Source organism: Flavimobilis rhizosphaerae, from assembly GCF_014852685.1.
GTDB classification, from domain to species: Bacteria; Actinomycetota; Actinomycetes; order Actinomycetales; family Cellulomonadaceae; genus Flavimobilis; species Flavimobilis rhizosphaerae.
In genome coordinates this window covers 114704-195693 of the sequence record NZ_JACZDF010000007.1, presented here as the reverse complement: position 1 = coordinate 195693, position 80990 = coordinate 114704, and the positions used below count along the sequence as shown (strand labels likewise).

Genomic DNA, 80990 nt, shown 5'->3' with positions numbered 1-80990 from the left:
GGCCGCGCGGCGCAGGACCTCGTTCTCCTGCTCCAGAAGTTTCACCCGGCGGCGAAGTTCTCGGGCTTCGCCAAGCAGGCTGGCAGGGTCGACAATGTGTGGAGCGGTCATCGTGATGACTCCGTTCGAGGATTCTGTGGAAGGTTGACTCGAAGGATCACACGGTGGCCGCGCCTACGTCGGTGACGAGGTCGGCCACGGGGTGGCTACACCACTATCAGGGACTCCACTCTCGCTAGTCACGGCGAGCGGGAGTGGCATCGTCATCATCATTCTCGCTCCACCACGATCAGCTCGTCTCGCGCCCGGGTAGCCGCCACGTAAGTCAGCGAGCGCGCGCGCAGCTCGGCGTCTTCACGCTCCGCGTCGTCCAGCGCCGCCAGTCGGCCCTTCTCTGCCGGGCTCTTCGTGCCGACGCCCGCGAGCACGACCTTGGCGAACTCGAGGCCCTTGGCGCGGTGCATTGTCATCACCAGGGGCCGGCCAGGGCCGGGCTTCTCGCGGTCCACCCCACGGACCGTCACGCCACGCTCGGCAAGTCCGCTGACCACGCGTTCGCGCGCGAAGCGGTCGTGAACGAGCACCGCGATGGTCTCCGGAGCCACCCCGTCCTCCGCGAGCCAGCCCTGCAGAACGTCCGCGATGGTCTGCAGCTCCCCGCCTGTGCCGGTGACCTTGCGGATGTCAGGCTTCGGGCCGGTGCGGGCGGAGCGGTACCCCGTCGCCTCGGGCTCGTCGTCAAGGTCGACGTAGGTGGCACCGGACAGCAGCCCCATGGCGTACCGGAGGTTCTGCGCCGTGGTCCGGTAGTTAAGGGTCAGGCGGCGTGCGCGGCCGACCACGTTGATCCCGAAACGGCTGAGGACGAGCCGCGGGCCGTAGATGCGCTGGTGGGAGTCCTCGGCGATGAACAGGTCGTCCGGTCCCGGGGCCACGAGCGCGCGCAGCATCTGCCAGTGCGCCGGCCCCAGGTCCTGCCCCTCGTCCACGAGCACGTGGTCAGCCTGTGGTCGCGCCGCTCCCCCCGCACCCTCCAGCCAGGCGGCAGCGATCGCTGCCGCTTCGGCATAGTCGAGGCTGCCGTCGACTCGGTTGTGAGCGCGATAGGCCTCGATGAGCCGCCATACCTCCTTGCGGCGACGGCGGTCGAGTGCGCTCCCACGCCCGGCCCGGCGCACCCGGAGGTAATCCTCCTCGGTGCGGACACGGTGGGGCACGACGACGGTCTCGTACTCGGCCTTGAGGAACGTCTCGTTGGCGAGGCTCTCCGGCAGGGTCGTCGTCGTGGCACCGAGGACGGCGTGCCACCGCTGGTTCGGCACGCGCTGGTTCGGGTCGGTTCGCGGTTCGCCGAGGACGGCGTCGATCGCCTGGTTGATCTCGGCACCGGCAGCCCTCAGCACAGCAGCCGCAAGCGCATCCACACCGGCGACGTGCACGCCCGGCTTCCCCAGGCCAGCCGCTCGGGTAGCTCTGGGGTCGAGCTGCTCGAGGCTCTCGCGCATCGAGTCAGCGAGATTGGTCGTGAACGTCGTCATGACGATCCGCGCCTGAGGCGCCGACCTGTGCAGAGCACGAGCGCGATGGACGACGACGACGGTCTTCCCGGTGCCGGCACCGCCCGTCACCCGCGCCGGCCCTTTGTAGCGAGCCTCGACGTAGCGCCGCTGCTCGGGGTGGAGGAACACTCGCCACCGGCCGAAGTCGCCGGACTCGATGACGCGACGCAGGTCGTCCTGGTCCTCGATGAATGCGAACTGCATGCGTGCAGCGGGGTGCTGGAGCGAGCGAAGAACGTCGGCGTCGTCGTCGCCGATCTCGGGAGACTTCTCGATCTGGAGCTTTGCGGCGACGTCATCCACGGAGTCGCCGGTCGCGAGGTCGACGAGCATGAGTCCGAGCCAGCCATCGTGCCGCTGGGCCACGGTGAGGACCTCGTCCTCGGTCCGGGCAGCCAGCACCTGGTCGGCGACCTCTGCGGGCACACCGAGCCTGGACACGAGGTCGTCACGGGAGACACCGAGGGTCTCGAGCAGAGGCGTCACCACCTCCGGGACAGCGACAGTCTGCGTCTCGAGCGCGGGCGGCGCCTGAGGAATCGCTACGGACTCGATCGTCGGGAGGCCGTTGATCGGGTTGACGGTCAGCCTCACCTTCTTGGCGACCTCGATCGCGTCGTCGTGCGGCCAGACGCCGTGGATGACGTAGTGTGCCTCTCCGCCGTGGTCAAGCCGGAACATGACGGCACGCCAGAACTGGTCCACACGGCCCGTGCGAACCCGCGGGTCGACCGCGAGCGCGATGGGCTCGACGTGCAGGCCCGGAAGGGTGTCGTCACCCGACAGCTTCTGCAGGAAGCTCATCGCCTTCGAGCGCACCGAGCCGTCGATCTCGGTCGGCCACTTGGTCATGATGATCGTGGGCATCAGGTCTCCGTCGTCGGTGTCGTACCTGCGGCGTGCAGTGCAGAGCGCACCAGGTCAGCGTCGGGAGCCACGAGCCGCCATCCGTGGCGGTGGAGCACGGCCCGGTCCTCCTCGGTCAGGGTGACGGTCTCCACGACGACGCGCTGGGCGGGCCAGGCGATGTCGAGCAACGTGCCGTCGGGACCATCGAGGCCGATCGCGGGTGCGTCGATCCCGTCGCCGGCCAGCGCGCGGAGCAGGTCGCGCTCCTCGCCCTCGGCGTCCTCGAACGCGTCCTGCCATGCCTTCGGCCACGAGAGATCGATGTTCGCCCCGGTGGCCTCGTGCCGCTGGGCCTCCACCTCGACGGCGGCCGTGGGCAGGCTCTGTCCACCGCTGCGCTCGGCGAGCACCGTGCGGACCGTCGTAATCTCCGTGGGCCAGTCACGCAAGGACAGCAGGTTCGAGGTCCGCAACCATGTCCGCCAGGCGGGCGCGTGGTCAGCGTCGAGGGTGCCGGGACGGTCCTCGAGCACCAGGGCGACGTCCGCGGTTGCCTGCATCACGCCGCCGATCTCGCGACGGCTCACCTCGATCGCCGCGGCAACGGCGCCATCCCGCCAGACCACGACTGAGCGCGGCCCGCCGGGAACCTGCTCATCCGTCAGGCTCCTGGCGGCGATCTCAGCCAACGAGAGGTCGGTCGGGGCGCCCATCTGCGGCGACCCCGGCAGCAAGAAGAACGGCACGGCACGGGCGGTCAGACGACGTCCGTCCTTGTCCGCGCCCGCGATCCAGCCGATCAGGTGATCGACCGGCCCCTGCGCAAGCGCCGCGTAGGAGTTGGGCGACGCCATGAGGGACGGCTGCGTCATGAGTGCCGGCACCATCGCTTGCTGGAACCACACCGGCGGGTCGTCGACGCCCTGCTCGGCGGCGTCGAGATCCTTCGCCGTCACCGCCACGACCAGGTAACCCTGCGCACGGAGGTTGGCGCGCTTGGCGGCGTCGTCGTCGAGGCGGTTGATGGCCTCGCTCGCGTGGAACTTCTGGCCGTCGACGAACACGGCGAGCGGAGGCACGTTCGTGTCCGTGCACGCGAGCACGAAGTCGGGCTTGCAGCCGTGCACCAGGACCTGGGGGGTCAAGGTCCAGCGCCGGGGCGACCCGGGGAGGGTGAACCGCAGGGCATTGCCGGTGGGTGTCGGCTCCTCGACCACGTGCGCCCCGGCGGTCGTCAGCCGCTCGCGGAGCACCAGGCGGAAGCGCTGCTCGATGACGGACTCGTCGTCCTTAGGAGGCGGGATGTTGGTGATGGTCCACTCGCCCTCCGCGGCGGACGTCGCCTCCTCCTTCACACCCAGAAGCACGCGAAGGTAGCGCTCGGCGGAGACCCGTGACACCAGGTGCATCTCGTGGGGCGGGGCGAGCGGGAGCAGGCAGCGGTGGCAGGCGAGGCGGCCCTCGGTGCTGCAGTCGCAGGTCCGGACGATGTCCCACGCGGTGGCGAGGATGGTCCGGAGCACGTCCGGGTCGGCGAGATCGGCCAGGTAGCCGGTGCCCCCAGGGACGACGTCGTGGACGAGCAGGGCGTCGTCGGTGTCGCCGGGCCCGTGGCCGGAGGGCTCGACGACGCGCTCGACGCGGATGTGGTCGGGGTCGCCGCCCATGTGCTCGCGCAGTCCGAGGAGGACGGCGGCCGCGAGGCTGGGCGTGGCGAAGGAGTCGCCGGCGGTCACGGACGTCGGCAGACGCAGCAGCAGTCCCTGCGTCCGCAGGGTCCGGGAGAGCATGACTGCGCGGGTGTTCTCCTCCGCTGACGTGCGGTACCGGCACCACGGCCGGTGCTCGTGGGCACGATTGCGCCCGGTGTCCGTGTCGAGCTTTCCGCAGCCCGCGCATACCCGAAACAGCGACGCAGGGCGCTCCTGACCGGCGAGGAGTCGGGGCACACCCTGGCCGGGCTTGCCGGCGTTGAGCCACCGCAAGGTGACGCCCTTGAGGTACGTGCACCCCAGGCCGGTGTTCTCGACGAACCAGCGGTCGCCGATGCCTGCCGGGTCGACGTCGGCGGCGGTGATGAGCTGGAACTGGATGCGCTCGCGGTCGTCCTGCCGGTCGCTGATCGCCACCTCGTCGCGCCGCACCTCAGCGGTGACGTGCACCAGTTCAACCACCTCGACCTGCTGCCCGGTGTCGGCGATCCCGGTGGCACCGCAGCGCGGGCACTCGCTCGGCACAGCCTGCGCCGCGTCCAGCCCGGTGTCCGTGCCGTATCCGCAGGCGGGGCAGAACACCCAGGGGCGCACGGCCTCGCCGTCGACCCCGAGGTCGAGGGCGTCGACGGTAATCTCCCAGCCGCGCGCGTAGAACTTGGCTCCCGGGGCGAGCTCGCGGATGGCCTGCGCGGAGGCCCGCTGGAACTGCGCGTGTTCGGTCTGGTAATCGCCGGTGTCGGGGTCGATCCAGGACAGGCCGACGTCCAGGGTCACGCTGTCGTCGAGGAGCGTGTAGTTCGGCAGCAGGCCAAACTCCTCCATGACGCCGATCCAGTACTCGGACTTGAGGGTGCCGAGCTCTCCGCTGGTGAGCTTCCGCGCGGCGCGCGCAGAGCGGTAGGCGCGGCGGTCGTCCTCGGTGGCTGCCGTGGAGCTCGCTTTCGTCTCGAGCTCGGGGATCACCTTGTCGATCTCCGTGAGGCGGTGCTGGAGCATCTCGACGGTGCGCTGCCAGCGCAGGCTCGCCTCGTGCACGTGGCCAGCGAATGAGCTGGTGCCCGGCCCGCCGGCCGGGACGAGCCACGCTCGCAGTCCGTCACGAGCGGCGGACGGCAGCTCCTTCCCGAAGGAAGCCAAGAAGTCGTTGACCTCCCCGCCGGCGCCCTCGGCCATGACGATGAGGTCACCGAGGAAGGTGTCCGGCGCGCTCGAGCCCATGACGCCAGCTGCCTTGCGCGGGTGGCGACGGTTCGGGTCGGCGGCCATGCGGTCAACGAGGTGCGCGGTGAGCTGGCGGCGCAGGATCTCCTCGGCGGTCAGGTAGGTCGCGGGCGGCCGCACGGCCCCGTTGATGACCGAGAGCGGGTCGCCGAGCTTCGGCAGGTGCTCCCCCCGCCCGACGACGTACGCAAGGGTCAGGGCGTTGCCGGTGAGGCGCCCGGCCCGTCCGACGCGCTGCACGTAGGACGCGACGGTCCGCGGGAGTGAGGCGAGCATGACGGCGGAGAGGTCGCCGATGTCGATGCCCATCTCCAGGGTGGGCGTCGCGACGAGCACATTCGGCGCTTGCGGGTCGGCCTGCGCGCCCTTGAAGCCGTCCTCGTACTCGAGGCGCTTCGCGTCGTCCAGGAGGCTCGTGTGCTCGCGGGCGACGACGCGCCGCATGTCCGGGCTCGCGTAGAGGCGGCGGTAGAAGCCGGGTTCCAGCGGCGCCCGGCGCAGGGTGCCGGTGCACCGCATGACGAGGCACGGCCCACCGTCCAGCTGGTCGACGACCTCGGCGGTCCCAGGAGTCTGGGCGCGGCACAGGTCGCACACCAGAAGGTGGCGTCCGGCTGCAAGGTCCGCAGCCTGCGTAGGCGCGACGACGACGGCTGAGGCGGGGATGCCGTAGACGGTGCCCTGGGAGTCGGTGGTGATGGCGGAGAGCACGCCGTCCTTGGCGAGCCGCTCGAGCAGGAGGCGGGTGAGGCGACCGCCGTCAGCTGTGCTGACCGGCATGACGCGGGAGGCCCAGCTCGCGTACCAGGACTTGGCGGACGTGACTGCATCCAGGTCGGTCTCGCGGCCACCCGGCAGAGCGCCACCGACGCGCGCGTAGCTGGGCGCGGGTCGGCCCTTCGGGAACGCCGGCATACCTTCACCCTTGGGGCGCCCACCCCAGACGGACCAACGTGCGCCGTCCTGCTTGCGGTAGGTGTCGAACCACGGGTGGTCGATCGCGCCTCGCGTCCGGAGCCGCTCCAGCACTCCGCGCACCCAGCGGACGAGAGTGACGTCGTCCGGCTCGGCGGTGTCCTCCAGCGTGCCCTGCAGCGCGAAGCCGTGGAGAACGCTGCGCGCGACTGTCGCGAGCCGCGCGGGCTGGCCGGCGTCGACCTGCGCGGCGACCGAGCCGACGAGCTCGAGCGTGCGACCGGTGCGGGAGTTGAGGCCGAACTCCATCGCGGCGTCGAACAGCAGGCGGTTGCGGACGCGCTTGCGGACCGAGGTGGGAACACGGCGCAGGGTGTCGGCCTGCCAGAAGTCGGTGAAGGTGGTGCGGTCGGCGCAGTCCGGCGCGAGAATCCGGTAGCGGTGCGCGGGGTCGTCGCCGGCCCGGTTGATGACCTCCTCGACCAGGGAGTCGAGCGGCAGTGCGCCGTCGGCCACCGCGTCACGGAGCACCGCGCGGAGGGTGAGGGTGTGGGAGCGGGCTTGGACGAAGCCCGCGCGGTGCGCGGCGTCCTGGACGGAGTCGGTGAATACCAGCGCCTTCTTCTCGCGCGCGTCCAGGCGCGGCGCGCCGAAGAGCGTCGAGAGGCTGACGGAGAGCAACGTGGCGATGGCGCTGCCGAGGAACCGGATGCCGTCCTCCTGCCCGCAGGCGGGGCAGGCGTCGTCGGCGGCGGCCTTGTCCGCGTCGTCGCCGGTGGTGGTGAGGACCGGTAGGACCCAGCCTTCGGTGAGCTCGGGGTTGTCGTCGGCGGGTGGCTCCGTCAGGAGGGTGCGGCCACGGACCGCCCAGTAGCGCAGGCCGTCGATGGTCTCGCCCTTGAGTAGGGCGCGGTCAGCCTCGGAGGGCGCGTGCAGCAGGGCGCGGAAGCGGCCCTCGCGGCGCATCTTGTTCGCGCGGATCGCGGAGTCGTTGAGTGCGAGGTCCATGCCCACGGGCGCGAGCTCCACGCCCCAGCCGGAGCGCCCACAGAAGCGGCAGTGGATCGCCGGGAAGGGGTCGCGCTGGTCCTCAGGGTGGTCGCCCGCAGCGGGCGGGCCGTCGTCGCTCCACCGGAAGCGGGTGACGGAGTCTGCGAGCCGGTCGATGCGGCTGAGCTCACGAATCCACAGGTGCACGTCGACCGACAGCGCGACGCGGCCGGCGACGGCGCGCACGTGCCCGAGTGCCGCGATGACGGCAGCGATGAGGCGCTCCCAACTCTCGCGGAGCTCGGGGGTGGTGGCGCCGACGACGGCGTCGCTCAGCTCGCGGAGCGCTACCGCGTCGGTGGCGTGCCGAGCGAGGTCCTGCACCAGCGGGTGGGCGCGCGCGGCGCCGAGGAGGAGATCGGTGTCCCAATCGGTGGCGTCGACGTCGTAGAGGTGGCCGAACACCGTGCGGGCCAGGACGGCGCCGTCGGGTGCATCACCGAGGTCTGTGAGGATCGCCAGGGCGCTGGCGACGTCGGTGCCGGCGACGTCCACCGGTGTCAGGCCGCGAGCGGACATCCGGGCGGGAGCATCCCCGACCCATTCGTCCAAGCTCAGTCGGGACTCGGTAACGACGGCGTCGACGGGGAAGTCCTCGCCGAAGACGGTCCGGGCGAAGTCGAGCATGGTGCTCGGGTCACCCTTGTCGCCGAGGGTGGCGGACGTCGCGACTGGCGTGATGCGGCCGAGCGGGCGCCCGCGGTCCTCTGGAGTGAGGTGGGGGTCGTCCTGCGGCCAGTGAGCCTTGAGGGTTAGCCCGAGACGACGCAGGAGCATGGCGACGTCCGTGCCCTGGGCGCCGTCGTACGTGTGGAACTCGTCAAGAACGAGGTACTGCAGGCTCGTCGCGGATTGGCGCCAGATGTCCTGGTCCTCGGCCCGGAGGAGCAGCTGATCGAGCATCTTGTAGTTGGTCAGCAGGATGTCCGGTGCCTCGTCACGAATGACGTGGCGGTCGGTGATGAGGCCGTCGGCGCTAACCTTCGTGCGCTGCGGACCCTTCTGCCCTGTGTAGACGGCGGCGGTGATGGTCGAGAGTTCGGGGCTGCCGGTGAGGATCTGGGTGAGGCGCAGCGCCTGGTCATTCGCCAGGGCGTTCATCGGGTAGAGGATCAGCGCCTTCGTCCCCCGGACCCCTGCGCGCCGTGCGCGCAGCACGTGATCGAGGATCGGATAGAGGAACGCCTCGGTCTTGCCGGACCCGGTACCCGTGGTGACGAGTGTCGGCTGCGGCCGCCGTGGTTGGCCGGCTGCCATCGACGACAGCCGCGCAAACGCTGCGGCCTGGTGTCCGTAGGGCGGGTCGAACCCGCCGTACCACTCCAGGCTGTCCCGCCAGCCGGGCTCAGCCGGGCGGAACGGCAGGCGGAGGCGGACGTACGGGCCCTTGAACATGCCGTCGTCCGGGTCCGAGAGGAACCGGTCGAGCGCGTCCTGAACCTCAGCATCCGTGAGCGCGAACGTCGTGGTCAGGTAGTGCGTGAGCGAGTCCTGGATGCGCGCCGCATGGACCGTGGGCAGAAGTTCGCTCACGACCGCTCCGCCAGCCGCCGCTCGAACTCGGCGTAGGCCTGCCGCATGTCCGCCTCACGGTCGAGCGTCACGAACGGCAACTCGTAGGTGTAGGCGATGCCCGAACCGGGGTGGACGGCGGTCCGCTCCTCCTCCGTGATGCGGTCACCCTTCTTCCGCCAGATGGTCAGGACCGAATTCGGAGCGAGACGACCGCTGGCGTCGTAGTAATAGGCGTTGCGGTCGTAGCCATAGAGGACTGGGAACTGGGTGCGGTAGGTCGCGCAGAGCTCCTCCGCGCTGATCCCGAGCGTCAGAGCCACGAGCGCGTCGACCTCAACCAGGGCCTGGCGGCGCTCAAGCGCTACCCGAAGAGGCGTACGCTCGGTCCACCTCGCAGCGACGTCTCCCAGTTTCGACGGCATAGAACTGCACCATCTGTCGTCGTTAAAGGCATCCTCGAACGCGCTTTCCCACAGTTCCGAATATGCGAACGTGACGCAGTTGAGCCGCAAAATGCGCAATCGCAGGAGCGCCCTGACATACTCGCCGGCAGGAGCTGGCAGTCGGGCGACGGTTCCTGCACTGATCGTTGATTTTGGCACCGCACGGACTGAGAAATCTGCCAGCAAAGAGCTGGCCGTTGCTGCGACGTCCACGAGTTCCGGCAGCGGCAGGTTGGTGGAACCCATCGACGTCACACCGTGGATGTGCGCAGCCCCTGGTGGGATCAAGACCGGTGTGAACGTCCGCTCACTCACGTTGTTTGCCATGTTTCGCCAAGCGACTCTGTAGTAGTCACGAGCCGGCTTGGGGTCGTCTTCGGTTCCCCAGTCGGTGTAGGCGCAGTCGTACTCGTAGCGGTCACCGGCTGGCTTGTAGGCGGTCACCGGGATGGCGTCGGGCGCCAACGCCTCGAAGTCCGTGGCCGACCAGTCGAGATTGTGGAGCATCGTCTTGTTCGGCGTCTTGTACAGCGGCGTCGCGACGTGCAGGTGTGGGCCCTGCAGGATGACGTCATCCCACGTATCTGGAGCCCCCCACTGCTTGGCGAAGAAGCCGCGCCTGAAGTCCGTGGTCTCGTTCCAGCCCTGGGAGAACTGTATATCGAGCGAACCGAGGCGAGGCGATCGCGACAATTTGTCCAGAACTGATGCAGTCGATCGGTTCACCGCGTAGACCATTCGGCTTCGACCAACGGGGACGTCAGAGGTTTCCAAGATCGCGTGCCAAGTCGCCAGCGTCTCGCTGGTGACCTCGACGACACGGCCGCGGTGGGGCCGGAGATCCCATCTGCCGTCTGGGTCCTTGAGGCCCGGCTCAGCACCAGACCCGTCATGTATGAGCGAGCGCGTCACGGTGTCCGGGTGGTAGAGGGAGGTGCCCTGAAGGAATGACGGGCTCACCCGCTTAGCGCCGTAGATGTGTACGCCGAACGAGACGTGGTGGTCGATCTCGAAGAGGACGAGCTCGTTGAGGAACTGCCAGTGCCGCCGAAGGCGACGGTACGTAGCAGCCCGAAGAAGCCCCGCCTTCTCGTCCGTGAAGTGGGTCTCAGGGTGGATGAGACCGCTCGACCCGCGCATGGAACCGTGTCGCCACACCTGTTCCATGAAGCAGCGATAGAGGTCGGGCCGCAGACCCGTCAGATGGGGGTAGAGGCTCGGGCTAGTCAGTGTCGAACGCACAGAGTGAACCGCTGCCGCCGCATCAGCCAGGTAGTCGGCGGCGCCCGGGCTCTGCAGGTGCTTCGCTCGACGGGAGGCCGCGACAGTCTCGGAGATCTTCCCGTCGAGCACCCAACGCACATCCAGTTCGCCAAGGACCGCTCGCTCATCCCAGTCGGGCCGCACCCATGGTGGGTTACCGACTTGCAGGTCGAACCCGCCCCGCGCGAACACCGAGGCGAAGTCGAGCTCCCAGTGGAAGAACCCCTGCTGATGAGCGATCGTCTCGCAGACCTCGAGCCACGGGTGGGCGTCGAGGACCTTCTCGACCGGCATCGCGCTCGCGAAGCCTCGGTCGACATCCTCGTAGTCAGCGAGCTCTTCCCAGGAGGTTCCGGCTCCGAGTGTTTGATTACCTCCGGCCTGCGTGCGCGCCTTCCCTGCGTGCCGCCCGAGCAGCATCTGCAGGGCAGCGATCCATTGGTCGAGGCTCGGCGGTTGAATGCGTTCGAAGCGCCCGTCAACCTCGCGTGATGTCAGCGAGTCGGTGAGCGGCCAGAACCACAACGCGCACCAGGCATCCATGACGCGACGCAGGCGCTGATACGCGCCACTCGCGTCGCGGAGCGCCTCCTCGATCTGCTCGCGCTGGACCGCCCCCCCGGAGGACAGGCCCTCGCTGCCCCAGACCGGGATCGCACGTCGGATCTCCTGTTCGGCGATCTCCAACCGCTGCCACGCGATCTGCCACAGGGACTCGACGCGGTACGCAAGATCCACGAGCGCGTCGACCTGCGACTTGCTCGGCTTGGCCAGCACGCTCGACCGCCACGCCTTGAGCCGGGCGATCGCCTCGGGCGCGAGGTGCTTCGCCTCCTTGGCGTCGACGGCCGAGCCCCACCCTGCTGCGGGCAGGAGGAAGTGATGCACTCCGCCGCCGACGTCAGTGGCCAGGCGGCCGTGGGCGACGTCGTCGGCGAGCGACGTCATCGGAACGTCCCTGGGGACGTCCTTGAGGAACGCCTTGCTCGTCACCTGGTCCCGCCGGAACACCGCGCGTCGCACACCGATGAGCGAATTCCCACGCCGGAGATGCAAGCCGAACCACGGGGCGTCGAGCCCCTGGACCATCGTGTCGAGCCACAGGGAGATCTCCGCGAGCTCGACCGCGGTCGCGTTGAGGTCCACTCCGTAGACGTTGTGCAGGGCGAGGTACGCCTTGACCCGCTGCAGCTCGCGCGGGTACTCGTCGGGGTCGATGCGCTGGCCGAGCTCGTGCTGGCGTCGCTGGAGGTACTGCTCGGCAAGCTCGCGGACCGCTTCGATTGCGAACGCGCCCGAGCCCAGGGCCGGCTCGCACACCGTGAGATTGAGGATGTCCGACGCCGGCGTGCGTTCGCCGTCCTGGTCGAGGAGCTCCTCGAGGGCCTGCCCGACCGTGAAGCGGGTCAGGACCTCGGGGGTGTAGTACGACGCCGACTGCTGGCGCTCCCGGCCCGCGAGGCGGTAGACGAACTCACCCTGGTAGTGGATGACCGGCTTGCGTTCGCCGGTGTGCGGGTCCTCCGCGGTGACGAAGTCCTTGGCCTCGATCCCCTCGGCGCGGTCGACGGGGACCACCCAGGACCCCTTGCTCGGGTCACCGTTCTTGGCGACCTCGTACAGGTCCGTCTCGGCGAAGAAGCCGGTATAGGACATGAGCCCCTCGTACACCGCGCCGAGTTGGTTGATTCCGAGTTCGGCGTAGGAGATGAACCCTCGGTCGCGGCCGCGGGCCTCCTTGCTCAGGAGCAGGTGGCCGAGGACCTTCTGAAGCGCCTCGTTCCCGAGACCGACGTCGTCGATGAGCACGGTGGCCTCGGGCTTGAACAGGTCAGCGCGGAGCGGGTTGAACGCCAGGCCCGGAGCCATCGTCTCGCCGTCGTCGGTGGTCTTGTGCCCACGGTCGACGAGCCGGAAGAGGAGCCCAAGGGAGTCGTACAGGTGCGTGCCCGAGCGGGCCTGGGGGGGTGGCGAGCTCGACCTGCACGAGCTCCCGCAGGCGGTCGAGGCTGTAGCCCTGCGCGTACTCCGGGGCACCGACCGGGAGCACACCCAGCTCGGGCGACGCCTCCGCGTAGAGGAGGAAGAGGATCCGGTACAGGAACCGCAGGGACTGCTTGGCGAGGGGCTGCGCTTGGTCACCCGGCAGCGGTCCAAGGCCCTGAGCCGCGCGCCGGCGGACGACCTCGTTCGCGATGATCTCGATGGACAGCCGCACGCCGTCCCGCAGGTCCTGCGAGACACCGACGGTGTGTTTGACGGACTCCTCGAGGATGCCGTGCCACCACAGGCCGCCGTCGGCGTCGGGTGCGACGGACTCCGCCGACAGGCAGGTCAGGGCGCGGTCGATCTCCTTGCCGCGGCGCGCGTCGTTGCGCTCGCACACGAGCTGGACGTCGACCGCGAGATACCGGCCCTCGGCCCACCGCTCCCGCTCGGCGAGCAGCGCCCAGCGACCCGCGAGAACCAGGGCGAGCGCGGGGGCGTCGTCGTCGACGAAGAGGGCCGAGAGCAGGCGCGCGACGGAGGTGTAGGACTCCCCGCCCTCCTCCAGAGCGAACGACTCCAGGAGGGACGGCTCGTCCTTGGACAGAAGGTCCTCGATCGCGGCCACGGGCCGGGCGAGGACGATAGCGAGTGGGGCGCCGTCGGTGATGCCGGGCGCCGAGACGCGGATGAGCGGTCCGGTGCGCTCGTGGTGCAGGCCGTGGCCGGTGAAGCCGAGCACGTCGAGCAGACGTGTGTGGACGTCCTCGGCGGCTGCGGCGAGCGAGCTGCCGGACTTTTCCGCGAGGGCCGCGAGGTCGACCTCCAGGCCCTGGCGTGCGTGGGTGAACCGCGACCGCACGGTGGCGCGGTCCTCGGCGTCTTCGGCGTCCCACTCCTTGCGGCGCTCCAGCACGCGCGCCTGGAACGACTGGGACTTGGCCTCGGTGGTGAAGAAGTGCTCAGAGATCCACGCTTCACCGATGACGATCGCGTCCGACGCGCTCACGCCACACCTCCTTCGGGGACGACGACCAGCAACGGACGGACCAGTTGACGGTCCGGGTTCATCGCCGTCACCAGCTCACGCTCCTGCTCCACGCTGATCCGCCGCAGCTTGAGGTCCTTGTACTGCAGGAGGGTCCCAGCCTCCTCGTCCCACTCGTCCAGGCGCGTCGACCACTCGGCGACGCGGGCGGCGACGTCGGCCTCCGCCGCGGCGAACACCTGGCCCATCTGCGCGCGGGCCTTGCTGACGGCGGGGGCGATGAGAGCGGTGAGACGCTCGGTCCCAGCGAGCGCGCCTGGGTTGGTGCGAGCCGCCGTCCAACCGAGCGCAGACAGCGCAGCGGACGCGGACTCGTGCGGGTTGACCAAGGCGAAGTCCGGGCTGTCGAGGTCCGGGAACTGGACCGTGAGCCAGGACGCCGCGACGACCTGCCCGCGGCGGTTCGTCAGGGTGCCCAGCAGGAGGACCGTCGCAGCCTCGACGTCACCGCGGACCGCGAAGACCTCGTTGCGCCCCAGAGACGCCAGCGCACGGTCCGACGCCCACTCCAGCACGGGGTGGAGCGGTGCGAGGTAGTGCGCGTCCGGCCAGGAGGACTCGTTCTCGTCCGTCAGCGCGGCGCGCAGACGCTCGGCGCCCTTGGCCGGGGTTGTCGCGAGCTTCAGGCTCTGGGTCACCTTGCGGTCGGCGAGGTAGGACTGCGGGAGCACCTCGAGGCGCTGGACGAGATCCCGCGGCGGTGTCAGCTCGGCGATGCCGTGGCCGGTGTGGTGGCGCCACTCGACGCCATTGTTCGTCACCTTGCCGGTGGGGTCGATGTACGCGGCGCGCAGGGCCTCGTCCAGGTAGGTGACCTCGTCGGGGTAGAGGCCCGTGCCGTACTGCGCGGCCGGCGCGATCACCGGGGCGACGGATGCGGACTGGTGCGAGGCGCCGTCGTCGGCGGGGGCTGTTCCTGCCAGACGCGCGAAGAGCGCGGCGAGGTCGTCGGCGGCCGTCGCGTCCTCGACCGACTTCACGACCTGGTCGAAGTCCTTCTGGCCGGCGAGGACCTTGCGGATCTCCTCCTCCTCCTTGCCCACGTCGTACTCGCCCATGAGAGAGGCGACGTCGCCGAGGGCGGTGTGCGCCTCGTGCTCGCGCTCCATGAGTCGGGCGAGGACGCGGACGTCTCCCGAGAAGCCCTGGCTCGTCGGGTCGAGGAGGAGGGTCGTGATGCGCGGCGGGTGCTTCTGGCCGTACCGGTCGATGCGCCCGTTGCGCTGCTCGATGCGGATGAGGCTCCACGGGATGTCGAAGTGGATCAGCTCGTGGCACTGAGCGTGCAGGTTGACGCCCTCGGACGCGACGTCGCCGGTCACCAGCACGCGCACCGGGGTGTGGGACTGCTTGAAGGCCTCGACGATGCGCTGCTGCTCGTCGTCAGGCAGACCGCCGTGCATGATCTCGACGCCTGCAACTGGGAGGCCGAGGTCCTTGATGAGCTGCTTCTGGAGCCAGTGGAGCGTGGAGATGCGCTCGGCGAAGATCACCGCTCGGTGGGGGGAAGCCTTGCTGATGCCGATCTGCTTGAGGTGCTCGAGCAGGCGCTGGTACTTGGCTGACGGCTTCGCGAGGGCGGCGGTGGCCAGGTGCTCGAGGCGGTCCAGGGCGGCCCGCTCGGTGTCGGCCGCGGGGCCTGTGGTGAGACGACGTCGTCGTGCGCGGACCGTCTCCTGCAGCGCCGCCGGGGAGGAGAGGAACGCCTTCGCGAGCGTCCACGGGAAGAGCGTGGCGTTCTGGCCGGAGTAGGGCGTGCGACCGGAGGCCGGGTGGAGCCAGACGTCGTCCAGCTCGTGGGCGATCGCGTTCTCCTCCGGTGTGGCCGGTACGAGGATGTTCTGCGGCTTCTGCCGCTCGGCCCAGTCCGCCCCGACGACCTGCGCGACCTCCGGGCTGTGCCGGTGCCGGCGGATGACGAGGCGCTCCACCTCCCGCGGGACGAGTTCCCCGTCCGGCCGGACGGCAGAGGGGTCGAGCAGGCGGATGAGCTCGGCGAAGGACTCCTTCTTGCCGTTGTGCGGGGTGGCCGAGGCGAGGATCAGCGCGTCCGACTGGCGGGCAAGGACGCGCGCGAGGCGGTTGTTGAGGGTCGCGGAGTTCGAGAGGTTGTGGGACTCGTCGATGACGACGGCATCCCACCGCTGCTTGGACAGGTGCGCCACGTACCGGTCGGACTTCAGGGTGTCGATCGAGATGATCACGCGCCGGTAGTACGTGAACGGGTTGCGCGTGGCGGGAAGCTTCTGGCGGACGCGCTGGATGCCGGCCGAGTCGAGGCGGACGAACGGCAGGGCGAAACGGGACCACATCTCGTGCTGCATCTGCTCCAGCACGTGGCGCGGCGTCACGATGAGGATGCGGTCGCCACGGCCGCGGCGAACCAGCTCGGAGAGGATCATCCCGATCTCGAGGGTCTTGCCCAAACCAACCGCGTCCGCGAGCAGGATGCGCGGGCGGAGGTTCGCCGGGTCGAGCGCCTTGCGGACCGCGGACTGCTGGTAGGAGAGCGCGTCCGCGAGCGCGCGCGTCGAGACGGTGAGCGAAGGGTCCGCGAGCGGGACCGCGGTCTTGCGGATCGTCGACTCGAGCCAGAGGCGCGACGTGCGGTAGTTCGAGCTGACGTCCGGGACGACCCTGGCTTGTGCGGGGTCGAGCGGGTGGACGTCGTCGAGGCTCGTGTAGAAGGTCGCCTCGGTGTCGCGGACGAGCTCGCCGAGCCCTTGGACGCGGATCAGCAGGCCGTCCGCCGTCTCCTCGGTGGCTCGGACGAGCCACTCCTCGTCCCGGACGACGACCACAGAGCCAGGCGCGATCGCTCGCTCACTCGACTCCGATGTCGCAGCGGCGCTTACCAAACCTGTCACTGTCACTCCAGAATCATCGGTCACTGCGGACTGAACCTTGACCCTAGTCCGGTTTGCGCGCGCCGCCGAGCATCGACCGGGGGCCGCGACCGCGCCTGGCAGCGACACCTACTCCTCGTCGCTCCGTCCTTCACCAGCGCCGTTGGTGCCCTGCCCATCCATCCAGACGACGATGTCGAAGACCCGCAGCGTCGACAACTGCTCGGCCAAGCCTGCTCGTTCCCGGATCTCTTGCAGGTGGCGATCCAGGTAGGCACCATCCGCCTGCAACGCGTTGCGAAGGCCAGCCCAGAATCCACCCGAATCCCGCAAACCAAGCTGAGCCTGGATCACCGAGTCATAGACGGGAACGAGTCGCGGACGCTTGCGCGCCAAGAGCTTGCTGGTGCGCGTAGGGCCCATCCCAGGCACCCGTCGGACGAGGCGCCACAGCTCGCCGAGCGGTGACGCGTCGTCGATGTGCTCATCTTCCGCGTCGACCAGATCGAGGTCCGTCGGGATCTGGCGCAAGAGACCAGTCGCCTCGCGCCCACGCGCGCCGAGCAGATCGATCGCGGCGGGCCCTCGAACCTCGACCGAGAGTGTCGCGAGCGCGACGACGTCTGCAGGCGTCACATCGTGCACGTCCCCCGGATGGGACCACTCCGCGCCGATCGTCTCGAACGACGCCCCCGTGTAAGGAGGGTTGGCGCCCAAGCCCATGTACGACCGCAGCAGCTCCGCTGCCCGATCGACGTTCTCGGGGTGCAGGATGGACGGGATCGAGAGCGACGCTGGCTTGATCGACATGTCATGACCCTAGTCATCGTGCCGCGGGCTGTCAGTGTTCTCCCAGGTGAAGCTTGTCCGGGATCTCCGCGTACCGACTCCTTCCTCCGCCCTCGACTCCGGCGGAGCAGCCACGCGGCCAGATCGCTGGACGCCCCGCCCAGAAGTTCGAGGCTCCTACAGCCGGGAAGCCCTCGTGCCGACTAACACGTATGGCATCAGCGCGCCCCCTCGCGGTCCAACTCGACCAACTGTGTGTGCTCGCCCGAGACCAGACGCAACCGTTCACGACTGAGTCGATCATCGAGAGGTTCAACGCGGACGAAGTCCTCGACCCCCGCGACGTTGAGAACGCACTCGGCGGCTCCCCTGCGCTCACGCGCAGGGGCGGCCAATGGTTCTCCCTCGTGAAGCCGACGAGGTTCTTGCCCACGGCCCTCCAGGCCGTCAAGCGGTCGCACCTGGCGCTCACACCCGACGAGGCGATCGAACGTGCGCAGGAGCTTGTCCGGGAGGTCGGGCCGAGAACGATCGAGGCAACCCAAATGCTGCTCGAGGAGTCCGGCCTTGTCGCGCGGCACGACGACAGAACGGTGTTTGTGCTCCGCGAGCATCTACCAGAGTTGAGAGTCGATGCGCCCACGTCACGATGGGCGACGATCCGCCTGCTCCATCGCCGGGGCGTCTTCAAAGACACGCACGAGGCGGTGGCTGCGGCACTCAGCGCCGAGTTTGCCAACAAGTACATACGACGCATGCACGTCCGAGAGACCAACGACGGTCCCGTCGTCTTCGACAGCGCGCCGGTCAGCCTGGGCAACGAGACCCGTCTGGTCGCCTGGACGCCGACCATCGACCGAGAGCGAGCGAACTCACTACGGGAGATCGGGTGGTGGATGTGGCGCGCCGGTGACAGGGAAGCACTGATAGATCTTTCGCACATCGTGGACAAGAGAACTCTCCGAGATGAGCCCTACCGCGGAATCGTGTCAGCGGCGACCCCTCATGAGCTCGCCCACTTCCTCACCAAGTCGTTCGCCGCCGCAGTGCATCGCCGGGCCGCGGAGTTCGAGATAGTCGTCGAGCGCCATCCGGTGCCGCCGATTCCACCGCTGCCGGCGGCGCTCCGCAACTATCCCGGCGCCTCACGGCTTCTCCAACCAGTGCAGGGATTCTGTGCGATGTGCAACAGGCCGCTGCGCACAGGCGAAAGCGCACGTCGCGGGATCGGTCCCGTCTGCGAGACCAAGATGCTAGCCGCGCTCGGCGACCGGCAGCTTGTTGAGCGACTCCTTGACGCACTGTCTCCGTCGACACAGGACTTGTTGCCGGAGACGCCTGCATGGACAGACCCCTTGTCCGTCGACAGCTGGCACTCGCTGATGTTCGACCCGCGTGTGTAAACACGATCTCGCCGTGTTCGAACCCTCACCTACCTACCAAGGACTCCGGCCCTGCATCCAGCCTCACAGCAATGTCGCACCCATCCGGCAGGATGCTCCCATGTCCTCTCTCGCCACCGCGCTCGCCTACGCGCGCCTCCTCGAAGAGAGCGCCGTCCTGCGCCTGCTGCGCTCGGGGAACGCCGCCGTCACGGTCGCACTGCTCTCCGAACACCTGGCAGCCCCCGGCGCTCGGATCCCCTGCGACGAGCTGCACGAGCTCGTCGACATCGACCTCGAAGCGCTCCGCGACCACCTTGGCCTCCCCCAGACGGGCAAGAAGTACTGCGACGACTGGCGCAACGCTGGCTTCCTGGTGCGGCGCCCCGCCGTCGACGCCCGCGGCGAGACGTACGAGCTCTCGGCCGACGCCCTGGTGGGCATCCGGCTGTTCCAGCAGCTCGAGTCGCCCAGGACAACGGTCACCGAGTCGCGGCTCGTGAGCCTCGCCTCTGCGGTCCGCCAGCTCGCCATCGACACCGACCCCGACGTCACGCGGCGGCTCGAGGCCCTGGCCGCGGAGCGCGAGCGCATCGACGCGGAGGTCGCTCGCCTCGAGGCGGGCGAGGTCGCGGTCCTTGACGCCAGGAGGGCGGTCGAGCGCATCGTCGACATCCTGCTCCAGGCGCAGGATCTCCCCGCCGACTTCGCCGGCGTCCGCGCGCGCTTCGAGTCCCTCAACCATGACCTGCGCACGAGCATTCTCGACACGGACATCTCGCAGAGCACGGTCCTGGACGACATCTTCCGTGGGGTCGACCTCATCGAGTCGTCCGACGAGGGCCGCACCTTCACCGCTTTCTCCGCACTTCTTCGCGACCCCGAACGCTCCTCCGCACTCGACGCCGACGTCGCTGCCGTCCTGTCGCGCGACTTCGTGCACGCGCTCCCGCTCGAGTCCCGGCGCACGCTGCGCACGCTCGTCCGCGACCTCAAGACCGGCAGCCGCGAGGTCCACAGTGCACTCACCGACTTCGCCCGCGGACTCCGGCGCTACGTCCACTCCCAAGAGTTCCAACGCGACCGGGCCCTACGCGGCCTGCTCCAAGAGGCGCTCGCCGCCGCAGCTCCGGCCAGCCATCACACCAAGCCGTACGCCGACATCGGCGTCGAGCTCGAGCTGTCCGCCATGCGCTTCTCGTCCGTCGGCGAGCTGACCCTCGAGGACCCCTCCGAGCTCGAGACCGGCGCACCACTCGACGACGCAGAGCACGGCACCATCGACTTCGCGGTCCTCGCCGCGATCGCGCGTGAGACCGAGATCGACTTCGACGAGCTCACCACCAACGTCAACGCCACCCTCGACGCCCAGCCGACCGCGACCGTGGCCGAGGTCCTCGCCGTTCACCCCGCCACCCAAGGGCTTGCCAGCGTCGTCGGGCTGCTCTCGCTCGCCGCGCGCTACGGCACGGTCGCCACCGACGCGGACGAAGAAGTGACCTGGACTGGAACCGACGGCCGCACCCGGCGCGCTACCCTCGCCACGCACGCCTTCCTCAGGAGGATCGACGCATGAGCACCGACGCCGGTCTCGACGGCTCGCACCGTCGACTGTGGAACACCGACACCGGGACGCTCACCGAGCCCTCACGGCGCGTGCTCCTCGAGATCCTCAAAGGCCCCTACCTCTCGGGCCGGAAGAAGCCCCAGCTCTGGGCCGCGCTGCTCGCCGACGAGGCCGCGGTCCGCTCCCGGCTGCACGACCTCTTCCTCGACCTCGTCCTCGACCGCACCGACGAGGTCGCCTTCACGCGCAAGGTGCGCACCCAGGAGGTCGACGTGCCCCAGGCGCTGCGCAGCGAACGCCTGACCTTCATCGACACCGCCATGCTGCTCGTCCTACGCCAGCTGCTCCTCGCCGCCCCCGGCGAGCAACGCGTCATCGTCGGCCAGGACGACGTCTACGAGCGCCTCATGGTGTACCGCGACGGTGACGAGACCACGTTCCGGCGCAACCTCAACAGCGCCTGGGGTCGCATGCGCGATCGCCTCCGCGTCATCCACGCCGTCGGCGAGGACCGCGCGGAGATCTCCCCCGTGGTGCGCTTCATCGTCGACGAGGACCGCGTCGCCGCGCTGACCGCGTCCTACCGCGACCTCGCTGCTCGCGGCGGGACCGTCGCCCCAGACAGCCCCGAACCCGACCCGGAGGAGACCGAGCGATGACCGACACCCTCTTCGCGCTCCCCGATGACGACGTCGCTCCCGCGCCGGACCTGCAGGAGCTCGCCCCGGGCCAGTGGCGCCTCTGCGAGATCCAGGTCGCGAACTGGGGCACGTTCGACGGCTCGATCTACCGCATCCCGGTCGCCCGTCAAGGGCACCTCCTCACCGGCCCCTCAGGGTCCGGCAAGTCCTCGCTCCTCGACGCGATCGCCGCGGTCCTCACACCCGACAAGTGGCTCCGTTTCAACCAAGCAGCGCAAGGAACCTCCAGCCGCGGCGACCAGCGCAGCATCATCAGTTACGTGCGCGGCGCCTGGTCGCGCACGTCGGACGAGAACGAGGACCGCGTCGTCACTGCGTACCTGCGCCCCACCGCCACGTGGAGCGGCATCGTGCTCCAGTACGAGGACGGAACCGGACGCACAGTCTCGCTGGCGCGCCTGTTCTTCCTGCGCGGCACCTCGACGGCCGCAGCCGACCTCCAAGACCTGTGCCTGCTCGACCGCGCACCGATCGACCTGCGCGACCTCGAGCCGTATGTGCGCACCGGGCTCGAGACCCGGCGACTGCAGCAGGAGTTCCCCTCGGCCGCCGTCACCGCGAACGGCAAGCACAAGGCCTTCTACACCCGTCTGTGCAACACCCTCGGAATCGCGGGCGAGGCCACCCTGCGCCTCCTGCACCGGACCCAGGCGGCCAAGAGCCTGGACAGCCTCGACCAGCTCTTCCGCGACTACATGCTCGACGAGCCGACCACGTTCGCCCTCGCAGCCGAGGCCGTCACGCAGTTCGGTGAGCTCGACGACGCCCACAAGCACGTCGTCCAGCTCCGCGAGCAGCGCGACCATCTGCTCGAGCTCCGCACCGAGTCAGACAGGTACGACGCTGCGGAGTACGCGGCGCAGACCGCCCGGGCGCTGGCCGCCGGCGTGCCCGCCTACCAGAAGCGCCGCGGCCTCGGACTCGCGGAGTCCGCCCTCGAGGAGGTCAGCGAGCGCGCCGCACGCCTCCACGCGGACGTCGAACGCGCGACCGCTGACCACCAGCTCGCCGACGACGCGCTCGCCCACGCGCGCCGCCGCCAGTCCGAGCTCGGCGGCGACCTCGCCGCCAGCCTGACCGCCAGCCTCGCCACCGCGGAGCGTCACCTCGCCGACACCACCAGCCGCTGGCAGGGCCTGCAACGCCAGCTGCACTCAGCCGGTGTGACCGCCGCGCCGACGACCGAGGCCGAGTTCACCGAGCTCGTCGCCGAGATCAACCGGCAGATGAGCCAGCCGTCCGCCGTCAGCCCCACCCACGCCGAGCTCGAGCGTCGAACCCGCGCCAAGGACGCCCACGGGGCGGTCGAGGCCGAGATCGCTGCGCTGCAGCGCAGCCGGACCACCGTGCCGTCCGCGCTGCTCGCCGTCCGCGACGCCATCGCCGCAGCCACCGGCCTGCCACTCACCGCGCTGCCGTTCGCCGCAGAGCTCATCGAGATCGATCCCGAGCACGCACGCTGGACCGGTGCGATCGAACGCGTGCTGCGGCCCCTGGCCCTCTCCATGCTCGTGCGCGCCGAGCACGTGCCCCAGGTCCGCCGATGGGTCGACACCCACACGATCGGAGCGCGCCTCGTCTACGAGGTCGTGCCGCACGAGCTCACTCCCCCGCGCCCCGCCCGCAGCGACATCTCTCTGGTCAACCGCGTCAGGCTCGGCACCGGGCACATCAGCGACTGGACCGCCGGCCAGCTCTCCGACCGCTACGACTACGCCTGCGTCGAGAGCGCCGATGAGCTCGACGCCCACGACCGCGCCGTCACGATCAACGGCCAGATCAAGACCTCCCGCACCCGGTACGAGAAGGACGACCGCGTCCGGATCAACGACCGCAGCCGATGGGTCCTGGGCGACCGCGAAGCCAAGCTCGAGGCGCTCATCGCCCAGCTTCACGCCGCCGCGGACGAGCTCGCTGAGGCGACCGACGTCGTCGAACGGGCGGAGAAGCGCAGGACGGAAGCCGACCAGAGGCTCGGCGCCCTGCGCACCATCCGCGAGACCCGATGGGCGGACGTGGACCAGGCGGCCGCGACCAGATCTGCAGCCGCGCTGCGCCGCCAGCTCGACGACCTCACCCGAGACGACGCCGTGCTGCGCGACGCTGGCGCCGCCGTCGAGCAGGCAAGCCGCGAGCGCGACGCCGCCAAGGCCGCCGAGGTGACCGCGCGCTCCGCGCTGAGCGTCGCTGAGCGCGAGCGGCGCGACCTCGAGCGCGACATCGCGGCGTTGCGCACGGAGATCGACTCCGGCGCCGTCCCGGAGCTGGACGAGGCAACCACGGCCGAGCTCGACCGCCGCTTCGGACGCGTGCAGCGTCGCATCGACCGGTTCGCGCTCGCCGAGGTCGGTCAGAAGGTCCAGGCGCAGCTGGGCACGGAGCGGGACAACGCCCTCCGCGACGCCGACGCGGCCGGACGCAAGGTCACCCAGCTCGCCACCCAGTTCAAGGGACGGTGGGAAGCGCGGGCGGCCGACCTCGTGGCGGACCTCGCCGACAGGGCCGGCTACCTCGCGATCCTCGACGACATCGTCGCCCATGGTCTCCCCGACCACGAGGCCGACTTCCTGCGCCTGCTGCGCAACCGGTCGCGTGACCTCGTGGGCCAGCTCGTCAGCGACATCATGAGCGCGCCACGCGAGATCGAGGAGAAGCTCGACGCCGTCAACGACTCCTTGCGACGCTCCCCGTTCGACGTCGGGCGGTTCCTCCGACTCAAGCCCAAAGTCCGCAGAACCCCAGCCGTCCAGCAGTTCCTCGCCGACCTGCGCTCCGTGACCGAGGGCAGCTGGGGAGACGACGACCTCGAGACAGCCGAACGCCGGTTCGCCACGCTCGCCGAGATCATGCGCAAGCTGGGCTCGAGCGACCACATCGACCGGGTATGGCGCGCGCAGTGCCTCGACACCCGGCAGCACGTCACCTTCCTCGCCAACGAGGTCGACGAGCACGGCCACGTCCACGCGACCTACGACTCCGGCGCCGCCATGTCCGGCGGGCAGCAGCAGAAGCTCGTCGTCTTCTGCCTCGCCGCCGCGCTGCGCTACCAGCTCGCCGACGTCGACCAACCGCTCCCCCGGTACGGCACCGTGATCTTCGACGAGGCGTTCGACAAGGCCGACTCGCGCTACACGCGCATGGCGCTCGACGTCTTCGTCGAGTTCGGCTTCCAGCTCGTGCTGGCCACCCCGCAGAAGCTCCTGCAGACGATCGAGCCGTACGTCGGCGCCGCCACGTCCGTGGAGAACCCGACGCGCCGGCGGTCCACGATCTCCCTCGTGCCGTGGCGCACGGAGGAGCCACCGGCATGATCACTGTGCGCGAGGCCCAGGACAGCGCGCGAGGCAAGCTACGGCGCCACCTCGCGACGTGGGCCACCCAGCTTCCCGTCGACGATGCCGGACGCGACGGCTCACCACTGGTCACGATCGCGCTCAAGCCGCCTACCGAAAAGGAGATGTTGACCGACGAACGCGGCGCCGAGGCGTGGGCCAGGGCGTGGCGGGCGCTCCCCCTCGACCGCCACGCCGTCGTCGAATGGGAGACGCGCACGTGGCGGAGCATCGGGCGCCAAGACGTCCCGGTTCGGCTCCACCTGCACGACGCCGACGCTGTCGCGGCATTCGTCGGCGGGAGCCTCGCGACGGACTACGGCCGCCTGAAAGCCAGTGCCGCCGGCGTCTACGGACGCTTCGGCCCGACCGACGCGCTCGCGTCGGCGCTCCGCCGGCACGCGTCGACGGTGCTCGCGTACACGGATGCTGAGCGCACCACCGTCGTCGACGTGCTCGACTGGCTCCTCGCGACCGACATCGCCGGGCTGCGCCCACGTCAGCTGCCTATTCGTGGCGTCGACTCGAAGTGGTTCGCCAGCCACCGCACCGTGCTCTCGGCTCTCCACGCGGCCATCACCGGCACTCCCTCCCTCGGTGTCGTCGACAGCGACCCCCTCGTCCGCGTCCGCATCCTCGACTCGCGGATCGCCCCCGGCGGTGTCGAGGACTTCTCCGCCCCGGCGCGACAGCTCGCATCCCTCTCCTTCGAGCCCCGGATCGCTCTCGTCGTCGAGAACCTCGAGACGCTGCTCGCGCTGCCGTCGTGGCCGGGCGTCGTCGCGATCCACGGCTCGGGCTACGCCGTCGACGTCCTCGGTGGGCTGCCGTGGTTGCTGCGGACTTCGATCGTCTACTGGGGCGACCTGGACTCGCACGGCTTCGCGATCCTGCACCGGCTGCGCACCGCGCACCCGGACGTGACCACGGCCCTGATGGACATCGCCACTCTCGACGCGCACCGCGACCTCTGGGTTCCCGAACCCAAGCCCACGCGCGGCACGTTCTCCACTCTGACGGAGCACGAGGCAGCCACCCTCCGCGCGCTCCGTGCCGCAGGCGACGTCCGGCTCGAACAGGAGCGCATCCCCTGGGCGTACGCACTGACGGAGCTCGAACAGAGCGCGCTGGGCCGAAGGACCTCGGGGAACCGCTCGGACACCGACCGGACCGCTGTCGCGGACACTCCGACACGGCTGGCGTTCACGAAGCCCGAGAAGCCGTTGCCCAAGGACGGCACGGTCCTCTGGCTGACGTCGAAGTCGAACACCGAGATCCTCAAGGGGAACATCCGGAACGGCGCCTACGGGACGCTGAGGATCAACGTCCCGTCGGGAACCGACGCCTACTTCGTCAAGCTGCGTGAGATCGACCCCGGCAGCGGCGACGTCTTCGGCACCATCGTGCGCCCTGGCAGGTCGGTCACCGTCAAGGTCCCGCTCAACGGCAACAGCCGGACGACCTACCGGCTGTCGTACGGCATGGGCTCCACCTGGCACGGGCGTGAGTATGCGTTCGGTCCGTCAGGCTCGTACTCCCAGGCCCAGGACGACTTCGACTTCACCGAGGGCTCCGGCTGGGAGGTCGAGCTCATCCCGCAGCAGGGCGGGAACCTCGGGACGTTAGGGCTCGACTTCGGCAGCTTCTGAGGGCACGCCGCGTTGCTCACGGCGCCCGGCCCATGGAATGAGGATCACCGCGCGCTGGGCACCGTGGCAACGCCCCAGGACCCGACCCGCGCCCGCCCCAGCACCCCGAGCACGGCCTTCCCGAGCGCGAGCACGCCTGCCGCGGTGACGACGGCCCGGACGGTGTCGACGGTGAGCGTCGACGTCGCGAGCGTGTAGGCGAGGAACCGTGGCAGGTTCTCGCTGAGCCCGCCGCCGGGCACGTACGAGAGCTGGGTGCCGTCGCCGAGCGCGAAGGGCCAGAACCAGAGGTTGGTGACGAGCCCGTAGAGATACGCGGCGACGACGCCGTAGACGGCGAGGAGGACGACGGGACGCCGGCCGAGTCGTGCGCCGTCACGGGGCAGCACGACGCGGCCGACGAGCCCCGCGCCCGCCCCGACCCAGGCTGCGGCAAACGCCTGGAACGGCAGCCATGGCCCGACGCCCGCGGTGAGCAGGGCGGAGACGAGCATGGCGAGCGCCCCGAGCGTGAAGCCGAGGCTCGGTCCGAGCGACGCCCCCGCAAGGACGAGGAGGAAGAACATCGGCTCGAGGCCGCCGACTCCCGTTCCCAGCAGCCGCAGCGCCGCGACGAGCGCGGCGAGCACACCGACGAGCGCGAGCGCGCGCGGGTCTGGCCTCTCACGGGTCACGGCGGCGAGCGCCGTCGCGAGGACGAGCGGCACGAGGACGACGAGCAGCCACGGAGCGGACTGCCCCTCGGCCCGCGGGGCGACGGACGCGACGAGGGGCCACCCGAACATCACGGCCCCGAGCAGGCTCGTGACGACGACGAGCACGCGTGACGCGACGGTGCTCATCGCTGCGCCCCGTCGTGCGCATCCTGCGACGGGTGAGCCCGCGGCGTCGCGTCAGCAGGGCCAGCCCCCGGCGCGTCGGCCCCGGGACCGCCCGGCCAGCCAGGCACAGAACCCGGCGTCCCGGCCGGCCCACGGACGAGGTCGTCGACCGTGAGCGCGGCGAGCGGCCGCACGACGCGCGCGACCTGCGGCGCGGCCCCCACCGATCCGGTGAGCACCGAGCGCGCCGGACCGTCCGTGACGACCTCGCCCTCGGCCAAGACGACGACACGGTCAGCGGCCTCAGCAGCCGTCTCGACGTCGTGCGTCGCGACGACGACGGCCGCACCTGCGGCGGCGCGCTCGCGGAGCGCGGCGACGAGCGCGCGGCGCGCGGGCGCGTCGAGACCGCGGGTGGGCTCGTCCAGGAGGACGACGTCCGCGCCGGCGGCAAGCTGGATCGCGAGGACGAGCGCGAGCCGCTCCCCCTCGGACAGGTCGCGCGGGTGGGCACCGCCGTCGACGCCCGGCACGAGCATGTCGAGCAGGCTGCGCGTCGTGCCGGGTGCAGCCCCAGCGTCGGTGTCCCCGCCCGCGCACTCCTCGTCGACGGTGGTTGCGAACAGCAGCGCGCCGACCTCCTGGGGCACGAGCGCGACGGCGCGTCGCGCGTCGGGCGCCGCGATCCTCGCGGGGTCGACACCTCCGACGTCGAGGCGGCCGCGATGCGGCAGCGCGCCGGCGAGCGCGCGCAGCAGCGACGACTTGCCCGCGCCGTTGCGCCCCATGAGGACGGTGACCTCCCCCGCGCGCAGCTCGAGGTTGAGCCGGTGGACGACGGTGCGCGTACCCCGGCGCACCTCGAGGCCGCGCGCGCGGAGCCGCACCTCGTCGCGAGCATGGTTCGCGGGCGTGCTCACAGGCGACGTGTCGGCGCGCGACGTGTGGACGCCCCGCACCGCGACGACGTCGGGCGCCGCGACGTACGTGCGTCGCGCCTCCCGCACGTCCCGCGGTACGCCCTGCCACCCGGCGAGGTCGGCGAGGCGTGCGAGCGGCGGCGCCTGCGGGGTGCCGCGCAGGACGTCGAGCCCCCCGTCGTGCAGCGTGCCGTCGCCGGGTAGGTGCCACACGCGGTCGACGACGCCCGTGAGGCGTTCGAGCCGGTGCTCGGCGACGACGACGGTGAGGCCGACGTCGTGCGCGAGCCGACGCAGCGCGCCGACGACGTCGTCGGCCGCGACCGGATCGAGCGCGGACGTCGGTTCGTCGAGCAACAGCACCGACGGCTCCGAGACGAGGACAGCGCCGAGAGCGACACGCTGCGCCTGTCCGAGCGAGAGCGTGTCAAGGCGCCGGTCGCGCAGGTCGTCGATGCCGAGCAGGTCGAGCGTGTCCTCGACGCGCCGACGCATCGCGGCGGGCGCGACGCCCTGCTGCTCGAGGCCGAACGCGAGCTCGGTCTCGACGTGCGCCGTGACGAAGCCGCGCGTGGGGTCCTGGCCGACGTACCCGGTGAGATGCGCGCGGTCGCGCGCCGGCACGCCGAGCAGGTCGGTCCCGTCGAGCAGGACGCGTCCGGACGCGCGCCCGCCGGTGCCGTCGAGCAGCCCGGCGAGAGTGCGGAGCAGCGTCGTCTTGCCGACGCCCGTCGGCCCGGCAAGGAGGACGACGTCGCCCTCGGCGACGTCAGCGGACCCGTCGTGGAGGAGGGTACGCGCGCCGACGGTGACGGTGAGGCCGTCGAGCCGGATCATCGCGCCCCTCCGGCCTGCGGTGCCGGCACAGGCTCCGACGTCATGGTCGCGGTCGCCGCCCGACGGGTCTCACGCACCTCGGCGACAACAGCCCCGACGACGGCGGGCAGCGCCGCCAGGACGACGGCACCAAGTGCCCCGCCCGACAGCGCGAGCCACGACTCCCCCGACGGCACCCGCACGGCGGCGGACAGCACGCCGACGATCACGGCCGCGCCGACGCCGCACGCGACGACGCCCGCTCCGACCCACGTCCAGCGTGGCGGCCGGTACAGCGTCGTCCGTCGGCCGTGCGCACCGCCGAGCGCGAGCCACGTGAGCAGCGCGGCTCCCAAGGCCAGCACGGGCGCCGCCCAGCTGGGCCACCCGTCGTCGAGCAAGGCGAGCATCGCGAGCCCTGTCGCAGTGAGCGAGACGAGCATGAGCGGCACCGTCCCGCGCCGGACCTGCGCCTGCGAGCCGAAGCCGCGCGCCTCCATCCCCGTCGCGGTCGCAAACGCGCGCTCGAGCGCGCCCTCGAGCACGGGCACGACGACCCGCTCGAGCGTGCGCCGGTCGCGTGCGCCACGCCCCGTGAGCGTCGCGCCGCGCAGACGCAGCGCCTCGCGCGTCTCGAGCACGGAACGCACGAGCGCGGGGAACGCGGAGACTGCGATGACGGCGGCGGTCGCGAGCGGCCCCAGCGCCGCCGGCACATGCCGCAGCAGCAGCCCGGCGTCCGCGATCGTGTGTGCCGCACCGACGGCGAGCACCAGCACCGCGAGCTGCAGGCCTCCCGAGAACCCGGCGAGCAGCGACTCGCGCGTCACGGGTCCGAGGAACGTCAGGGGGCCGACGTCGAACGCCGGCAGGTCGAGCAGCACGTGCGTGCCGGGCGTCGCGAGCAGCACGTGCGCGAGGACGCGCACGGCGAGGATGACGCCCGCGACCGCCGCATACACGCCGAAGCCACGCGCGCCCTCGGACCGGTGGACGGTGACGGTGAGGAGCACGACCGCACCGAGCAGCGCGAGGAGGAGGACGTTCGTCGTGAGGGTCGCGGCGGCCGCGACGCCCCCGGCCCACAACCACCACGCGGCCGGGTGGACGGCGCCCGGTCTCATGCGCGCGCCCGCCTCACGCGAAGGACGACGACCGCGACGACGAGTGCGGCGAGCAGGCCGAGCCCGGCGACGACGGCGGGGCCTGGCCCGTCCACGTCGGTCCCCGTGCCGTCGGGTCCGGTGCCGGGCTCCGCGACGGGAGCCGCCGACGGGATCGACCAGCCGGCCGGCAGCTCGCCCGCGCGTGCCTGTGCAGGGGTCACGGCGGGCGGACGTCCCTCGGAACGTCCGACGGAGTAGACAAGCGCAAACGCCTGTCCATCGACGAGCTCAGTGTCGCCGACGCCCGTGGTCGCATAGCGCCAGGTGCCGTCGTCCCCGACGGTCCACAGCGACCAGTACGCGTTCGCGGGGGGCGTCCGCGCGCACGACTCGGTGCGCCTCGAGCCGTCGGGCATCGTCACGGCTTCGTCGGCCGCAGGACGGCCGTCGACACGGCACACGAACGCGAGCCCCAGCTGCGCGGTGCCCTCGAGGGCGACGCCCGCGGACCGCAGGACGTCGAGCGCGCGGCCGGTCGTCGTCCCGCAGCGCACGGAACTGCCGCGGCCGTCCGTGCCGACGGGAAGGTCGCCGAGGTCGACGACGAGCGTCACCCCAGCGCATGGTTCGCTGACGGGTGCCGCCGTCGCCCCCGTAGCGCCGGGGCCCGTGAGCCCGAGCACCGCGAGGACGACGGAGGTCGCCGCGCCGGCGAGGCGACGCATCAGCTGCCGCTCGCCCCGAGGGCGACGAGGCCCGATCCGAGGAGCGCCGGGATGGCCTGGGCCGACGCCCGCGCGTCCGGCGCCGTGCCGTCGAAGGTGAGGGCCGTGCCGCCGTCGGCCTCGACGGTCTGCGCCGCGAGCCACGTGCGCGGACCCTCGACGTCCGTCGCGCCGACGCCCGCGTCGGTCAGCGCCGCGAGCGCGACAGCCGTCGAGTTGACGTTGGCCGCGGCCGGCTCGCCCGACTGCCACGCGCGGCCGCCGTCGACGTCGACCGCCGCGCCGAGCAGCCAGTCCCGTGCGCCGTCGGTGTTCTCGGCGGCGACATCCGTCGCGCCAGAACGGACGTACGCGCTCAGAGCGGAAAGAGCGAAGGCCGTCGAGTCGACGTCGCCGACGCACTCCGTCGCCTCGAGCGCCGCCGGATAGGAGCCGTCGTCGCACTGCTGCTCGGCGAGGTAGGCCGCGGCCTTGCCAGCGCGCGCCGCGGCGCCGTCACCCGCGAGAGCGTCGCTTCGAACGAGCGCGAGCACGCCCCAGGCCTGGCTCACCGTCGAGGAGTAGTCGTCGCCGCCGACGTCCGAGATCCGACCGTCCTCGCCGAGGAAGGTTGCGAGGCGTGCGTCGAGCGTGCTCGCGATCTCCTGGCCGGCGGCGCCGAGGACGACGGCCGCCTTGGCCGTCGCACCCGCATACCCCGTCGTGGTGCCGTCGCCCGCGTACGCGTCGACGACATCTGCCGTGAACGTGCCGGCGAGGTCCTTCGCGAACGCGTCGTCCTTCGCGGCGAGCGCCGCGACGAGGACGTCGAGCGTGAGGCCCTGGTCGGGGTACGACGTGCCGTCGAACTCGGTCGTGAAGAGGCCGTCGGTGCGCTCGACGGTGCCGAGCCACTCGAGCGCGGCAGCTGCTGTCGCGGCGGGGTCCGCGGGTGCGGCAGTTGTCGGGCCCGACGTCGCTGCCGTCGTCGGCGCGATCGTGGGCGCTGGCGCGTCACCCGTGCACGCGGCGAGCGGCAGGACGAGCGCGGAGGCGAGCAGGAGCGCCGCGGGACGCGGCGTGAGGGTGCGGGAGGTGCGCATGGTGGCCTTTCGGAGGGGACGCGGAAGGTCCCGCACGTGGGCGGGAGGACCGACGCAGTCCCCCTCTGGGGCCATCATCCTGCGTCTGCGGGGAGTCTAGCCGCGCCCGACGACGTCAGGCGTGGCAGTCCGCGCAGCGTCTCGCACTGCGGCCCCGCCCTGGGCATGGCGGTCGACAGCGAACGCGATGAGCACCTGCGCGGCGACGTACGTGACCATGACGAGGAAGTCCTTCTGCGGCGGCGCGAACGTCGGCGCGAAAGCGCCGAGCGCAATCATTGCGTCCGAGATGAGGAAGATCACTCCGCCGACGCCCGCGACGGGCCCGACGCCCCACGCGAGGATCGACATGGTCGCGAGCATGCTCGCGTAAACGACGACCGCGGGCAGCAGGACGCCCGCCTCCCCTGCGCAGGCCGCGACGATGGCGACGAGGGCCGCCGCGTAGACGGGCAGGCTCCACCGCGCGCGAACCGCGGCGCTCCGCCGACGTGTCGGCCAGAACGCGGCGACGTAGACGACCTGGGCGACGAGGAAGAAGCCCACCATCGTGAGGAAGGCAGCGTCACCGTCGAGCAGCCGCGGCACCGAGTCGCCCAGCCACGAGAACACCAGCGCGACGAGTGTGAGCTCGACGAGGCGCGGGCGTCTGCCGCGCCTCCCGCTCGCGTCGCGGTCGGGCGTCGTCCGCAGCCACAGCCACAGTGCGACGAACACCATGAGCAGCACCTGCGTGAGGTTCCCGAGGATCTCGGCGCCGACGAGGAGCGCTCCGAGGTGGACGGCGGTGACGGTGCCGCCCGCGACGGTGACGACGGTGACGGGCGCGCGAAGCCTCACGGCATCCTCCTTGACGACGGCTGCCCACACGCTACCCCAGGTCCGGCCGCGCCTCCCCTGCCTCCAGGGCTCGGGGACCGGCGGGAAGGAGGGGCGGCCCAGGCGTTCGGGACGGCGCCGTCAGAGCGTCGCGAGGTCGTCCAGGCGTGCGCCTCCCGTCGACGTCACCGCGTAGAGCACCTCGCCGTGGTACTCGACGAACCCGAGCGACTCGTACAGCCGGAACGCACCCGTGGGGTTGGCCGTGTCGACCCCGAGAGTCGCCGCCTCCAGGCCGTCCGCCGCGATCCGGTGGAGCGCCTCGGCGAGAAGGGCCGTCGCCAGCCCGCGCCCACGCTGCGAGCGCAGCACGCCGAGCCGCGAGAGGTACCCGCTCGTGAAACCCTGCGCGGGCCAGTCCTCCTCGAACCTGTCGGAGAGCAGGTACCCGACGACGGGCTCCCCCGGCTGCGTCGTGTCACGTGCGACGAGGCTCCACGCGGGTGCGAACATCGTGCGGCCCGACGCCCAGTCCTCGGCGGATATCGGCTGCGAGCCCCAGTGGTCGGCGAACGCGGCGTTGTGCGCCTGGCGCACCTCCTCGTCGTCACCCGGCGTCCATTCCGCGAGTCGGATGCCGTCCGGGACACGGACGTCAGGCAGCGGGTCGGCAAGGTCGCGCTTGAGCGACGCGTACCAGCGCAGCGGCGCAAGGCCCGCGCGCGTGAAGAGGCGCTGGGAGCGCTCGTCCTCGGTGCCGCAGATGACGCCGACGCGCCACGGGACGTCGGCCGAGGTGCCTGCGAGCATCTCCGCTGAGCGTGCGAGCGCCCACGCGACGAGCGTGCGTCCGACGCCACGGCCGCGCCACTCCTGCTCGACGCCGCCGTCGAGGAAGACACGCTTCTCGCTCGTGTCCCCGGGCGGAGCGACGAGCGTCATGTAGGCACGTGGCGTGCCCGTCGCGTCGACGCCGAGGACGGTGTCGCGCGCAAGGTCGCGCCACGGCTCGGCGAGCATGTCCTCGACCTCGGGCAGGGCCATGCGGTACGGCTGGGCGTCGGCCTCCTCGACGGCGTTGAAGAGGCGCAGGAGGGCGGGAGCGTCGGCCGGGGTGACCGCTCGCCACGTGAGGTCGGGATGGAGCTGCATGCGCCCATCGTGCGCGACCGTCGCACACGGCGTCGACGGATTTACAGCCCGGTCACGCGTCGATTCGGGAGCGGTCGATGCTCTGGGCGCCGGCGACGATGAACTCCTTGCGCGGTGCGACGTCGGACCCCATGAGCAGGTCGAAGACGTGCTCGGCGGCTTCCGCGTCCGCGAGCGTCACACGGCGCAGCGTGCGCAGGCGCGGGTCCATGGTCGTCTCCGCGAGCTGGTCGGCGTCCATCTCGCCGAGGCCCTTGTATCGCTGGATGTCGTCCTTGTAGCGCTTGCCGGCCTTGTCGAGCTTCTTGAGGGTCGCGGCGAGCTCGGCCTCGGAGTACGTGTAGATGTACTCGTTCTTGCGGCTCCCCGCGCCGAGGACCTCGACCCGGTGGAGCGGTGGCACGGCAGCGTAGACCCGTCCGTCCTCGACGAGGGGTCGCATGTAGCGGAAGAACAGCGTGAGGAGGAGCGTCCGGATGTGGGCGCCGTCGACGTCAGCGTCCGTCATGAGGACGATCTTGCCGTAGCGCGCCTGCTCGAGGTCGAAGGTCCGGCCGGAGCCCGCGCCGATCACCTGGATGATCGCGGCGCACTCGGCATTGCGGAGCATGTCGGAGACGGAGGCCTTCTGGACGTTGAGGATCTTGCCGCGGATCGGCAGGAGCGCCTGGAAGTCCGAGGACCGCGCGAGCTTCGCGGTGCCGAGCGCCGAGTCGCCCTCGACGATGAAGAGCTCGGAGCGCTCGACGTCGTCGGAGCGGCAGTCCGCGAGCTTCGCGGGCAACGACGACGTCTCGAGGGCGTTCTTGCGGCGTGAGATCTCCTTCTGCTTGCGCGCGGAGATCCGTGCGCGCATCTCGGCGACGACCTTGTCGAGCAGGAGTGCGGACTGCGCCTTGTCGTCACGCTTCGACGACGTGAGGATGGCGCCGAGCTCCTTCTCGAGGACCTTCGAGACGATCCCGCGGACCGGGGCGGTGCCAAGAACCTCCTTCGTCTGGCCCTCGAACTGCGGCTCGGCGAGGCGCACGGTGACGACCGCGGTGAGCCCCGCGAGGACGTCGTCCTTCTCGATGCGCTCGGAGGAGTCCTTCGCGCTGATCTTCAGGCGACGCGCGTTCGCCTCGACCTGCTTGCGCACGAGCTTGAGCAGGCCCGCCTCGAACCCAGCGAGGTGCGTGCCGCCCTTGGGCGTCGCGATGATGTTGACGAATGACCGCACGGTCGTCTCGTAGCCAGTGCCCCAGCGCAGCGCGATGTCGACCTCGCACTCGCGCTCGACCTCCCGCGGCGTCATGTGGCCGCGATCGTCGAGCACCGGCACGGTCTCGGTGAACCTTCCGGCACCCGTGAGACGCCAGGCGCCCGTCACAGGAGCGTCGGGGGCGAGGAACTCGACGAAGTCGACCGTGCCGCCCGTGTGGTGGAACTCCTCTTCCCAGGGTCCGTCGGCGCCGGGCGTGCCGGGCAGGCCGCGCTCGTCGCGCAGCACGATGCGCAGGCCGGGCACGAGGAACGTCGTCTGCCGGATGCGCGCGACAAGCTCGTCGTACTGGAACGCGGCGGTCCGCAGGAAGATCTGCGTGTCCGCCCAGTAGCGCACGCGCGTTCCGCTCCGGCCGCGGGCGACCTTGCCGACCTGCCGGAGCTCGGAGCCCTCGGTGAACGGTGTGAAGGCGGCGTCGGGGCTCGGCCCCGTCCGCGGGTCGTCGAACGTCCCGGGCTCGCCCCGGTGGAAGGACATGGCCCACGTCTTGCCGCCACGGTCGACCTCGACGTCGAGACGGGCCGAGAGCGCGTTGACGACGCTTGCGCCGACGCCGTGGAGACCGCCCGAGGCCGCGTAGGACCCGCCGCCGAACTTGCCGCCCGCGTGGAGCTTCGTGAAGACCACCTCGACGCCGGAGAGGCCCGTCTTCGGCTCGACGTCGACGGGGATGCCGCGCCCGTCGTCCGCAACCGTCACGGAGGAGTCGGCGTGGAGCGTCACCGTGATGTTCTGGCAGTGCCCACCGAGAGCCTCGTCGACCGCGTTGTCGATGATCTCCCAGAGGCAGTGCATGAGACCGCGCGAGTCGGTGGTCCCGATGTACATGCCGGGACGCTTGCGCACCGCCTCGAGCCCCTCGAGGACGGAGAGATGGCGGGCGGAGTAGGACTCGGTCGTTGCGGTCGGCACGAGAACACACTCTAGGCGCTGCCCCCGACACTGCCGTCGAGGCACGCTGCGCGACACCGGACGGCGGTCCTGCGGGCCTCGTGCCCGTCACCCCGCGGACTCCGCTGTTCCGCGATCCGGAACGCCCGGATCCGTACGCCGGTGGCGAACGTTCCTGCGATGACGGAATCCCCGGCCGCCACGGATGGTTGGATGCTGACATGAGCACCGCTACCGCTACCCCCCTGACCGTGGCCGACCGCTGCGACCGTTGCGGCGCCCAGGCCTACGTCCGCGTCACCCTCCCGGTGGGTGAGCTTCTCTTCTGCGCGCACCACTCACGCGAGCACGCCGACGCCTACGCCTCGGTCGCCGTCGAGATCCAGGACGAGACCGACCGCCTCCACGAGGAGCACGGCGCGCGCTGAGACGCGCTCCGGCCAAGAACCCCGAAGGGGCCCGCACCTGCCGGTGCGGGCCCCTTCGTCGTCCCCGCGGCTCCCCCGCGGCGGCAAGCGTCGCTCCCCGAGGCCGGACGAGGCCACCTCTCCAGGAACGACGACGACCCCCGCACATCCGTTCGGGGGTCGTCGTGGCTGGGGCCGGAAGCGCTCAGTCGAGGTAGTCGCGCAGGACCTGCGACCGGCTCGGGTGACGCAGCTTCGACATGGTCTTCGACTCGATCTGACGGATGCGCTCACGCGTCACGCCGTAGACCTTGCCGATCTCGTCGAGCGTCTTGGGCTGCCCGTCGGTGAGGCCGAAGCGCATGGAGACGACGCCCGCCTCGCGCTCGGAGAGGGTGTCGAGCACCTGGTGGAGCTGCTCCTGGAGGAGGGTGAAGCTCACGGCGTCCGCCGGGACGACAGCCTCGGAGTCCTCGATGAGGTCACCGAACTCGCTGTCGCCGTCTTCGCCGAGCGGTGTGTGGAGCGAGATGGGCTCGCGGCCGTACTTCTGGACCTCGACGACCTTCTCGGGCGTCATGTCGAGCTCCTTGGCGAGCTCCTCGGGCGTGGGCTCGCGACCCAGGTCCTGAAGCATCTGCCGCTGGACGCGGGCGAGCTTGTTGATGACCTCGACCATGTGGACGGGGATGCGGATCGTGCGCGCCTGGTCGGCCATGGCGCGCGTGATCGCCTGACGGATCCACCACGTGGCGTACGTCGAGAACTTGTAGCCCTTGGTGTAGTCGAACTTCTCGACCGCACGGATGAGGCCGAGGTTCCCCTCCTGAATGAGGTCGAGGAAGAGCATGCCGCGGCCCGTGTAGCGCTTCGCGAGCGAGACGACGAGGCGCAGGTTGGCCTCGAGCAGGTGGTTCTTCGCACGACGGCCGTCGGACGCGATCCACTCGAGCTCACGGCGCAGCTTGGGTGCGAGCTCGCCCGCTGCGTGCGTGAGGCGCTCCTCGGCGAACAGACCGGCCTCGATCCGCTTGGCGAGGTCAACCTCCTGCTCCGCGTTGAGGAGCGCGACCTTACCGATCTGCTTGAGGTAGTCCTTGACCGGGTCGGCGGTCGCTCCGGCGGTGACGACCTGCTGCGCGGGGGCGTCGTCGTCGTCGGCGTCGGAGTAGACGAAACCGCTCGTCGACTCCTCGGCCTCCTCCGCCGACTTCACGGCGGTCGCAGGCTTCGCGGGCGCGTCCTCGGCAGCCTCGGTGTCCGGCTCGTCGAGCTCGATCTCGACGTCTTCGAGGTCGTCGTCACCGGGGGCCACGTCGTCGGTCTCCTCGACGACCGCCTCGCCCGCGTCCGAGTCCTTCGCGGCTCCGGCAGACTTCTTCTTCGCCGCAGCGGCCTTCGTCGTGGTCCTGGCGGCCTTCTTCGCGGGGGCCTTCTTCGCAGCAGGCTTCGTGGCGGCCGCCTTCGCAGCCGTCTCGTCCTCCGCCTCGCCCTCGGTCACAGCAGCCTTGGCGGCTGTCTTGCGGACCGCGGTCTTCTTCGCGGGGGCGGCGTCGGCGTCAGCCTTCGCGGTCGTCGACGTCGCACGCTTCGTCGCGGCGGCCGCAACCTTGCCGGAGGCGGGGAGCGTCACCTCGATGCCGAGCATCGCGATCGCTCGGTAGACGGCCTTGAGACGCTTGGCGTCCGCCACCGCGGCGGCCTCGCAGGCAGTGCGCAGGCTCTCGGCGTCGATCCGGCCGTCGGTCGTCCCGCGCCGGACGAGCTCCTGGAGCACAGGGTGCTCGAACTCGCGCGGAAGAGCGGGGTTCGGGATGTTGGGCGCCACAGATGACCTTTCGGCAGAACTCGAGGAGTGCTTGATGCCGACCGCGGGATGAGCTTCGCGGCGCGGGACGAGCACGGTCCCCCTATTGTACTCGGACCGCGCGCACGGATGACCCCGGCGACGCCCCGGACGCGGTCGCCCGTCACGCCGCCAGGGGCTGTGCACGCCTCGTTAAACGCCCGGGGAACCCTGCTTTGTTCCCGTTCTCGGGAGCGATCAGGAAAGGGTCGGGTCCGGCTTGACGGCGAGGACGGGGCACGGCGCGTCGAGGAGGACCCGCTGCGCGTTCGCTCCGAGCACGAGCTTGCCCGTGGGGCTGCGCCGGCGGAGGCCGATGACGACGAGCGTCGCGGCGGTGTCCTCGGCGACATGGACGAGGTCGTCCGCGACGTCGCCGGCCCCCTCGAGCACCCGTACCTCATGGTCGACACCTGCCCCGGCAAGGTCGGCGGCGACGCGCGCGAGGTCCTCGTCGCGCGCCCTGGCACGCTCGGCGTCGACCCGGTCTGCCCGCTCGCTCACGACGACGACGAGACGCGTCCCCCGGGAACGTGCGGTGTCCCTCGCCGTGCTGAGCGCCGCCGCCCCTTCGGGGGTGGACTGGTATCCGACGACGACCGACATCGTTGCTCCTTTGCGCCGGGCGCCCTGTGTCGCGCCGTTGGGTTCCGACGATATCTGACGGTGACCGCCGTGACTCGTGCCGTCGGTCCCGGAGATACGCACCGGCGCCGTGGTGTCGGCCACACCGCGACGACGTCGCGCCCACCGCGACACCCGACGGCCCGCCCGTCACCCGTGAGGACGCCGCCCCGGTCCCGAGCCGCTCGTCGCGCGCCTCAGCGGCCTGCGTCGCGCGCCCGCCGCACCCAGCCCGGAGGGAGCCCGGCATCGAGCGCCTCGCGGACGAGCCTCGCGAGCGAGTGGAACGGGTCGACCTCGAGCGCGCGGTCGACCCACACGGCTGCCTCGGCACCGTGCCCGGTCCACCACGCCGTGAGCCCGAGCAGCGTGAGCGCGGGCGCCGAGCCGTTGTCACGGTGGGCGACGACCTGCCGGAGGACGACTCGGGCCGGCTCGAGGAGCGCGGTGTCCGGGGCGATCGCGACCTCGGGGTCCACGATGACGCGGACGACGAACCCGACGTCCTCGGTGCGCTCGCGCCCGTCGCTCCCACAGAAGATCTCGGCGACGTCGCCCGTGCCGGGGACGAGCGTGACGAGCACCGCGTCCCTCACCCTCTTGTCCTCGAGCGCCTCGCCGATCCGGCCGTACCGCGTGGGGCGCCCCCGCACCGTGCCCGGGGCCGACGCGTCCCGCTGAGCGGCCCGGACCGCGCCGCGCCACTCCGCGAGCGAGCGGGCACGCCAGCCGCCGCTCCCGCCCTCGGCGTCGGGCAACGGCAGGGCGTGCTCCCGGGCAGCACGGGCGGCGGCCCGGCGGTGGGCCGCCGTGACGACGGGCACCCGGCCGAGGTCGTCACGGTCGGCGAGCACCGCGACGCCGTCGAACACCATGCGGGCTCCCACGGCGGTCGACTCGAGGTCCGCGAGGGGCCGCGCGGTGCTGAGCGTGCCGTCCGGCTCGACCTCGTGATAAGTCCGCGTACCGACTGCGACGACCCCGCGGATCTCGAGCGCGTCGCCGAGCGCCTCGAGCAGCGCGTCGAACGCCTCGGTCGCCTCGGCGTCGAGGTGCTCGCCGCCGCGGAGATCCTGCTCCCGGTAGAGGACGACGACGACGCTCGACGCCCCGTCGCGCGCCGCTGCCGCGACGAGGTTGCGCGCGAGCTGGGGTCCGTCGAAGGGGTGGGCGACGTCGGCGACGTCGGTCCGGATCATCATGCCGACGCGTCGCCGGGGCCCTCGGAGGCCGACGAGCACGACGGAGTCGCGCGGCACGAAGCCCAGCTGGTACGGGACGAGGGCGAGGAGCTCGCAGGGCTCGGAAGCCCGGATCGTGTTGGTCATGGGGACAGGTCACACTCTCCGCCGGACCCGCGCTCGCGATCCCCCCACATCTGTGGACGGACAGCGGGCGGCCCCCTCCTGGGGACAACCTCGATAGGCTGCCCGCATGAGCACCCCTGCCCTCGTCGACCGTGATGACGTGCGTTCCCGGGTCGACCACCTCGTCGACCTCTACCTCACCGGCGCGCGCCACGACGCAGTCGCCGAGCACGGCGACGACGTCGTCCCCCTCTTCGACGCGATGGGACGCCTGCTCGGCGGCGGCAAGCGCCTCCGCGCGGCCTTCACGTACTGGGCGTGGCGCGCGTTGACGACCGACGTCGGCGAGGCCGAGGGCGCGCTGCGTCTCGGCGCCGCGCTCGAGCTCTTCCAGGCTGCCGCGCTCTTCCACGACGACCTCATGGACAAGTCCGACACCCGGCGCGGGCATGCGACCGCGCACGTGCACTTCGCGCGTGTCCACCGTGCCGGTGGGTGGCCCGGCGACTCCGCCCAGTTCGGGCTCTCGGCCGCGGTCCTCCTCGGCGACCTCGCGCTCGCAGGCTGCGAGCGCATGCTCAGCACCGCGCTCGAGCACCTTCCTGAGCGCGTCGGGTCCCCGACGCGCGAGATCTTCGACACGATGCGTGCCGAGGTGACGCTCGGGCAGTACCTCGACGTGCTCTCGCAGGTGCGGCCGTGGAGCGACGACGCCGCCGAGGACGAGCGACGCGCGCGCGCCGTCATCCGCGCGAAGTCAGCGCGGTACTCGGTCGAGCACCCGCTGAGCCTCGGCGCCGCGTCCGCGGGCGCCGACGAGGAGACGCTCGCCGGGGTCCGCCGCTTCGGGCTCCCGCTCGGCGAGGCCTTCCAGCTGCGTGACGACATCCTCGGCGTGTTCGGCGACCCCGCGACGACGGGTAAGCCCGCGGGCGACGACCTGCGTGAGGGCAAGCGCACCGTGCTGCTCGCGCGCGCGCTCGGCGGGGCGACGCCGGCGGAGGCCGCGCTCGTGCGCGGCCTCGTCGGCTCGCCCGAGCTCACGGACGAGGAGATCAACGACCTGCGCGAGATCTTCGTCCGCACGGGCGCGCTCGACGGCGTCGAGAAGCTCGTCGACGAGCTCGCGGACGAGGCGTTCGCCGCGCTCGACGCGCTCGACCTCGAGGGCGAGGGTGCCACGATGCTCCGTGCCCTCGGCTACGCCGCGATCGAGCGCTCGGCCTGACACGCCCGAGGGGTGGAGCCACACGGTCGTGGTCCCACCCCTCAGGAAGCTGTCGGTCAGCGTGACGCTCCTTCTCAGAGGAGCGCCTGAGCGACCCTCCGGACCTCGGACTTGCGCCCCTCGCGGAGGGCTGCGAGCGGCGAGGTGCCGATCTCGTCGTTGTCGGCGAGGAGCCAGTCGACGATCGCCTCGTCGTCGAAGCGCAGGTCAGCGAGCAGCGCGATCGTCCCCTGGAGCGACGGCAGCGGCACGGGCCGCTCCCCCTCGACGGGCTGACGCCGGTCCGCGGGGTTCTGGAGGTGTCGCGGGACGAAGAAGTCGGCGGGGACGCGCTTGACGGGGTTCTCGCCGCGGCGCACCGCGATGATGACCCGGTCGTGCAGCATGCCGCGAACCTTGGAGACGTCGGTCCCGAGGAGCTCGGCGACGTCCGGGAGCGTGAGCCACTCCCCCGGGCTGGTGGTGTCAGTCATGGGTCCACGGTAGTCCTGTGTGAAGCCTCGACGATCACCCGGTAGACATCGGGCGCGCCCACACGTCCCGGACGTGCCGCCCACCGTAGACTCGCCACCGTGGGAGCCACCCTGACCGATCCGCTCGTCGGCCGTCTCGTCGACGGCCGCTACCTCGTCGTGTCGCGGATCGCCCGGGGCGGTATGGCGACGGTCTACCGGGCGGTCGACCGCAGGCTCGACCGGGAGGTCGCGCTCAAGGTCATGCACCCGCATCTCGCCGACGGCGCCGAGGGTGCGGACTTCGTCTCGCGCTTCCGCCGCGAGGCGCGTGCCGCAGCCCGGCTCGCGCACCCGGGGCTCGTCGCCGTCTTCGACCAGGGCGTCGACGGTGACACGAGCTACCTCACGATGGAACTCATCGACGGCTCGACGCTGCGCCGACGCCTGCGGGAGCAGGGGACGCTCCCGGTCGGCGAGGCGCTCGACATCGCCGAGGCCGTCCTCGACGCGCTGACAGCCGCGCACCGCACCGGTCTCGTGCACCGCGACATCAAGCCGGAGAACGTCCTCATCTCGGAGGAGGGACGCGTCAAGGTTGCCGACTTCGGGCTCGCACGCGCGGTCACCGAGGTGACGTCGACGGCGACCGGCACGGTGTTCGGCACCGTCGCGTACCTTGCGCCCGAGATCATCCTCACGGGCGCGTGCGACGCCCGGACCGACGTCTACGCGGTGGGCATCCTCCTCCACGAGATGCTCACGGGCGCGCAGCCGCACACGGGCGCGACGCCCATCCAGGTCGCCTACCGGCACGTCAACGTCGACGTCCCTGACGTCTCCGACGTCGCGACGGACATGCCCACCGAGATCGACGAGCTCGTCGCGGCGTTCGCGGCGCGCGACGCCGAGAACCGTCCGCCCGACGCGGCGGCGGCCCTCGACCTGCTGCGGCGCACGCGTGGCGCCCTCACCCCCGAGGACCTCGCGCTCCGCCACGAGGTTCCCCTCGCGGAGACCCCAGAGCCCGAGGCCACGGACGACGACGAGCCGCAGCTCCCCCCGGTGCCTCCACCCCCGGGTGCGGAGGGCTCGGCCGAGACTCCTGGGTCCGCGGGTTCCGCCAGCTCTCCCGTCTCGGCGCCAAGCCCTGAGGAGGACGACGACCGCACGGAGGCGCTCGGTCTCGTGGGTTCCGGGACGACGATCGCCCTGCCGATCGGCACGGGGGCCGTCGCCCCCGTCGACACCGTCGGTCCTGCACTGCGTGCCCGGCGGCGACGCCGCGCGCTCGTCGCAACGCTCGTCGTCGTCCTCGTCGCCGCGCTGGCGGGTGGGGCGACCCTCTGGTGGGCGACGTGGGGGCCTGGTGCCTACACGACTGTCCCCTCGGGTCTCGTCGGGGCGGAGGCCGAGGCCGCGACGAACGCGCTCGCGACGCTCGGGCTCCACGCCGACACCTCGCAGGCGGTCCACGACGACGACGTACCCGCGGGCTCGGTCGTGAGCGTCGAACCGCGGGAGGGCGAGGAGATCCACAAGGAAGGCACGGTCCGGCTCGTCGTGTCGCTCGGCATCCTCATGCTCACGGTCCCGGACGACCTCGTGGGGGCGACGGCCGAGCAGGCGCACGCGCGCCTCGCGGAGGCGAGACTCGAGGCCGCGCCGGACGTCCTCGTCCACGACGACAAGGTCCCCGCGGGCGAGGTCATGTCCGTCGACCAGGAGGAAGGCACGGAGGTTCCGCATTCGACGCCTGTCACCCTCACGGTCTCCGACGGCCCTGCGCCGGTGACTGTCCCCCAGGTCGTCGGGTCGCAGAGCAAGAACGCGTCCGCGACGCTCAAGAGCGTCGGCCTCAAGGTCAAGGTCACCAAGGAGTTCTCCGAGACGGTCCCCGAGGGCGCCGTCATCTCCCAGACGCCCGAGGCCTCGAGCGCAGCGCACCGCACCGACACGGTGACGATCGTCGTCTCCAAGGGCCCGCCGCTCGTCGAGGTGCCGGGCGTCGTCGGGAAGTCGGCGGCGGACGCTGAGGAGATCTTGCGTAAGGCGGGCTTCGTCCCCGACGTCAAGAAGCAGTGGGGCGGTCTCCTCAACATCGTGCGCTTCCAGAGCGTGGACCCCGGCGACAAGATCCCCAAGGGGTCGACGGTCTCGATCACCGTCGTCTGACGCCCCCGTCAGACACGGAAGGGCTCCGACCGTGTGGTCGGAGCCCTTCCGTGTCGGTTGCGTGTCAGCGCAGCATCTCGGCGACCTGGAAGGCCATCTCGAGCGACTGCTGGTGGTTGAGCCGCGGGTCGACGAGCGTCTCGTAGCGGGCCGCGAGGCCCTCGTCGTCGATCTCCTCAGAGCCGCCGAGGACCTCCGTGACGTCGTCACCGGTGAGCTCCACGTGGAGGCCGCCAGGGACGGTGCCGAGCGCTCGGTGCACCTCGAAGAAGCCGCTCACCTCGTCGAGCACGTCCTCGAAACGACGGGTCTTGTACCCCGTGCCCGACGTGATGGTGTTGCCGTGCATGGGGTCCGTCACCCAGGTGACGGGGCTGCCGTGGTCACGGACCGCCGCGACGATCGAGGGCAGTGCCTCGCGGATACGTCCTGCGCCCATGCGCGTGATGAACGTGAGCCGTCCCGGACGACCGGTCGGGTTGAGCTTCTCGACGAGCGCGATCGCGTCCGCGGGCGAGGTCGTCGGGCCGAGCTTGACGCCGATGGGGTTGGCGACGCGCGAGAGGAACTCGACGTGCGCGCCGTCGAGGTCGCGGGTGCGCTCGCCGATCCACAGGAAGTGGCCCGAGGTGTCGTAGGCCTCGCCCGTCCGGGCGTCGACGCGCGTGAGCGCGCGCTCGTAGTCGAGGAGCAGCCCCTCGTGCGAGACGAAGAACTCGACCGTGCGCAGGGCGTCGAAGTCGGCGCCGCACGCCTCCATGAAGCGTAGCGCGCGGTCGATCTCCGCGGCCGTCGACTCGTAGCGCGCGTACGCGGGGTTCCGCATGAAACCGCGGTTCCACTCGTGCACGCGCCGCAGGTCGGCTGAACCCCCGCGCGTGTAGGCGCGGACGACGTTGATCGTCGCGGCCGAGATCTGGTAGCCGTCGAGGAGCCGCTGCGGGTCGGGGATCCGGGCGGCCTCGGTGAAGTCGTGCCCGTTGACCATGTCGCCGCGGTACGCAGGGAGCGTCACACCGTCCCGAGTCTCGTCGTTCGACGAGCGCGGCTTCGCGTACTGCCCGGCCATCCGCCCCATCTTCACGACGGGCATGCTCGCGCCGTGCGTGAGGATGACAGCCATCTGGAGGATGGTGCGGATCTTGTTGCGGATGCGGTCGGCCTGCGCCTCGGCGAACGTCTCGGCGCAGTCACCTCCCTGGAGGAGGAACGCGTCGCCGCGGCCGGCCGCCGCGAGACGCTCCGTGAGCAGGTCGGCCTCGGCGGGCACGACGAGGGGGGCGGCCTCGGCCAGGCGCGCAGCCACCTGGCCCAACGCGTCCGCGTCGGGCCAGGTGGGCTGCTGCTTGGCAGTCAGCGAGCGAAAGTGGTCGAGCCCCTCCACCACCTCGTCGTGCGCCGTCGTCGTCATGCCTGGGCAGGCACCAGGTCCTGGCCGATACCGGCGAGGAGCTCGCCGAACCACGGCTGGGAGACGTCGAAGGCCTTGCCGCCGGCGATGCGCGGGAAGGCGATGGCCGTGAGGACGTCGCCGTTCTCCTCGTCGTGGCCGACGACACCCGACTCGCCGCGGAGGGCGGCGTCGACGGCGTAGTCCGTCATCGACTTGATGAGGCGCAGGTCCTCGGCGTTGGCCGCGGCGGCACGCGAGTAGTAGCCCGACTTCTGGACCATGACCTTCTCGGCGCCGAGACGCTCGGCGAACTGCTTGGCGAACCAGGCGCCCGGGTTGATCGTGTCGAGCTTGACGTGACCGAAGGGGTCGCGCTCGACGGTCTCACCGGCGGCCTCGAGCTGCTCGACGATCTCGTGCATGCCCGCGCCCTCCGAGAGGAAGATGTTGACGTTGCCCTTGGCGTCCATGACGGCCTTGAGGCGCTCGGCCTCGGCGGCGATGTCGATCTTCATCTCCGGGACGAAGACAGCGTCGATGTCCCAGCGCTCACGGGTGAGGCCGAGGCTCGGCACCCACTCGAGCGTGTCGAGGTGCTTGCGGTACTCGGCTGCAGCGGCGGCGGTGAGCCAGCCGCAGTGGCGACCCATGACCTCGTGGACGATGAGCATGCGCGGGCCCGAGCGGTGCTCGCCGATGACGTTGAACGCGAACTGCGCGGCCTCCTCGGCAGCGGTCCACGCCCCGAGCGACTGCTTGATCGGGATGACGTCGTTGTCGATCGTCTTGGGCAGGCCGACGACGGTGAGCTCGTAGTCGTTCTCGTGGAGGTACGCAGCGAGGTCGGCGGCGGTCGTGTTGGTGTCGTCGCCACCGATCGTGTGGAGGACGTCGACACCGTCGGACTTGAGCTGCTCGGCGGCAACCTTGAGCGGGTCCTCACCCTCCTGGACGAGACCGCGCTTGACGCAGTCCTTCGCGTTCGTGAGCTTGACGCGCGAGTTGCCGATCGGCGAGCCGCCGAAGCGGTGCAGAACTCCGGCCTTGGCGCGGCCCTCGGCGTCGACGACGATCTTGTCGCCGCGGAGCAGGCCGTGGTAGCCGTGCTGGTACGCGATGATCTCGATCGACGGGTCGAGCTCGTTGTAGCGCTCGATCAGCCCTCCGACCGCGGAGGAGAGGCACGGGGCGAAGCCGCCGGCCGTCAGAAGGGCAACACGACGTACAGACATCGAAGAACTACCTCTCATCGTCGCCCGCGGGCCTGCGACGCGGGTGTGCGCCGAGCTCGACGGGCCGTGGATTTCCGGACCGCGGAGCGCAGTGCGGCAGGGCCGCCCGCGCCACCGTCAGTCTACTGGCGGTGCCGCGCCCTCCTCGGGCGGGACCGGCACATGGACGTCCGGGGCGGTACGTCCACCAGGAGCCTTGCGTGCCGCGGGGGCGTCGGCACCGGACTTCTGTCCCGAGGCGAGGCGCGCCTTGGCGGTCGCCGCGTAGATGTCGACGTACTCCTGGCCCGAGAGACTCATGAGCGCGTACATGATCTCGTCCGTGACGGAGCGCAGGATGAAGCGGTCGTCCTGCATGCCGTGGTAGCGGGAGAAGTCGAGAGGCTCCCCCACGACCACGCCGACGCGCACGGGACGCGGCATGACCTTGCCGAGCGGCTGGGCCTTCTCCGTCGCGATCATCGCGACGGGCACGACCGGGCAGCCCGACTCGAGAGCGAGACGCGCAACGCCCGTCTTGCCGCGGTAGAGGCGACCGTCGGGGCTGCGCGTCCCCTCGGGGTAGATGCCGAACAACCCGCCCTCGCGCAACCGCGCGAGCCCCGTGTTGAGCGCCGCCTCCGACGCTTTGCCCCCCGAGCGGTCGACGGGGATCGTCCCGACACCGCGGAAGAACTTCGCCTGGAGCCGGCCCTTGAGGCCCGTACCCGTGAAGTACTCGGACTTGCCGATGAAGACGATCTCGCGGTCGAGGACGATCGGCAGTACGAACGAGTCGATGACGGCGAGGTGGTTGCTCGCGAGGATCGCCCCGCCGGTCGCGGGCACGTTCTCGAGCCCGCGGGTCCACGGGCGGAAGTACAGCTTCAGCCAAGGACCGGCGACGATCTTCTTCATGAGCCAGTAGAACAACGCAGCTTCCTCCTCGCGCCTCCGACAGGGCGCACCTTCCGACTCTAGAGTGATCTGCATGGTGGAACCCAACGTCGATCCCACGCAGGGCCGTGACGAGTCCCCGGGCGAACTCCCGGACGAGGCCACGGACGGCGGTCGGACGATGCACGACGACGCGAGCACCCCTGATCCTGCGGAGAAACCTACCGCACCCGACGCTCCTCACGCGTCAGGCGCCCCCGCCGCCGGGGCACCCGGCCTCGACACGGACTCGGAGTTCGCCCGGATCGTCGCCGGCCTCGACGACGTCCGCGCGGCGACGGACGACGTCGATGTGCGGCCCCGGCCGTGGCTCACCGACGTCCCGACGCTCCCGGGCGTCAAGCCCATCGGCCCGCGTGACCACGTGGCTTCCCAGGAGGAGATCGACCTCGAGGACGAGCAGAGCCACTTCGTGCCGCCGGAACCCGGCCCGATCCTCGGCGGCGACCCCGTGCTGACGATGGCGTGGTTCGCGGTCGCGGGCGGCATCCTCGCGCTCGTCCTCTCGGCGCTTCTCGTCCGCGTCATGCCGTCGGTCGTCGCCTGGGGCGGTGCCGGGCTGCTCGCCGCGGGCGCCGGGGTCCTCCTCTGGCGTCTCCCCCACGAGCGGGGCGACGCGCACGGCGACGACGAGCCCTGGGTGTAGGCACCCCGTGCACGACGAGGGGCGCGGACCGTTGCGGTCCGCGCCCCTCGTCGTCGGACCCTGCGTCTGCGGCGTCCGGCGTCCGGCGTCGTCAGTGTCGCGCGAGGTCGGCCGCGCCGACCATCCCCGCGTCGTTGCCGAGCGTCGCGATCGCGATCGTCGCGAGGCGCGAACGATGGGTGCGGGCGGGCAGGACGCGCTCGAAGGCCTCCTGCGTCGGGCGCAGGAGGAGGTCGCCCGCGTCTCCGACGCCACCGCCGATCGCGATGACGGACGGGTCCATGAAGGCCGCGACGGTCGCGGCGCCCTCGCCGAGCCAGCGGCCGAGCGCAGCGAAGAGCTCGATCGCGAGCGGGTCGCCTTCTTGGGCTGCGGTCGTCACGTGGGGGCCGACGAGCTCGCCGCCCTCGGCGAGCTCGCGCAGCCGTGCCGCGCGGTCGGGGTGCGCGACGAGCGCGGCGCGCGCGGTCCGCACGAGCGCTGAGCCGGACGCGTACTGCTCCCAGCAGCCGAAGTGCCCGCAGCCGCAGAGCCGTCCGTCCGGGACGACACGCATGTGACCGACCTCGGTCGCGACGCCGTAGGCGCCGCGAACGAGCGCACCGCCGACGACCGCGGCCCCCCCGAGGCCGGTGCCGACCGTGAGCATGAGGAAGTCGTCCGTGCCCGCACCGACGCCGTAGCGGAACTCGGCCCATCCGGCCGCATTCGCGTCGTTCTCGACCACGACGGGGATCGACGTGTCGGTGAGCTCGGCGACCCTCTCGGCGAGCGGGTAGTCGCGCCACGCGCCGATGTTCGGCCCGAAGGCGACGCTGCGCCGGTCGGGGCTGCAGAAGCCGGCGGCGGCGAGACCGATCGCGCCGATCTCGTGCTCTGCTGCGAGCTCGTGGTACGCGGCCGCGATCGCGCGGTCGATGCTCGGTGCATCGGTGGGGTCGGTCGGGCGCCTCACCTGGGCGAGGATCGTCCCGTTCTCGTCGACCACGCCGGCCGCGATCTTCGTACCGCCGATGTCCACACCGAGCGCGTGCATCCGAATCCTGCTCCTGTCGTCCGGCAACGCCCGTCGGCGCTACTCCGAGCACCAAGCGTGCCACAGCACGAGATCGCTTCCAGCACCGGACGTCCCGGGTCACGGAAACACGGCCCGAGCAGCGGGCACGCCCCTCACCTCCCCGCCCGGGACCTAGGTCACGGATCGGTGACGGTCGGCCGTGATAATGCGACGGTGCTCACAGGGCCCCTCGCGGCCCGCTAACCTGTGGGCACACGCCCACTGCCACTGGAGTCAGAATGAGCGAGCACCGCACGCCAATCCTCGTCGACCCACCCCGGTCCGAGAACATCAACAGCCTTCTCGCGGGTCGCCTCGAGCGCTTCCCCGACATGGCGATCATCGAGGTGAAGACTGCCGAGGGCGCGCCCTGGCGGTCGATCTCGGCCCGCGAGTTCGAGGCGCAGGTCGTCGCGGTCGCCAAGGGCCTCGTCGGCATGGGCGTCGAGCCCGGCGACCGGGTCGGGATCATGTCCCGCACCCGTTACGAGTGGTCGCTCCTCGACTGGTCGATCTGGGCTGCCGGTGCGGTGCCCGTCCCCCTCTACGAGACGTCGAGCGCGAAGCAGGTCCAGTGGATCCTCACCGATGCGGACGTCAAGCACGTCGTCGTCGAGACCTCTGCCCACGCCGCGACGATCGAGCAGGTACGACGCAAGTGCCCATCGCTCGGGGAGGTCCTCGTCCTCGACGAGGGCGGCATCGACGCGATCGTCGCACGCGGAGCCGACGTCGCCGACGAGGAGATCGCGCGCCGTCGCTCCCTCGCGACGCTCGACTCGCTCTCGACGATCATCTACACGTCGGGCACGACGGGGCGACCCAAGGGTGCCGAGCTCACTCACGAGAACTTCGTGACGCTCTGCCTCAACGCGATCGAGAAGCTCCCGGAGGTCGTCGGCGTCCCTGGGCGTCGGACGCTCCTGTTCATGCCGCTCGCTCACGTCTTCGCGCGGTTCATCGGCGTCCTCACGGTGCCCGCCAACGTCGTCCTCGGCCACACGCCCGACGTCGGGACGCTTCTGCCCGACCTCGCAGCGTTCAAGCCCACGTTCATCCTCTCGGTCCCCCGCGTCTTCGAGAAGGTCTACAACTCCTCGGAGCAGAAGGCCATCGCCGGCGGCAAGGGCAAGATCTTCTACTGGGCCGCCGCGACCGCGATCGCGTGGTCGCGCGCGCAGGACGACGGCAAGGTCCCGCCCATGCTCGGTCTGCGCCACAAGATCGCCGACGCGCTCGTGCTCACGAAGATCCGGGCGGCGCTCGGCGGCGACGCGCGCTACGCGATCTCGGGCGGCGCAGCCCTCGGCGAGCGACTCGGCCACTTCTACCGCGGCGTCGGGCTCTCGGTGCTCGAGGGCTACGGCCTCACGGAGACGACCGCGCCGGTCTCCGTCAACCTCCCGGCACTCACGAAGATCGGGACGGTGGGCCCACCGCTGCCGGGCGCCGCGGTCCGCGTCGCCGACGACGGCGAGCTCCTCGTCCGCGGCCCCCAGGTTTTCCGGGGCTACCACAACAACCCCGAGGCGACCGCGGAGGCGTTCGAGGACGGCTGGTTCCGCACGGGCGACCTCGGTTCTGTCGACGCCGACGGCTACATCCGGATCACGGGGCGCAAGAAGGAGCTCATCGTCACCGCAGGCGGCAAGAACGTCGCCCCCGCGATCCTCGAGGACCGCGTCCGCGCGCACGCGCTCGTCTCGCAGTGCGTCGTCGTCGGCGACGCCAAGCCGTTCATCGCCGCGATGATCACCCTCGACGCGGAGTCGCTGCCCACGTGGCTCACGGCGCGCGGCAAGCCCGAGCTCACGCTCGAGCAGGCGATGGAGGACCCTGACGTCCTCGCAGCGATCGACAAGGCCGTGACCCGTGCCAACAAGGCCGTGTCTCGTGCAGAGTCGATCCGCAAGTTCCGCATCCTGCCGACCGACTTCACGATCGCCAACGGCTATCTCACGCCGTCGCTCAAGGTCAAGCGGTCGCTCGTCCTCGAGGACTTCGGCGACGACGTCGAGGCGCTCTACGACGGCGTCGCGTCGCCCGGAACGGTCTGACGACTCCCGAGTCCCGCCGATGGCGGCGTCCCCTCCGGGACGCCGCCATCGGCGTCTGCCCAGGTCGCACGCCCCTTCGCACGAGGTCGACGCCGGATGTCGGTGCCGCAGCGTACGGTCGCGTCCATGAAGGCCTCGACAACATCCGGGACGCACCACCCGGGAACCGGGCTGCGGCGTCCGGTCGTCGCGCCTGACGCCGTCGGTGTCCAGGGCGCGCTCGACGACCTCGGCACCGACCTGCGTGACGTGACCTTCGTCGTCGTCGACCTCGAGACGACGGGGACGGCACCAGCGACCGACGCCATCACGGAGATCGGCGCGGTCAAGGTGCGCGGCGGCGAGATCCTCGGGGAGTTCCAGACCCTCGTCAACCCTGGCGGCCCCGTCCCTCCACAGATCACGGTCCTCACCGGCATCACGACAGCCATGGTCATCGACGCCCCACGGATCGAGGCGGTCCTCCCGGCGTTTCTCGAGTTCGCGCACGGCGCCGTGCTCGTCGCGCACAACGCGCGCTTCGACGTCGGTTTCCTCAAGGCGGCGGCACGAGCCACGGACACCCCGTGGCCCCGGTTCGAGGTCGTCGACACGGTCGCTCTCGCCCGCCGCGTCGTCCCCAAGGACGAGGTCCGCAACCACAGGCTCGGCACGCTCGCGCAGCTCTTCGGCGCGACGACGGTTCCGGACCACCGAGCACTCTCGGATGCGCGTGCCACGGTCGATGTCCTCCACGCACTCCTCGGCAGGCTCGCCCCGTGGGGCATCACGCATCTCGAGGACCTCGCGTCTGCGGTCGATCCGGTGGCCCCTGCCGTGCGAGCCAAGCGGCACCTCGCGGACGAGATGCCGCGCGGACCCGGCGTGTACATGTTCCACGCCCCCGACGGCGAGGTCCTCTACGTCGGGACGTCGGTCGACGTTCGCACCCGTGTGCGCAGCTACTTCACGCGCGCCGAGACCCGGCGCCGCATGACCGAGATGGTGACGATCGCCGAGCGCGTCTCGGCCGTGCCGTGCGCGACCCGCCTCGAGGCGCAGGTGCGCGAGCTCCGGCTCATCGCGGAGCACTCGCCGCGCTACAACCGTCGGTCCCGGTTCCCCGAGCGCATGCCGTGGGTCCGGCTCACCGACGAGCCGCACCCGCGCCTCAGCATCGTCACGCAGGTCGTCGCAGAGACCGAGGGTGCAGCAGATGCTGCCGTCGCCGGTGTGCGGGCCGAGGACGTCGGGACGGCCGCCCCGACGGCGCCCCGTCGTGAGGGGGCGTGGCACATCGGGCCTTTCCTCTCCCGGCGCACGGCGCAGGCCGCGCTCGAGGGACTCCAGTCCGCGCTCGACGTCCGGCGCTGCACCCGGAGGCTCCCGCTCGTCGCACGGCCGGGGGCCGCCGCGTGCCCGCTGCTCGACCTCGGTCGGTGCGCGGGACCGTGCGTTGCCGGGGACGACGCCGACGGACGTGCATCGCGCGCCGCGCACGACGCCGAGGTCGCGGCCGCCCGGTCCGCGATGAGCGATGACCCCGGGTCGGTCGTCGAGCGGATGCTCGCCCGCATCATGCGCTACTCGGCCGAGGAGCGCTTCGAGCAGGCCGCCGTCGAGCGCGACCGCATCGCCGCGGTCGTCGATGGTGCCGCACGCCGGGAACGGTTTGCGCAGATGTCGGCCTGCGACGAGCTCGTCGCGGCTCGGGCGCGGGACGACGGCGCGTGGGAGGTCGTCGTCGTCCGGCACGGTCGGCTCGCTGCGACCGCGATCGCCCCCGTCGGGACCGACCCCTACTTGACGATCGACGCTGCGACCGCGACGGCCGAGGTGGTCCTGCCGCCCGTCGTGCCCGCGACCGCGGCCCACCCCGAGGAGACCCTTCTGCTGCTCGACTGGCTTGACTCCCCCGGTGTCAGACTCGTCCGCACGACGCACCCGTTCTCGTGCGCCGTCCACGGACCGGGCGCGTACGGCGCGCTCGCAGCCCAGGCCCGGGACGCCCGTGGAGCCGGCGACGGGGCACCTGCGGACTGAGTCGTTCCAGCCAGCCTCGGCACAGCGGTGGCAGGATGGGACGAGCACAGCCGGAGCGCCACGAAGGAGTCCCCATGCTCACCGCCATCGTCATGATCGACGCGATCCCCGCCCGCATCCCCGAGGTCGCGGAGACGATCACGGCGATCCGCGGCGTCGACGAGGTCTACTCGGTCACGGGCGACAACGACCTCATCGCGATCGTGCGCGTGCGGAACCATGACGATCTCGCCGGCGTCATCGCTGACGGCATCAACAAGGTCGACGGCGTGCAGCGCACGCAGACCCACCTGGCGTTCCGCACGTACTCGTCGACCGAGCTCGACCGCGCGTTCGACCTCGGCCTCGGCGACTGACGCCGAAGTCCGGGGCGCGAGCGGTTCCGCAGGACACGCTCAGCCCGACGGGCTCAGTCGGACGCGCTCGCACGCGCCCACGCCTCGAGCCTGCCGCGAGCGGCTCCCGAGTCGACCGCGTGCGCGGCATGGTCGAGACCCGCCCGGAGGCGGTCGACGAGAGCGCCCTCGCCCGTGCCTGGCAGCGATCCGTCCGCGACGATCGCGGCGGCGGCGTTGAGCAGTACCGTCTGACGCACGAGCCCGTCCTCGCCGTCGAGCACCCGCCTCACGACGGCCGCGTTGTGCTCTGCCTCCCCGCCGCGCAGGTCGGCCACGGTCACCGGGTCGAGCCCGAGCTCTTCCGTCGCGTCGAGCGTCGTGCGCTCGACGGCGCCGCCGCGGACCTCCCACACGTCGGCACGGCCGTTGGCCGCGAGCTCGTCGAGGCCGTCGGCGCCGCGGAACACGAGCGCGTGCGTGCCGCGCGTCGCGAACACGCCGGCCATGAGCGGAGCCATCCGCAGGTCCGCACACCCGACCGCGATCGCGCCGGGCTGGGCCGGGTTCGTCAGCGGCCCGAGGAAGTTGAAGGCCGTCGGGATGCCAAGCTCACCACGGACGGCACCCGCGTGCCGCATCGCCGGGTGGAACGTCTTCGCGAAGCAGAACGTGATGCCTGCCTCCGCCCCGATCCGCGCGACGCGCGCGGGCGTGTGGTCGAGATCGATGCCGAGCGCCTCGAGAACGTCGGCGGAGCCGGTCGTCGAGGACGCGGACCTGTTGCCGTGCTTGACGACGGTGAGGCCCGTGCCCGCGACGACGATCGCTGCCATCGACGAGATGTTCACGGTGTTCGCCATGTCGCCGCCGGTCCCGACGATGTCGACGGCACGCTCGACGCGTGCCGCGTACGGCACCGCGTGCTCGAGCATGACGTCGGCGAGCGCCGTGAGCTCCTCGACGGTCTCCCCCTTGGCGCGGAGCGCGACGAGAAGTCCCGCGAGGCGAGCCGGCGGGACCTGACCGGCCATGACCTGGTCCATGGCCCAGGCGACGTCATCGCGCGGGAGGTCGTCACCGGCGACGAGCCGACGGAGGAGCTGGGGCCACGTCGTGCTCATGAAGTCGTCCTCACCGTGCCTGGGCGGCACCCACCTGCTCGGCGATCGTCCGCTGCACCTCGAACGGGTCGAGAGGACGCGACACCGTCGCGTCCGCGAGGGACCACGACGCGAGCCACGCGTCCTGCGGGCGTCCGACGAGGACGAGGACCCGCGGGCAGAGGTAGATCTCGTTCTTCAGCTGACGGCACAGGCCCATACCGCCGACCTTGTCAGCCTCGCCGTCGAGGATAACCAGGTCGAAGGACGCGAGGTCCTTCCTGTCCAGGAGCGCGTCAGCCGTCGCGACCTCGAGCCACTCGATCTCGGGGGCGCCTGCCGCGAGCCGCGGCCCGACGGCGGTGCGGACCTGGTCGCGCACCGTGATGTCGTCGCTGTGCAGGAGGATCCGTGGCGCGCGGGTGGCCGTGGATGTGGTGGCCGGCTGGGTCGACATCGTCATCGCCTTCGCTTCGTCGTCAGGGCTGTGGTCGTGCTCAACGCATCTTGTCACGGTGTCCACCGACTGCCGAAACACGCCGGGCGCGCGCGATGACAAAAGTCGTCGAGTCGTCATCAAAAGCGTTGGAATCTCGCCGATTCCGCATCGTTGCGCGGGTCATGACCCGCGCGCCCGCCCATTGTGAGCCATCCGTGAGGGCCCAGGGGAGGTCCAATGGTCCCAGACAGCCGCCTGTTCGGCCATAATGGCTCCCGTGACGACTGCACCTACCCATGCCCCGAGCGCCCACGTCGGCGTCAACCGGCCGAACCCCGTCTCGGTCGGCACCATCGTGTGGCTCGCGAGCGAGCTCATGTTCTTCGCGGGCCTCTTCGCGATGTACTTCTCCCACCGGTCGGTCATGCCGACGCAGGAGTGGGAGGCTCACGCCTCGAACCTCGCGTTCCCGTTCGCCCTCGGCAACACGCTCATCCTCGTGGCCTCGTCGGTGACGTGCCAGATGGCTGTGTGGGCCGCTGAGCGCTTCCAGCCGCGCCGCACGGGCTCGCTCGTGCAGATCAACCGCTGGGGCATGAACGAGTGGATGGTCCTCACCTTCGTCATGGGGTCCGTGTTCGTCGCCGGTCAGGTCTTCGAGTACGCCGAGCTCGTGCAGCACGGCGTGACGATCTCGTCGAGCCCCTACGGCTCCGTCTTCTTCCTCACGACCGGCTTCCACGGGCTGCACGTCGTCGGCGGGCTCATCGCCTTCCTCTACGTGCTCGCCCGCTCGCACGCGGCCAAGCGCTTCGGCCACCACGAGGCCACGACCGCGATCGTCACCTCCTACTACTGGCACTTCGTCGACGTCGTGTGGATCGCGCTCTTCTTCGTGATCTACGTCCTTCGCTGAGCCCCACCCCGCGCGGATGTCACACCGTGCACCTGCCCTACCCACCCCCCACGTCGAGACGAGGACTCCCGTGAAGGCACTCGCCGCCCGCAGGCACCACCGGTTCGCACCGGTCGTGCTCATGCTGCTGGCGCTGCTCGCCACCGGCGCGCTGTACGCCGTGATGACCCCGACCACCGCGACCGCCGACACTTCGGCGAGCGCGGAGGACATCGAGGCCGGCAAGCAGCTCTTCCAGGCCAACTGCGCAACCTGCCACGGCGTCGGTGCCGGCGGCGCGGACGAGGTGCCCTCGCTCATCGGCGTCGGCGCAGCCTCCGTGAACTTCCAGGTGAGCACCGGCCGCATGCCGATGCAGGCCAGCGGCCCCCAGGCCCCGGTCAAGCCCGCACAGTTCACCGACAAGCAGGTCGACCAGCTCGCCGCGTACGTCGCCTCGCTCGGCGCGGGTCCCTCGGTCCCGACCGCCGAGATGGTCGACCCGGCGCTCGGCAGCCCGTCGAACGGCGCCGCGCTCTTCCGCACCAACTGCGCGATGTGCCACAACGCCGTGGGCGCGGGCGGCGCGCTCTCCGAGGGCAAGTGGGCCCCGGCCCTCTGGGACACGACGCCCACGAACCTCTACCAGGCGATGCTCACCGGCCCGCAGTCCATGCCGGTGTTCAACGACGCGAACCTCACGCCCGAGGAGAAGCGCGACGTCATCTCGTACCTCGTCGAGCAGCGTGAGCCGTCGGTCGGCGGCCTGAGCCTCGGCTCGCTCGGCCCTGTCTCCGAGGGCCTCTGGGTCTTCGTCATCGGTATGGGCATCCTCATCGGATTCGCCGTCTGGATCGGAGCGAAGTCCTCGTGAGCACGCACGACAAGAACACCGAGCTCGAGCGCTCGGACGTCCCCGCGGCGTTCGAGGACCCGGGCCTCCCGGAGCACCGCTACCGCATGGGTGACACCGACCCGGCCGCGAACAAGCGATCCGAGCGTCAGGTCGTCGTCCTCTTCGCGATCTCCGTGCTCGGCGCCGTCGGGGCGCTCGTCGCGTACTTCGCGCTCCCCCTCGGTTCCGACCCGATGTCCGTCCGCTGGGCGACGCTCGGCCTCGGCCTCGGCCTCGCGCTGAGCCTCCTCGGCATCGGCACGGGCGCGGTCCACTGGGCCAAGACCCTCATGTCGGACCACGAGGTCACGGAGAAGCGCAAGCCGATCTCGTCCGACCAGGCGACACGTGACGCGGCGGTCCAGGCTCTCGTCGACGGCGCCCGCGACTCGGCGATCGCCCGTCGCGGCGTCCTCAAGGGTGCCGTCCTCTCCGCCCTCGCGATCTTCCCGCTGACGATCGCCGTGCCGCTCATCGGCTCGGTCGGCGGCGACTGGAACATCTCGAAGTTCCGCCACACCGTGTGGCGCAAGGGCCGTCGCCTCGCGATCGACCCGAGCGGCCGTCCCATCAAGGCCTCGGACGTCACGGTCGGTTCCGTCTTCCACGTCATCCCGGACGGGATGCGCGACGAGGAGCACTGGATGGAGGAGAAGGCCAAGGCCGTCGTCCTCCTCGTGCGCCTCGACGAGCGCGACCTCAAGGGCGACCAGTCCCCCTCGGGCGAGACCTGGTCCTACGACGGCATCGTCGCGTACTCGAAGATCTGCACCCACGTCGGCTGCCCCGTGGCGCTCTACGAGCAGCAGACCCACCACCTCCTGTGCCCCTGCCACCAGTCGACGTTCGACATCGCGGACGGCGCCAAGGTCGTCTTCGGCCCCGCGAACCGGCCGCTGCCGCAGCTGCCCATCACCGTCGACGCCGAGGGCTACCTCGTCGCGCAGGACGACTTCGCCGAGCCCATCGGCCCGAGCTTCTGGGAGCGTCTCAAGTGACCACGACCCAGCCGGAGACGGCCGTCGGCGCAGCCGCCGACTACCTCGACCAGCGCACCGGCATCGCTGGCGCCGTCAAGGAGTTCGCACGCAAGGTCTTCCCCGACCACTGGTCGTTCCTCCTCGGTGAGATCGCGCTCTACTCGTTCGTCGTCCTGCTCATCTCGGGCGGGTTCCTCACGATGTTCTTCGTGCCGTCCATGGGGTTCACGACGTACCCGGAGGACTCCCTGCCGGTGACGATGCAGGGCGTCGAGATGTCCGAGGCGTTCGCCTCGACGCTCCACATGTCCTTCGAGGTCCGTGGTGGCCTCCTCATGCGGCAGATCCACCACTGGGCCGCGCTGCTCTTCATGGCGTCGATCGTCACGCACATGATGCGCGTGTTCTTCACGGGCGCCTTCCGCAAGCCACGTGAGCTCAACTGGCTCGTCGGGTTCACCCTCATGATCCTCGGCCTGCTCGCAGGGTTCTCCGGCTATTCGCTGCCTGACGACGTCCTCTCGGGCAACGGTCTGCGCATCGCAGACGGCGTTGCGAAGTCGATCCCCGTCATCGGTGCGTTTGCCTCCTACATGCTCTTCGGCGGCGAGTTCCCCGGTGAGCACATCATCCCGCGCCTCTTCACGGTGCACATCCTTCTCGTGCCGGCGCTCATCCTCGCCTTCGTCGGGATCCACCTCCTCATGGTCGTGCTCCACAAGCACACGCAGTACCCCGGGGGTGGCCGCTCGAGCAAGAACGTCGTGGGCTTCCCGCTGTTCCCCGTGTACGTCGCCAAGGCCGGTGGCTTCTTCTTCATCGTCTTCGGTGTGCTTGCACTCATGGGGGCGACGCTCTCGATCAACAACGTGTGGAACTACGGCCCGTACGACCCGTCGCCGGTCTCCGCCGGCGCCCAGCCGGACTGGTACATGCTGTTCCTCGAGGGCGGCCTGCGGCTCATGCCGGGCTGGGAGTGGGTGATCGGTGGGTTCACGATCCCCATCAACATCCTCGTCCCCGGTGTCGTCATCCCGGGTCTGCTGTTCACGTTCCTCGCGCTCTACCCGTTCATCGAGGCCCGCGTCACGCAGGACAAGTCCGAGCACCACGTGCTCGACCGCCCGCGCAACGTCCCGGTCCGCACCGCACTCGGCGTCGCGTTCCTCACCGCGTTCGTCATCCTCGTGCTCGCCGGTTCGAACGACCTCATCGCGACGCACTTCGAGATGTCGATCAACACCATCACGTGGATCTTCCGGGTCGCCTTCTTCGTCGCCCCCGTGTTCGCGTTCATGGTGACGAAGCGACTGTGCCTCGCGCTGCAGCGCAAGGACCGGGAGCTCGTGCTCCACGGCCACGAGGCCGCTCGTCTCGTGCGCTTCGAGTCCGGCGAGGTCATCGAGGTCCACAAGCCGCTCTCGGACCAGGAGCGCTGGCTGCGCGTCAACTACCAGGCGCACGCTCCGCTCGTCATCGAGCCCGGTGAGGACGCGCGTGGCGTCCGTCGCAGGGGCTACGCGGCGGACAAGCGTTGGCAGGCCCTCTCCCGGTTCTTCTACGAGGACCGCATCGAGCCTGTCACCCCTGCGGAGATCGCCAACACGCACGGCGCTCACACGGCCGTCGAGCAGTCCGACGACGCGCCGCAGATCGGTCACTGATCGACGCCACGAGCCGGAATGACAGAGACTGAACCTGTGTTCACCTAGCAGGACGTGAGCCCCGCGGCCGACCTCGGCCGCGGGGCTCACGTGCAAGGACGTCGCCCCGTCGCGAGGCGGCGTCACAACCCGAGGGCGCGCAGGCGCCCGCGACGATGGAGGCAGCACGGCATGGCCGAGTACACCCTTCCCGACCTCTCCTACGACTACGGCGCGCTGGACCCGCACATCTCCGGCCGCATCATGGAGCTTCACCACTCCAAGCACCACGCTGCGTACGTCGCCGGCGCCAACGCCGCGCTCGACGCCCTCGCAGAGGCTCGTTCGACGGGCAACCTCGGTGCCGTCAACATGCTCGAGAAGAACCTCGCGTTCAACCTCGGCGGGCACGTCAACCACTCGGTGTTCTGGCAGAACCTCTCCCCCGAGGGCGGCGACCGTCCCGAGGGCGAACTTGCTGCCGCAATCGACGAGTTCTTCGGTTCGTTCGACGCGTTCGTCGCCCACTTCACGGCGAACGCGCTCGGCATCCAGGGATCGGGCTGGTCGATCCTCGCGTGGGACACGCTCGGGCAGAAGCTCATCATCGTGCAGCTCTACGACCAGCAGGGCAACCTGCCGATCGGTGTCGTGCCGCTGCTCATGCTCGACATGTGGGAGCACGCCTTCTACCTCGACTACGTCAACGTCAAGGCTGACTACGTCAAGGCGTTCTGGAACATCGTCAACTGGACGGACGTCGCCGCACGCCTCGAGCGCGCGCGTTCGCAGGGCCAGGGCCTCATCGTCGCCCTCTGACCCGCACCGGACCGCAGGGCGGCCACCCCATTGGGGGTGGCCGCCCTGCGGCGTCTCTCCGGAGCGGCACGGAGCGCCTGCAACGCGTCTCACACCCCTGCTGACCTGCTCGCACACTTCACGGACGCCGCTGCGGGCTACGATTGAAGTGTGCGGGGCGAGGGGTCCCGCAGTGGACGAAGGAGTCGACATGAGACCGCAGGAGCGCACCACTGGGCGCGCGATCACGGACACGCTCGCTCATGTTCTCGGGCCGCCGCAGGTTGGCGACTACGCCGCACCGATCCGACCGGCCAATGCCGAGGAGCGTGCGCGGGAGGAGGAGCTGCACACTCGCTTCCGCCGGGTCGTGGCTCCGGACGGCACGGTCCACCTCGTCGACACACGGCCTGGCGAGGACTGACCGCGACACGCAGGCACGCCCGCACCCCCGGCGCGAGTGGCGCAGGTGCGGGCGTTCGCGCGACCGGGAGGCATTCGACGGATCCGCCACACACACGAGGAGGGCCGCACCCTGTGGGTGCGGCCCTCCTCGTGTGTGCAGGCCGCGTCAGTCGCAGCCGGGGGCATCGCTCAGTGGGCGTGCAGGCCGCGCGAGTACTCCATGACCCAGCCCGTCACCGCGATCGCGGAGATGCCGATACCGATGTAGAAGATCCACCAGCCGGCGGCGAGGCCGAGGAAGCAGACCGCCGCCGCGAATGCGAGGACGAGCGGCCACCAGCTCCACGGGGCGAACGTGCCGAGCTCACCAGCACCCTGCGAGATCTCGCCGTCAGGGTCGTCCTCGGGACGCGCGTCGATGTGACGGGCCGTGAGCGCGAGGTAGCCGGCGATCATGCCGACGAGCCCCGCGAGGAGGAAGAGTGCGGCGGTGCCGACGGGCTCGAACTTGCTCGTGAGCCCGTAGGCGAGAGCCACGATGAGGAAGAACGGCACGAGTGCGGCGAAGAGCCGGGTCTCGATCTTCACAGGGTGTCACCCTTCGTCTCGTCGGAAGTCCCGACCGCGGTCGGTCGGGCCGATGCAGCGGCCAGCTCGCCGTGGACGTAGTCCATCGCAGCGACCTCCGGGTGGTGGAGGTCGAAGGCCGGCCGCTCGGAGCGGATACGCGGCACCGAGGTGAAGTTGTGGCGCGGGGGCGGGCACGAGGTCGCCCACTCGAGCGAGCCACCGAAGCCCCACGGGTCGTCGACCTCGACCTTGGGCGCGCGGCGCCAGGTGACGTAGACGTTCCAGAGGAACGGCAGCGTCGATGCGGCGAGGAGGAACGAACCGTAGGTCGAGACCTGGTTCATCCAGGTGAAGCCTTCCTCGGGCATGTAGTCCGGGTAACGGCGGGGCATGCCGGCGACGCCGAGCCAGTGCTGCACGAGGAAGGTCGCGTGGAAGCCGATGAAGAGCATCCAGAAGTGGATCTTGCCGAGCTTCTCGTTGAGCATGCGGCCCGTGAACTTCGGCCACCAGAAATAGAAGCCCGCGAACATCGCGAAGACCACGGTGCCGAAGACGACGTAGTGGAAGTGGGCGACGACGAAGTAGGAGTCCGAGAGGTGGAAGTCGAGCACCGGCGTCGAGAGGATGACGCCTGTGAGGCCACCGAAGAGGAAGGTGACGAGGAACCCGAGCGACCAGAGCATCGGTGTCTCGAAGGTGAGCTTCCCTCGCCACATCGTGCCGATCCAGTTGAAGAACTTCACGCCTGTCGGGACGGCGATCGCCATCGTCATGAGCGCGAAGAACGGCAGGAGGACGGCGCCCGTGACGTACATGTGGTGAGCCCACACAGTGACGGACAGCGCGGCGATCGCGATGATCGCGTAGACCATGCCCTTGTAGCCGAAGAGGGGCTTGCGGCTGAAGACGGGGACGATCTCGGTGACGATGCCGAAGAACGGCAGCGCGATGATGTACACCTCAGGGTGCCCGAAGAACCAGAAGAGGTGCTGCCAGAGGATGGCGCCGCCGTTCTCCGGGTTGAAGACCTGCGCGCCGAGGCGACGGTCGGCGCCGAGCGCGAAGAGCGCCGAGGCGAGCGGGGGGAACGCCATGAGGATGAGGATCGACGTGACGAGCGTGCCCCACGTGAAGACGGGCATGCGGAACATCGTCATGCCGGGGACGCGCATCGTGATGATCGTCGTGATGAAGTTGACGGCGCCGAGGATCGTGCCGAAGCCACCCATGGCGAGGCCGAAGACCCAGAGGTCACCGCCGAGCCCGGGGCTGAACGTCGCGTTCGACAGCGGCGCGTAGCCGAACCAGCCGAACGACGCAGCACCCTGACGCGTGAAGAAGCCCGCGCACGCGATGAGGCCACCGAAGAGGTAGAGCCAGTACGCGAACATGTTGAGCCGCGGGAATGCGACGTCGGGGGCACCGATCTGCAGAGGAGTGATGACGTTCGCGAAGCCGGCGAAGAGCGGCGTCGCGAAGAGCAGCAGCATGATCGTGCCGTGCATCGTGAAGAGCTGGTTGTACTGCTCCTTGCTCTGCACGATCTGGATGCCTGGCTCGAAGAGCTCGGCACGGATGACGAGCGCCATGACTCCTGCGATGCAGAAGAACACGAACGACGTGATGAGGTACATGTAGCCGATCGTCTTGTGGTCGGTCGACGTGACCCACTTGACGATCGTCCGGCCCATGTTCCTGCGAGCAGGTGCGAGACCCGGGACCGTGGTCGCTGCAGCGGCAGCCATCAGTTGTCACCTTCCGTGGACGTGAGGTCGGCGGCGTCCTGCTGGCGGACCAGGTCCATGCCGAGGGCGCCGGTCTGGCCCTTGGCGCGGAGGTCGGCCATCGCTGCGTCGTAGTCGGCGCGCGAGACGATCGCGACGTTGAAGAGCATGCCCGAGTGGTGCTCGCCGCAGAGCTCGGCGCACTTGCCGGCGTAGTAGCCGATGCGCTGGGGCACGATGTGCATCTTGTTCGTGCGGTGCGGGATCATGTCGAGCTTGTCGAGGAAGGCCGGCACCCAGAACGAGTGGATGACGTCGCGCGAGTCGAGGATGAGCTCGACCTTCTCGCCGACGGGCAGGTAGAGGGTCGGGAGAGACTCGTCGGTGCCCACCGCGCCGTCGAGGCTCGTCTCGCCGCCGAGCTTGGAGACGTCGCCCGCGTGGATGCCGGACTCGTAGACGTCGTCGTCGAGGTAGTTGAAGTCCCAGCTCCACTGCTTGCCGACGACCTGGATCGAGACGTCGGGCGTGGCGGACGTGTCGCGGATCTCGGCCATGTCGCGCTGCGTGTAGAAGAACAGGACGCCGATCATCATGATCGGGATCGCCGTGTACATCATCTCGAGCGGGATGTGATAGCGGGTCTGGACGGGCAGCTGGTGGTCGTCCTTGCGCTTCCGGTAGGCGATGACGCTCCAGAGCATGAGGCCCCACGTGATGAGACCCACGGCGAGGAGAGCGGTCCACGAGCCGACCCACATGTTGGTGATGCGGTCGGTGTGGTCGGTCACCGGCCCGTCGGAGTACCCGGGGAGAAAGCCACGCTGGGCTTCCTCGGAGCATCCGGACACCGCGAGGACGACAAAGGCGGAGAGCGCGATCGCTCCGAGCCTCGTGCGCCGGCGGCGACTGGGGGGAGTCTGCGAGTGCAAGGGTGGGCCTTTCACGTCACGTCCTGGTGGCGGGCACGCCACTGGGACCTTGGTCCTCATCGGTCCGAGCCTATCTCTTCCCACCACCTGTTCTCCCCAGGTTGCGCACGCGGGTCACGTCACTTGCCAAGGTTGTGTCACCAAGACCCTCGGTAGGGCTCGGATAGCGTGGGGTTGTGACCCCGACCACCCCCTCTCCCCGAGCCTCGGCGCGCACATTCTTCGACGCGGGCAGTGCCGCGCCGCTCCTGCCCGAGACCCTCGAGGCACTTCGAGCGGCACGCCTCGAGGCCTGGTCAGGCCCGCGAAGGCTCCATTCCGAGGGTCGACGCGCGGGGCTGCTTCTAGGTGCAGCCCGCGAGACTGTGGCTGCCGCCGTCGGTGCACGGACCGAAGAGGTCCGCTTCGCACCGTCCCACACGGCAGCGATCCACGCCGCCGTGGGCGGCGTCGCGCCCGCCCGTCGGCGCGTCGGGCGTCGCATCGTCGCGAGCGCGGTCGAGCGCTCGGCGCTCCTCGCGGCGGCCGAGCACACCGCGCCCGGAGAGGTGACCTTGGTCCCGGTGGACGCCCGCGGGCGCGTCGAGCGCGACGCCTTCGAGACGGCCGTCTCGGCTGATGGCGTCGGCCTCGCGTGCCTCCAGCACGCGAACGGCGAGGTCGGCACGCTTCAGCCTCTTGACCAGGTGCACACGTCGGCGCGTGCGGCCCGGGTCCCGCTGCTCGTCGACGCGGGATCGTCGCTCGGGCACGTCGACGTCGGTTCGTCCTGGGACGTCCTGACCGCCGACCCGGCGGACTGGGGCGGGCCGGACGGCATCGGGATCCTCGTCGTGCGGGCGGGCGTGCGCGCACGCCCCGTGGGCCCCGAGGACCCCGACCCATGGTTCCCCGGCGGGGTGAGCACCGCGGTCGCGTTTGCCGCTGCGGTGTCGCTCACCGCGGCGCGGTCGCGCCAGGAAGCCGAGGACGTCCGGCTGCGCGCCTACGTCGCGCGGCTCCGGGACCGTGTCTCCGCGCTCGTCCCGGACGTCGACGTCGTCGGGGACCCGACGGACCGGCTTCCCCACGTCCTCACGTTCTCGTGCCTCTACGTCGACGGCGAGGCGATCCTCGGCGAGCTCGACGCGGCGGGCTTCGCGGTTGGCTCGGGCTCCGCGTGCACGTCGCTCACCCTCCAGCCCAGCCATGTTCTTGCCGCGATGGGCGCCCTCACGCAGGGCAACGTCCGGCTCACGCTCCACCCGGGCGTCACCGAGGACGACATCGACCGGTTCTGCGTGGTCCTGCCTGGCGCCGTCGCCCGGGTCCGCGCGCGGCTCGGCGCCGATCTCTGAGAGCCCCGCACACGACGAGGCCCGGGTCCCTGCGGGGACCCGGGCCTCGTCGGAAGCGTCAGCCGCTCAGCTGAAGGAGTCGCCGCACGCGCACGACCCACCCGCGTTGGGGTTGTCGATCGTGAAGCCCTGCTTCTCGATCGTGTCGGCGAAGTCGATCGACGCGCCCTCGAGGTACGGGACCGACATCTTGTCGACGACGACCTCGACGCCGCCGAAGTCGCGCGTCGCGTCGCCGTCGAGCAGGCGCTCGTCGAAGTACAGCTGGTAGATGAGTCCGGAGCAGCCGCCGGGCTGCACCGCGACTCGGAGCCGGAGGTCGTCACGACCCTCCTGCTCGAGAAGGCTGCGGACCTTGTCCGCGGCGACGTCGGTGAGGAGCACGCCGTGCGTGGTCTCCGTGGTCTCGCTCATGTGGATCTCCGGACGTTCGGCAGTGGGGACGGGTGTCCGTCGGGTGCAACACCCGCGACCCCGGCGATGTTCCCGGCCAGCGTACGCCGCGTCACGCACGGTGCACGGAGACGTTCGCCACACGGTCGCCGTGGGCCGCTCAGAGCCGCCAGGTCCGGGCGATGCGGGCCACCCGCTCCGCGGCTTCGTCCGCCACCGCTCCGTCCGCGTCGAGCACGTCGTCAGGGACGGCCCAACCCGTCTCGTGGACAGCTGCGACCCCGAGCGCTGACCACTCCCGACGCCCCGAGAGCGACGTCCCCGCGAGAACGACGACGGGTACCGCGGCGTCGAGAGCAGCGTCGGCGACCGCGGGCAGCACCCCGTCGTGCGACTCGTCGCCATCGAGCACGGGCACCACGACGACGACGAGATCCGCCTGCGCGACGGCCGATGTGACACCGACGAGGTCAGCGACGAGGGGCGCGGCCGGGGCCAGCGGGACGCCGAGCGCGGCGAGCGCGAGCGCCGCGCCTCCCCCGGCGGCGCCGCCGCGCAGCGCACCGAGCTCGCGCGCGTGGTCGGAGATGGCGCGCGCGCTCGTCGTCGACGTCGTCGCGGCACCGAGGAGGTCGCGTCCGACGAGTGTGCCCGCACGCGCGCCGGCGATCGCGTGGACGAGATCGCCGAGCGCGCGCTCGAGGTCCTGCGCGGCGACTGCGTCGAGAACGTCGGGCACGAGCCCTCCCGCGAGCCCGCCGAGCCCGAGGAGCGCGTCGGGCGCACGGTGCGCGACCCGGACGTCACGGCCGGCGAGAGCACGCCGCAGCGCGCCGAGGTCCGGGAGGTCGTCGGCCGTCACACCGCGCAGAGCGGCCCCGCCCGCGACGAGCCGTGACGAGTCAGGCACGGGAACGCCGAGGCCGTCGGCGAGCCCGACGAGCATCCCAGCGCCGCCGTCGGCCCACGCCGTGCCCGTTCCTGCGTCCGCGCCGAGCGCGACGAGCACCGTCCGGGCATCGGTTGTGAGCGCCGACGCGAGCAGCGTCCCGAGAGGCCGGGACGACCCGTTCCTCACGGCATCGGCGCGGTCGGTCCCGGGTGCCACGAGCGTCGCGTCCGAGAGGACGACGACGTCGCGCACGCCGGCGAGCGCCTCGGCGGTACCGGACCGCCCGTCGGCGAGCGGCAGGACGTCGACGCTCACCCCGGCAGCCCTGCACCACGCCTCGGCCACGCCAGCAGCCACCTGGGGGCCACGGGGGCCCCATCCACCTGAGCTCACGACGACGACACGCACCGGTTCATCGTCGCACCCCGGCGAGGGCCGTCCGCACCCCGGGAACGCCCTGGGGAAGCCCGCGCAGATGTGGGACGATACCGGGCGTGACGACGAACGCGACCTTCTCCGAGCCCGCCCCCTCCGCGCTGCTGCTCCTCGGCCAGGGATCCGACCTCGCCTCCGAGCGCGGTGTCGAGTGCGCCGGTGCGCTGCCGCCTGCGAGCAGCCCGGACCTCGTCGAGCGCGCCCGCGCGGCGAAGGCCGCGCTCGGGGACCGCGTCTTCGTCCTCGGTCACCACTACCAGCGCGACGAGGTCATCGAGTTCGCGGACGTCACCGGAGACTCGTTCAAGCTGGCGCGCGAGGCCGCGGCGCGGCCCGAGGCGGAGTTCATCGTCTTCTGCGGCGTTCACTTCATGGCAGAGTCCGCGGACATCCTCACGACGGCCGATCAGCAGGTCGTGCTCCCCGATCTCGCCGCAGGGTGCTCGATGGCGGACATGGCGACGATCGATCAGGTCGAGGACGCGTGGGACGTCCTCGTCGAGGCGGGGATCGCCGAGAGCACGGTCCCCGTCACATACATGAACTCGACCGCGGCCATCAAGGCGTTCACGGGTCGACACGGCGGCACCGTCTGCACGTCGTCGAACGCGCACGTCGCGCTCCGCTGGGCGTTCGACAAGGTCGGCGGGGTCGACGGGACCGGCAAGATTCTCTTCATGCCGGACCAGCACCTCGGTCGGAACACGGCGCTGCGCGACCTCGGGATGCGCGCGGAGGACTGCGTCGTCTTCGACCCGCGCAAGCCGGACGGCGGCCTCACGACGCAGGAGCTGCGTGACGCGCGGATGATCCTGTGGCGCGGGCACTGCTCCGTCCACGGACGCTTCTCCCCCGAGAACGTCGCGCAGATGCGCGCGAACGTGCCTGGCGTCACCGTCATGGTTCACCCTGAGTGCCGCAACGAGGTCGTCGCCCTCGCGGACAAGGTCGGCTCGACGGAGTTCATCATCAGGGCGCTCGACGCAGCGGAGCCGGGGTCCTCGTGGGCGATCGGCACGGAGCTCAACCTCGTCCGTCGCCTCGCGAAGGCGCACCCGGACAAGCAGGTGCACTACCTCGACTCGACCGTGTGCTTCTGCTCGACGATGAACCGGATCGACCTGCCGCACCTCGTGTGGTCGCTCGAGCAGCTCGTCGCGGGCACTGTGCCGAACCGCATCGTCGTCGACGCGGACGACGCGCACTGGGCGCGCGTCGCGCTCGACCAGATGCTCGCGCTGCCCGGGGTCTGAGCCGCCACGAGCGTCGAGAACCCGATACCGGCGGTAGCGGGTATCGGAGGTCGAGGGTTACCCTGCTGAGGTGTTCCGGACGATCCAGCTCGCGCTCGCCACCTCGCGCCCACGTCGCCCCGTCCCGGGGCTCGACCTCCTCGACTCCTCCGTCACCCGGATGCGCGTCAACCTCGGCGACCTCGACCTCTATCGGCACGTCAACAACGGCGTGTACCTGCAGATGATGGACGTCGCGCGCATCAACTACATCGCCGACCTCGGACTCATGCCCGAGCTCGACCGCCGCGGCTGGTACCCCGTCGTCGCCAACTCGACGATGCACTACCGGCGCTCGCTCACGCTCGGACAACGCTTCGAGATCCACACGCGCACCCTCGGCTGGGACGACCGCTGCGTCTTTCTCGAGCAGACGTTCCACCGCGGCGGCGAGCAGATCGTCCGCGGCGTCGTCGCAGGTCGTTTCCTCTCGCGCGACCACACCCGCGTCGCCGGGTCCGACGTCGCCGCTGCCGCGGGCCACACCGAGGCGTCGCCCGCGCTCCCGGCCGACATCGCCGCGTGGGCCGACGCCTTCGACATCCGACACCGCCCGCGCTGACGCCCCGCGCCCGGGTAGGGGCACCCCGCCCGGTCGACTAGGCTGGCACGGTGTTCAAGAAGAACCGTCCCACCGAGGACGTGACGCCCCAGCCCGTCCCCGAGGTCGCGCCCGAGCTCGACCACACTGCCGACCCGCGCCGCAAGTCCGGCCCCACTCCGCGCCGCAGCGAGGTCGTCGCGAGCAACAAGGTCCCGCTCGTCGCCAACGACCGCCGGGCCGCAGCCAAGGCGCAGCGCGCGGAGATGCGCAAGCAGCGTGACATCGAGTACCAGGCCATGCTCTCGGGCGACGAGCGCCACCTCCCGTACCGCGACAAGGGACCCGTCAAGCGCTTCGTCCGCGACTGGGTCGATGCCCGCCGGAACCTCGGGGAGATCTTCCTCTTCTTCGCGCTCGCGATGATGGTCGTGCTCTTCATCACCCCCTACGTCGCGAGCGACGCCATCACGGTGATCCTCATGCTCTTCCTCTATGGCGTCGTCCTCGTGACGATCGCCGACGGCTTCCTCCTGTGGCGCAAGCTCCGCAAGGCGCTCGTCGCGAAGTTCGGCGACGATGTCGACCTCAAGGCCCAGCGCTGGTACGCCCTGACACGCGCCTACCAGATCCGGCGCGCGCGACTGCCCAAGCCGCAGGTCAAGCACGGCGAGTACCCGTCCTGACGGAAGACCGCTGCAGACGCGTGGAGCCCCCGACCTCATGGTCGGGGGCTCCACGCGTCTGCAGCGAGTCTCACCGCGCCCGCGCCACGCGGGCGATCCTCGGCGCTACGGCCGCTCAGGCACGCTCGACGGGGAGCGGGAGCGGGGCGCCGACGTCGGTCCCGCCGCGTTGCAGGACGCACCGCTCGACGCCCGACGTCGCGAGCGAGCGCCACCGGGCGCCCAGCCACACCTCCGCGTCGAACCGACGGGCGAAGGCCGGAGGCTCCTGGACCATGCCCGCGGCGACGGCGTCGACGCCCTCACGCCCTCCGAGACGCCACGACCAGGCCGAGGCCCTGTCGGCGACGGGAGCCCCGCCGGCCGCCGGCGCCTGAGTCGGGTCCGCGTCTGACGACGTCACGCCGTCGCCGCCACGAGAGCGCGGTTGACACGCGACGCCCAGAACGGACCCTCGTAGATGAACGCCGTGTAGGCCTGCACGAGATCGGCCCCTGCGACGAGGTACCGACGTGCGTCCTGCGGGCTCGAGATCCCACCGACCCCGATGATCGTCGGCCCCGCGCCGAGCCGGGCGCGCAGGCGCGCGACGACCTCGACGCCCCGTTCGAGCTCGGGCGGGCCGGAGAGCCCACCCGGACCGAGGTCGTGCGCGATCGTCGTGTTGACCGCGACAACGCCATCGAGACCGAGCTCCGTGACGAGGTCGGCGACCGCGTCGACGTCCTCGTCGGCGAGATCCGGCGCGATCTTCACGAGCAGCGGGACGCTGCGGGTCGGCACCGCCACGTCCGCAGCCTCGCGGACCGCGACGAGGATCGGGCGCAGCGCGTCGACCGACTGCAGGTCGCGCAGACCGGGAGTGTTCGGCGAGGACACGTTGACGACGAGGTAGTCCGCATACGGGGCGAGGGCTCGCGCGCTCGTCGCATAGTCGCCCGCAGCCTCCTCGGCAGGGGTGACCTTCGTCTTGCCGATGTTCACCCCGACGACGGCCCGCCGGCCGTTCGCCGTCGACCGCAGCCTGCGGAGCTCGGCGGCGGCAGCCTGGGCGCCGAGGTTGTTGAAACCCATCCGGTTGCGCAGCGCGCGCTGGTCCGTGTGCCGCCACAGCCGTGGCTGCTCGTTGCCCGGCTGCGCGTGCGCCGTGATCGTGCCGACCTCGATGAACGAGAAGCCGAGCGCGGTGAGCCCTTCGACCGCGGTGCCGTCCTTGTCGAAGCCGCCCGCGAGCCCGAGCGGCCCCGCGAGCGTACGCCCGAACGCACGCACCCCCGGCCGTGCACGGAACCGTGCCCCGAGAACGTCGCGGACGCCCGGCGTGCGTCCGGCGAGCCTGATCGCACCGTGCGCGAGATGGTGGATGCGCTCGGGGTCCATCTTCTTGAAGACGTGGTCGAACAGCAGGTGGTACACGCGGAGGCTCCTCGGTCGGGGTCGTGCGGCTCAGGGGGTCGGTGTCGGGGTGACGGGCGCCGGCGCGCCCGCGCCCGGCCTGGTGCGGGCGAGCCACCACAGGCCGAGCAGCGGCAGGACGAGAGGCACGTACCCGTAGCCCTCGCCGAGGTGCGACCACACCGTCGCCTCGGGGAAGAGCTCAGGTCGCACGAACGAGAGCACCCCGACGCCGACGACGCCGGCGAGCTCGACCGTCACGCTCGTCCAGGCGACGGCCCGCGCCCGTGGCGTGGCGCGCAGCAGGGCGACGGTCGCGACGACGTAGAGGACCGCGGCAAGCGCGGACAGGAGGTAGGCGACGGGCGCCTCGTCGAGCTTCGTCGCCACCTGATAGGTGGCGCGCGCGGTCGAGGCGACGGCAAAGATCCCGTAGAGGGTGATCATGAGCATGCCCATGCCGGACCTCGTCGCAGGGCGGTCGGCGCGCTGGGCCGCGGGCAGCTCCCTCATACGCCGAGCTGCCAGATCTGCCAGAGCCGGAGCTCGAGGAACGCGACCGTCACCGTGGCGACGAGCAGGACGATCGAGCTCCACCGCGACCGCTCCGCGAACGCGACGAACGCGGCGAACGGCAGAACGAGGAGCACGACGACGAGGTAGCCCCAGATCATCACGGGGTCGCCGTGCCACCCCTGCACGAGCAGGACGACGGCGACGACGAGCTGGACGACGAGCATGCCCTCGACGACGGCCGCTCCCCATAGCTGCTTGAGGATGACCGCGCGGTCGCGGACGGCGAACCATGCGGCCCACGCGCCGAGAAGCGCGCACAGCACGAGCACGACGATCATGAGGGGCAGGAGCACGGCTCCGAGAGTACCGGTCGCGGCGTGCGCAGGGGGCGGACCTCCGGTCCCCGCCTGCACCGACGCACGGATGTGCCCGGGGTCCCGTCCGGATGTCGGACACTCGGGCTAGCATCGAGGGGTGGCTGACCTGACTCTCACCGGCAAGAACCCCTTCTCCCTCGCCGCCGACGCGCTCGTCGTCGCGACGGCGGTCGTCGATGACGCCGTCGTCGTCCTCGGCGACGTGCCCGACTCCGTGCGCGGCCTCGCCGCCCACGCCCGGGCCCTCGGCGTCTCCGGCGCGCTCGACGAGGTCGTGCGCGTCCCGGCACCCACCGGCGTCGAGGCTGGCGTCCTCGCCCTCGCAGGCGTCGGCACGTCGGCCCCTGACGCCGAGGCCCTCCGCCGCGCCGCGGGCGCGGCAGTGCGCACGCTCGGCGGCGGCAGGACCGTCCTCGCGCTCCCCGCCGACGACGCCGACGCGGTCGGCGCCATCGCCGAGGGCGCCCTCCTCGGCGCGTACGTCTTCAACCGCTACCGCACGGCCGACGAGACGACGCCCGCGACCGTCCTCGAGCTCGCCTCACCCGCTGCGCGGACCCGTGCCGCGAAGGACGCGGTCGAGCGCGCCGAGATCGTCACGTCCGCGATCAACGCGGCCCGCGACCTCGTCAACGCAGCCCCGAACGACCTCTTCCCCGCAGCGTTCGCCGACGCAGCCAAGGCCGCGGCCAAGGGCACGGGCGTCAAGGTCACGATCCTCGACGAGAAGGCGCTCGTCGCGGGCGGCTACGGGGGCATCGCTGGTGTCGGCCAGGGCTCGACGCGCGGTCCCCGCCTCGTCAAGCTCGCCTACACGCCGAGCCGTCCCGCCGCGCGCGTCGCGCTCGTCGGCAAGGGGATCACCTTCGACACGGGCGGCATCTCCATCAAGCCCGCCAAGGGCATGGAGGCCATGAAGTCCGACATGGCCGGTGCCGCAGCCGTCCTCTCGACCGTCGTCGCCGCGGCGCGTCTCGGCAGCGACGTCGCCGTCACCGGCTACCTGTGCCTCGCCGAGAACATGCCCGGTGGCGGCGCCCAACGTCCCGCCGACGTCGTGACGATGCGTGGCGGCAAGACCGTCGAGGTCCTCAACACCGACGCCGAGGGTCGCCTCGTCATGGCGGACGGGCTCGTCGCGGCCGTCGAGGACGGCACGGACGTCGTCCTCGACATCGCGACGCTCACGGGCGCGCAGATCATCGCGCTCGGCGACCGCGTCTCGGGCGTCATGGGCACCGACGACGTCCGCGGCGAGGTCGTCGCGGCTGCCGAGGCCGCGGGCGAGCAGTTCTGGCCCATGCCCCTGCCCGCCGAGCTGCGCCCCTCGCTCGACTCGAAGGTCGCGGACATCGCGAACATCGGCGGACGCGCCGGAGGCATGCTCACGGCCGGGCTCTTCCTCCAGGAGTTCACGGACGGCACGCCGTGGGCGCACCTCGACATCGCGGGCCCCGCGTTCAACGAGGGCGCCGCGTACGGCTACACCCCGGTCGGAGGCACGGGCGTGGGTGTGCGCACGCTGCTCGCGTTCGTCGAGGGCCGCTCCGCGAAGGCCTGAGCCTCCCGCTCGCACGACCACGAAGGCGTGCTCCCGCTCGGTGCGGGGGCACGCCTTCGTCGTCGGCGACGGCCTACGCTGTCGGTGGGTCCTGGGTGAGGCGGCGGCCCTTCTGGCGCGTGCCCCAGTCGCGGTAGCGCTGGGGGTACCCCGTGAACCGCACGTTGTACACCGGGACGCCGAGCGACCCTGCGACGTCGAACGCCGTGCGCTCGTCGGGCGTGGCTCGTCGCGTCCACTCCCCCGTCGTCGCGACGAGGAGCACGGTCGCGGGGGTGTCACGCGTCGGCGGTTCGACGTAGGCCTCGACGCCCGTGCGGGACGCGACGAACTCCGAGAGGTGCGCGACGGTGGCCCGCCCCTCCCGGCCGGACCGGGCTGGACCGCCGTCACGCGGACGGCGACGGAAGAAGCTCATCCCGCGATCGTAGCGAGCGACGGCGTCACCCTCACGGTGGGTGTCAGCGGCATCACAGCACGCCGCGGCCGATCCGGTTGGGCCGAGAGTCCTACTGATGACAAGATGAAGTCGGCGTGACCGCCGACCGTTCGCATCTAAGGAGCTGCACGTGGCCGACACCAACGGCACTTTCGACATCGTCGTCCTCGGCGGAGGAAGCGGCGGCTACGCCACCGCCCTGCGCGGAGCCCAGCTGGGCCTCTCCGTCGCGCTCGTCGAGGAGAACAAGCTGGGTGGCACGTGCCTCCACAACGGCTGCATCCCGACGAAGGCGCTCCTGCACGCCGCCGAGCTCGCCGACAATGCCCGCGAGGGCTCCAAGTTCGGTGTCAACACCGAGCTCAAGGGCATCGACATGGCAGGCGTCAACTCCTACAAGGAGGGCGTGATCTCGCGCCTCTACAAGGGTCTCCAGGGCCTTGTGAAGTCGCGCCAGGTGACGCTCGTCGAGGGCCACGGCAAGCTCGTCGGCCCCGACGCCGTCGAGGTGAACGGCCAGGTCATCAAGGGCCGCAACATCGTCCTCGCGACCGGCTCCTACGCTCGCTCGCTCCCGGGCCTCGAGATCGGCGGACGCGTCATGACGTCCGACCAGGCACTCCACCTCGACTACGTCCCCGGCTCGGCGATCGTGCTCGGCGGCGGAGTCATCGGCGTCGAGTTCGCGTCGGTCTGGAAGTCGTTCGGTGCCGACGTCACCGTCGTCGAGGGCCTGCCCCACCTCGTCCCCGCCGAGGACGAGGCCATCTCGAAGGCGCTCGAGCGCCAGTTCCGCAAGCGCGGCATCAACTTCTCCGTCGGCGACCGCTTCTCCGGTGTCACGCAGGACGAGGGCGGCGTCCACGTCACACTCGAGTCCGGCAAGACGTTCGACGCCGAGATCCTGCTCGTCGCCGTAGGCCGCGGCCCGCGCACCGCGGACCTCGGCTTCGAGGCCCAGGGCATCACGATGGACCGCGGCTTCGTCATCGTCGACGAGCGCCTCCACACGGGTGTCGGCAACATCTACGCCGCGGGCGACATCGTCCCGGGCCTGCAGCTCGCCCACCGCGGCTTCGCGCAGGGCATCTTCGTCGCCGAGCAGATCGCCGGCCTGTCGCCGCTGCCCATCGACGAGTCGGGAATCCCGCGCGTCACCTACTGCGAGCCCGAGGTCGGCTCCGTCGGCGTCACCGAGGCAAAGGCCAAGGAGCTCTACGGCGACGACCAGGTCGAGGCCCTCGAGTACAACCTCGGCGGCAACGGCAAGAGCCAGATCCTCGCGACCCAGGGCTTCATCAAGCTCGTGCGCCGCAAGGACGGTCCCGTCGTCGGCGTCCACATGATCGGGTCGCGCGTCGGTGAGCTCATCGGCGAGGGCCAGCTCATCGTCAACTGGGAGGCCTACCCCGAGGACGTCGCGAACCTCGTCCACGCCCACCCCACGCAGAACGAGGCCCTCGGCGAGGCGTTCCTCGCTCTCGCGGGCAAGCCGCTCCACGCTCACAACTGATCCCAGCCGGAAACCTGAGGAGAGACAGAACCATGTCTGAAGCCGTCAAGATGCCCGCGCTGGGCGAGTCCGTCACCGAGGGAACCGTCACCCGCTGGCTCAAGCAGGTTGGCGAGCGCGTCGAGGTCGACGAGCCCTTGCTCGAGGTCTCGACCGACAAGGTCGACACCGAGATCCCCTCGCCCGTCGCGGGCGTGCTCGAGAAGATCCTCGTCGAGGAGGACGAGACCGTCGAGGTCGGCACCGACCTCGCGTTCGTCGGCGACGGCTCGGGCAGTGGCGAGGCGGCCGCGGAGGCTGCGCCCGCCGAGGCCGCACCTGCCGAGGCCGCTCCGGCCCAGCCCGCCCCGGACGCCTCGGCGACCGCTGTCGCCGAGGCTGCGCCCGAGGCAGCACCCGCACCGTCGTCCGACGCGCCGGCGAGCGCGTCCGGCGGCGAGGGTGAGCAGGTCGTCATGCCCGCGCTCGGCGAATCGGTGACCGAGGGAACCGTCACCCGCTGGCTCAAGCAGGTCGGCGACGCGGTCGAGGTCGACGAGCCGCTCCTCGAGGTCTCGACCGACAAGGTCGACACCGAGATCCCCTCGCCCGTCGCTGGCACGCTCCAGCAGATCCTCGTCCAGGAGGACGAGACGGTCGAGGTCGGGACGGCGCTCGCCGTCGTCGGCTCGGGCGCCGCGCCCGCCGCCGCTCCGGCACCTGCCGCCGCTCCGGCACCCGCCGCAGCCGCTCCGGCGCCCGCCCCCGCGCCGGCCCCTGCTGCAGCTCCGGCACCGGCCGCAGCCGCGCCTGCACCGGCCCCGGCCGCGGCGCCGGCATCCGAGCCTGCCGCACCGGCGCCGTCGGCAGCCGCCCAGCAGGCATCGGGCTACCTCACCCCGCTCGTCCGCAAGCTCGCGGCCGAGAAGGGTGTCGACGTCGCGTCGCTCACGGGCACGGGCGTCGGCGGTCGTATCCGCAAGGAGGACGTCCTCGAGGCGGCCGCCAAGGCTGCCGCCGCACAGGCCGCCCCGGCTCCCGCCGCCGCGCCCGCTGCGGCCGCGAAGCCGTCGACGAAGCTCGAGGTCTCCCCGCTGCGCGGCACGACCGAGAAGGCCAGCCGCCTCCGCAAGATCATTGCGACCCGCATGGTCGAGGCCCTGCAGACGCAGGCTCAACTGACGACTGTCGTCGAGGTTGACGTCACGAAGGTCGCACGACTGCGTGCGAAGGCGAAGGACGGCTTCAAGGCACGCGAAGGCGCGAACCTCACGTTCCTGCCGTTCTTCACGCTTGCGGCGGTCGAGGCCCTCAAGGCCTTCCCGAAGATCAACGGCGTGCTCGCGGACGACGTCATCACGTACCACGGCCAGGAGAACGTCGGCATCGCGGTCGACACCCCGCGCGGCCTGCTCGTCCCCGTCATCCACGACGCGGGCGACCTCAACCTCGCTGGCCTCTCCCGCAAGATCGCGGACCTCGCCACGCGGACGCGGGACAACAAGGTGACGCCGGACGAGCTCGGCGGTGCGACGTTCACGATCACCAACACGGGGTCGGGCGGCGCGCTCATCGACACGCCCATCGTCCCCGGCGGCACGTCCGCGATCCTCGGCACGGGCACGATCGTCAAGCGTCCCGCGGTCATCCAGGACGAGGACGGCCAGGACGTCATCGCGATCCGTCAGATCTGCTACCTCTCCCTGTCGTACGACCACCGCCTGGTCGACGGCGCGGACGCGTCGCGCTACCTCATGGCGGTCAAGCGCCGCATCGAGGAGGGCGCGTTCGAGTCCGAGGTCGGTCTCTGACACGAGCGTGAACGAAGCCCGTCGTGCCGCACTAGCGGCACGACGGGCTTCGTGCATGCCGGGACTCAGGTCCGGGGCTCCCCCGACGAGTCAGTGACCGAGACGACCTTCCACCCGCCGCCGTCGAGCACGAGCCGGAGGGTCTGCTGCATCGCCCCGCCGCCAGGGACGAGCGCGTACGTCATGGCGACGGTCGCCGACGCCGAGTCCTGGCTGACGACCTCGGCGGCCCTCACCTCGGCGCGGACCTGCGGCGGCACCTCATCCCCGCTGAGCACTCGCTCGACGAACGCACGGTCGGCGTCCCGCACCGGCCCCGCGGCGACGAGCTCGCCGAGGCGCGCATCGACGTCCGCCGCGGCCTGCGTCCGCCGCGACGCGGGCACGGGGGCAAGGGCCGCCAGCAGCTCGACCCGACCGACGGTCGCCCGGCGGGCGGCGGCGGCGGGGTCTCCGGGTCCGGACACCTCCGTGTCCTCCGGGACAGGATCCGTGCCCGATGCGTGCGCCCCGGGCGCTGGCGCGCCTGCGGCGACCGGGTGGTCCTCGGGCTGCGACGGTGGCGCCGCAGTCACCTGCGGCGTCGCGGACGCGGCCGCGGGACGGCTCCTCGGCGCATCGCCGAACGGCGCGCCGTGCACTGCCACGCCGACTCCGCCGGCCACGAGGAGCACGACGCCCACGACGACGCCATGTCGGCGCCCGCGGCCGCTTGGACGTCGCAGGCCCCGCAAGGATGCTCCACCGGGGGTTCGTGCTGCGGCCGTCCGCCCGGGCGCACCCGGAACCTGGGCTGAGGAGGCCTGCGCGTCCGATGGGCGTCGTCCTCTTTGCCCCGTCGAGCTTGCGGCCACACGGGTCGGGGCTGTCGGCCGCGCCGGGAGCGTCGTCGCGGGCGCCGCGGTGCTGCCGGCAGCGGGGTCGTGCGTCCTCCTCTCCCCCGGCTCCGGCGGCCGGAGCCTGCCGTGACGTCGCGCCTGCGGCGGTGCGACGACGAGCGGGGCGGGGCCGCCTCTGACGATCTCGCGCCAGTCGCCGCCCAAGGCTTCACCATGTGCCGCTGCCCCAGCGACCCCGGACGTCGAGGGACTCGTCGTCACCGACGCGTCGCCGAGGAGCTCGATCGCGCGCACCGCGAGGTCGCCGGGCGCGGGTGCCGCAGGCCCCGTCCCTGCGGTGAGCAGGTCCCGGACCCGGCGCGGAAGCGCCGTGCCGTCCCGCTCGGCCTGCCGGGCCACCGCGCCGGCCACCGCACGGGTGACGTCGGACAGGTCGGAGGACGCCGCGGGGGGCTCCCCGCACCAGAGCCAGGGATGGAGCTGCGGACGCTCCTGCCATGCGCCGGCGGCACAGAGCGACGCCACGGCTGCGGCCCCAGGCACGTCGATCCCGCACGCGCGGAGCGCGACCGTTCCCCGGCACGCCGTGACGAGCACGTCGAGCAGCTCGCGTGCCGTCGCCGCACGGGCGACGTCCGGACGTCGCTGCGCCAAGGCAGGGAGCCACACGAGGACGAGCGTGCGCGGGGCCTCGGCGTCGGGATCACCGACCGGCAGAGCACCGACGAGCGGGACGACGTTCTCGTGCTCGAGTCCGAGGAGCGCCGTCGTCCGCGGGCGCAGCACCTCCCACCGTTCGACGCTCTCGACGGCGAGCGCCGTCACGTCGTGCACGACGCCGTCGTTGCTCTCCGCCATCCACGGCCCTGTCGTGTCGCGGTCGTCGACAAGGCGGAGGCCGAGGCGCAGCAATGCCTCGTCGACGTCCGGCTGGTTCACGGGGGCATCCCGCCCGGGCGTCGGGTCGGGGACGGCCCCGGACGTCGCCCCGACGACGCGCCAGACGTCCGGCCCCGATGATCTCGGCGGTCTGAGGTCGGCACGCGCCGCATCGTCGGGCTCGGGCAACACTCTGCGCTCGTCGTCCATCCCTGCATCCAAGCGCGTCGCGGCCGTGCGTGGGCGTCATCCACAGGCTCCGGTGCACGGGCCGCGGACCGCGCCGACGGTCCGGGCCGCCACGGGTTACCGTGGCGGCATGGATGTCGTCGACCTCGGTCTCGGGACGCAGCTGCGCGACTTCGAGGAGACCTGGGAGCTGCAACGTCGCGTCCACTCGGACGTCCTCGAGGGCCGCCGGCCCGACACGCTCCTCGTGCTCGAGCACGCCGGCGTCTACACGGCCGGACGTCGTACCCGGCGCAGTGACCTGCCGACGGACGGCACGCGCGTCGTTGAGATCGACCGCGGCGGACGCATCACGTGGCACGGCCCCGGACAGCTCGTCGTGTACCCGATCCTGCGTCTCGCGGAACCGGTCGACGTCGTCGCGTACGTGCGCGCCCTCGAGGAGGCGATCATCACGCTGTGCACGGACCACGGCCTCGCAACCGTCCGCGTCGACGGGCGCAGCGGAGTGTGGGTGCCCGGCGCGCCCGACGCGAAGGTCGCCGCGATCGGCTGCCGGGTCGCCAAGGGCGTGACGATGCACGGGCTCGCGCTCAACGTCGACCCGGACCTCACCGCGTTCGACCGGATCGTTCCCTGCGGCATCGATGATGCCGACGTGACGTCCCTCACGCGTGCGACGGGCGTCCCGCTCACACCCGCTGGCGTCGCCGACCGGCTCGTCGACCACCTCGCCCGCGAACTGGCGCCGTTGCGCGCTTCCGGGCCCTCCGACCTCGTCCGACGGACGCTCGAGGAGTCGTCCGCCTGACCTGCGGGGCAGCGTCCGGCAACCGGATCCCCGCCCGCGACGACAGCCCCCGACGTACGCTGGGACCTCCGTCCCTGAGAACCCAGGAGAGCACGTGACGATCGCACCCGAGGGCCGCCGCATGCTGCGGGTCGAGGCGCGCAACGCCGCCGTCCCGATCGAGAAGAAGCCGGGCTGGATCAAGACCCGCGCGACGATGGGCCCGGAGTACTCCGAGCTCAAGGATCTCGTGCGCTCGGGCGGGCTCCACACCGTGTGCGAGGAAGCCGGCTGCCCCAACATCTACGAGTGCTGGGAGGACCGCGAGGCGACGTTCCTCATCGGTGGCTCCGAGTGCACGCGTCGCTGCGACTTCTGCCAGATCGACACGGGAAAGCCCGCCGCGCTCGACCGTGACGAGCCCCGGCGAGTCGCGGAGTCGGTGCGCCAGATGGGCCTCAAGTACTCGACGATCACGGGTGTCGCCCGTGACGACCTGCCCGACGGCGGTGCTTGGCTCTACGCCGAGACGGTGCGGCAGATCCACGCCCTCAACCCGGGCACTGGCGTCGAGCTGCTCATCCCCGACTTCAACGCGGTGCCCGAGCTTCTCGCCGAGGTCTTCTCGTCGCGCCCCGAGGTGCTCGCGCACAACCTCGAGACCGTGCCACGCATTTTCAAGCAGATCCGGCCCGGCTTCCGGTACGACCGCTCCCTGTCCGTGCTCACGCAGGCGCGCGAGGCCGGCTTCGTCACGAAGTCGAACCTCATTCTCGGCATGGGCGAGACGACCGAGGAGGCCGAGGAGGCGATCGTCGCGCTCCACGAGGCCGGTACCGACCTCCTGACGATCACCCAGTACCTCCGCCCGAGCCCGCGACACCACCCCGTCGATCGCTGGGTCAAGCCCGAGGAGTTCGTGCACCTCTCGGAGGTCGCCGAGTCGACCGGCTTCCTCGGCGTGATGTCCGGACCGCTCGTCCGCTCCTCCTACCGCGCGGGTCGCCTCTGGGGACAGGCCATGACGCGCCGCGGCCTCGAGATCCCTGCCGAGCTCGCGCACCTTGCCGAACCGACGACGTCGCGCCAGGAAGCCGCTCACCTCCTCTCCCAGCAGCCGACGTCCTGACCGGGACACCCTCGAACGGCACTAGACTGGCGATCATGGCCCGCAAGAAGGATGACGCCGCTGCGCCCGCGCAGGCGGCCACGAAGAAGACCAAGGTGAAGAAGCGCCGGTGGTACCACCAGGTGTGGGACGCCTACAAGATGACGGTCACGCAGGACCCCGCCGTGCGCTGGTGGATCCTCGGGACCTTCGCTGGCATCCTCGCCGTCGCGATCGTCCTCGGCATCGTGTTCGAGAACCTCTGGTTCTGGGGCATCCTCGGCGTGCCGACCGCCGTTCTCGGCGCGATGTTCGTCCTCGCGCGACGCGCCGAGAGGGCCGCGTACGCACGGATCGAAGGCCAGCCCGGGGCGTCGCTCGCCGCGCTCGGCACGATCCGGCGCGGCTGGACGTTCGACCAGGAGCCCGTCTTCATCGACCCGCGCACGCACGACGCGGTGTTCCGGGGCGTCGGTCGCCCGGGC

General features: G+C 71.1%; 63 protein-coding genes (1 of these 63 cut by a window edge). 28 read left to right on the top strand and 35 right to left on the bottom strand.

What is annotated here, in order from left to right; genetic code table 11:
• Nucleotides 1-269: 269 nt before the first annotated feature.
• The 6 genes from IGS67_RS12380 to IGS67_RS12360 all read right to left on the bottom strand — a co-directional run bounded on the left by IGS67_RS12380 (nucleotide 270) and on the right by IGS67_RS12360 (nucleotide 17220).
• Nucleotides 270-2426 (bottom strand): UvrD-helicase domain-containing protein, encoded by a 2157-nt coding sequence (locus IGS67_RS12380; RefSeq protein WP_192281559.1) that lies wholly within the window; start codon nucleotides 2424-2426, stop codon nucleotides 270-272.
• Nucleotides 2426-8842: a DEAD/DEAH box helicase gene (locus tag IGS67_RS12375; RefSeq protein ID WP_192281556.1), complete on the bottom strand. Its 6417-nt coding sequence runs from the start codon at nucleotides 8840-8842 to the stop codon at nucleotides 2426-2428. Before IGS67_RS12375 ends, IGS67_RS12380 begins: the two co-directional genes overlap by 1 nt.
• Nucleotides 8839-12399, bottom strand: coding sequence for a class I SAM-dependent DNA methyltransferase (locus IGS67_RS12370; protein WP_210767299.1), 3561 nt, complete (start codon nucleotides 12397-12399; stop codon nucleotides 8839-8841). Before IGS67_RS12370 ends, IGS67_RS12375 begins: the two co-directional genes overlap by 4 nt.
• Nucleotides 12362-13525 (bottom strand): hypothetical protein, encoded by a 1164-nt coding sequence (locus IGS67_RS13685; protein WP_210767298.1) that lies wholly within the window; start codon nucleotides 13523-13525, stop codon nucleotides 12362-12364. Before IGS67_RS13685 ends, IGS67_RS12370 begins: the two co-directional genes overlap by 38 nt.
• Nucleotides 13522-16365 carry a helicase-related protein gene (locus IGS67_RS12365; RefSeq protein ID WP_192281553.1) on the bottom strand — a complete coding sequence of 948 codons (2844 nt, stop codon included), beginning with the start codon at nucleotides 16363-16365 and terminating at the stop codon, nucleotides 13522-13524. Before IGS67_RS12365 ends, IGS67_RS13685 begins: the two co-directional genes overlap by 4 nt.
• Nucleotides 16366-16539: 174 nt before the next feature.
• Nucleotides 16540-17220, bottom strand: coding sequence for a DUF6308 family protein (locus IGS67_RS12360; protein WP_192281550.1), 681 nt, complete (start codon nucleotides 17218-17220; stop codon nucleotides 16540-16542).
• 236 nt (nucleotides 17221-17456) lie between these two features.
• On the opposite strand from IGS67_RS12360, the gene IGS67_RS14450 reads away from it, so the two are divergent.
• The 5 genes from IGS67_RS14450 (at nucleotide 17457) to IGS67_RS12335 (ending at nucleotide 25830) form a co-directional block, all read left to right on the top strand.
• Entirely contained in the window at nucleotides 17457-18602 is a 1146-nt protein-coding gene (locus tag IGS67_RS14450) for a DUF6011 domain-containing protein (RefSeq protein WP_192281547.1), read from the top strand.
• Nucleotides 18603-18702: 100 nt separating this feature from the next.
• The gene (locus IGS67_RS12350; RefSeq protein ID WP_192281544.1) at nucleotides 18703-20157 is read left to right on the top strand and encodes a DUF3375 domain-containing protein; all 1455 of its coding nucleotides are present in this window, start codon (nucleotides 18703-18705) and stop codon (nucleotides 20155-20157) included.
• A complete protein-coding gene (locus IGS67_RS12345; protein WP_192281541.1) occupies nucleotides 20154-20807 on the top strand; it encodes a DUF4194 domain-containing protein in 654 nt (217 codons plus the stop codon). Before IGS67_RS12350 ends, IGS67_RS12345 begins: the two co-directional genes overlap by 4 nt.
• A complete protein-coding gene (locus IGS67_RS12340) occupies nucleotides 20804-24160 on the top strand; it encodes an ATP-binding protein (RefSeq protein ID WP_192281538.1) in 3357 nt (1118 codons plus the stop codon). Before IGS67_RS12345 ends, IGS67_RS12340 begins: the two co-directional genes overlap by 4 nt.
• Entirely contained in the window at nucleotides 24157-25830 is a 1674-nt protein-coding gene (locus tag IGS67_RS12335) for a Wadjet anti-phage system protein JetD domain-containing protein (protein ID WP_192281536.1), read from the top strand. The genes IGS67_RS12340 and IGS67_RS12335 overlap by 4 nt, the downstream gene beginning before the upstream one ends.
• Before the next feature lie 44 nt (nucleotides 25831-25874).
• On the opposite strand, the gene IGS67_RS12330 is transcribed toward IGS67_RS12335, so the two are convergent.
• The 8 genes from IGS67_RS12330 to IGS67_RS12295 all read right to left on the bottom strand — a co-directional run bounded on the left by IGS67_RS12330 (nucleotide 25875) and on the right by IGS67_RS12295 (nucleotide 35450).
• Nucleotides 25875-26672, bottom strand: a complete 798-nt coding sequence (locus IGS67_RS12330) for an ECF transporter S component (RefSeq protein ID WP_192281533.1) — start codon at nucleotides 26670-26672, stop codon at nucleotides 25875-25877.
• Complete coding sequence (locus tag IGS67_RS12325; RefSeq protein ID WP_192281529.1) at nucleotides 26669-28408, bottom strand: ABC transporter ATP-binding protein; 1740 nt, start codon at nucleotides 28406-28408, stop codon at nucleotides 26669-26671. The genes IGS67_RS12330 and IGS67_RS12325 overlap by 4 nt, the downstream gene beginning before the upstream one ends.
• Nucleotides 28405-29511, bottom strand: a complete 1107-nt coding sequence (locus IGS67_RS12320; protein WP_192281526.1) for an energy-coupling factor transporter transmembrane component T — start codon at nucleotides 29509-29511, stop codon at nucleotides 28405-28407. The genes IGS67_RS12325 and IGS67_RS12320 overlap by 4 nt, the downstream gene beginning before the upstream one ends.
• Nucleotides 29508-30218, bottom strand: a complete 711-nt coding sequence (locus IGS67_RS12315; protein ID WP_192281523.1) for a hypothetical protein — start codon at nucleotides 30216-30218, stop codon at nucleotides 29508-29510. The genes IGS67_RS12320 and IGS67_RS12315 overlap by 4 nt, the downstream gene beginning before the upstream one ends.
• On the bottom strand, nucleotides 30218-31300 hold the full coding sequence (locus IGS67_RS12310; protein ID WP_192281519.1) for a prenyltransferase/squalene oxidase repeat-containing protein: 1083 nt from the start codon (nucleotides 31298-31300) through the stop codon (nucleotides 30218-30220). Before IGS67_RS12310 ends, IGS67_RS12315 begins: the two co-directional genes overlap by 1 nt.
• 96 nt (nucleotides 31301-31396) lie before the next feature.
• Nucleotides 31397-32140: a lysoplasmalogenase family protein gene (locus tag IGS67_RS12305; RefSeq protein WP_210767296.1), complete on the bottom strand. Its 744-nt coding sequence runs from the start codon at nucleotides 32138-32140 to the stop codon at nucleotides 31397-31399.
• A 120-nt stretch (nucleotides 32141-32260) separates the two neighbouring features.
• The gene (locus IGS67_RS12300) at nucleotides 32261-33271 is read right to left on the bottom strand and encodes a GNAT family N-acetyltransferase (protein WP_192281516.1); all 1011 of its coding nucleotides are present in this window, start codon (nucleotides 33269-33271) and stop codon (nucleotides 32261-32263) included.
• Nucleotides 33272-33323: 52 nt separating this feature from the next.
• Nucleotides 33324-35450 carry a DNA gyrase/topoisomerase IV subunit B gene (locus IGS67_RS12295; RefSeq protein WP_192281513.1) on the bottom strand — a complete coding sequence of 709 codons (2127 nt, stop codon included), beginning with the start codon at nucleotides 35448-35450 and terminating at the stop codon, nucleotides 33324-33326.
• Between the two features lie 200 nt (nucleotides 35451-35650).
• Between IGS67_RS12295 and IGS67_RS12290 the strand changes: the two genes are divergently transcribed.
• Nucleotides 35651-35857, top strand: a complete 207-nt coding sequence (locus IGS67_RS12290) for a DUF7455 domain-containing protein (RefSeq protein WP_192281510.1) — start codon at nucleotides 35651-35653, stop codon at nucleotides 35855-35857.
• 184 nt (nucleotides 35858-36041) lie between these two features.
• Here IGS67_RS12290 and IGS67_RS12285 read toward each other — a convergent pair whose 3' ends face one another.
• The 3 genes from IGS67_RS12285 to IGS67_RS12275 form a co-directional block, all read right to left on the bottom strand.
• Nucleotides 36042-37664: an RNA polymerase sigma factor gene (locus IGS67_RS12285; RefSeq protein ID WP_192281507.1), complete on the bottom strand. Its 1623-nt coding sequence runs from the start codon at nucleotides 37662-37664 to the stop codon at nucleotides 36042-36044.
• Nucleotides 37665-37880: 216 nt separating this feature from the next.
• Nucleotides 37881-38288, bottom strand: coding sequence for a universal stress protein (locus IGS67_RS12280; RefSeq protein ID WP_192281504.1), 408 nt, complete (start codon nucleotides 38286-38288; stop codon nucleotides 37881-37883).
• 215 nt (nucleotides 38289-38503) lie between these two features.
• Entirely contained in the window at nucleotides 38504-39634 is a 1131-nt protein-coding gene (locus IGS67_RS12275; protein ID WP_192281500.1) for a DUF4192 domain-containing protein, read from the bottom strand.
• Nucleotides 39635-39740: 106 nt separating this feature from the next.
• On the opposite strand from IGS67_RS12275, the gene IGS67_RS12270 reads away from it, so the two are divergent.
• Nucleotides 39741-40841: a polyprenyl synthetase family protein gene (locus tag IGS67_RS12270; RefSeq protein ID WP_192281497.1), complete on the top strand. Its 1101-nt coding sequence runs from the start codon at nucleotides 39741-39743 to the stop codon at nucleotides 40839-40841.
• A gap of 74 nt (nucleotides 40842-40915) precedes the next feature.
• Here IGS67_RS12270 and IGS67_RS12265 read toward each other — a convergent pair whose 3' ends face one another.
• On the bottom strand, nucleotides 40916-41314 hold the full coding sequence (locus tag IGS67_RS12265) for an Rv2175c family DNA-binding protein (protein WP_192281494.1): 399 nt from the start codon (nucleotides 41312-41314) through the stop codon (nucleotides 40916-40918).
• A gap of 99 nt (nucleotides 41315-41413) precedes the next feature.
• Here IGS67_RS12265 and pknB point away from each other — a divergent pair, with 99 nt between their 5' ends.
• The gene (gene pknB, locus IGS67_RS12260) at nucleotides 41414-43468 is read left to right on the top strand and encodes a Stk1 family PASTA domain-containing Ser/Thr kinase (RefSeq protein ID WP_192281491.1); all 2055 of its coding nucleotides are present in this window, start codon (nucleotides 41414-41416) and stop codon (nucleotides 43466-43468) included.
• A 64-nt stretch (nucleotides 43469-43532) separates the two neighbouring features.
• Here pknB and IGS67_RS12255 read toward each other — a convergent pair whose 3' ends face one another.
• From IGS67_RS12255 to IGS67_RS12245, 3 genes are all read right to left on the bottom strand, one after another.
• Nucleotides 43533-44879, bottom strand: a complete 1347-nt coding sequence (locus tag IGS67_RS12255; RefSeq protein ID WP_192281488.1) for a class II 3-deoxy-7-phosphoheptulonate synthase — start codon at nucleotides 44877-44879, stop codon at nucleotides 43533-43535.
• Entirely contained in the window at nucleotides 44876-46093 is a 1218-nt protein-coding gene (locus tag IGS67_RS12250; protein ID WP_192281485.1) for a pyrophosphate--fructose-6-phosphate 1-phosphotransferase, read from the bottom strand. Before IGS67_RS12250 ends, IGS67_RS12255 begins: the two co-directional genes overlap by 4 nt.
• A gap of 117 nt (nucleotides 46094-46210) precedes the next feature.
• On the bottom strand, nucleotides 46211-47005 hold the full coding sequence (locus tag IGS67_RS12245; RefSeq protein WP_235978254.1) for a lysophospholipid acyltransferase family protein: 795 nt from the start codon (nucleotides 47003-47005) through the stop codon (nucleotides 46211-46213).
• Nucleotides 47006-47063: 58 nt separating this feature from the next.
• Between IGS67_RS12245 and IGS67_RS12240 the strand changes: the two genes are divergently transcribed.
• Nucleotides 47064-47675 (top strand): hypothetical protein, encoded by a 612-nt coding sequence (locus tag IGS67_RS12240; RefSeq protein ID WP_192281483.1) that lies wholly within the window; start codon nucleotides 47064-47066, stop codon nucleotides 47673-47675.
• Between the two features lie 91 nt (nucleotides 47676-47766).
• Here IGS67_RS12240 and IGS67_RS12235 read toward each other — a convergent pair whose 3' ends face one another.
• Nucleotides 47767-48711: an ROK family glucokinase gene (locus IGS67_RS12235; RefSeq protein WP_192281481.1), complete on the bottom strand. Its 945-nt coding sequence runs from the start codon at nucleotides 48709-48711 to the stop codon at nucleotides 47767-47769.
• Between the two features lie 260 nt (nucleotides 48712-48971).
• Between IGS67_RS12235 and IGS67_RS12230 the strand changes: the two genes are divergently transcribed.
• The 3 genes from IGS67_RS12230 (at nucleotide 48972) to IGS67_RS12220 (ending at nucleotide 53167) form a co-directional block, all read left to right on the top strand.
• The gene (locus tag IGS67_RS12230) at nucleotides 48972-50789 is read left to right on the top strand and encodes an AMP-dependent synthetase/ligase (RefSeq protein WP_192281479.1); all 1818 of its coding nucleotides are present in this window, start codon (nucleotides 48972-48974) and stop codon (nucleotides 50787-50789) included.
• A 126-nt stretch (nucleotides 50790-50915) separates the two neighbouring features.
• Complete coding sequence (locus IGS67_RS12225) at nucleotides 50916-52811, top strand: DEDD exonuclease domain-containing protein (protein ID WP_235978242.1); 1896 nt, start codon at nucleotides 50916-50918, stop codon at nucleotides 52809-52811.
• A 74-nt stretch (nucleotides 52812-52885) separates the two neighbouring features.
• Nucleotides 52886-53167 (top strand): Lrp/AsnC family transcriptional regulator, encoded by a 282-nt coding sequence (locus tag IGS67_RS12220; RefSeq protein WP_102508417.1) that lies wholly within the window; start codon nucleotides 52886-52888, stop codon nucleotides 53165-53167.
• A gap of 53 nt (nucleotides 53168-53220) precedes the next feature.
• Here IGS67_RS12220 and trpD read toward each other — a convergent pair whose 3' ends face one another.
• Together trpD and IGS67_RS12210 are read right to left on the bottom strand one after the other, a co-directional pair.
• Nucleotides 53221-54270, bottom strand: a complete 1050-nt coding sequence (gene trpD, locus IGS67_RS12215) for an anthranilate phosphoribosyltransferase (protein WP_192281475.1) — start codon at nucleotides 54268-54270, stop codon at nucleotides 53221-53223.
• A 10-nt stretch (nucleotides 54271-54280) separates the two neighbouring features.
• Entirely contained in the window at nucleotides 54281-54712 is a 432-nt protein-coding gene (locus IGS67_RS12210; RefSeq protein WP_102510466.1) for a response regulator, read from the bottom strand.
• Nucleotides 54713-54956: 244 nt separating this feature from the next.
• On the opposite strand from IGS67_RS12210, the gene ctaE reads away from it, so the two are divergent.
• The 6 genes from ctaE (at nucleotide 54957) to IGS67_RS12180 (ending at nucleotide 60323) form a co-directional block, all read left to right on the top strand.
• On the top strand, nucleotides 54957-55604 hold the full coding sequence (gene ctaE, locus IGS67_RS12205; protein WP_192281473.1) for an aa3-type cytochrome oxidase subunit III: 648 nt from the start codon (nucleotides 54957-54959) through the stop codon (nucleotides 55602-55604).
• 70 nt (nucleotides 55605-55674) lie between these two features.
• Nucleotides 55675-56457, top strand: coding sequence for a cytochrome bc1 complex diheme cytochrome c subunit (gene qcrC, locus IGS67_RS12200; protein WP_192281471.1), 783 nt, complete (start codon nucleotides 55675-55677; stop codon nucleotides 56455-56457).
• Nucleotides 56454-57476 carry a cytochrome bc1 complex Rieske iron-sulfur subunit gene (gene qcrA, locus IGS67_RS12195; protein ID WP_328742622.1) on the top strand — a complete coding sequence of 341 codons (1023 nt, stop codon included), beginning with the start codon at nucleotides 56454-56456 and terminating at the stop codon, nucleotides 57474-57476. The genes qcrC and qcrA overlap by 4 nt, the downstream gene beginning before the upstream one ends.
• Nucleotides 57473-59122, top strand: coding sequence for a cytochrome bc1 complex cytochrome b subunit (gene qcrB / locus IGS67_RS12190; protein WP_192281469.1), 1650 nt, complete (start codon nucleotides 57473-57475; stop codon nucleotides 59120-59122). The genes qcrA and qcrB overlap by 4 nt, the downstream gene beginning before the upstream one ends.
• A gap of 171 nt (nucleotides 59123-59293) precedes the next feature.
• The gene (locus tag IGS67_RS12185) at nucleotides 59294-59920 is read left to right on the top strand and encodes a superoxide dismutase (protein WP_192281466.1); all 627 of its coding nucleotides are present in this window, start codon (nucleotides 59294-59296) and stop codon (nucleotides 59918-59920) included.
• A gap of 190 nt (nucleotides 59921-60110) precedes the next feature.
• A complete protein-coding gene (locus tag IGS67_RS12180) occupies nucleotides 60111-60323 on the top strand; it encodes a hypothetical protein (RefSeq protein ID WP_192281463.1) in 213 nt (70 codons plus the stop codon).
• Between the two features lie 170 nt (nucleotides 60324-60493).
• On the opposite strand, the gene IGS67_RS12175 is transcribed toward IGS67_RS12180, so the two are convergent.
• From IGS67_RS12175 to ctaC, 3 genes are read right to left on the bottom strand one after another with little or no spacing between them, the layout of a single operon-like run.
• Complete coding sequence (locus tag IGS67_RS12175) at nucleotides 60494-60892, bottom strand: cytochrome c oxidase subunit 4 (protein WP_192281459.1); 399 nt, start codon at nucleotides 60890-60892, stop codon at nucleotides 60494-60496.
• Entirely contained in the window at nucleotides 60889-62622 is a 1734-nt protein-coding gene (ctaD, locus tag IGS67_RS12170; RefSeq protein ID WP_192281456.1) for an aa3-type cytochrome oxidase subunit I, read from the bottom strand. The genes IGS67_RS12175 and ctaD overlap by 4 nt, the downstream gene beginning before the upstream one ends.
• A complete protein-coding gene (ctaC, locus tag IGS67_RS12165) occupies nucleotides 62622-63593 on the bottom strand; it encodes an aa3-type cytochrome oxidase subunit II (protein ID WP_192281453.1) in 972 nt (323 codons plus the stop codon). Before ctaC ends, ctaD begins: the two co-directional genes overlap by 1 nt.
• A gap of 116 nt (nucleotides 63594-63709) precedes the next feature.
• On the opposite strand from ctaC, the gene IGS67_RS12160 reads away from it, so the two are divergent.
• Nucleotides 63710-64870 (top strand): cysteine desulfurase family protein, encoded by a 1161-nt coding sequence (locus IGS67_RS12160; protein ID WP_192281449.1) that lies wholly within the window; start codon nucleotides 63710-63712, stop codon nucleotides 64868-64870.
• A 66-nt stretch (nucleotides 64871-64936) separates the two neighbouring features.
• Here IGS67_RS12160 and IGS67_RS12155 read toward each other — a convergent pair whose 3' ends face one another.
• A complete protein-coding gene (locus IGS67_RS12155; RefSeq protein ID WP_102508397.1) occupies nucleotides 64937-65284 on the bottom strand; it encodes a HesB/IscA family protein in 348 nt (115 codons plus the stop codon).
• A 139-nt stretch (nucleotides 65285-65423) separates the two neighbouring features.
• Nucleotides 65424-66470 carry a glycerate kinase gene (locus IGS67_RS12150; RefSeq protein WP_192281445.1) on the bottom strand — a complete coding sequence of 349 codons (1047 nt, stop codon included), beginning with the start codon at nucleotides 66468-66470 and terminating at the stop codon, nucleotides 65424-65426.
• A gap of 170 nt (nucleotides 66471-66640) precedes the next feature.
• On the opposite strand from IGS67_RS12150, the gene nadA reads away from it, so the two are divergent.
• The 3 genes from nadA (at nucleotide 66641) to IGS67_RS12135 (ending at nucleotide 69109) form a co-directional block, all read left to right on the top strand.
• A complete protein-coding gene (nadA, locus tag IGS67_RS12145; RefSeq protein ID WP_328742649.1) occupies nucleotides 66641-67843 on the top strand; it encodes a quinolinate synthase NadA in 1203 nt (400 codons plus the stop codon).
• A 70-nt stretch (nucleotides 67844-67913) separates the two neighbouring features.
• Nucleotides 67914-68444: an acyl-CoA thioesterase gene (locus tag IGS67_RS12140; RefSeq protein ID WP_192281438.1), complete on the top strand. Its 531-nt coding sequence runs from the start codon at nucleotides 67914-67916 to the stop codon at nucleotides 68442-68444.
• A 50-nt stretch (nucleotides 68445-68494) separates the two neighbouring features.
• Nucleotides 68495-69109, top strand: coding sequence for a DUF3043 domain-containing protein (locus tag IGS67_RS12135; protein WP_192281435.1), 615 nt, complete (start codon nucleotides 68495-68497; stop codon nucleotides 69107-69109).
• 115 nt (nucleotides 69110-69224) lie between these two features.
• On the opposite strand, the gene IGS67_RS12130 is transcribed toward IGS67_RS12135, so the two are convergent.
• From IGS67_RS12130 to IGS67_RS12115, 4 genes are read right to left on the bottom strand one after another with little or no spacing between them, the layout of a single operon-like run.
• Nucleotides 69225-69512 carry a hypothetical protein gene (locus tag IGS67_RS12130; protein ID WP_192281431.1) on the bottom strand — a complete coding sequence of 96 codons (288 nt, stop codon included), beginning with the start codon at nucleotides 69510-69512 and terminating at the stop codon, nucleotides 69225-69227.
• Nucleotides 69509-70525 carry a quinone-dependent dihydroorotate dehydrogenase gene (locus IGS67_RS12125; protein ID WP_192281428.1) on the bottom strand — a complete coding sequence of 339 codons (1017 nt, stop codon included), beginning with the start codon at nucleotides 70523-70525 and terminating at the stop codon, nucleotides 69509-69511. Before IGS67_RS12125 ends, IGS67_RS12130 begins: the two co-directional genes overlap by 4 nt.
• A 30-nt stretch (nucleotides 70526-70555) precedes the next feature.
• Entirely contained in the window at nucleotides 70556-71017 is a 462-nt protein-coding gene (locus IGS67_RS12120) for a hypothetical protein (RefSeq protein WP_192281425.1), read from the bottom strand.
• Nucleotides 71014-71373 (bottom strand): hypothetical protein, encoded by a 360-nt coding sequence (locus IGS67_RS12115; protein WP_192281422.1) that lies wholly within the window; start codon nucleotides 71371-71373, stop codon nucleotides 71014-71016. The genes IGS67_RS12120 and IGS67_RS12115 overlap by 4 nt, the downstream gene beginning before the upstream one ends.
• 121 nt (nucleotides 71374-71494) lie before the next feature.
• Here IGS67_RS12115 and IGS67_RS12110 point away from each other — a divergent pair, with 121 nt between their 5' ends.
• Nucleotides 71495-72958, top strand: a complete 1464-nt coding sequence (locus IGS67_RS12110) for a leucyl aminopeptidase (protein WP_192281420.1) — start codon at nucleotides 71495-71497, stop codon at nucleotides 72956-72958.
• A gap of 73 nt (nucleotides 72959-73031) precedes the next feature.
• On the opposite strand, the gene IGS67_RS12105 is transcribed toward IGS67_RS12110, so the two are convergent.
• Nucleotides 73032-73376, bottom strand: a complete 345-nt coding sequence (locus IGS67_RS12105) for an oxidoreductase (RefSeq protein ID WP_192281417.1) — start codon at nucleotides 73374-73376, stop codon at nucleotides 73032-73034.
• Nucleotides 73377-73527: 151 nt separating this feature from the next.
• Between IGS67_RS12105 and lpdA the strand changes: the two genes are divergently transcribed.
• Nucleotides 73528-74910 carry a dihydrolipoyl dehydrogenase gene (gene lpdA, locus IGS67_RS12100; protein WP_192281414.1) on the top strand — a complete coding sequence of 461 codons (1383 nt, stop codon included), beginning with the start codon at nucleotides 73528-73530 and terminating at the stop codon, nucleotides 74908-74910.
• 32 nt (nucleotides 74911-74942) lie between these two features.
• On the top strand, nucleotides 74943-76700 hold the full coding sequence (sucB, locus tag IGS67_RS12095) for a 2-oxoglutarate dehydrogenase, E2 component, dihydrolipoamide succinyltransferase (protein WP_192281410.1): 1758 nt from the start codon (nucleotides 74943-74945) through the stop codon (nucleotides 76698-76700).
• Between the two features lie 65 nt (nucleotides 76701-76765).
• On the opposite strand, the gene IGS67_RS12090 is transcribed toward sucB, so the two are convergent.
• A complete protein-coding gene (locus tag IGS67_RS12090; RefSeq protein ID WP_192281406.1) occupies nucleotides 76766-78478 on the bottom strand; it encodes a hypothetical protein in 1713 nt (570 codons plus the stop codon).
• Between the two features lie 259 nt (nucleotides 78479-78737).
• Between IGS67_RS12090 and lipB the strand changes: the two genes are divergently transcribed.
• The 3 genes from lipB to IGS67_RS12075 form a co-directional block, all read left to right on the top strand.
• Nucleotides 78738-79418 (top strand): lipoyl(octanoyl) transferase LipB, encoded by a 681-nt coding sequence (gene lipB, locus IGS67_RS12085; RefSeq protein WP_192281403.1) that lies wholly within the window; start codon nucleotides 78738-78740, stop codon nucleotides 79416-79418.
• A gap of 94 nt (nucleotides 79419-79512) precedes the next feature.
• The gene (gene lipA, locus IGS67_RS12080) at nucleotides 79513-80526 is read left to right on the top strand and encodes a lipoyl synthase (protein WP_192281398.1); all 1014 of its coding nucleotides are present in this window, start codon (nucleotides 79513-79515) and stop codon (nucleotides 80524-80526) included.
• 35 nt (nucleotides 80527-80561) lie between these two features.
• Nucleotides 80562-80990 carry the 5' portion of a DUF4191 domain-containing protein gene (locus IGS67_RS12075; RefSeq protein ID WP_192281395.1) on the top strand. 306 nt of this gene lie beyond the right edge of the window, so only the first 429 of its 735 coding nucleotides appear in the window; it begins with the start codon at nucleotides 80562-80564; the stop codon falls past the right edge of the window.

Bases quoted from the DNA above. Each gene is read 5' to 3' on its own strand.
- IGS67_RS12315 (WP_192281523.1), bottom strand. From the start codon at position 30,218: ATGCGTCGCCTCGCCGGCGCGGCGACCTCCGTCGTCCTCGCGGTGCTC.
- IGS67_RS12340 (WP_192281538.1), top strand. From the start codon at position 20,804: ATGACCGACACCCTCTTCGCGCTCCCCGATGACGACGTCGCTCCCGCG.
- IGS67_RS12120 (WP_192281425.1), bottom strand. From the start codon at position 71,017: ATGAGGGAGCTGCCCGCGGCCCAGCGCGCCGACCGCCCTGCGACGAGG.
- IGS67_RS12235 (WP_192281481.1), bottom strand. From the start codon at position 48,711: ATGCACGCGCTCGGTGTGGACATCGGCGGTACGAAGATCGCGGCCGGC.
- IGS67_RS12335 (WP_192281536.1), top strand. From the start codon at position 24,157: ATGATCACTGTGCGCGAGGCCCAGGACAGCGCGCGAGGCAAGCTACGG.
- IGS67_RS12290 (WP_192281510.1), top strand. From the start codon at position 35,651: ATGAGCACCGCTACCGCTACCCCCCTGACCGTGGCCGACCGCTGCGAC.
- IGS67_RS12380 (WP_192281559.1), bottom strand. From the start codon at position 2,426: ATGCCCACGATCATCATGACCAAGTGGCCGACCGAGATCGACGGCTCG.
- IGS67_RS12230 (WP_192281479.1), top strand. From the start codon at position 48,972: ATGAGCGAGCACCGCACGCCAATCCTCGTCGACCCACCCCGGTCCGAG.
- IGS67_RS12105 (WP_192281417.1), bottom strand. From the start codon at position 73,376: ATGAGCTTCTTCCGTCGCCGTCCGCGTGACGGCGGTCCAGCCCGGTCC.
- IGS67_RS12370 (WP_210767299.1), bottom strand. From the start codon at position 12,399: ATGGCTCCGGGCCTGGCGTTCAACCCGCTCCGCGCTGACCTGTTCAAG.
- IGS67_RS12360 (WP_192281550.1), bottom strand. From the start codon at position 17,220: ATGTCGATCAAGCCAGCGTCGCTCTCGATCCCGTCCATCCTGCACCCC.
- IGS67_RS12210 (WP_102510466.1), bottom strand. From the start codon at position 54,712: ATGACGATGTCGACCCAGCCGGCCACCACATCCACGGCCACCCGCGCG.
- ctaE (WP_192281473.1), top strand. From the start codon at position 54,957: ATGGCTCCCGTGACGACTGCACCTACCCATGCCCCGAGCGCCCACGTC.
- IGS67_RS12255 (WP_192281488.1), bottom strand. From the start codon at position 44,879: ATGACGACGACGGCGCACGACGAGGTGGTGGAGGGGCTCGACCACTTT.
- IGS67_RS12350 (WP_192281544.1), top strand. From the start codon at position 18,703: ATGTCCTCTCTCGCCACCGCGCTCGCCTACGCGCGCCTCCTCGAAGAG.
- IGS67_RS12185 (WP_192281466.1), top strand. From the start codon at position 59,294: ATGGCCGAGTACACCCTTCCCGACCTCTCCTACGACTACGGCGCGCTG.
- IGS67_RS12270 (WP_192281497.1), top strand. From the start codon at position 39,741: ATGAGCACCCCTGCCCTCGTCGACCGTGATGACGTGCGTTCCCGGGTC.
- sucB (WP_192281410.1), top strand. From the start codon at position 74,943: ATGTCTGAAGCCGTCAAGATGCCCGCGCTGGGCGAGTCCGTCACCGAG.
- ctaD (WP_192281456.1), bottom strand. From the start codon at position 62,622: ATGGCTGCCGCTGCAGCGACCACGGTCCCGGGTCTCGCACCTGCTCGC.
- IGS67_RS12325 (WP_192281529.1), bottom strand. From the start codon at position 28,408: ATGATCCGGCTCGACGGCCTCACCGTCACCGTCGGCGCGCGTACCCTC.
- IGS67_RS12300 (WP_192281516.1), bottom strand. From the start codon at position 33,271: ATGCAGCTCCATCCCGACCTCACGTGGCGAGCGGTCACCCCGGCCGAC.
- IGS67_RS12310 (WP_192281519.1), bottom strand. From the start codon at position 31,300: ATGCGCACCTCCCGCACCCTCACGCCGCGTCCCGCGGCGCTCCTGCTC.
- IGS67_RS12155 (WP_102508397.1), bottom strand. From the start codon at position 65,284: ATGAGCGAGACCACGGAGACCACGCACGGCGTGCTCCTCACCGACGTC.
- IGS67_RS12265 (WP_192281494.1), bottom strand. From the start codon at position 41,314: ATGACTGACACCACCAGCCCGGGGGAGTGGCTCACGCTCCCGGACGTC.
- IGS67_RS12280 (WP_192281504.1), bottom strand. From the start codon at position 38,288: ATGTCGGTCGTCGTCGGATACCAGTCCACCCCCGAAGGGGCGGCGGCG.
- IGS67_RS12220 (WP_102508417.1), top strand. From the start codon at position 52,886: ATGCTCACCGCCATCGTCATGATCGACGCGATCCCCGCCCGCATCCCC.
- lipB (WP_192281403.1), top strand. From the start codon at position 78,738: ATGGATGTCGTCGACCTCGGTCTCGGGACGCAGCTGCGCGACTTCGAG.
- IGS67_RS12240 (WP_192281483.1), top strand. From the start codon at position 47,064: ATGGTGGAACCCAACGTCGATCCCACGCAGGGCCGTGACGAGTCCCCG.
- IGS67_RS12345 (WP_192281541.1), top strand. From the start codon at position 20,154: ATGAGCACCGACGCCGGTCTCGACGGCTCGCACCGTCGACTGTGGAAC.
- IGS67_RS12225 (WP_235978242.1), top strand. From the start codon at position 50,916: ATGAAGGCCTCGACAACATCCGGGACGCACCACCCGGGAACCGGGCTG.
- ctaC (WP_192281453.1), bottom strand. From the start codon at position 63,593: ATGAGGACCAAGGTCCCAGTGGCGTGCCCGCCACCAGGACGTGACGTG.
- IGS67_RS12320 (WP_192281526.1), bottom strand. From the start codon at position 29,511: ATGAGACCGGGCGCCGTCCACCCGGCCGCGTGGTGGTTGTGGGCCGGG.
- IGS67_RS12330 (WP_192281533.1), bottom strand. From the start codon at position 26,672: ATGAGCACCGTCGCGTCACGCGTGCTCGTCGTCGTCACGAGCCTGCTC.
- IGS67_RS12180 (WP_192281463.1), top strand. From the start codon at position 60,111: ATGAGACCGCAGGAGCGCACCACTGGGCGCGCGATCACGGACACGCTC.
- IGS67_RS12250 (WP_192281485.1), bottom strand. From the start codon at position 46,093: ATGTCTGTACGTCGTGTTGCCCTTCTGACGGCCGGCGGCTTCGCCCCG.
- IGS67_RS12275 (WP_192281500.1), bottom strand. From the start codon at position 39,634: ATGACCAACACGATCCGGGCTTCCGAGCCCTGCGAGCTCCTCGCCCTC.
- trpD (WP_192281475.1), bottom strand. From the start codon at position 54,270: ATGAGCACGACGTGGCCCCAGCTCCTCCGTCGGCTCGTCGCCGGTGAC.